This window comes from Streptomyces sp. SID13666 (genome assembly GCF_010548325.1).
GTDB classification, from domain to species: domain Bacteria; phylum Actinomycetota; class Actinomycetes; order Streptomycetales; family Streptomycetaceae; genus Actinacidiphila; species Actinacidiphila fildesensis.
The window spans coordinates 1-113882 of the sequence record NZ_JAAGLX010000027.1 but is presented as its reverse complement, the minus strand read 5'-3'; the positions used below and the strand labels follow the sequence as shown (position 1 = coordinate 113882).

Below are 113882 nucleotides of genomic sequence, written 5' to 3'. Positions count from 1 at the left end.
ACCATGTGGGCATGGCAATGGGAAGCTTCGCGCGGCAGTGGCTGCTGAGAATCATCAGCTTCGGGCTCACCGCTCTGTACCGGCTCTACCGGGTGCACCCCTTCGTATGGCGGGTGATGGCCCGCAACTACCGCCCGTGGATGAGCGGTTTCGCCCGCCTCCACGCATGGATGACCTGCCAGTTCGCGGCGCTGGACGTACCGGCGTACGCCGCGCACCTGGAGAACGGCGGCTGGCGGTTCCGTTGGTTCCGGCTCGACTCCTACCCGGCCACCGACAAGGAGTCGTACGTCAAGGCGTACCCGGAGGAGATGCGCTGCTGGAAGGGGCGGGTGGAGATCGCCGGCAGCGTGGTCGACGAGTCCTCGGGCTCGTCCGGCACTCCGTACAACTGGGTGCGCAGCCGCCGCGAGTTGAACACCGTGCACCGCAATGTGGCCGGCTACACCAGCCTCGTCTTCCCCTCGAAGCGGCTCTTCGTGATCAACGCCTACTCGATGGGCGCCTGGGCCACCGGCACCAACACCGGCATCGCCATGGCCCGGATCGCCACCGTGAAGAACACCGGGCCCGATCTGGAGAAGATCGTCGACACGCTGCGGCACTTCGGGCCGCGCTACGACTACCTGGTCACCGCCTACCCGCCGTTCCTCAAGCATCTGCGGGACCGGCTGGCCGGTGAGTCCTGGTTCGAGGAGAAGAGCTACCGGCTCGCGGCGATGGTCGGCGGCGAAGGGATGACCGAGGCGCTGCGCGACTACGTCGGCGATGTGTTCGGCAAGGTCCGCTCCGGCTACGGCGCGTCCGACCTCACCATCGGGATGGGCGGCGAGACCACCTTCAGTGTCTGGCTGCGTCGGATGATGCGCGAGGACGCCACCGTCAGGGCGGCCTTCCTGGGCCCGGACGAGCAGCGGCTGCCGATGGTCTTCCAGTACAACCCCCTGGAGACCTATCTGGAGACCGCCGGCGACGACCGGACCGGCGAGGTGCTCTGCACCATCAACTCCACCGCCGTCATGGCTCCCAAGCTCCGCTACAACATCGGCGACGAGGGCACGTTGATGTCCTTCCCCCAGGTCTGGGACATCCTGCGGGAGCTCTTCGCGGACCGCCCGGTCCTGCTGCAGCGCGCGGAGGCCGCCGCCCTGCGCGAGAAGATGCGGCTGCCCCTGCTGTTCCTGTACGGGCGGGCCGACTCGACCGTCTCCTACATGGGCGCCAACATCTACCCGCAGGACGTCGAGTACGGCCTGTACGAGGGCAATCCGATGGCGGACCGGATCGAGAGCTTCTGTCTGGCGCTGGAGGAGGGCGACGACCTGGAGGCGCGGCCCGTCGTCCATGTGCAGCTGCGGGAGGGGACGGTGCTGGACGCCGACGGGACCGTGAAGCTCGCGGAGGTGTGCCGGGCGGGCGTGCTGCGGCATCTCGCCGCCTGCAGCCGGGACTTCGCCCAGTCGCTGACGGAGGACTCCTCGGCCGGCGAGGTGGCGGCACGGGTGCACCCGTACGGCTCGGGGCCGTTCGCGGGTGGAACGGGGACCGCGGCCGGTGGCAGCAGTCGCGGCATCAAGAACAAGTACCTGCTCGGTGCGACCGCGAAGGGCGGTGCCTGAACCATGCGCAGTACCGACTTCTCCCTCACCCCGGCGCCAGGACAGGCCGGTGCCATGTTCGTCGGCGCCACCCGCTACTCGGGGCTGCGCGCGATCATCACGCTGGGCCCCGGCTATGTGCGGATGGTCCGCGAGATGAAGCTGATGAAGGGCTATGTCTGGCACAAGGTGTACTGGCGCTTCCCCTTCACCCTGGGCACGATCGCCTTCTTCGCCGACCGCGACGAACTGCTGAAGTTCGCCCGGGGCAAGGCCCATCACGAGCTCATGTGCTGGCTGACGGACGAAGGCAAGGGCCGCGCGACCGGCGGCTGGATCCGTATCTACACGGCGGACGCGGCCGGGTACACCAACGGCGTCTGGCGGGCCGAGGACGGTGCGCTGTCCCACGTCGACACCTTCGAGCCGCTGAGCACGGAGCTCTCCGCAGGGCGCGCACCGCGCCCCGTCAAGCATGTGCGGCACGAGAAACGGCGTGCGCAGCGCAGTGCGGAGCCGCGTGCGGCGGCGAGCGGCGCAGCGCCGGCGGCGCGCTGCCCGGAGCACCTGGACGGCAGGCCGTGACCATCACCGTCACCAAGGTCGGCGGACGGAGCGAGCTGCGGGAGTTCTGCGAACTCCCGCTGCGGCTCCACCCGCGCGACCGCTACGTGCCGACCCTGGAGCCCCAGATCCGCACGTGGTACCGGGAACGGACCGTCGAGCTCCATGTCGCGCGCGACGCGGCCGGCACCCCCGTGGGCCGGATCTGCCTGCACCGCTACCCCGGGTTCGACAGCAGGATCGGCAGGCGCGCCCAGCTCTTCGGGCTCACCGAGTTCGCCGATCCGCAGGACGTCGGGGAGGACGTCGCCAAGGAGCTCTTCGATCTGACCGAGCGGGCCGGTGCGGGAACGGAGGTGGCGTTCGGGCCGGTCAGTCTGCTGCCCAACCAGTCGGGCGGTGTCATCACGTCGGGGTTCGGGGACCGCGGGTTCATCGACTCCGCCTGGAACCCGGCGTACTACCCGGCTGCCTACGAACAGCACGGCTTCACCCGGCGGTTCGGCGCCGACACCTGGGTCTGCGAGAACCTCGACGGTCCCGGCGCCGTCGACCCCGGCCAGGCGTTCCTGTTCGACGACAGCCGCATCGCCGCTGAGGGGCTGCGGATCCACCACGGCTCGCGGCGGAAGCTGGCGGAGCAACTGCCGCTGCTGCGCGGCATGCTCAACGCCTCCTTCGCCCAACTCGGCTACTACACCGAGATCTCCGCCGCCGAGCTGGCGGCCCAGACGGACGGGCTGGCCCATCTCCTCGACGAGCAGCTGCTGCTCTATCTGACGGCGGAGGGCGAGCCGGTCGCGTTCGTGCTCGCCGTCCCCGACATCTCGGAATTCGTCATGGCGGCCCGTGGCCGGCTGGGGCTCCCGCAGCAACTGCGGCTGCTGGCCACCCGCGGCCGGTACCGCAGCGAAGCGGTACTGATCATCAAGGGGACGGTGCCGGGGCACCAGGGGAAGGGCTATCTGACGCTCCTCGCCCGGGAACTGCACCGCAATCTGCGCAGCGGCGGCTACCGGACGTTGCGCAGCACCTTCGTCGAGCACGGGAACGCCGCGTCGGCCGCGCAGTACCGGCGCGTCGGCGGCCGACCGCTGCACGGCTACACCTTCTACGAGAGGGCAATGCGGTGAGCAACCGGGACTCGGTCCACTGGACGGCGGTGCTGCGGGAGCGCGAGGAGCTGTGCCGCCGCGCGCCGAGCGCGCACAACACGCAGCCCTGGGTGCTGCGCTACGACAACGACGCCGTCGAAGTGGGCTGGGACCCGGCCCGGGAGCTGCCCGACGGCGACCCCGGCCGCCGCGATCTGTTCCTGTCCCTGGGCGCCTTCGTGGAGACCTGTCTGATCGTCGCGGCGGACGCCGGCCTCGCGATACGCGCCGAGATCACCGTCGACGAGGAACGGCGAACGGCCGCCCGGCTGTTGCCGGCGCCCGATCTGTACGCGACGCCTTTCAGCGCGCGGACCGTCGGGCTGCGCGGCTGCGCGAGGGGTGTCCACACCGGGGGACGGCTCACCGCGGCGGACCTCGGCGCCGCCAGGACCGGGCTGGAACGGACGAGCCTGGTGGAAGTGCCCGCGCGCGAACTCGCGGGCCTCGCGGTACGCGCCGACCGTTGGCTCTTCGGCAGTGCCCCGGTGGTGCGGGAACTGCGCACCTGGCTACGGCTGAACCGGAGCCATCCGCGGTACGCGGCCGACGGTCTGACGTACGAGGCGCTGGCCATGTCGCGCGTGGAGGCTGCGGGGCTGCGGGCGGTGCTCATGCCGGGCGTCTACGGGGTGCTGCGGCGCCTCGGGCTGGCCCGGCTGCTGGCCGCTTCGCAGAGCGGGCTGCTGCGCTACGAGGGCAGTGTCCTGGTCCTCACCGCGCCGGCCGGACCCGCCGCGTCGGGCGCCGGTGCGGCGGCCGGGCCCCCGGCCGCCCTGGTCCAGGCCGGACAGGAGCTCGTGCGGGTCTGGTACGGCCTCGCGGAGCGGGGGATCGCCGTGCATCCGCTGAGCCAGATCCTCGACTGCCCGTGGACGGAACGGGAGCTGGCGCGGCACCTGGGAGGCCGTGAACGGCCGCTCGCCGTCTTCCGGGCGGGCCGGGCGGCCGGACCATCGGTACGGTCGGCACGGATCGGCGGAACGGGGAACCGGTCCCGGACCACCGCCGCGTCCCCCGCGGCAGGGAAGAGGACGGCTACGCCCGCACCGCACCGGTGACGATCCAGCAGCCGGACCGCGCCCGCAGCTGGAGCGCGACGAGCCGGGTCAGCATCATCAGCGTCATGGCCCACCACAGGGCGGTGAGGCCGCCTCCGAGGGCCGGGACGGCGAGCGCGACGGGGGCGAAGACGGCCAGCGTGGCGAGCATGGACCAGGCGAGATAGGGCCCGTCGCCCGCGCCCATCAGGACACCGTCGAGGATGAAGACGATCCCGGAGACCGGCTGGCTGACGGCGACCACCAGCAGGACCGGCATGAGGGCACTCCGCACGGACGGGTCGGAGGTGAAGAGCGTCGCGATCAGCGGGCGGCTCGCGACCACCAGCAGCCCCAGCAGCACGCCGGAGGCGATGCCCCACTGCACCATCCGGCGGCAGGCGGCCCGGGCGCCCGCAGGGTCGTCGGCGCCCAGATAGCGGCCGATGATGGCCTGCCCCGCGATGGCGATGGCATCGAGTGCGAAGGCCAGCAGCGACCAGACGGTGAGCGTGATCTGGTGGGCGGCGATCTCGGTGTCGCCCAGGCCTGCGGCGACCGCGGTGGCGATCAGCAGGACCGCCCGCAGGCTCAGTGTGCGGATCAGCAGTGGGACGCCCGCCTGGGCGCAGGCCCGGATGCCGGCGGCGTCCGGGCGCAGCGACGCGCCGTGCCGGCGCGCTCCGCGGACGACGACGTACAGGTACACCACGGCCATGGCGTTCTGGGCGATGACCGTTCCCCAGGCCGAGCCGGCGATGCCCAGTCCCGCGCCGTAGACCAGGGCCGCGTTGAGCCCCGCGTTGGCCGTGAAGCCGCCGAGCGCCACGTAGAGCGGCGTCCTGGTGTCCTGGAGGCCGCGCAGCACGCCGGTGGCGGCGAGGACGGCGAGCATGGCGGGGATGCCGAACGCGCTGATCCGCAGGTAGGTGACGGCGAACGGTGCGGCGGTGTCGGACGCTCCGAAGAGGCCGACGAGTGCCGGAGCGGTGGGGACGACGAGCGCGATGACGGCAACGCCGAGCAGCAGGGCGAGCCAGATGCCGTCCATGCCCTGGCGGATCGCGCCCGGCAGGTCGCCCGCGCCGACCCGGCGGGCCACGGCGGCGGTGGTGGCGTAGGCGAGGAAGACGAAGATGTTGACGGCGGTGGTCAGCAGGGCGGCCGCGACGCCGAGCCCGGCGAGCTGCGGGGTGCCGAGGTGGCCCACGACCGCGCTGTCGACCATGACGAAGAGCGGCTCGGCGACGAGGGCGCCGAAGGCCGGCACGGCGAGTGCGATGATCTCCCGGTCGTGCCGCCGCCGGGTCTCCTTGGAGAGATGGCTGGGGTGGCTCTTCTGGGGAGGCTCGGCGACCGGGTTCACCCGCTCAGGATAATCATCCACAAGTAATACCTGCAAGGCCTGATCAACTATTACGTGCGACTGCGTAGAGTGATCTCCTCCGCGTGGTTTGTCGCGATCTTGGCCCGAGGGCGAAAGTTTTTCTTCTGCACAGCCCGCGGATGATAAAACGCCAGGTCAGGGCGGTTCAGGTCGGCTGATTGTGTGTTTGTCCACAGCGGTTTCCCAAGGCCTGTGCACAGGTTGAGGCGGCTTCTCCACAGGTTGGATGCCTCCGTCCACAGGGCCTGTGGATAACCGTCTTGGCCAACGGTCTCCTGGGCCCTACCGTGAGCCCCCTGCCCGACGCGCCGTACGAGGAGCCGGGTGTCTCAATTGTCAGAGCCGTGGCGTAAGAAAGAGACGCACGGTATGGCGCCAGGTCGGACGGAGGAGGTGGCGGGGTGACCCAACCCGAACCCGCGGACGACCACTGGGGGGACGAACCGCCGTTCCCCCCCGACAGCGGTCCTGGTGACCGGCTGCCGGTCACCCGCTTCCGTTCCGGACAGGGCGGCAAGCGCAACAAGAAGGACGACGGCGAGGACCGCAGCAACTGGTCCGAGGGCGGCGGCGGTTTCGAACGCGTACCGCCGCAGGACCTCGACGCCGAGCAGTCCGTCCTCGGCGGCATGCTGCTGTCCAAGGACGCCATCGCCGATGTCGTCGAGGTGCTCAAGGGCCAGGACTTCTACCGTCCGGCCCACGAGACCATCTACACCGCGATCCTCGACCTGTACGCCCGGGGCGAGCCGGCCGACCCCATCACCACCGCCGCCGAACTGGTCAAGCGCGGTGAGATCACCCGCGTCGGCGGCGCCCCGTACCTCCACACCCTGGTCAACGCGGTCCCCACCGCGGCCAACGCCGAGTACTACGCCGAGATCGTGCACGAGCGCGCCGTCCTGCGCCGCCTCGTCGAAGCCGGCACCCGCATCACCCAGATGGGATACGCGGCCGACGGCGACGTGGACGAGATCGTCAACTCCGCCCAGGCGGAGATCTACGCGGTCACCGAGCAGCGCACGTCCGAGGACTACCTCCCGCTCTCCGAGATCATGGAGGGCGCCCTCGACGAGATCGAGGCGATCGGGTCCCGCAGCGGCGGGATGTCCGGCGTTCCCACCGGGTTCACGGACCTCGACTCACTGACGAACGGCCTCCACCCGGGCCAGATGATCGTCATCGCGGCCCGCCCCGCCATGGGCAAGTCGACCCTGGCGCTGGACTTCGCCCGCGCCTGCTCGATCGGCAGCGGTATGCCCAGCGTCGTGTTCTCCCTCGAAATGGGCCGCAACGAGATCGCGATGCGCCTGCTGTCGGCGGAGGCACGGGTCGCGCTGCACCACATGCGGTCCGGCAGCATGACCGACGAGGACTGGACGCGGCTCGCCCGGCGGATGCCGGACGTGTCGGCGGCGCCCCTCTTCATCGACGATTCGCCGAACCTGTCGATGATGGAGATCCGCGCCAAGTGCCGGCGCCTCAAGCAGCGCAACGATCTGCGACTGGTCGTCATCGACTATCTGCAGCTGATGCAGTCCGGTGGATCCCGGCGTCCCGAGAGCCGTCAGCAGGAGGTCTCGGACATGTCCCGAAACCTCAAGCTGCTGGCCAAGGAGCTCGAAGTCCCCGTCATCGCGCTCTCCCAGCTGAACCGTGGCCCCGAACAGCGCACGGACAAGAAGCCGATGGTCTCCGACCTCCGTGAGTCCGGCTCCATCGAGCAGGACGCCGACATGGTCATCCTGCTGCACCGCGAGGACGCCTACGAGAAGGAGTCCCCGCGCGCGGGCGAGGCCGACCTCATCGTCGCCAAGCACCGTAACGGCCCCACCGCGACGATCACCGTTGCTTTCCAGGGCCACTATTCACGCTTTGTGGACATGGCGCAGACCTGAGTCCTGAAAAGGGTATGAGCGGGCGATAAAACGGGTGTTCTTGAGGGCATCCGGATCTGTATTCTTACCGGGTACTATCCTGAGATTTGCCTGAGAGAAACTGGGGGGGCCAGTGTCTCATCGTCGTCTTGCAACGACGGCTGCCGCACTTGCAGCCGGCGTTGCCCTTATACCGGGATTGGCTTATGCGGACAATTCACCGCATGCCGTTCCCCATAGCAGTGGACCGAGTGCCGCTGCCGCTCTGACCAGGGCAGCGTCCTCGAATTTCACCACCTTCTCCAGCCCCGCGGCGAAGCAGGTCCGGGAGCGCAGGCCGCTGGCCCGCGGAGTGCAGCCGCGGGACGAGGGCACCGGTAGGACGATTTACGCAGTATCGGCGATCTCCTGCGATGTCGATACCGGGACGGGCGCACAGGATGCCCCCTATTGCCTGATTCAGAACGCGGTGAATGCGGCGGTCCCGGGTGACACCGTCCAGATAACCGGCAGCACGGGGTATTTCTCCCAGGAGTCGGTGACGGTCAAGACCTCCGGGATCAGGATCGTCGGAATCGGCGGCCAGGCGTGGATCAACTCGTCAGGACAGCGGCCGGCCCTCGAACTGGACGGCGTCACCGATGTGACGGTCAGCAACATGATGCTGGAGTCGTACGGCACGCCCGCGGTCGTGATCAAGGGCTCGTCCAACATCAAGCTGGACGGCGACTATGTCGACCTCAACCCCAACACCCACGGGGTGGACGCTCTCACCATCGACGGCGCGTCCAGCAACGTGACCGTGAGCCGGACGTATGTCGACGCGGGCTTCTGGGGTGCCGGGCCCGCGGCCAGCGGGATTTCCGTGGCCTCCGGCGCGAGCGACATCACGCTCGCCGGCAACGTCCTGGCGGCGACCGGCATCACCGCCACCGGAGTGGCCGGCCTGGACGTCACCGGCAACACGATCCAGCGGGCGTGCGCGTCCGCCATCGACATCCAGGGCGCCTCGACCGGCGTTCACCTGGAGAACAACCTGCTGGAGGACACCAACCCGGACACGGACTACATGTTCGGCGGCTTCAAGTCGCAGTGCACGGCGGCCCAGCAGACGTGGGCGCCGGACATCACCGTCTCCGAAGGGTCGAGCGCCGGCACCACGGCCGACTACAACGCCTTCTACATCCACGGCGATGACGCGACCGCGCCCTACAGCTGGTCCGGAACGACGTACCCGACGCTCGCCGCCTTCCAGGCCGGCGCGGCCCAGGGCGCACACGACGTGATCGACACCAAGAAGGCGAACGGGGCCTATCTCAGGGCGAACAAGTCCGCCAACGTCGACATGCTCCTGGTGCCGGGTTCGGCCGCGATCAACTCCGCGGACCCGAACGCGCCCGGCCGGCTCGGCTCGGACTTCTACGGCGTGAGCCCGTACACCAGCCGGGGAGCCGTCCAGTACGTCAACCCCAACGCCCAACTCGCGGTGGCCCTGTCCGGGACGCACACGAGCGCGTACGCGATCTCGCTCAACGCGGACGTCACGACCGCGCTCGTGCCGATCACCGCCAAGGTCAGCTGGGGTGACGGGACCACGAGCAACCCGGACGTCTACGGTTCCGGGCGGGTGACCCTGCCGCACCGGTACGCGAAGCTGGGGACATACACGATCACCGTCACGGTCGCCGACAACGTCGGGAACACGGTGTCCAACACCGTCACGGCGAGGACGGCGGGTTCTGCCTACACGGCCTACGGGCCGACCCGGGTGCTCGACACCCGGACCGGTACCGGCGCGCCGAAGGCCAAGGCGAAGGCCCACGCGGTGACCAAGGTGCAGATCGGCGGCAACGGCGGCATTCCGGCCGGAGTGACCGCGGTGGTCCTGAACGTCACGGTCACCCGCGCCGACGGCTTCGGCTACATCACGGCGTACGGCGACGGTGACGCGCGGCCGAGCACCTCGAACGTCAACTTCACCGCGGGCCAGACCGTTCCGAACCTGGTGATCGTCCCGGTGGGCGCCAACGGCTACGTCGATCTGTACAACGGCGCCTCCGCCACCGTCGACCTGATCGCCGATGTCGCCGGGTACTTCACCCAGTCCGCGTCCAGCGGCTACACGCCGGTGTCGCCCGCCCGTCTCGTCGACACGCGGAACGGCACCGGGGTGGCCAAGGGACAGATCGGCGCCAACGGATCGTTCGCCGCCCAGATCGCCGGGAACAGCAAGGGCCACCTGCCGGCCTCCGGCGTCACCGCGGTCGCGCTCAACGTGACCGTGACCGGCTCCAAGGGGTCCGGCTTCCTCACCGTCTACCCGGACGGCGGGAAGACGCCGCTCGCGTCCAACATCAACTACGGCACGAACCAGACCATCGCCAACGCGGTGATCGTGCCGGTCGGTGCCGACGGCAAGATCCGGGTCTTCAACGGCAGCACCCGGTCCACCGACGTCCTCGTCGACGTCGTCGGCTACTACAGCGCCGCGAGCAAGAGCGCCTACCTGCCGGTCGATCCGGTCCGGGTGCTCGACACCCGCGCCTCGTACTGGCACAGCGGCCCGATGTACCCCGGGGGCTACATCTACACGCCCCTCGGCGCCGACGAGCCCGACATCACGGCGTTCGCGCTCAACACCACCGTGACGGACACCAAGGGGGCCGGTTTCCTGACGGTCTCCCCCGACCCGTACTCGGAGTACCAGTACGAGAGCGGCAGCGCGGGCTGGCCGACCCGGCCCGGCGTGTCCACGCTGAACTGGCTGCGCGGACAGACCGTTCCGAACCTGGTCCAGGCGAGCCCCGGCCCGTACGGCATCATCGACTTCTGGAATTCGGGCACCGGGAGCGTCAACCTCGTCATCGACGCCTTCGGGTACTACCAGAACGACTAGGACCCACCAGTAGGTGACCCAGGGCCGGGGCCCCGGGGCGGCGATCCACGCCGCTCCGGGGCCCCGGCCGTATCCCCTCGTGTCCGGTGCCGTCGGGTCAGGACTGGGCGATCGGTTCCTGGAGCTCGGTGACCCACTTGTCGTGGTCCTCCGGGCATTCGAGGTAGAGCTCGCGGGGATAGCCGGTGGAGCGGGCGCCGGTGGAGTCGATCCACCGGGCCAGGGTCTGGGCCGTCGACACGATGTCGTCCATGGAACCGTGGTGCACGACCGTGGCGGCGCTCCCGATCGCCGGCAGGTCCACGATCGTGAAGTCGTGGCCGGCCGCCGGGTCGGCGGTGACGGTCAGTCCGGCGTGGACGGTGATCGCACCGTCGCCTTCCGGGGCGTCCTCGTAGTAGGCGACCCCCGGTCCGGTGACGGCCACACCCGCGGCCTCCAGCCGGCGGCACAGCTCGTCGTAGAGCGGGCCGATGACCGGTCCGATGTGCTCGGGGCCGAACCCGATGGCGGTGCCGGTCAGCTCGGCCACCCGGACCGCTGGAATGCGCTTGACCACGACGTCGTCGGCAGCCATGCGTCCCTCACTTTCGATCGACCGGAGCCTCGCCTCGACATGCGTCAGCCGCGTGGCGGTGGCCGCCATCGCCTCCTCCAGCTCCGCCCGGCGCAGCCGCAGCATGCCGCGCAACTGCTCGGCGCTCACCTGCTCGTCCAGGATCGACCGGACCTGTTCGAGGCTGAAGCCGAGGTCCTTCAGAGCGATGACGCGATGGAGCCGGGACAGCTGGCCGGCTTCGTAGAAGCGGTAGCCGCTGGCGGGGTCGACGCGGGCGGGCCGCAGCAGCCCGATCGCGTCGTAGTGGTGCAGCATGCGGACCGATACCCGTCCGTGCTTGGCGAAGTCTCCGATGGTGAACATGACGTCTCCTAGTGCAGGCCCTCACACAGTGTCAGAGTCAAGCGCGACCGCCGGAAACCCTTGGAGCGACCGGCGCCGTTTCTGCGAGGCTGACCCGTATGTCCGAGACACCTGAAGTGCCGCCCGCCGCACCTGCGGCCGAGGAACTGCTGCCCACCACCCGTCGTGCCCTGCTGCACCGGCTCGCCCGAGGACAGGCCGAGGGCCGTACGCCGTCGATGGTGGGGGCGGTGGTGCGGGACGGGGCCACGGTCTGGACGAGTGGCCGCAGCATGATGGAGGGGCACGGCCCCGACGGGGACACCCAGTACCGGATCGGGTCGCTGACCAAGACCTTCGTGGCGGTGCTGGTGATGCGGCTGCGGGACGAGGGCTTGCTGGACCTGGCGGACCCGCTCGGTCTGCACCTGCCCGACACCGAGCCGGGCCGTGCGACGATCGCCCAACTCCTCGCGCACACCTCAGGACTGGCGGCCGAGACGCCCGGTCCGTGGTGGGAGCGCACCTCCGGCGATCTGCGCCCGGAGCTGGCCGACCTGCTCGGCGCGGAACCGATGAAGCATCCGGCCGGCCGCGTCCATCACTACTCCAACCCGGGGTTCGCCCTGCTGGGCGCGCTCGTGGAGAAGCTGCGGGGGAAGCCGTGGGGCGACGTGCTGCAGGCGGAGGTGCTGGAGCCGCTGGACATGACCCGGACGACGCTGCTGCCGCAGGCACCACACGCGGGTGGCTGGGCGGTGCATCCGTGGGCCGATGTGATGCAGCCGGAACCGCTGCACGACACGGGGCTGATGGCGCCGGCCGGCCAGCTCTGGTCCACGGCGGACGATCTGTGCCGCTGGGCCGTGTTCCTGGCCGGGGGCGACGAGCGGGTGCTGAGCGCCGCGACCGTCGCCGAGATGCGTACCCCGGCGGCGGCGCCGGCCGGGGAGGACCAGGACGCCGGCTACGGGCTGGGCATGCAGCTGCTGCGCCGTGACGGCCGGCTGCTGGCGGGACACACCGGGTCCATGCCGGGCTTCCTGGCGACGCTGTGGGTGAGCGTCGAGGACGGCGTGGGAGCACTGGTGCTGACCAACGCCACCTCCGGGCCGCGGGTCGCCTCCATCGCGGCCGACCTGCTGGCGATCGTGGCGGACAACGAGCCGCGCTTCCCCGAGCCGTGGCGCCCGCGGTCGGCGGCGGATCCAGCGCTGCTGGCCCTCACCGGCCCCTGGTACTGGGGCACCACCCCGTTCGTGCTGCGGCTGCGCGCGGAGCGCGACGTGGAGCTGACGGCACTGGACGGGCGGGGCCGTGGTGCCCGGTTCAGGGCGGAGCCGGACGGTACCTGGACCGGTCTCGACGGCTACTACGCGGGCGAGACGCTGCGCGTGGTGCATGGCGACGACGGCGAGGTGCGCCATCTCGACCTGGGGTCCTTCGTGTTTGCCCGGGAGCCGTACGACGAGGCCGCCGGGGTGCCGGGAGGTGTGGACCCGGAGGGCTGGAGGTAGTGCTAGCACCCGTACCAAGAGACCTGAAGACCGCATGGGACCGGATGGTGGCGGACCTTAGGTTGGTTGCGGAGCGTCGGACGAGGGTTCCGGCGATCGGGGAGACTGTGATGACAGCCAAGCGTTCCGCCGTACTGATCGTGTCCGCGCTCGTCCTGGGGGCCGCGCTCACGGGCTGCGACGGGGTGAGCATCCACAGCAGCCCGGAGCACAAGGCCGTCGATGACGCGAAGGCCGCGGGGCCGGTCAGTGCCGTCGAGGTGGGCACCGGAAGCGGGGATGTCCGCATCCGGCCGGGCACGGGTGACGGGGTCACCATCCACCGGACGGTGCGCTATCACGGGGACGACAAGCCGACTCCCGGGCAGAAGGTCGAGAACGGCCGGCTGACGTTCACCAACGGCTGCGACGACTGCTCGATCGACTACGAGCTGACCGTGCCCGCCGGGGTGAGCGTGAAGGTGAGCACGAGCAGTGGGGACGTGGAGGTGCAGGGGGTCGCGTCGGCGGACCTGACGACGCACTCGGGCGATATCGACGTCTCCGGGATCGCGGGGGCGCTGACCACCTCGGCGAGCTCCGGCGATCTGACCGCCACCGGACTCGGTGGAGCCGACGTCAGCGCGACCGCGTCGTCGGGCAACATCCGGCTCACGTTCGCCAAGCCGCCGCAGAAGGTCCTGACGAAGGCGTCGTCGGGCGATGTCACCGTCCAGGTGCCCGGGGGTCCGTACGCGATCGATGTCAGCACGGGTTCCGGCGACAGGACCGTGTCGGTGCCGACCGACCCGTCGGCCACCGCGCGCATCCAGGCGAAGACGGGCTCCGGCGATGTCACGGTCAGCCGAGTGGGGTCCTGAGCCGTCGCTGAGGGCGCTCCAGGGCCGATGACGTTCAGCACCCGCGGCACCTGATGATGTTCCACGGCCGCGATGTTCCACGTGGAACATCGCGGCCGCAGCCGTGGTGCGGTCCGGCGGGCGGCGGTGTCTGGGCGGCCAGGGCGGGGGCCGCCGGAGCGGCGGGTCCGCCGCACAAAACGAGTGGCCCGATCGGTCGATCCCGTCGCACGCTGGGAGTATCTCCGCGTAGGCGGGATCGGTACGAAGCAGGGAGACGCTCGCGTGGCACGGCTGCACATTTTCGACATGGACGGCACCTTGATGCACGGCTCCTCGGCGAGCCTGGAGCTGGCCAGGGAGCTGGACATGGTCGAGGAGATCCGGGAACTGGAAGGCGGCCTGATCCGGGGCACGCTGGACCCGCCGGGGTTCGCGGAACGGGTGTACGCCCTGTGGGCGACGCTGACGGAGGAGCGGCTGAAGGCCGCCTTCGAGGGTGCGCCGTGGCTGGACGGGATACGCGAGGTCTGGACGGAGATCACCGATCGCGGTGACCACTGCGCGGTGATCTCCCTGTCGCCGGACTTCTTCGTAGGGCGGCTGCGCGAGTGGGGCGTGCACGAGGCGCGCTCGTCGGTCTTCCCGCCGGTGCCCTTCGCGCCCGAGGCGGTACTCGATCTGGCGGGGATCCTGGTGCCGGAGTCGAAGGTGGGCATCGCCGATGAACTCTGCGCGCAGTACGGGGTGACGCGGGCGGACTGTGTGGCCTACGGGGACTCGCTGTCGGACGCGGCGCTGTTCGGGGTGGTGCCGACGTCGGTGGCGGTGAATGGTGACCACTATGTACGGGATCTGGCCACTCATGCCTATTCGGGTCGCGACTTGCGTGAGGCCTTTGCTCTGGTGAATCAATTCGATCGCGAATGACCGAATGAGGCCACAACTGATACCCGGCTGACGTTGTCCAAACCGAATTCCGTGACTTTGTGGGAAGGGTCACGGGATTTGGCCAACGTGCTCCGGTGAATCGGCCAACGGGGGTTGTCGAACAGCGGGTTCCGGGTATGGTCGACTGCGTTCGAGCGCCTCGGGCCGCCGCAAGCCGACGGATCCTAACCTGAATGCAGCCCCGTTTCCTGTGCTTCCGGCTATTTGTCCGATGCGCCGCCCCAGCGTGACACGCTCGCACCTCACCACGCGTGACGCACGTCGGGAAATCGACCGGGGAAGTTCGAGGCGAAGTTCACGATGGACGCTCTGACCACCAACTCGGCCGAGACGGATCCGAACCGGGGCTGGTTCACTCCGCCCGAACGGGAAACCGACTCGCATCAACGCACGGCGGACGGCGGTGAATCCGAAATACCCAGCAGATCCCCGGCCGCCATAAGACCCGTCGGCAGGGCCGCAGCCCGCAAGCAGCGGGCCCAGCAACAGGCGGACCAGCAGGAGCAGGAGCAGGCACAGGAACGGGCGCAGGAGCAGGCGGACCACCGGGCGGATCAGCCGCCGGACCGGCAGACACCCCCGTCGGCCGCGCCGATATCCGCCCCGGAACCCGCCCCGGCCCGCATCGCGGACCCCGCGCCCGCAGCGGCGCCGTCCCTCTCCACCTTTGAGGCCGCACCCGCGTCCGCGGCCTCGCCGGACGCGCTGCTGATCCGGCGGACCATGGCGGAGATCGGTCCGGTCGCCGACCGGACCACCGGCTACTTCTACGCCCTGCTGTTCATCCGGCACCCGGAACTGCGCGAGCTCTTCCCGGCGGCCATGGACGCCCAGCGCGACCGGATCCTGAAGGCCCTGCTCACCGCGGCCGAGCACATCGACAACACCGAGACCCTCGTCGAGTACCTGACCAACCTCGGCCGCGGCCACCGCAAGTACGGGACGCAGCCGGAGCACTACCCCGCCGTCGGCGAGGCCCTGATCGGGGCGCTCAGCCGGTACGCAGCGGCGGTCTGGGACCCGCTGACCGAGGCCGCCTGGGTACGCGCCTACACGGTGATCTCGCAGGTGATGATCGACGCGGCCGCCGCCGACGAGCGGCACGCGCCGCCGTGGTGGCAGGCCGAGATCGTCTCGCACGAGCCCCGCACCCAGGACATCGCCGTGGTGACCGTGCGGCCCGACCAGCCGTACCCGTTCCTGGCCGGCCAGTACACGTCGCTCGAAACCCCCTGGTGGCCGCGGGTGTGGCGGCACTACTCCTTCGCCTCGGCGCCCCGCTCGGACGGTCTGCTGTCCTTCCACGTCAAGGCGGTCCCGGCCGGCTGGGTCAGCAACGCGCTGGTGCACCGCGCGCGGCCGGGCGACGTCATCCGGCTCGGCCCGCCGGCCGGCTCCATGGTCGTCGACCACACCACGGACAGCGGACTGCTGTGCGTCGGGGGCGGTACCGGCATCGCGCCGATCAAGGCGCTGGTCGAGGACGTCGTCGAGCACGGCCGCAAGCGCTCGGTCGAGGTCTTCTACGGTGCGCGCCACGACCACGACCTGTACGACCTCGACACGATGCTCCGTATGCAGGAGGAGCACTCCTGGCTCTCCGTGCGACCGGTGGTCGCCGACACCCCGAGCAGCAGCCTGTCGGGCCCGCTGCCGGACATCGTGCGGCAGTACGGCCCCTGGGAGGCGTACGACGCCTACCTCTCGGGCCCGCCCGGGATGATCCGCAGCAGTATGGACGCGCTGGTCGGCGGGGGTATGCCCTCGCACCGCATACGGCACGACGCTCTGGAGGAACTGGTGGCGGCGGGTGACTAGCCCGGTGGAACGACCGGGCAGCGACGGCGAGCACCTGCTCCAGACGGAGCTGGGCACCGGTGTGCGCGCGGACCGGTTCTACGACGACCAGGTGCGGGACCGGCTCAATCCGCGGATGCGGGAGTTCGTCGCCCGGCAGGAGATGTTCTTCCTGTCCACGGCGGACCGGCGCGGGGAGTGCGACAGCACCTTCCGGGCCGGGCCGCCCGGTTTCGTGCGGATTCTGGACGACAGGACGCTCACGTATCCCGAGTACCGGGGCAACGGGGTCATGGCGTCGCTCGGCAACATCCGCGAGAACCCGCATGTCGGGATCCTGCTGATCGACTTCGCCCGGGACCGGATCGGGCTGCACATCAACGGCCGCGCGCTGCTGGTCCCGGACGAGCGGATGCGCGCCGAGCACCCGGACCTGCCGGAGGATCCGGTGCCCGGCCGCCGTCCGCAGATGTGGGTCGAGGTGGAGGTCGAGGAGGCCTACATCCACTGCTCGAAACACATTCCGCGGCTGGTCCCCGCGCCGCTGCAGAAAGGTTCCGGCACCGGCGGCGGGCGGTCGTGGGGCACCGACGACGTACGCCGCAAGGGCGGTGACCACTTCGGGGTGGCGGCGGAACGCAGGCCGGTACAGCCCGTGCCGGCGTCCGTGCCGGAGGCTCCTGTGCCCGTACCTGTGTCTGTGCCCGTACCCGTACCCGTGCCCGTGCCCGTGCCCGTGCCCGTGGCGCGGGTGGCGGCCGCGCCGCCCGGTCCTGCGGAGCGGCGGCGCGCCCGGCGCGGGCGGCGGCTCCGCGGCTGGTTCCTCCGGCAGGCGGGCTGACCCACCGAGGACTTCCGGGGCGCCGGTCCGCCGACCGGATCAGCCCAGGTCGGGGCCGACCAGTCCCAGTACGCCTTCGATGTTCGCGTCGAGGTAGTGCCGCAGCGTCAGCGGCACCACCTCGACGGAGGCCAGCCCGACCCGGCTGAACGGCACACGGACGACGTCGTACGTACCGCACGGATCGTCCACCTCGGGGCCGTGCCGGCGGGCCGGGTCCATCGAGGCGAGCCGGCACACGAAGAAGTACTGCACCTTCACGCCGTGGGCGCCGTTCTCCGCGATGTGCTCGACGGTGTCGACGAAGGCCGGGACGACGTCGGTGATCTTGGCTCCCAGCTCCTCGTCCACTTCACGGTGCAGGGCGTCGACGACCGAGGGGTCGTCGTCCTCCACGCCGCCGCCCGGAGTGATCCAGTACGGGGCGAGGCCGGGCTTGGTGCGCTTGATGAGGACCATGCAGTCGCCGTCGAGCAGGATCGCGCGGGCGGTGCGCTTGACCACCGGGCGGGTGGCAGGGGCTTCGGCCGGAGTTGCGTTCTCCAGGGGCATGGTTGAGATCTGCCGCGACACAAGGATCGACAAACGCACCGGGAGCAGTGAATCGGAGCATTCGATTCCCGTTGGCGCGTCACCGGCGCTCGCCGAGCGCCGTCGGCCACGTGCCGAGGCCGCTCGATCCGGCCTCGGCGGCCCTGGCAGCCTTGGCATGGCCGGTGGTCCGGCGGCCTACCAGCCCTGTGCGGCGGTCAGCAGCCGATCGTGCGCCCGCGCGAGGTGGGGCAGTGCGAGGGTGCCGACCCGGGTGGCCAGGAAGTAGGTCCGCAGCGGTGGCACGGGAGGCTCCAGCAGCAGCGTGATCTCACCGGCGGCGAGCGCGGCGGCGCACAGATAGCGGGGCAGGACGGCCAGCCCGGCGCCGTCGCGTACGCAGTCCAGGACGGCGCGCAGGTCGGGGACGACGACCGCGGGATCCCGGGTGGGCTTGGCGTCGAAGACGGCCGACCAGTACTGGGACAGCAACCGGCATTCCTCGTCGGAGGTGACGACGGGCAGGTCGTCGAGCAGCTGCGGGCCGTGGTCGCGCACTCCGTGCGGGCCGCCGGCCCGTTCCCGCCAGGCGGGCGCGGCGACCAGGGCGTACTCCTCGTCCCACAGGGGTACGGCCGTTATCAGCCGGTCGCGGGGCTGCACGTTGACGACGGCCAGGTCGTGGTGGCCGGCGGCGAGCCCGGCCAGCGCCTCGTCGTCGCCGCTGAGCGAGACCCGCAGGTGCAGCCCGTCGGTGACCAGCGGCGCCAGGGCGGGCAGGATGCGCAGCGCGGTGAACTCGGCCGGGCCCGCCAGATGCAGGCTGTGGGTGCCGGGGCCGTCGTCGTCGGGGGCCGCGGCGGTGATCTCCAGCAGCGCGTCGAGGTGCGGGGCGACCTTGTGCGCGAGCTCGTCGCCCACGGTGGTGGGGGCGACGCCGCGGGGCAGCCGCAGGAAGAGCGGGCGGCCGACCTGCCGCTCCAGCGTGCGTATCTGGCCGGTGACGGCGGGCTGGGACAGGCCCAGGAGCTGGGCGGCCCGGGTGAAGGAACCGGCCCGGTGCACGGTGACGAAGGTACGCAGGAGGGCCAGATCCACCATGGTCTCCTCACAGACAGAACCTGACGCATCGTCAAGTATAAATTTATCGATAGGTCGTACCAGGTACTGTGATTGGACACTGACGCAGAGTCAACTAGCCTTGTTCGAGCGCGTCTTCGCGCGTTGCGCCAGGGCGGTTCGAGCCACGAGGGGGGAGGCTCGAACCGCCCATTCTGCGTAGGGCTCCCTGCATATATGCGTAGGGGCCCTACTTTGCGGCGTCCAGGGCGCGGGTGACATCGGCGACGATGTCACCCGCGTCCTCCACGCCCACCGAGAAGCGGATGAAGCCGGGCGGAACCGCGTCGCCGCCCCAGCGGGCCCGGCGCTCGGCCGTGCACTGGACGCTGCCGAAGCTCGTCGCCTCGATGGTGATCCGGAGCGCGGAGAGGAAGCGCTCGGCGTGCTCCTTGTCGGGCAGCGTGAAGGAGACGACGCTGCCGAAACGGCGCATCTGGCGGGCGGCGAGTGCGTGCGCCGGGTCGGTGGACAGGCCGGGGTGGCGCAGCCCGGTCACCTCCGGGCGGTCGGCGAGCGCCGTGGCCAGCTCCAGGGCGTTGGCGGCCTGCCGGTCCACGCGCAGCGAGAGGGTGGCCAGCGAACGGTGTGCGAGCCAGGCCTCCATCGGGCCGGGGATCGCACCGACGGTTGCGCGCCACATCCGGGTCTGTTCGGCGAGCTCGGGATCGCGGGTGGTCACGTAGCCGAGCAGCAGGTCGCCGTGGCCGGTCAGGGCCTTGGTGCCGCTGGCGACCGAGAAGTCGGCGCCGAGGTCGAGCGGGCGCTGGCCGAGCGGGGTGGCCAGGCTGTTGTCGACGGCGACCAGGGCGCCCGCCGCGTGCGCGGCGTCGGCGAGCCGGCGGATGTCACAGACGTCCAGGACGGGGTTGGACGGGGTCTCCAGCCACAGCAGGCGCGCGCCGTCCAGCAGGGCCCGCTGCGCGTCGTCGCGGGTCGGTGCGAGGCGCACGGTGACTCCGTACGACTCCAGCCGCTGTTGGAGGGCCCGGGTCGTCTGGTAGCAGTCGGAGGGCAGGACGACGGTGTCGCCCGCGCGCATCTGCGACAGGAGCACGGCGGAGACCGCGGCCATCCCCGAGGCGAAGACGGTCGTCCTGGCGGTCGGGTCGGCGGGGGACTCCAGCTCGGAGATCGCGTCTTCGAGCAGGGTCCAGGTCGGGTTCTGCTCCCGGCCGTAGGTGTACGGGCCGGTCGCGTCGCCGGGCAGGTGGAAGTGCGAGACGAAGGTGGGGCCGGGGAGGGAGGGCTCGTACGGCTGGGCGGGCGGGCGTCCGGCGTGGACGCTGCGGGTACTTTCACCGCTGCCGCTCGGGCTGTCGTACTCGGCCATCGCTGCCTCCTGGGACCTGGGGGTCGCACCTGATGCGCGTGTGCGCGCGGGTTCAGTCAACCCGATCCCGGGTCGGTGCCCGGGCCCTCCGGGGTGGGGGTCCGAAATCGTATATTTACGTGCCTGGCGGCCCACAAATACACGGCAGCATTTCGGACCCCCACCCATACGGTCCCGGTCACCTCCGGCGCTCGTAACGGCATCGGGCCGTCCTCCTCGGTGCTCAGTCCTCGTCCGGCAGGAGCATGTTGAGGGCCCAGGACACGATGCTGATGATCAGGCCGCCGATCAGCGCCGCCCAGAAGCCCTCGACGTGGAAGTCGAGGCTGAGCTTTCCGGCGAGCCAGGAGGTGAGCAGCAGCATCAGGGCGTTCACGACCAGCGTGATGAGGCCCAGGGTGAGGATGAACAGGGGGAAGGACAGGAGTTTGACGACCGGCTTGACCAGCCAGTTCACCAGTCCGAAGACCACGGCGACCAGGATGACGGTGAGGACCTTGTGCCAGGTGTCGTCACCGGTGAGGGTGATGTCCTTGACCAGCCAGATGGCCACACCGAGGGCTCCGGCGTTGGCGAGTGTCTTGACGACGAAATTCTTCATGGTGTGATCGTGGCAGAACTGATCGCCCGGGCAAGAGATGCGACGAGGGAGAGCTGCGATGAAGGTGTTCCGGCTGGACGATCTGGAGGCGGAGCGGGCCGCCAACAACGGGGCTTATCTCAGCTTTCTGCGCGAACGGAACATGTCGGCGGGGCTGTACGCGCTCCAGGCCGGGGAGCTCGATCCGCAGACCCCGCACCAGCAGGACGAGATCTATCTGGTGGTGAGCGGCCGGGCGGCGATCACCGTGGGGGAGGAGACGACCACGGTGGCCCGGGGCAGCGTCGTCTATGTGCCGGCCGGGGTGCCGCACCGCTTCCACCACGTGACGGAGGACCTGCGGGTCATGGTCGTCTTCTCGCCGCCGGAGGCCTGAACCCCGGCGACTGAGGGTCGGACCCTGGGGTTCCGTAGGGGAACGGTCAGGGAAGGATCGGGTCTCCGACCCCTCCGCCGGCCCCCTTGTCGGCTCTAGAGTCGAAGCACGGGGACAACGAAGGAATCTGGAGGGAAACAGTCATGGAAGAGCTGGTCAAGGGTCTGCCCTGGTGGATCAAGTGGGTTGCGATCCCGGTGATCGCTCTCGTCGTCTTCGGCGGCTTGATCATGAGCCTGGTCGGCTTCGTCATCGGGCTGCTGTTCAAGGTGCTGGTCTTCGCGGCGCTGGTCGGCGGGCTGATCTTCCTGGTGAAGAAGTTCACCTCGGGATCCTCGTCCTCGCATCGTGACTGGTAATCCCCCGGGGGGCCGGAACCCGTACATCCCGTCCGCAGGCGGCACCCGCCGCGCCGGGCGACCGGGCGGGGGCGGCGCGGCGCGATGACGCGCCCCGCCCCCGCCCTCACACGTGCTTCGCGGATCAGACCTGGTCGTCGTCCTGCAGCGGTATCAGATGGCTGCGGGGCGTCGATCCGTTGGGGGACGCCGGCGGCGGCACGGTGCCGGCGCCGTTCTCCGTGCCCATCGACGCGAGCAGCTGGCGGGCCAGTCCGAGCCCGGTGCCGCCCATGGTGAGTGCCTTCGCGAACATGTCGGACATGCCGTCCGCACCGTTGAGCAGCACCATGTGCTCCACGTTGCCGAACGCCGAGGCGCCCGCCTTCACGATCTCCGGCCAGTTCTCGGCCAGCTGCTGAGCGACCACGGCCTCCTGGTTGGTGGCCAGTGCCTCCGCGCGCGCCTGGATCGACGCGGCCTCGGCCAGGCCCTTGGCCTTCGCCGCCTCGGCCTCCGCGAGCCCGCGGGCCTGCGTCGCCGCCGCCTCGGCCTCACCGGTCGCCCGGGTGGCCGCCGCCTGGGCCAGCCCGCTGACCTTCGTCATCTCGGCCTGCGCGGCCGCGGCTATCTTGACCCGGTTGGCTTCGGCGATGGCAGCCAGCTCGGTCTCCTTCGCCTTGGCCTGTGCCGCGGAGATGCGCACATCGCGTTCGGCCTCGGCCAGCGTCCGCTTCTCGTACGCCTTCGCGTCCGCCGGCTTTCTGACGTCGACCTGGAGCTGCTGCTCGCGCCGCTGCGCCTCCAGCTCCGCGACGCGCGTCTCCTGGACCACGACCTCCTGCTTGGCCGCGGCCTCCGACAGCGGTCCTGCCTGCCGTGACGTCGCGGCCGCCTTGTCCCGTTCGGCCTGGTAGCCGGCCTGCAGGATCTCGCTGTCCCGGGTCGCCTCGGACATCCGGGCGGCGGCCTTCTGCTCCGCCTCGGTGGCCAGCCGGTCCGCCTCGGCCTGGGCGATCCGCGCGTCCCGGTGGACGGCCGCGGCGTGCGGCGCGGCCAGGTTCTTGATGTACCCGGTCGGGTCCTCGATCTCGTGGATCTGCAGCGAGTCGATGATCAGGCCGAGCTTCTCCATCTCCGAGCCGGAGGCGGCCCGGGTCTGCCCGGTGAGCTTCTCGCGGTCACGGATCATGTCCTCGACCGTCAACCCGCCGACGATCGACCGAAGATGACCGGCGAAGACGTTGTGCACCCGGTCGCCCATGAACTTCTGCTGGTCCAGGAAACGGCGGGCGGCGTTGGCTATGGACACGAAGTCGTCGCCGACCTTGAAGATGACGACTCCGCGCACCTTCAGCGGAATGCCCTGCTGCGTCACACAGTCCACCAGCAGCTCGGTCTCGTTGAGATCGAGCGAGAGCTTGCGCACGGCCTGGACACCGGGGACCACGAACGTCCCGCGCCCCGTGACGATACGGAATCCCAGGCCCTCCTCGATGCCCTCGGTCCGGTGCCGGGAACCGGAGATGACAAGCGCCTCGTTGGGCTCCGCGACCCGCCACATCAGCTTGAACAGCCCGATCACGATGATGATTGCGGCGAGAACGAGTCCCGCCACGACGCCGATGATCATCGGCATACCCCCCCTCACAGCGGCCCCCATGCGGGGCCTGACGATCGCGAGTGTGCTCCCGCGCAAGGCCGTGGTGAACACCCTGACGGAACCTTGGCGCAGTCTTGATACGAAGCCCGCTCGGCCGAAGCCGGAAGCTCACATCAGCTGCCGCCGGAAGCTCACCCGGCCGAGGTCTGAAGCCCGCTCAGCCGAAGGCCGCGGCCACGTAGACCGTCCGCGGAGCCTGGTATTCCACGACCACGATCTGCGTCCCGGTCTCTATCCGCTCGCCCGGTGTGACCGGATACGCCAGGAACGCCTCGGCGCCGCCCCGTACTTGGACGATCACCTCGCCGACCAGCCCCGGGCCGATCCGCCCCGTCACCCTGCCCTGCAGCCCGATCATCCCGGCCATCGTCCCCCCGTTCACCGCCGCCACCCGCCCCCGCGGGTGCGGCCTGCCGCTACTTCCCCCGGCGCCGGTGACCGCCGCCGGTCCTCGCGGGGAGAGTGTCCCCCGCCTTCGGTCCGCCCGTCCTCGTATTGTGCCGGTCGGCACTGACAACGAGCGCCGCCAGCAGCGTCGTCAGGGGAACCGACGCGACCAGGCCGATGCTGCCGACCAGCGTCCGGACGATCTCCTCCGCCACCAGTTCGCTGCTGGCGACCCGCAGCACCCCGCTGCGCGCCACCGAGAACAGCAGCAGGAGCGGCAGCGCCGCACCCGCGTACGCCATCACCAGGGTGTTCACCACCGACGCGATGTGGTCCCGGCCGATCCGCATGCCGGAGCCGTAGAGCTTGCGCCAACTCGCGCCGGGGTCGGCGTCCTTGAGCTCCCACACCGCCGAGGTCTGGGTGACCGTCACATCGTCCAGGACGCCCAGCGAGCCGATGATGATGCCGGCCAGCAGCAGGCCCTTGATCTCGATGCCCGGGTAGAGGGTGTGGACCAGCCCGGTCTCGTCCGAGGTGTTGCCCGTCAGATGCGCCCAGGAGATGAAGACCGAGCCGAGGATCCCGATCAGGAAGAGCGAGCACAGCGTGCCGATCACCGCCACTGACGTGCGGGCGTTGAGCCCGTGGCACATGTAGAGCGCGATCAGCATGATCGCGCTGCCGCCGATCACCGCCACCAGCAGTGGATCGTGGCCGTGCAGGATCGCCGGGAGGATGAAGAGCGTCAGGATCGCGAAGCTGATGACCAGCGCGATCAGTGCCATCAGACCGCGCAGCCGGCCGACGGCGATCACCGCGAGCGCGAAGATCACGGCCAGCAGTGCGAGCGGGAAGCCGCGGTCGACATCCGTCACCGCGTACTGCAGCTCCTTCGGAGCGTCGGGTGCGTACGCCACCACCACGCCCTGGCCCGCCGTGTAGCGGCGGGTCTGGTCGGGATGCACGATCTCGGTGAACGTCCGGCCCTTGTCCTTGCCCGTGGTGACCTCGATGGTCGCCTTCTCGCAGCGTTCCGGCGCGGAGGCGGCGGCGCCGGGCGTGGACTGTGCCGGTGACTGTGTGTTCGCCTCGGCGCAGGCGACGTCGTCGATCCTGGTGACCCGCGCCTGCTGGGTCTGCTGGTCGAAACCGACCCCGGTGCGTGCGTGCGGGGGCGCCCCACCCGGCCACAGCACGATCAGCCCGGCGAGCACCGCCGCGGTGAAGGGCACCAGAACCACCGCGATGACCTTGCGGAGATGCTTGGAGACCGGCGGCACCGGACCGTGACCGTGGGTGTGCGAGTGCGCGTGGGGCGACGCCTGGGGAGTGTCCACGGACCGATCATCGCAAGACCCCCTGGTGTGCGTTCGTCCGCACCCGCTACCGTGGGGGCACCTTTGCAATCGCGGGAGCTCGGAGCACCGGGCTGAGAGGGCGCTGAAGAACTGCGCCGACCGCTGAACCTGTTACCGGGTAATGCCGGCGTAGGGAGTTGGGTCTCATGACCACGCAGGATGCACGCATGCCTGTCTCCGTTCAGCCCGTTTCGACGGATAAGCCCGTTTCGGCGGAGCCGTCCGTCGCTCCGGAGAAGCGCGAGCCCGGCTGGCACAAGGGCTACCTGACCGGCACCAGGCCGGACATCCAGGTCCCCGTGCGCCAGGTGCACCTCACCACCGGCCGTGACGTGACGCTGTACGACACGTCGGGGCCGTACACCGATCCGAACGTCACCACCGACGTCCGCCGCGGCCTGGCGCCGCTGCGGGAGAACTGGATCATCGGCCGCGGCGACACCGAGGAGTACTCGGGCCGCCCGGTCCGCCCCGAGGACGACGGGATCAAGCACACCTCCCCCCGCGGCGGTCTGCGGAACCTCGACGCGGTCTTCCCCGGCCGCCCCCGGATTCCCCGCAGGGGCCGGGACGGCCAGGCGGTGACGCAGCTCGCGTACGCCCGCCGCGGCGACATCACCCCGGAGATGGAGTACATCGCGATCCGCGAGAATGTCTCCCCCGAGGTGGTGCGCGAGGAGATCGCGGCCGGCCGGGCCGTCATGCCGATGAACGTGAACCACCCCGAGATCGAGCCGATGATCATCGGCAAGCGGTTCCTGGTGAAGGTCAACGCCAACATCGGCAACTCCGCGGTCACGTCCTCCATCGAGGAGGAGGTGGACAAGATGACCTGGGCCACCAAGTGGGGCGCCGACACGGTCATGGACCTGTCCACCGGCCGCAACATCCACACCACCCGTGAATGGGTGCTGCGCAACTCCCCCGTGCCGATCGGCACCGTCCCCCTCTACCAGGCACTGGAGAAGGTCGACGGCAAGGCCGAGGAGCTCACCTGGGAGGTCTACAAGGACACCGTCATCGAGCAGGCCGAGCAGGGCGTCGACTACATGACGGTCCACGCCGGCGTGCTGCTGCGGTACGTCCCGATGACCGCCCGCCGCAAGACCGGCATCGTCTCGCGCGGCGGCTCGATCATGGCGGCCTGGTGCCTCGCGCACCACAAGGAGTCGTTCCTCTACGAGAACTTCGAGGAGCTCTGCGACATCCTCGCCTCCTACGACGTCACGTACTCGCTCGGCGACGGCCTGCGCCCCGGCTCCATCGCGGACGCCAACGACGAGGCGCAGTTCGCGGAGCTGCGGACGCTGGGCGAGCTGAACACCATCGCCAAGCGGCACAACGTGCAGACCATGATCGAGGGCCCCGGGCACGTCCCGATGCACAAGATCAAGGAGAACATCGACCTCCAGCAGGAGATCTGCGAGGAGGCGCCGTTCTACACGCTCGGCCCGCTCACCACCGATGTCGCGCCCGCCTACGACCACATCACCTCGGGCATCGGCGCCGCGATGATCGCCTGGTGGGGCACCGCGATGCTCTGCTACGTCACGCCCAAGGAGCACCTGGGCCTGCCCAACCGCGACGACGTCAAGACCGGTGTCATCACGTACAAGATCGCGGCCCACGCGGCGGACCTGGCCAAGGGCCACCCGGGGGCGCAGGACTGGGACGACGCCCTGTCCGACGCCCGCTTCGAGTTCCGCTGGGAGGACCAGTTCAACCTCGCCATGGACCCGGACACCGCGCGTGACTTCCACGACGAGACGCTGCCGGCGGACGGCGCCAAGACCGCGCACTTCTGCTCCATGTGCGGTCCCAAGTTCTGCTCGATGAAGATCAGTCAGGACATCCGCAAGGAGCACGGCGGGGACCTGCTGCTGGACCCGGAGGCCGGGATGCGGCAGAAGTCCGAGGAGTTCGCGGCGAGCGGCAACCGGGTCTACCTGCCGCTGGCGGACTGACGACGGCCCGCTGACCACCGCACATGCGTGAGGTCCCGGTGGGAATCCCACCGGGACCTCTGCGGTGCACCGACGTCGGGTCGTGCGCGTCAATCGGGTCGATCGGGTACCGCCGGGTCAGATCAGGTCCATGGCGGCCACTTCGTCGGGACGGCCGTAGCTGACCGGTCCCTGGAAGCGCTTCCGCGCGGTGGCGAACCACCAGACGGTGGCGATGAGCAGCACCACACCCAGGGCGATCGGGGCGTAGTTGAACGAGGTCGTGGTGATCGGGGAGACCTGGGGCAGCATGAACAGCACGCTGCTGAGGACGATCCAGGTCACGGCGACCGATCCGACGACCTTGCCGTAGCGCCCGAGGTTCCAGGGGCCGGACTCGAACTCGTCGCCCAGGCGCAGCCGCAGGAAGATGGGCACGCCGTAGGCGAGGAACAGCCCGACGACATTGACGCTCACAATGGCGGTGAAGGCGGTGTGGGACCACCAGCCGGGCAGTACCAGAACGATGGAGCAGGCCGCCGCGAGCCATACCGCCTTGACGGGCGTACGGGTGCGCGGGGACACGGAATGCCACCAACGCGAACCGGGCATCGCACCGTCACGGGAGAACGCGAAGATCTGCCGGGTATTGCTGGTCATGTTGGCCAGACCGCAGAACAGCATGGCGCCGATGACGATCAGCAGCAGCAGCTTGGCGGTGCCCATGCCGAGCGCGTCGATGAGAATCTGCACGGGCGGTGCGGCGGAGCTCGCCTCGGCGGCGTAATCACGAATCGCGTACACCAGGGCGAGCATGAGAATCAGGCCGATGCCGGCGGAGTAGGCGATCGACCGCATGATGCCCTTGGGCGCGTTGACCGTTGCCTGCACGGTCTCTTCCGACATGTGGAAACTGCCGTCGAAGCCCGTGAAGGTCCAGCTCGTGACGAGCAGACCGAGCATCGCGCCGTAAATCCCGTTGGAGAAGCCGGTGTTGTTCTCGAAATGCGTCACGAAGGAAACCGACTGGTGGTGGTCGGGTATGACGGTCAGACAGACGACGATCACGACCATGCCGATGAACAGCCACCACACGGATATGCGGTTCAGCAGGGCGATCAGCTGCACCGTGTAGGTGTTGGCGAGCGCCTGCAGCAGCAGGATCACCGCCGTGATGCCCACGGTGCGCTGCGCCGTCACCTCGTAGTCGGTCCACTGCATCGCGATGAAGGCCTGGATGAACGTGGCGGCGGCGTAGCCGGTGGCGGCCGTCCCGCCCACCTGGCCGACGAAGTTCAGCCAGCCGGTGTACCAGGACCAGGCGCCGCGGTGCCGCTTGGCGAGCTTGCCCGCGGAGAAGTACAGCGCGCCGCTGGTCGGATAGGCGGAGGCGATCTCTCCCATCGAGGCGCCGACGAACAGCACCATGATGGACACGCCTATCCAGCCGAATATGAGAATCCGCGGACCGCCGGCCGCCATGCCGAAACCGAACGAGGAGAAGATACCGGCGATGATGTTGATGATGGTGAAAGAGATCGCGAAGTTGTCAAACGCGCGAAATCGCCGGGTAAGTTTCCGCGGATAGCCCATGGCATGCAGCGTCGCGTCGTCGTCGAGGGCGGCGACGGGCGCTGGAGGACGAAGGGTTTTCGAGTGTGAAAGAGATCTGTGCTCGGTCACAACCGCAGCCTTTCTGAGACATGGAGGACGGGAGGACTTCGTCGTGCGATGTGGAGCGGAATAGGGATCAGGCGGCACTCGGAATCGGCAGTCCGCACAGCTTTCTGGCCCTGGTCAGTTGTTCCTCGGGCGCTCCGAACGCACTCCAGGGCATACGGGACGCATAGGGTCCTGACGCTGTGAGCACTTCCCGCGCCTCGAATTCGAGCTTCGCCATGACCAGGGCATGGGCCAGATAGGCCAGGTCGAGCACCGGGGTGAACCGGTACTTGGCCGTCTCGGGAAACCAATGGGTGTAGATCCCCATCGTGGTCGCTTTCCACTGGGGCTGTTCCCACGTGCGGTCCGCCAGCAGTGCGGAGGGGTCGTAGTCCTCGACCAGCGCCACCAGCGGCAGCAGCCGCAGCGGCGAGGAGGTCGGTGCCCGGTGGCTCAGGAACGAGGCGACGTCCCATCGCGCGCTCGCCGAGCCGCCGTTGCGGGTGAAGAAGAAGGCCAGGAACCGGTGGTGCGCCTCACGGTGCCAGGGGTCGAGCCGGAGGATGTGGGCGAAGAGGTACCAGGGACCGGTCGGCTCGGTCAGCAGTCCGCGCGGCGCGGGATCGCGGGGTCGCTGGAGCCGGGTGAGCGCCAGTTGGGTCACCCAGGGAGTCGGGTCGGTCGGCAGCATCTCCGAGGCCCGTTCGCACGCGCCCTGCGCTATGCGGACCAGCGCGCCCTCGCGGAGATCGCCGGCGTCGGCCATCCGTAACGCCCGGAGCATCGCCACCCGCGCCCACAGCAGCGCGGACTCGGCGCTGGGTTCCTCGGCCAGCCAGCGTTCGGCCAGGTCGGAATCCGCCGCCTCGGAGGCCAGTACGAGGGACCGGTGGGCCCGCACTTCGAAATCCCCGCGGGTCTCCTTCAGGATCTCGCTGGCGCTGAGGTACCGCCCGGCCTTCACATCCATGCACGCTCGGGCCAACTGACGATCATCGGCCGCCGGATGCCACACGTACTGCCCCTCGAACGAGCCAGCAGTCACTATCCCCCTCCAGATCCTGCAGACGACACCACCCGCACCCGCACATTCCGGTCATGCTGAATTCAGCCAGACCCTCTGAATTCAGCCAGGCACCTTCCGTAGATCCATCGGCAGCGGGTCACACCCTACTCATCATCAACTCGTATCGAAACCAGTCGTCCGGAGCAACTCGTTCCACGCCAATTGCCGTCTGCGGCAATGCAGTCGGGCCCGATCCACGCGGTTCGACTCCGGCCGTCCGGGTTGTCGAGCAGTGTGCGCCGAAGTATGCACCTGGCATATGCGCGGGCAGGTGGGAACGTCCCGTCGGCACTCTCCGGATCGAATACCACGGGAGCGATGGCGCGCCGCTGACCTGCGGTTCTGCGGGAAGTCCTGTTGGGAGCGCGCCCATTCGAAACACTCTCGAAGGCGAAGTTGTCCACGGATTGGACTTTGTGGGCCGGCGGCGGCATTGCGTTAACGTTTCAACCAGTTGGGCGTGGAGCCGCAGCTTTCTCGCGCGGCTTCAGGTCCCTTCCGCTGTCCGCGTAGTCGGGGACGCCGCCCGGGCCCGGTGCCTGACGCGCTCGACACCGGGGTGAGACGGGCTACGCCGTACCGCCTCCGGCGCGCACCGTAGGTGCGTTCATGCGTCACATGGGGGCGGATGGCATCAAATTCGCACTATAGGTGCGGACTTCCGCATTCCGCCCATACTCACAACCGGGTGCGCTATCTCGAACCCTCGTCCGGGCCCGTGAAGTCGGGGCTCGAAAAGTCCGGACTGGAGAAATCGGGGCTGGAGAATCGATGGCCCGGTCCTGGGGATTCCTCGGGGCCGGGACTGGTGAAGTCCGGGCGGGAATAGCCGAGTCGGGGCATTCGTGAGGGCTGGCTGCCGTTGGAGCGCGGAGGCTCGAAGTCCGGATGCGGCGCCAGGGCGGCGTTCGTTCTGGCCTCGGCGAGGAAGGGCAGGACGCCGCGGTCGCGCAGGGCGCGCCGCCACGCCTCGCGGGCGGCGGCGACCTCGGGCGGCAGCGAGTCGGAGTCGTCGTCATGGATGGCGCTCGCGCTGTCGCGCAGGGCGGTGAGGAGCAGGCCGACCATCCCGACCAGGATCCCGCACCCGGTGACGCCCGCGAAGAGCCAGCCGGCGGTGCGCAGCGGTGCGGCGATGGCGGGTTCCGGCGTCATCGCGTGCAGGACGTAGCCGATCAGCAGGAAGATCAGCGCGGCGGTGCCCGCCAGGAGGGGCGTCAGCACGGCGACCACCGCGAACAGCCCGGCGCCGGAGCCCGCGGAGTCGGCCACGCCCATGGCGGCGTAGCTGAACGCCCGGTTGTCCGCGGCCGTCACGGGCTCCGTCCGGCGGATGACCGCGGACTCCTCGAGGGCCTCGCGGATCTGCTCGCGAACCTTCAGGTACTGCTGGTACTCCGGTGCGGCGCAGGCGGAGATGACCTCCGCGGCGCTCAGCGCCATGGTGCGCAGCTGTTCGCTGTTGAGCACGCCTTCGTGCCCGCCGTGCTCGTCGTGCCCGGTGTCCGCGGAGTGCAGTGCGTCGTCGAGGACTCGTTCGAAGTCCGGGCGGTCTTCGTTGAGCAGGTGTGGAGCGCTGTTCATGTGCATCCCCCGATGCTCCGTCTCCGGACCTCCCCGCTGAATGTGGAGCCGGTCGGCCGGTGAAGCGGAGGAGAGCGTGCCTTACGGATATAGCGATGGTAGAGCGCGGGATGAGGGGGTGACAGAGTGCTTCCCGGAAATCTGCCGATCAGGAAAGGGGTGGGAGTTCGGCAACGAGCAGTCGGCCGTCCATGGTTACGCCACCGTCCATTGCCAATGCCAAGTTCTCGGCATATGCCATCGGGCCATTGACGACCGGGGTGCGTTCCTCCCCGTCCGCGGTGTATTCGCCGCCGACCTCGCCGAGCAGGTACGGGATGGGGCTGTGGCCGTGGACGACCTGGTGGCCGCCGTAGGTGTCGAGGAGTTCCCGGGCGGCCTGCGGGCCGTTGTCGCCGCGGAAGGCGAAGCGCTTGGTGAGCTTGCGGAACAGGTCCCAGCACTCGTCCGCGTCGCCGCGCTGGAGGATGCCGGTGACGGCGTCGTTCATCGCGTCGATGGTGGTGCCGTAGTCGAGGTACGCCGTGGTGTCGGAGTGCAGCAGCAGATGACCGTCGGTCAGGTGCGCCGCGTCGAGCCGGGACATCCACGTCAGATGGCGGTCCTCCAGCCGGTCCATGTCGGAGGGCTGGCCTCCGTTGAGCCGCCAGGCGGCGAGGAACGACGCGGTGCCACCGGTGGAATTGACGGGGGTGTCGCCGAAGCGGTGGGCGCCGAGCAGCAGCAGCTCATGGTTGCCCATGATGGCCTTGGCGTAGCCGCCCGCGGCGGCCGCCTCGGCGGAGAGCTGCATGACGAGCTCGATGACGCCGATGCCGTCCGGACCGCGGTCGGTGAAGTCACCGAGGAACCACAGCCGGGCGGTGCCCGCCGACCAGTGGCCTTCGGCGTCGATGAGGCCCTGGGCGTGGAGCGCCGTACGCAGCTCGTCGATGTACCCGTGGACGTCGCCGACGACGTAGAGCGGACCGGGCTGGTCCGCGTCGACGGGAGCTATCACCGGGAGGTCGTGCGCGGTGGGGGTGTAGTCCTCCGGCACCAGACGGGTGTCGAGCTGGGTCGCCTCGTACCCGGCCGGGGGCGCGGCGGCCGGCACCTGGACCGGGGCCGCCGGCGCGGCGAAGGACGCGGGCGCACCTGCCGGCCCGTCCGCACCGATCGCGGCACCGGTACCGGGCGCACCGGTACCGGGCGCACCGAGAACGCCTGGTGTGCCTGGCAAGACGGGAGCACCGGAAGCGTCGGCGAACCCGTACGACCCGTTGCCGGGCGCGGCTGCCTGACCGGTCTGCCGACCGCCTTCCGGTCCGGCCTCCGGACCCGCGTCCGGACCTGCCGGACGCCAGCTCACCATCGCCTTGAGCACGGGCCCGTGACCTGCCCCCTGTGTCATCGACCCCTCCACCATCGCGCCGCCATCCGCCCATCATAGGAATGACGCTGTCGTGGTGTGACATACCTGGGTGCCGGGTTTTCGGCCGGTGCCGACAAACACCCCCTAAATCGGCGTCCTGGGGCGGTCCGGCGGCCGATTCGGGTTCCTGCTCGGACTCCTGTGCCGACTCCTGAACAGGTTTCCGCACGGAGTCCGGTGCGAACTTCCGCGCGGGGTTCCGGTTCCGGATCCCCGCGCGGACTTCCCGGCGGCTCGTGTGCGGTGGTGCGGTTCGGGTTTCCCGGGCCAGGCCTCAGCCCCCGGCCGGACTGCGCGGGGGACTCACCGTGGTGCGGTGCGTACGGCGCTGGGACGAGGTGCGGACGATGAGGTCGGTCTGCATGATCTGCTGGACGGGATGGGTGGCACCCACCCCTTCGATCGCGTCGATGAGGAGCTGGACCACCGCGGTGCCGATCTTCCCCGGTTTGAGGGACAGCGTGGTGATCGGCGGTTCGGTGCTCGCGTAGACGCTGCTCTCGCTGCAGCAGACCAGCAGCAGATCGTCCGGCACCCGCAGCCCGTAGCGGCGGGCGGCGGCCAGCAGATCGGTGCCGTTGGGGTCGAAGAGACCGTAGACGGCGTCGGGCCGGTCGGGACGGGCGAGCAGCCGGTCGGCGGCGACGGCGCCCGCGCACGGGTCGTGGGCGGGGTAGGACTCGTAGACCGGCTCCTGGCCCACCCGCTCGCACCATTGCAGGTACGCGGTGGTGGAGAGCCGGGTGTAGGTGTCGGTGCTGGTACCGGTGAGCAGGCCGATCCGGCGGGCTCCGGCGGCGGCGAGGTGGTCGAGGATGCCGAGGACGGCTTCCTCGTGGTCGTTGTCGACCCAGGCGTGGACGGGGAGGCTGCCGGCGGGCCGGCCGTCGCTGACCACCGGTACGCCCTGGCGGACGAGTTCCATGACGACGGGATCGTGGTCGGAGGGGTCGATGACCACGGTGCCGTCGAGTGCGACGTTGCTCCACACGTCATGGCGTGAGGAGGCGGGGAGGATGACCAGGGCGTAGCCCCGGGCGAGGGCGGCCGAGGTCGCGGCTCTCGCCATTTCGGCGAAGTACGCGAACTCGGTAAAAGTGAACGGTTCTTCGCCGTAGGTGGTGACCGTCAGGCCGATTAAGCCCGATCGGCCGGTGCGCAGTGTGCGGGCTGCCGCGGACGGGCGGTAACCCAGCCGTTCGGCGACCTCCCGGACATGGCGGCGGGTGGCGTCGGGCAGTCGGCCCTTGCCGTTGAGTGCGTCGGAGACAGTCGTGATCGAGACACCGGCGGCAGCGGCGACATCTCTGATGCCTGCCCGCTCGAGCCGGCGTCCGATGGGCCGGCTCGCCTGGTGGTTCCCTGCTGCTGTCATGGCGACCCGATAGTAGGGCGGGGTTGGTCCGTCCGCTGGGGCCCCGAAAAGGCATTCAGACGGTACGTTTCTGCAAGATCAAGAGTGCCTTGTGGGGTGTAATGTGCAGCTCGCAAGCGCTTTCTTCGCGTGAGTACCGGCGTCGCGGGGACGATCTCCTGCCCATTGGTTCGTATTGCGGGGAGGTATCAACTCACTCCTACGAGGGATGCGCACCACCGCGTGCGCCACCGGCGCACGGTGTGGCGCACGGCACTTTCCCACTCCCTCACGCCCCCTCGTATGGTGTGGTCATGACCCCGAAGCTGCGCGCGGAACTGGACGGCATCCCCACCTACAAGCCCGGGCGACCCCCGGTCTCGGACGAGGGTGCTCCGGCCTACAAGTTGTCCTCCAACGAGAACCCCTTCCCGCCGCTGCCCGGCGTGCTGGAGGCGGCCACCGCCGCCGCGGGTTCGTTCAACCGTTATCCCGACGCCGCGTGCACCGAGCTGATCGCCGAGCTGGCGCACCGCTTCGGAGTGCCGCAGACGCACATCGCGACCGGCACCGGCTCGGTCGGCGTCGCGCAGCAGCTGCTGCAGTCGACCGCGGGGCCGGGTGACGAGGTCATCTACGCCTGGCGTTCCTTCGAGGCGTACCCGATCATCACGCGGATCAGCGGCGCGACGCCGGTGGAGGTACCGCTCACCGACGGCGAGGACCACGACCTGGACGCGATGGCGGACGCCATCACCGACCGGACCCGGCTGATCTTCATCTGCAACCCCAACAACCCCACGGGCACCGCGGTACGCCGTGCGGAGCTGGAACGCTTCCTCGACCGGGTGCCGTCCGATGTGCTCGTGGTCCTCGACGAGGCGTACCGCGAGTTCATCCGGGACGCCGACGTGCCGGACGGTGTCGAGATCTACCGCGACCGCCCGAACGTCGCGGTGCTGCGCACCTTCTCCAAGGCGTACGGCCTGGCCGGTCTGCGGGTGGGCTTCGCCATCGCGCACGAGCCGGTCGCGGCCGCGCTGCGCAAGACCGCGATGCCGTTCGGTGTGAGCCAGCTCGCGCAGGACGCGGCGGTCGCGTCGCTGCGTTCCGAGGAGGCCCTGCTGGAGCGGGTGGCCGGCCTGGTCACCGAGCGGGACCGGGTCGTCGGGGCACTGGCCGCGCAGGGCTGGGCGCCGGCGGAGACGCAGGCGAACTTCGTCTGGCTGCGGCTGGGGGAGCGCACCCTGGACTTCGCCGCGGCGTGCGAGCGGGCCGGGGTGGCGGTACGGCCGTTCCCGGGCGAGGGCGTGCGGATCACCATCGGCGAGACCGAGGCCAACGACCTGCTGCTGAGCACGGCGGACGCGTTCCGCAAGGAGCTGTAGCTCCCTTTACCACCTGCCGTTTTCGCCCCCTTCCACCCCCCGGTGGGAGGGGGCGAACTGCTGTGCGCGATACTTAGCTTGTGAATGCGTTCACTTTCACAAGCGGACGTGTTTGCCCCCTTTCCTATGGGTTCCACGCGAGGGTTGGGGGGAAAAGTTCGAGTTTGGACCGGTGCAGGTAAACCGGTACAGGTAAGGAGTCGTGACGTGCAGCTCTCGCTGGAAACCGTCGACGTCGCGCGATGGCAGTTCGGCATCACCACCGTCTACCACTTCCTCTTCGTCCCGCTGACGATCAGCCTCTCCGCGCTCACCGCGGTCCTGCAGACCGCATGGGTCCGCAGCAAGAACGAGAAGTACCTCAGGGCCACCAAGTTCTGGGGCAAGCTCTTCTTGATCAACATCGCCATGGGCGTGGCCACCGGGATCGTCCAGGAGTTCCAGTTCGGGATGAACTGGTCGGACTACTCCCGGTTCGTCGGGGACATCTTCGGAGCCCCGCTCGCCTTCGAGGCACTGATCGCGTTCTTCTTCGAGTCCACGTTCATCGGGCTGTGGATCTTCGGCTGGGACAAGCTGCCGCAGCGCATCCACCTCGCCTGCATCTGGATCGTCTCGATCGGCACGATCCTCTCCGCGTACTTCATCCTGGCCGCGAACTCCTGGATGCAGCACCCGGTCGGCTACACCTACAACAAGGTGACCGGCCGCGCCGAGCTCACCGACTTCTGGAAGGTCATCACCCAGGACACCACCCTGGTCGTGGTCTTCCACACCATCACCGCGGCCTTCCTCACCGGCGCCGCGTTCATGATCGGCATCTCCGCCTACCACCTGGCGCGCAAGAAGCACATCGCCGTGATGCGCACCTCACTGCGGCTCGGCCTGGCCGTCGCCGTCGTCGCGGGGCTGCTCACCGCGATCAGCGGTGACTCGCTCGGCAAGGTCATGTTCAAGCAGCAGCCGATGAAGATGGCCGCCGCCGAGGCGCTGTGGGACGGCGAGGGGCCGGCCCCGTTCTCGATCTTCGCCGTCGGCGATGTCGACAAGGGCCACAACAAGGTCGCCGTCGAGATCCCCGGGATACTGTCCTTCCTCGCCGACGGCAACTTCTCCTCGTACGTGCCCGGCATCAACGACATCAACAAGGCCGAGCAGCAGAAGTACGGCCCCGGTGACTACCGGCCGAACATCCCCACCGCCTACTGGGGCTTCCGCTGGATGATCGGCTTCGGGATGACGTCCTTCGCGGTCGGCCTGGCGGGACTGTGGCTCACCCGCCGCAAGCTCTGGGTCGCCGAGGAGCACCGCACCGGCGAGGACGAGGCGCCGAAGCTGATGCTCACCAGGAACACACCGTTCGGCGACCGGTTCGCCGCCTGGTACTGGCGGATCGCGCTGTGGACGATGGTCTTCCCGCTGCTGGCCAACTCGTGGGGCTGGATCTTCACCGAGACCGGCCGCCAGCCCTGGGCCGTCTACGGACTGCTCCGCACCTCTGACGCGGTCTCCCCCAATGTCTCCACCGGAGAGGTGTTCGGCTCGCTGATCGCCTTCACCCTGCTCTACGCGGTGCTCGCGGTCGTCGAGATCAAGCTGCTGCTGAAGTACGCCAAGGCCGGACCGCCCGAGCTGACCGATTCCGACCGGAATCCGCCCACGAAGATCGGCGGCGACTCCACCGACGCCGACCGGCCCATGGCCTTCTCGTACTGAGAGGAAGGAGCGCGACATGCACCTGCACGACGTCTGGTTCGTACTCATCGCCGTCCTGTGGACCGGCTACTTCTTCCTGGAGGGCTTCGACTTCGGGATCGGGATCCTCACCAAGCTGCTGGCCCGCGACCGCCCCGAGCGCCGCGTACTGATCAACACCATCGGCCCGGTCTGGGACGGGAACGAGGTGTGGCTGCTCACCGCGGGCGGCGCGACGTTCGCCGCGTTCCCCGAGTGGTACGCCACGCTCTTCTCCGGCTTCTATCTGCCGCTGCTGATCATCCTGCTCTGTCTGATCGTCCGCGTCGTCGCCTTCGAGTACCGCTCCAAGCGGTCGGAGGACCGCTGGCAGACCAGCTGGGAACAGGTGATCTTCTGGTCCTCGCTGCTGCCGTCCGTGCTGTGGGGCGTCGCGTTCGCCAACATGGTGCGCGGTGTGAAGATCGACGCGAACAAGGAGTACGTCGGCACCTTCTGGGATCTGCTGAACGTCTACTCGATCCTCGGCGGGCTCGTCACCCTCACGCTCTTCACCTTCCACGGCGCGGTGTTCGCCGCGCTCAAGACGGTCGGCGACATCCGGACCCGGGCTCGCAGGCTCGCCTTCCGGCTGGGCATCACGGCCGCGGTGCTCGCGGTGCTCTTCCTGGGCTGGACCCAGAAGGACAGCGGTGACGGCACGACGCTCGGCGCGCTGATCGTCGCGGTGGTGGCGCTGGTCGCGGCGGTCCGGATGATCCGGATCGGCCGTGAGGGATGGTCGTTCGTCTTCTCCGGCATCACGATCGCGGCGTCGGTGGCGATGCTCTTCCTGGCGCTCTTCCCGAACGTCATGCCGTCCTCGCTGAACGCCGCGTGGAACCTCACCGTGACCAACGCCTCGGCGACGCCGTACACGCTGAGGATCATGACGTGGTGCGCCGCGGTCGCGACGCCGGTCGTGCTGATCTACCAGGGGTGGACGTACTGGGTGTTCCGCAAGCGGATCGGCACCCAGCACATCGCCGAAGTCCACTAACCACGGTCAGACAGGGTCCGGGGCCCGTTGCGGCCGGCCGAGCTCTTCGCCGAAGGGAATGTTCCACGTGAAACCAGTCGATCCGCGTCTGCTCCGGTACGCCCGCGCCAGCCGCGTCTTCCTCGTGGCGTCCGTGGCCCTCGGCCTGGCCGGGGCGGGGCTGGTCGTCGCCCAGGCGATGCTCATCGCCGAGATCGTGGTCGGCGGATTCCAGCACGGTCTCGACGCCGGCGAGCTGCGCACTCCGCTGCTGCTGCTCGCCGCCGCCGCGGCCGGCCGCGGGATCGTCGCCTGGCTGACCGAGCTGTGCGCGCACCGCGCCAGCGCGGCCGTCAAGTCGGAACTGCGCGGCCGGCTGCTGGAACGGGCCACCGCCCTGGGCCCGTCCTGGCTCTCCACCCAGCGCACCGGCGAACTCACCACGCTCGCCACCCGCGGGGTCGACGCGCTCGACGACTACTTCGCCCGCTATGTGCCGCAGCTCGGACTGGCCGTGGTCGTACCGGTCGTGGTGCTGGCCCGGATCGTCACCTCGGACTGGGTCTCGGCGCTCACCATCGCGCTGACCCTCCCCCTCATCCCGCTCTTCATGGCGCTGATCGGCTGGGCCACCCAGGACCGGATGAACCGTCAGTGGCGGCTGCTCGCACGGCTGTCCGGGCACTTCCTGGACGTCGTCGGCGGCCTTCCCACCCTGAAGGTCTTCGGCCGGGCCAAGGCGCAGGCCGAGTCCATCCGCACCATCACCGACGAGTACCGGCGCGCGACCATGCGGACGCTGCGGATCGCGTTCCTGTCGTCGTTCGCCCTGGAACTCCTCGCGACGATCTCCGTGGCGCTGGTCGCCGTGGGCATCGGCATGCGGCTGGTCCACGGGGATCTGGACCTCTACACCGGGCTCGTCGTCCTGGTGCTCGCGCCCGAGGCGTATCTGCCGCTGCGGCAGGTGGGCGCGCAGTACCACGCGGCCGCCGAGGGGCTGGCCGCCGCGGACGAGGTCTTCGCCGTCCTGGAGGCGGCTCCGGCCACCGCCGGGACGCTGCCCGCCCCCGATCCGCGGCACGCGGTCATCACCGTGGACGGTCTGACGGTGCACCACGAAGGCCGCGAGCGGCCCTCGCTCCCCGAGGTCTCCTTCACCGTCTCCCCCGGTGAGACGGTCGCCGTCGTCGGTCCCAGCGGTGTCGGCAAGACCACGCTGCTGGCCGCGCTGCTCGGCTTCGCGCAGCCGTCCGGCGGCCGGATCCTGGTCGACGGCACCGATCTGGCGTCGCTCGACCCCAGGAGCTGGCACCGGCAGATCGCCTGGGTCCCGCAGCGGCCGCATCTCTTCGCCGGGACCGTCGCCGAGAACGTCCGCCTGGCCCGGCCGGATGCCACCGACGAGCAGGTGCGGGCCGCCCTCCGTGACGCGGGCGCCCTCGACTTCGCCGGCCTGGACACTCCGCTCGGTGAGGGCGGCTCCGGAATCTCCGCAGGGCAGCGCCAACGGCTCGCCCTCGCCCGCGCTTTCCTGGCCGACCGTCCGCTGCTGCTGCTCGACGAGCCGACCGCCAACCTCGACGGCGACACCGAGGCGGCCGTGGTGGCCGCCGTCCGCCGGTTGGCGGTGGGCCGTACGGTGCTGCTCGTCGTTCACCGGCCGGCCCTGCTCGCGGTGGCCGACCGCACGATCCGGCTGCGGCCCGCGGCGGTCGAGGTGACCGCCGTCAGAGACCGGAGTCCCCTGGCAGCCCGTCAGGGACCGCTGTCGGCCGGCACGTCGACCACGTCGCCCGTCCTGCCCGTGGACGCGTCGCCCGCCGCCGGTGGGGGACGTCCGCTGCGGCGGGTGCGCCGGATGGCGGGGCCGTTGCGCGGACGCTTCGCGCTGGCGCTGCTGTTGGGGGCGCTGGCGCTCGGGTCCGCGGTGGGTCTGATGGCGACGTCCGGATGGCTGATCAGCCGGGCGTCGCAGCAGCCGCCGGTGCTGTATTTGATGGTCGCGGTCACGGCGACGCGGACGTTCGGGATCGGGCGGGCGGTGTTCCGTTACGCGGAGCGGCTGGTGTCGCACGACGCGGTCTTCCGTTCGCTCGCGGATCTGCGGGTGGCCGTCTACCGGCGGATCGAACGGCTCGCGCCGGCGGGCCTGCGGGAGACGCGGCGGGGCGATCTGCTCTCCCGGCTGGTCGCGGACGTCGACGGACTGCAGGACTACTTCCTGCGCTGGCTGCTGCCCGCCGGTGCCGCGGCGGGTGTCTGTGTCGCGTCGGCGGCGTTCACCGGCTGGCTGCTGCCCGAGGCGGGCGTGGCGCTGGCGGCCGGTCTGCTGATCGCCGGCGCGGGTGTCCCGGCGCTGTCCGCCGTCCTGTCGCGGCGGGCCGAGCGGCGGCTCGCGCCGGCGAAGGGCGAGCTGTCGACGCAGGTCGTGGACCTCCTGACCGGCACCGCCGAGCTGACGGTGGCGGGCGCGCTGCCGGGTCGGCGGGAGCGCGCCGCGCGCTCCGACCGCATCCTCACCCGGATCGCCGCCCGGTCCGCCGCGACGACCGCGCTGGGCGCCGGACTGACCGCACTGGTGTGCGGTCTGACGGTGGTGGCCTGTGCTTACGCCGGGATCCAGGCGGTACGGGACGGCCGGCTCGACGGGGTCGCCCTGGCGGTCGTGGTGCTCACCCCGCTCGCCGCGTTCGAAGCGGTCACGGGGATGCCGCTCGCGGCGCAGTACCGGCAGCGCAGCCGGGGGGCGGCGCTGCGGGTGCACGACGTGCTGGACGCACCGGAGCCGGTCCGGGAGCCGGAGCGGCCGGCCGAGCCGCCGGCGCTGCCGTTCCCGCTGGTCGTCCGGGATCTGACGGCCCGCTACCCGGGCCAGGACCGGCCCGCGCTGGCCGGGCTGGACCTCGAACTGACGCAGGGCCGCAGGATCGCGGTGGTCGGCCCGTCGGGTGCGGGCAAGACGACCCTGGCGCAGGTGCTGCTGCGCTTCCTCGACGCGGAGAGCGGTTCGTACGCTCTCGCCGGTACCGAAGCGGCCGCGCTGGACGGCGACGAGGTACGCCGGCTGGTCGGTCTGTGCGCGCAGGACGCGCATGTCTTCGACAGCTCGGTCCGCGAGAACCTGCGGCTGGCGCGCCCGGCCGCCGATGACGACGCGCTGCGCGCGGCCCTTGCCGCGGGCCGGCTGGACGCGGACCTGGACACGCTCGTCGGCGAGCACGGGGCCCGGCTGTCCGGCGGGCAGCGCCAGCGCCTCGCGCTGGCCCGCGCGCTGCTCGCCGACTTCCCCGTCCTGGTGCTCGACGAGCCGGCCGAGCACCTGGACCTGCCGACCGCGGACGCGCTCACCGCGGATCTGCTCGACGCCACCCGGGGCCGTACGACCGTGCTGATCACGCACCGGCTGGCGGGCCTGGCCGGGGACGCCGTCGACGAGATCGTCGTCCTCGACCGGGGCCGCGTCGTGCAGCGCGGTACGTACGCGGAGCTGGCCGCCGTCGAAGGACCGTTCCGCCGCACCCTCGAACGGGAGCGCGCCGCGGACCTGGCGGCGGACGCGGCCGGAACGACGGACGCGATGGGCCTGGTAACGGTCTGACCGGCGGGGACAAAGCGGACCAAATACGCTGAGGGACATGGCAGACGACAGTGCGCCGACCACTCTCAGCTTCCAGGGCATGGCCTCCCAGATCACCGTGCGCCTGCCCGAGCTGCTGGAGGCCGTCGTCTCCGTCGGTACTGGCCTCGAGCTGCACACGACGCTGCGCAGGATCGTCGAGACGGCCGCCGAACTGGCCTCCGCCCGCTACGCGGCGCTCGGTGTGCTCAACGCCGACGGCACCGGCCTCGCCGACTTCGTCACGCACGGCATCGCCGAGGAGGACGCCGACCGCATCGGCGCCCTCCCGGACGGCCGTACGGGGTTGCTCGGCGAGCTCATCCGCCATCCGGTGCCGTTGCGGCTGGCCGACCTGACGAAGGACCCGCGGTCGTCGGGGGCCCCGCCGGACCACCCCCCGATGCACGCCTTTCTCGGGGTGCCGATCCGCGTCCACACCGAGGTCTTCGGAAACCTGTACCTGACCGAGAAGCGCGGTGGCGGTGAGTTCACCGAGGAGGATCTGCATGTGGTGCGGATCCTGGCCACCGAGGCGGGGATCGCGCTCGGCAACGCGCGGCTGTACGAGGCGACCCGCCAGCGCGAGCGCTGGATCAACGGCTCGGCCGCCCTCACCACCGCACTGCTGACGGGCGACGCGGCCGAGGACGCGCTGGACGTCGTCGCCGAGCAGGCCCGCAAGCTGGCCGAGGCCGCCGCCGGGCTGGTGCTGCTGCCGACCGCGGAGGGCGGTCTGGAGGTCGTCGCGGTCTCCGCGGACGAACCGGCCGGGATGCTCGGCACCGTCATCGAGGCGGCGAGCCCGGTCGCCGAACTGCTGCTGAACGGGGAGCCGGTCTTCGTCGACGACTCCTCCATGGACGTGCGGATGACCACGCATCTGGCGCCCCGGTTCGGGCCCAGCATGATGCTTCCGCTCAAGAGCAACGGCCGGGTGATCGGCACGCTCGCGCTGCCGCGCGAACGCGGCGGCAAGCTTTTCACCGAGGTGGAGCGCACGCTGGCCACCCAGTTCGCCGCGCAGGCCGCGCTGGCGCTGCTGCTGGCCGACGTCCAGCGCGACCGGGAGCGGCTGGCGGTCTACGAGGACCGTGACCGGATCGCCCGTGACCTGCACGACCTCGTCATCCAGCGGCTGTTCGCGACCGGTCTGATGCTGCAGGGCGCCCAGCGCCGCTCGATGGTCCCGCAGGTGCGGGACGGGATCGGCAAGGCCGTCGACGAACTGGACGCCACCATCCAGGAGGTGCGCACCGCGATCTTCGCGCTCCAGCAGGCCCCCGCCGACGCGCCGGCCGGCCTGCGGACGCGGGTGCTGCGGGAGATCGGCACGGCGGCCGTCCCGCTGGGCTTCCAGCCGTCCGTGCGGTTCGTCGGGGCGGTGGACGCGCTGGTCGGTGAGCTGACCGTGAAGAACCTGATCGCCGCACTGCGGGAGGTGCTGTCGAACGCCTTCCGGCACGCGGGCGCGAGCCGGATCGACGTGGTGATCGACGCGACGGTCACCCTTCCGGGCGATGCCGGGAGCGATGGGGACGGCGACGGTGACGGTGTGACCGGAGTGCGGCTGACGGTCACCGACGACGGGGTGGGCATCCCGGAGGACGGCCGCCGCAGCGGACTGAGCAATCTGGCGCGCCGGGCGGAGGCCCTCGGCGGGTCGAGCGGTTTCGGGCCGGGGCCGGACGGCGTGGGGACGACGGTCGTCTGGGAGGCGCCGCTGTAACGGCGGCTGTCCCGTGAGTTCCGTGCCGTCGGGTCCGTCCTGCCGGTTCAGTTGCTGCGGGCCGCCAGGATCCGCTCGATGATCCGGGCGACGCCGTCGTCCTCGTTGGCGGTGGTGCGGTGTGTGGTGGCGGCCAGGACCGCGGGGTGCGCGTTCGCGACCGCGTACGAGGTACCCGCCCAGCTGAGCATCGCCAGGTCGTTCGGCATGTCGCCGAACGCGACGACCTCATCGGCCGACACACCGCGCTCCGCGCAGCACCGGGCGAGGGTGGTGGCCTTGCTGACCCCCGGGCCGCTGATCTCCAGCAGCGCGGACGCGCTGGAGCGGGTGATCTCGCCGTGCTCCCCGGCGGCGCTCAGCGCCATGGCGAGGAACGCGTCCGGGTCGGCGTCCGGGTGCTTGGCCAGCAGTTTCAGTACCGGTGCGCCGTTGTCGGCGAGCAGTTCCTCGGCGGGCGCGATCACCGCGTCGGGCATCGGGGCGTACGGCGGGTACGCGGGCTCGTACGAGAAGCCGTTCGTCCGTTCCACGGCGAAGGTCGTGCCGGGGACGGCCGCGCGCAGCGCGTCCACGACCGTGAGCGCGTCCTTCGTGTCGAGCGGGTACGCGGCGAGCAGCGTGCTGCGGTGCAGGTCGTAGACGGCGGCGCCGTTCGCGCAGATCGCCATCCCGTGCCGGGCGGTGTGCTCGGCGACGACGTTCATCCAGCGGGCCGGCCGCCCGGTGACGAAGAAGACCTCGATACCGGCCGCTTCGGCGTCCGCGAGCGCGGCGATCGTCCGGGCCGAGACCGTCTTGTCGTCACGCAGCAGCGTGCCGTCGAGGTCGGTGGCGATCAGCCGGGGCGTGCGGGCCGACGGGCGGGCGTCCGGGGACTGGGGATGCTCGGGGGCTGAGGTCACACCCCCCATCCTCCCGTATACGGCCACGACACCCGTACACAGGTACGGGCGCGCCGCGCCCGCGGACGGCCGCGGCAGGCCCCCGCATGGCACGTGCGGCTCGTACGGTCCGGTCAGCGGCCGACCTGGCGGCCCAGCCACGGCGAGAAGTTCGTGCCGGGGACCAGCTCCCGATAGGTCTCGTCGCCGGGAAGCGACACGATCAGCCAGCGCTGCAGAAACCGGGTCTTCACCCGCACCAGGCCGCGGTACACCGAGTCCAGGAACGCGGGGACGCTGTCACGCGGCACATCGTGGAACTCCACCCCGTCGACGATGATCTTTGCGTCGCCCTCGGAGTACAGCTCGATCTCCACCGCGGGTGATCCACCGAGTTCGACGTAGGCCTCGTGCGGCAGCGAACCGTCCGGATCGGCGACGGAGAACGCGCCCGCTCCGCTGCGGCGTGCGGACCGGTCGGCGCCGATGTCGTCGGTGACCCTGATCTCCAGGTTCTCCTGCCGCGCGATCTCGCGTACGGCGGTGACGGCGGCCTGGGTGGTGGGCAGCTGCTGGTGGCTCATGGAAACGATCATCCCTGGCCGTTCGGGCCGCTGGTCTGCGGGCCGTCCGTCCGGGGGCCGTCCGTCCGCGGGCCGTCCTCGGAGGGGAGGCCGGCCAGGGTGTCCATGGTGCGGGCCCGCACTTCCCGTTCGGCGGCGGCGGCGATGAAGGCCGGGACGTTGCGGCGGCCGACCAGCTCGCGGACGGCGCCCACCGTGTCCGTCGGCAGCGAGACCGGGACGTGGGCCGGCTCCGCCGGGGGCGGCACGTCCGCCGCGAGATCGCCGAGGTGCCGTCTGACCTGCTCGGTGGCCATCATGCGCATCGCGCGGGCCAGTTCCGCGTCGATGGTCTGCTGGGCGAGCGGCCGCAGCCGCCGGACGAGGGACGCCGCCTCCGCGGCCTCCGCGTCGGTGGGCGGATGGTCCAGATAGCGCTGGAAGACATGCTCGGTGGTGAACTGCAGAAACCGCTCCGAGATGTACTCGACCTGGATCCGCAGCTCCCGCAGATGACCGGTGATCGCGGTCAGCGGGACGCCCGCCGCGTAGAGCTCGGCGGCGACCGCCAGTTCCTGGGGACTGGGGACGAGGAACTCGTCCTCGCGGCCGGGGACCGTCTCCAGCACCCCCAGGTCCAGGGCGTCGATGATCGCGGCCTGGTCGGGGACCCCGCCGAACGCCTCGGTCAGCTCGGCGCGGGTGATCCGGGCCGGGGTCTCGTCGGACCAGGGCCGGTCCACCTCGTTGACCAGGCCGAGGACCCCGCCGAGCCCGGTGCCCGCGTCCCACGCCTCCAGCAGCTCCTTGATGCTGGCCAGCGTGTACCCGCGCTCCAGGAGGTCGGCGATCTGCCGCAGCCGGGCCAGGTGCGTGTCGTCGTACACATTGGCCCGGCCCCGGCGTTCCGGTTTCGGCAGCAGCCCGCGGTCCTGGTAGCCCCGGATCGTCCGGACCGTGGCGCCGCTGAAGTGGGCCAGGTCCTCGATCCGGTAGGCGCGATGCTCGGCGGAGACGGTCAAACGGTCCTCCCTGGACTCACGAGGCGGCCGCGCGGCCTATCGCGCCCGCCGCGATCCGTGCCGCCGGGGAACTCGCCAGGTACTCGACAGCCCTGCGCAGCGACCCCTCCTGTGACGGATGGTACGACCGCCGGAGGTATCTGGGCATGGCCATGTTCAGCGCGGCCCAGGAGGGCAGCAGCCCCTTGGCGGCCGCCGCGCGGTGGTCGCGGAAGCGGTACCTGCCGTGCGGCAGCTGCGGATCGTGCCGCATCAGGTAGCGGGCCCCGGTCACCCAGAGATAGGCGAGCGCCGGCCAGGCGATGACCATGCCCTCCGCGCGGCGCAGATAGCGGGGCAGCCCCTCCCCGGCGACGTGCTGGTACATGTCGAAGGCGACGGCCCGGTGCTCGACCTCCTCGGCGCCGTGCCAGCGCAGCAGATCCAGCATCACTTCGTCGGTGCCGGCGTCGTCCAGCGCTTCGGCGGCCAGGATCCAGTCCCCGAGCACCGCCGTGAAGTGCTCGATCGCGGCGATGAGCGAGAGCCGGAACTTCAGCCACTCGGCCCTCGGTATCGGTGAGCCGAACGGCGGCTTCTCCCCGAGGAGGACGTCGAACATCCACTCCACATGCCGGGTGTAGCGGTCGGTGTCGAGGTTCTGCTCGGCCAGATGCTCCAGGACGTAGGCGTGCTGCACGCTGTGGGTGGCCTCCTGGCCCATGAACCCCTTGACGTCCTTGAGCAGTTCCTCGTCCGTGACCAGGGGCAGGGCTTCCTTGAAGACCTTGACGAACCACCTCTCCCCGGCGGGGAGCAGCAGGTGCAGCACATTGATGACATGGGTCGCGGTCGGCTCGTCCGGGATCCAGTGCAGCGGCGTCCTCTTCCAGTCGAACGAGACCCGGCGCGGTTTGATCGCGTAGCTCATGGTGTCGTGACCTCCTTACAGGGCCTACCGGGGCTTAACGGGGCTTAACGGGGGCTTACCGAGGTGTGCGGCGACTCGCCGGGGGTTACAGCGGCGGGTCGAGACGGGCCAGGCCGCGCAGCGCCCTGGGGGACAGCCGGCCCAGCAGCCGGGCGCCGCGCGCCTCGGGGGTGACGGGGACGACGGCGGAGTTGCGCATCACCGCGCGCACGATCGCCTCGGCGACCTTCTCCGGCGGGTAGTTGCGCAGCCCGTACAGCCGGGACGACCTGGCGCGGCGCCGCTCCTGCTCCGCGTCGGTGACCCCGGCGAAGCGGGTGGTCGAGGTGATGTTGGTGTTGACGATGCCGGGGCAGATGGCGCTCACCCCGATGTCGTGCGGGGCCAGTTCGGCGCGCAGGCATTCGCTGAGCATCAGCACGGCCGCTTTGGAGGTGCTGTACGCGGGCAGCGCGCGCGACGGCTGGAAGGCGGCGGCCGAGGCGGTGTTGACGATATGGCCGCCCTGGCCGCGGTCGACCATCTGCCGGGCGAAGAGTCGGCAGCCGTGGATGACACCCCACAGGTTCACGTCCAGCACCCGCTTCCAGTCCTCGGTGGTGGTGTCGAGGAAGGAACCGGCCAGGCCGATACCGGCGTTGTTGACGACGACGTCGGGCACGCCGTACTCGGTGGCGGTCTTCTCCGCGAGCTTCTCCATGGCCTGCTCGTCGGAGACGTCCACGGTCTCGGCCCAGGCGCTCGGCGCGCCGATCAGCCGGGCCAGTTCCGCGGTACGGGCCGCGGACTCCGCGTCCCGGTCCACCGCGATGATCCGTGCCCCCGCCTCGGCGAAGGCGAAGGCGGTGGCCCGTCCGATGCCGCTGCCGGCGCCGGTCACCAGTACCAGCCGGCCTGCGAACCGCTCACCGGCCGGGCCGGGCTTCTCCGGGGTCTTCCGGGCCGGACGGCCCTCTTCGTTGGACGTCACGAACTCACCGATCCACTGGGCGATCTGATCCGGGCGGGTGCGCGGCACCCAGTGCTTGGTCGGAATGGTGCGGCGCCGCAGGTCGGGGACCCACTGCTCCAGCTCGTCGTAGAGCTTCTCCGACAGGAACGGGTCACCGGTCGGGGTGATCAGCTGCACCGGCACATGGGCGTAGGCGTCCGCGCGCGGCGCGCGCAGCCGGTCCCTGACGTTGTCCCGGTAGAGCCACGCGCCGTGCGCGGCGTCCTCGGGCAGCGAGGCCGTCGGGTAGTCCGCCGAGGAGATCTTCTCGGCGCGGGCGAGCAGCTTGGGCCACTGCCTGCCGAGCACTCCGCGCCAGGCCAGCTCCGGCAGCACGGGGGTGTGCAGGGCGTACACGTACCAGGACTTGGCGCCCTGGCCGAGGAGCTGGGCGAGCCGGCGCGGGGTGGGCCGTGCGACGCGCTGCTTGATCCAGTGGCCGAAGTGGTCGAGGGAGGGGCCGGAGATGGAGGTGAAGGTGGCGATCCGGCCCTCGGTCCGCCCCACCGTGGCGAACTCCCAGCCCTGGACCGAGCCCCAGTCGTGGCCGACGAGGTGGACCGGCCGTTCCGGGCTGACGGCGTCCGCGACGGCCAGGAAGTCGTCGGTCAGCTTCTCCAGCCGGAAGCCGCCGCGCAGCGGTTCCGGCGCCGTCGAGCGGCCGTGGCCGCGCACGTCGTAGAGCACCACATGGAAGCGGTCCGCGAGCCGGTCGGCGACCTGGGACCAGACCTCCTTGCTGTCGGGGTAGCCGTGCAGCAGCACCACGGTGGGCAGCGACGCGTCCCCGTACTCGGCGACGCACAGCTCCACCCCGTCCCCCGCCACCCGGCGTTCGCGCGCCGCCCCCGGCCCGCTGCCGTTCCCGGTCCCGTCTCCCGCGCCGTCCCGGCTCATACGGCCAGCCCCGCTTCCTTCCACCGCTTCACATGCGGCAGTTCGTCGTCGAGCCAGTACGCGTCCGTCGCGGTGACCACGAGGATCTCCTCGAACTTCGCCCCGGTCCCGCGGAATCCGAGATGGGGCTCGACCGCCCACAGCCCGGGCTGCGGCGGGTGGTCGGACATCCGGTACGGGCTCCACAGCGGGGACCAGCCGTCCCGGTGGCCGTGCAGCGCGTCCTTCGCCAGCCCCTTGAGGCTCTGGGTGCCGAAGCCGGCGATCTGCGGGGACCAGCGCCGCTCCCGCACGCGGTCGACCTTGTGCGCGATGACGCCGAACGGATAGGCGCGGTGGCGGTTGGCGTACCCCTGCTTCGCCATCAGCCGGTCCACGTCCTCGTAGATCGCCCGCAGCGAGCGGCGCTCGCGCACCTCGCGCAGGATCAGCTCACGGTGCTCGCGCAGGTCGGCCAGCAGCCGGTCATGGACCGGGTTGAGGCCGAGGCAGCCGGAGTACCCGATGTCGGCGGTGTACCCCTTGTAGATCGGGGCGGTGTCCAGGATGAAGGGCATCCCCGGCTCCAGCCGGCGCTGCGTGGGGAAGAACTGCAGCGGCACCTTGAAGCCGGTGAAGGCCGTCCGGTCCCCGAACCAGGCGAACGGCAGATGGAACCAGTCCCGCACGCCCCGCTCGCGCAGCCACTCCCGCATCATGCGGGCGGCCTCCCGCTCGGTCACGCCCGGTTTCAGCTGCGCCGCGACCGCCTCGGCGCACGCGTACGCCAGCCGCTGCACCTCCCGGAACCCGTCCAGCCCGTCCGGATTCCCGCTCCGCACGTCCGAACCGTCCAGTACGTCCGACCCGTCCGATGGATGACTCATCACTACCGCCCACCCCTCAGTACGGCACCCAGCACGGCATGCGCAAACCCTGACATCGATGAATGTGACATCACTTCATGGCAGGGTCAAGAGCGCCCGCACCGCCTGTGGAAAACTCCGGGCCACCGCTGTCCCGGACCGTCATGACCCTGACATCCGTCCCGCGCTCGGAGGACATCCCCTACGGGAGGTCAGCCCGCAGGACTACCCCGATGGGGCCCCGGAGGGGGACGCTCCGATGTGGTCCGCGCCACTACCGTCGACAACGTGACTGTGATCGTGACCGAAAGCCTGAGCAAGCGGTACCCAAGGGTGACCGCCCTGGACCGGCTCTCCGTGGACATCACCCCCGGCGTGACCGGGCTGGTTGGTGCCAACGGGGCCGGCAAGTCGACCCTGATCAAGATTCTGCTGGGTCTGTCCCCGGCCACCGAGGGCCGTGCCGCCGTGCTCGGACTCGATGTGGCCACCGAAGGCGCGGCCATCCGCAGTCTCGTCGGGTACATGCCCGAACACGACTGCCTGCCGCCCGATGTGTCGGCGACCGAGTTCGTCGTCCACATGGCGCGGATGTCCGGGCTGCCGCCCGCCGCGGCCCGCGAGCGCACCGCCGACACCCTGCGCCACGTCGGGCTGTACGAGGAGCGGTACCGCGCCATGGGCGGCTACTCCACGGGCATGAAGCAGCGCGTCAAGCTGGCGCAGGCACTCGTGCACGATCCGAAGCTGGTCCTCCTCGACGAGCCGACCAACGGCCTGGACCCGGCGGGCCGCGACGAGATGCTCGGACTGATCCGCCGGGTCCACAGCGACTTCGGCATCTCCGTCCTGGTCACCTCACACCTGCTCGGCGAGCTGGAACGCATCAGCGACCACGTCGTCGTCATCGACGGCGGAAAGCTGCTGCGCTCCTCCTCCACCAGCGACTTCACGCAGGCCACCGCCTCGCTCGCGGTCGAGGTCACCGACACCGACCGGCACCCGCACGGCACCGACGCGCTGCGCGTGGCGCTGACCGCACTCGGGGTCTCGGTGCAGGGCGAAGGCCCTGGATCCGGCGGCGCGGACATCGGGCACATCCTGCTGGTCGAGATGGACGGCGAGGCCACCTACGACCTCATCCGGGACGCGGTCGCCGAACTCGGCCTGGGCCTGGTCCGGATGGAACAGCGACGGCACCGGATCGCGGAAGTCTTCAGCACGGACGACGCGACGGACGACGCGACGGACGACGACTCCGACGTCCTCGAGACCGCAGGCGCCACCGGCAGCCGACCGAAGAAGGGAGGCAGCCGAGATGCAGCCTGACACCGTTCCCGCACCCGTACCCGCCCCCGCATCGCCGGAGGCCCAGCGCAGCGCCGATGTCATCCACAACATCGGCTACCGGCACTACGACGGCCCGCGCCTCGGCCGCGGCTACGCCCGCGTCTCGCTCTTCTCGCAGAGCCTGCGCGGCGCCTACGGCCTCGGCCGGTCGGCGAAGTCCAAGGTGCTGCCGATGCTGCTGTTCGCCGCGATGTGCGCTCCGGCGCTGATCATCGTCGCGGTCGCCATCGGCACGAAGATGACCAAGCTGCCCATGCAGTACATGCAGTACACGATCTTCCTGCAGATGGTCATCGCGCTCTTCGTCGCGGCCCAGGCCCCGCAGTCCGTCTCCCGCGACCTGCGGTTCAAGACGACACCTCTGTACTTCTCGCGCCCCATCGAGCGCATCGACTACGTCGCCGCCAAGTTCGCGGCGATGACGGCCGCGCTGTTCATCCTCACCGCGGTGCCGCTGGTCATCCTCTACGTCGGCGGGCTGCTGGCGAAGTTCGGCTTCGCCTCCCAGACAGCCGGATTCGGGAAGGGAATCGTGGCCGCTCTCCTGCTCTCCCTGCTGCTGGCGGGCATCGGCATGGTCATCGCCGCCATCACGCCGCGCCGCGGCTTCGGCGTCGCCGCGATCATCGCGGTCATCGCCATCTCGTACGGCGCGGTCAGCGCGGTCCAGGGCGTCGCCTACAGCCAGGGCAACTTCGACGCGGAGGGCTGGTTCGGCCTCTTCTCCCCGATCAGCCTGCTGGACGGCGCACAGTCCTGGTGGCTCGGCGCCACCGTCTCGAACCCGGGCAACTACGGCCCGCCCAATGCCTTCGCGGGCATCGTCTACCTGCTCGTGCTCCTCGCCGTGATCGCCGGCTGCTTCGGCCTGCTGATGCGCCGCTACCGGAAGGTCGGACTCTCGTGACGACGATCACCATCGACAACGTCTCGCGCTGGTTCGGCAACGTGGTGGCGGTCAACGACGTCACCATGTCGATCGGCCCCGGCGTGACGGGCCTGCTCGGCCCGAACGGCGCGGGAAAGTCCACGCTCATCAACATGATGGCCGGCTTCCTCGCCCCGTCCACCGGCTCCGTCACCCTCGACGGCACGCGGATCTGGCGGAACGAGGAGGTGTACCACCACATCGGGATCGTGCCCGAGCGGGAGGGGATGTACGACTTCCTCACCGGCGCGGAGTTCGTCCTCGCCAACGCCGAGCTGCACGGACTGCCGGACCCCGGCGCCGCCGCCCACCGGGCGCTGGCGACCGTCGAGATGGCGTACGCGCAGGACCGCAAGATCGACACGTACTCCAAGGGCATGCGGCAGCGCGTGAAGATGGCCTCGGCCCTCGTCCACGACCCGTCGGTGCTCCTGCTCGACGAGCCCTTCAACGGCATGGACCCGCGCCAGCGGCTCCATCTCATGGACCTGCTCCGGCAGATGGGCGCCGACGGCCGCACCGTGCTGTTCTCCTCGCACATCCTGGAGGAGGTCGAGCAGCTCGCGAGCCACATCGAGGTCGTGGTGGCCGGCCGGCATGCCGCCTCCGGTGACTTCCGCAAGATCCGCCGCCTGATGACGGACCGCCCGCACCGCTACCTCGTACGGTCCAGCGACGACCGGCAGCTGGCCGCCGCGCTCATCGCGGACGCGTCGACGGCCGCGATCGAACTCGACTGGTCCGAGAAGGCGTTGCGCATCCAGGCGATCGACTTCTCCGGCTTCACGGAACTGCTGCCGCGCGTCGCCCGCGAACACGGCATCCGGCTGTACACGGTCTCGCCGTCCGACGAGTCCCTGGAGAGCGTCTTCTCCTACCTGGTCACGGCGTAAGCGGCCCAACGGCCTTAAGGAGCCCACAGCGATGTACAACCCCACCGTGGCCCGGCTCACCTTCCGGGCGCTGCTCGGCAGGCGCCGCGCACTCATCCTCTTCGCGCTGCCCGCGCTGCTGATCGTCATCTCCGTCGCCGTGCGCGCCCTGGCCGGTGTGGACGACAACGTCACCAGCGACCTGCTGGGCGGCTTCGCGCTCGCGACGATGGTGCCGCTGATCGGCGTCATCGCCGGTACCGGCGCCATCGCGCCGGAGATCGACGACGGCTCGATCGTCTATCTGCTGGCCAAGCCGCTGAAGCGGCCGTCGATCATCCTGACGAAACTGACCGTCGCGATCGGCGTCGCCATGGCGTTCTCGGCCATCCCGACCTTCATCGCCGGTTACATCCTGAACGGCAACAGCCAGCAGCTCGCGGTCGCCTACGGCATCGCCGCGGCCGTCGCGTCGATCGCCTACGCCGCGGTCTTCCTGCTGCTGGGCGTCGTCACCCGGTACGCCGTGGTGGCGGGGCTCGTCTACGCGCTGGTCTGGGAATCCCTCATCGGCAACCTCGTCCCGGGCGCCCGCACCCTCAGCGTCCAGCAGTGGTCGCTGGCACTGGCGCAGAAGATCGGGGGCGGCGACATCGTGCAGTCCGACGTCGGGCTCCCGGTCGCGATCGTCCTGCTCGTCGCGGTGACCGTCGCCGCCACCTGGTTCGCCGCGCAGCGGCTGCGCTCGCTGACCCTGGCGGGCGAGGAGTAGCCGGGCACCGACGGACGGGAGGGGCGGGGGCCGGGGGTCAGACCTTGCGGTCCCTGCCCGCGCCCAGTCCCGCGGCGAGCTGCGCGCCGCACAGCAGCAGCATCAGCACGATCGGGGCGGTCCAGCCGCCGCTGCTCTGGTAGAGCGCGCCGGCCGCCAGCGGTCCGGCGGCGGCGAGCAGATAGCCGACGCCCTGGGCCATGCCCGACAGCCGTGCGGCGGTGAACGCGTCCCGGCTGCGGAGCACGATCATCGTCAGCGCCAGCCCGACGGCGCCGCCCTGGCCGACGCCGAGCAGCGCGGCCCACGCCCAGGCGCCGCCGACCGGGTCCACCAGGAGCCCGACGTATCCGGCGGCGGTCAGACTCACGGCGACGGCCACCAGCGGACCCTGGTTGCGCATCCGGCCCGCGAGCAGCGGGAAGACGAACGCGCCCACCACCTGGATCAGGTTGCTGACGGCGAAGACGACCCCCGCGGTGCCCTTGCTCATTCCGTGGTCGGTGAGGATCGTCGGCATCCACGCGATGACGACGTAGACGAGCAGCGACTGCAGGCCCATGAAGCAGGTGACCTGCCAGGCCAGCGGCACCCGCCGGAGCCCGGCGTCCCGGACCGGAACCGGGCTGTTCGTCCGGGGAGCGGCGGCCGCGGCGGAACGGGTCCTGCGGGACAGCACCACCTGCGGGAACCAGACCGCCGCGGCGACGGCCGCCGGGAGGGCCCAGAACGCCAGGGCGGCCTGCCAGCTGCCGCCGAACGACTTCTCCAGGGGGACGGACACCCCGGCGGCCGTCGACGCGCCGATGACCATCGCGCAGGTGTAGAGCGAGGTCATGCTCGCGGCCCGGTGCGGGAAGTCGCGCTTGATCAGGCCGGGCATCAGCACGTTCAGCAGGGCTATCGCCGTTCCCAGCAGGATGCTGCCGGCGAACAGCGCCACGACCGAGGACAGCGACCGCACCACGATCCCGGCGGCCAGCGCCGCCAGCGCGGCGAACAGCACCTGTTCGGTGCCGAACCGCTGCGACAGCCGGGGCGCGACCATCGAGCCGAGCCCCAGGAAGAGCACCGGCACCGACGTGACCAGGCTGCTCACCGTAGAGGAGAGCCCGTAGTGCGCGCTGACGTCGCCGACCAGCGGCGCCATGCTGGCCAGCGCGCCCCGCATGTTGAGCGAGGCCAGCACGATGCCGGCCAGCAGCAGTACGGGGTGGGAGAGCAGCCGGGGCGACCCGGACGGGTGGCCGGGCTCCGCGTCGACGAGCGGGACGGTGGCGGTCGGACGTGCCAAGGCGGGCCCCTTTCCAAGGGTGGTGGCGAGGTGATTCAGCTGGTCGGGTGGTCCGGTGCCGCGGCGAGGAGGGCTTCGACCGCACGCAGCGGCTCCCGCAGCAGCGCCCGCGCGGCGCTGTCGGCGGCCTGCGGGTCCCCCGCCTCGATGGCGTCGACCAGCGCGGTGTGCGCCGCCAGGTCGATCGGCGGCATGTCGCTGTCGCCGACCGCGGCGAGGAGTGTCTCGCGGACCGAGGAGCTGAAGTAGCGGTAGACCTCGGTCAGCGCGGCATTGTGCGCGGCCTCCACGACGTACTGGTGGAAGCGGACGTCGTCGTCGGCCTGCGCCCCGCCGGTCAGTTCCGCGCCGTGGTCGTGCACGCTGCCGAGCGCGGAGCGCATCCGCTCCAGGTCCTCCGGCGTCCGCCGGGCGGCGGCCAGCCGGGCGCCTTCCGCCTCCATCGCGATCCGCAGCTCCAGCACGTCGCGGATACCGGCCCTGCGCATGCCCAGGAGCACGGCGGCGGGGTCGGCCCGGGAGATCACGTAGGTGCCCTGGCCCTGCCGTGACTCCAGCTGGCCGGCGTGCGCGAGCACCCGGACCGCCTCGCGGACCGTGTTGCGGCCCACGCCGAGCAGGTCGGCGAGCTCGTGCTCGGTCGGAATGCGCATCCCGACCTGCCAGGTACCGGCGGCGAGCTGCTCGCGGAGCTGCTCGACGACGGTGTCGACCAGGGATCTGCGGTCGGCTGCGTGGAGTGTCATCCGGTCATCCTACAACTGCATCCGTGACCCATTCGAGTGAGGTTGTTGAAAGTTAAATGGAATGGAGTTATGGTGAATGAAGTTGAACGTTGAACTACTCGTAAGGAGCACATCATGGGACTCTTCAACCGCACCAAGACCACCACGGGCAGCACCGCGGGCGTCGCCGTGGCGACCGGCCCCGCCGTCGGCGACCTCTCGCACCTCACCGGCGAGTACACCGTCGACCCGACCCACAGCGAGATCGGCTTCTCCGTCCGGCACGCGATGGTCACCACCGTCCGCGGCCAGTTCGCCGAGTACGAGGGCGCGCTGCACCTCGACGGCAGCAACCCGCACCTGTCCACCGCCGAGCTGGTCATCAAGGTCGCCAGCATCGACACCAACCAGGCCCAGCGCGACGAGCACCTGCGCACCGGTGACTTCTTCGACGCCCCCGCCTTCCCGGAGATCACCTTCCGCTCCACCGACGCCGAGCGCCTCGGCGAGGACTCGTACCGCATGACGGGCGACCTCACCATCAAGGGCACCACCCGCCCGGTCACGCTCGACCTCGCCTACAACGGCTCCGCCAAGGACCTGTACGGCAACGAGCGCGTCGGCTTCGAGGGCACCGCGAAGATCGACCGCACCGACTGGGGCCTGAACTACAACGCCGCCCTGGAGACCGGTGGCGTCCTCATCGGCGAGCAGGTCAAGCTGCGCTTCGACATCTCCGCCATCAAGGGCGCCTGACACCCCCTGCCGGGTGTGCGCGATCAAGAACGTCCGAAACGCGATTGGCCGGGTCAGCCGGCCCTGACAGATGATGTGGGGGATGGCCGCAGAGCAGGACACCCCGATCCCCGTCGAGCGCCGCCGCATCACCCTCCAGGGTGTGGGGCGCTTCGGCGCTTCCTGGGTGCGTTCCTCCCCCGGGACCCACATCTGGCTGCTGATCCTGACGATCACGACCTGTGTGGTCGCCGTCGTGTCACCCCACGTGCGGGCGTACCTGCTGCACCACGTCAGCACCAACCTCATCGAACTGCGGCAGCACCCGGTCCGGGTGCTGCTCGCCAGTGCCCTGTGGGTGGCGACCCCGTCCGGCTTCGCCATCTACTTCGTCTTCTACGAGCTGATCCACGCGCCCGCCGAACGCTGGATGGGCACCTGGCGCTGGCTCGTCGTCGTCGCCACCGCGCACATCGGGGCCACGCTCGTCAGCCAGAAGGCCGTACTGTTCGGCATCCATTACGACCGCCTGCCGCGTTCCCTCGCCCACACCGTCGACGTCGGGGTCAGTTACGGGATGGCCGGTGTCGTCGGCGTGCTGACGTACCTGGTGCCGCGTCCCTGGCGGTGGGGCTATCTGCTGGGGATCCTGACGTTCTTCACCGTGCCCGTCCTCACCAGCCGCACCTTCACCGACCTCGGGCATCTCACGGCCGTTCTCATCGGCCTGGCCTGCTACGGGCTGACGCCGACCGCGCGGAAGCCGGACGGCCCGCACCGGCCGGAGCCCCGTACCGGCCGTCGGCCGGTCAGCGACCGCCGGCCGGCGGAAGCGCCCGGCACAGCGCTTCCAGAGCGCCGCTGAACGCATGGTCGGACGGCGTGCCGTAGCCGACGACCAGCCCGTCCTGCACATCCATCGCGCTGTCGGGATGCCGGTATCCGGCCAGGCCGTCCAGGACGAGACCGTGCCGCGCCGCGGCACGGACCGCGGCGCTCTCGGTGCCGGGCGGAAGTTCCAGCACGGCGTGCAGCCCGGCCGCGACGCCGGAGACGCCGATGTGCGGGGCGCGCTCGGCCAGCGCGGCGACGAGCTGGTCGCGCCGCAGGCGGTAGTGCTGCCGCATCCGGCGGACATGGCGGTCGTACGCGCCGGAGGCGATGAAATCCGCGAGGGTCAGCTGGTCCAGGGCGCCGGCCGTGGCCTCCCGCTCGCCCTTGGCCGCCACCACCTGTTCCACGAGCGGTCCCGGAAGCACCATCCAGCCCAGCCGCACCGCCGGTGACAGGCTCTTGCTGACCGATCCGAGGTACACGACGCGTTCGGGTTCGAGGCCCTGCACCGCGCCGACCGGCTGCCGGTCGTAACGGAACTCCCCGTCGTAGTCGTCCTCCAGGACGATGCCGCCCGTCGTCCTGGCCCAGTCGACGACGGCCGCCCGCCGCTCCGGTCCGAGCGGACCGCCGGTCGGGAACTGATGGGCGGGGGTGAGCAGCACGGACTTCGCGCCGCTCGCCGCCAGGTCCCTGGTCCGTGCGCCCTCCGCGTCGACGGCCAGCGGCACCGTACGCATCCGGGCCGCCGCCAGGATGCCGCGGTGGAAGGCCAGCCCGTACGCCTCGACGGCCATCGGGCCGCGCAGCACCTGGACCAGCAGCCGCAGACCATGGGCGAAGCCCGAGCAGACGACGATCCTGGCGGGGTCGGTACGCACCCCGCGGGCGCGGGCGAGGTACTCGGCCAGCGCCTCGCGCAGCTCGGGGCGGCCGTGCGGGTCACCGGGACCGAACGCCTCGGTGGGCGCGGCGGTCAGCGCGCGGCGGGCGGAGGTGAGCCAGGCGGCGCGGGGGAAGCTGCCGGCGTCGGGCTGGCCCTGCAGCAGGTTGTACGCGGGCCGCGCGGTGCGCGGGGAGGGTGCGGCGACGGCGGGGGCGGGGTTCGGCTTCGGTGGCGCGGTGCGCGGCGCGACGCGGGTGCCGGAGCCCTGGCGGGCGGTGAGCCACCCCTCGGCGACGAGTTCGGCGTACGCCTCCGCCACGGTGTTGCGGGCGATGCCGAGGTCGGCGGAGAGCGAGCGGTAGGGCGGCAGCCGGGTGCCGGGGGTGAGCCGGCCGGTGCGGATCGCCTCGCGTAGCGCCCGCATCAGCGAGGCGCGCCGGCCGCCGGGGCCGGTCAGCTCCAGATGGAGATCGCTGCCGATGGACCCGTCGGGACCCGGCCCCGCACCGTCAGTCGCCCGCGCATCCCCACCCGCCGGATTGACCCTGCGAACCGTCATGGGAACGCACGCTACTCCCGGTCGCCCTAGGAGGTGATGGCGAAGAGCCGTTCCAGGACGACCGCGATGCCGTCCTCGTCGTTCGAGGTGGTGACCTCGTCCGCGACGGCCTTCAGTTCGTCGTGCGCGTTGGCCATCGCGACGCCGTGCGCGGCCCACGCGAACATCGGCAGATCGTTCGGCATGTCGCCGAAGGCGATGGTGTCGGCGGCCGTCAGGCCCAGCCGGCGGGCGGCGATGGAGAGGCCGGTGGCCTTGCTGAGGCCGAGCGGCAGCAGTTCGACGATGCCCTCGCCGGCCATCGTCACCCCGACCAGATCGCCCGCGACCTCGCGTGCGACCCGGGCCAGACCGTCGTCACCCAGGCCCGGGTGCTGGAGGTAGAGCTTGTTGAGCGGGGCGCTCCACAGCTCGCTGTCATCCTGCATGTGGATGACCGGCAGCTCGGGGTTGTGCTGGTACCCCGCGCCGATCAGGACCTCGCCGTCCAGGCCGTCCCGGCTCGCGGCCAGGAAGAGCGGGCCGATCTCGGCCTCGATCTTGGCCAGCGCGAGTCCGGCGAGCTGGCGGTCCAGCGTCACGGACGTCAGCAGCCGGTGTTCACCCGCGTGGTAGACCTGCGCGCCCTGCCCGCACACCGCCAGGCCCTCGTAGCCCAGGTCGTCCAGGATGTGCCGGGCCCAGGGCACGGAACGGCCGGTGACGACGATGTGCGCGGCGCCCGCCGCGGTGGCCGCGGCGAGCGCTGTCCGCGACCGCTCCGAGACGGTGTGGTCGCTGCGCAGCAGCGTGCCGTCCAGGTCGGTGGCGATCAGCCGGTACGGGAGGGGCGCGGAGGAGCTCACTTGCTGACCGGCTCCAGGAACTCACGGCCGCCCAGGTACGGGCGCAGGATCTCCGGGACCCGGACCGAGCCGTCGGCCTGCTGGTGGTTCTCCAGGATCGCCACGATGGTGCGCGGTACGGCGCACAGCGTGCCGTTGAGCGTGGCGAGCGGGCGGGTGCCGTTCTCGTCACGCAGCCGGATCGACAGCCTGCGGGACTGGAACTCGGTGGTGTTCGACGTCGAGGTCAGCTCGCGGTACTTGCCCTGGGTCGGGATCCACGCCTCGCAGTCGAACTTGCGCGACGCCGAGGAGCCCAGGTCGCCCGAGGCCAGCTCGATCACCTGGAACGGCAGTTCCAGGGCGGTGAGCCACTGCTTCTCCCACTCCAGGAGCCGCTGGTGCTCGGCCTCGGCGTCCTCCGGCGTGGTGTAGACGAACATCTCGACCTTGTCGAACTGGTGCACCCGGATGATGCCGCGGGTGTCCTTGCCGTACGACCCGGCCTCGCGGCGGTAGCAGGGCGAGAAGCCCGCGTACCGCAGCGGCAGCTTGGCCGCGTCGATGATCTCGTCCATGTGGTACGCGGCGAGCGGGACCTCGGAGGTGCCGACCAGGTACAGGTCGTCCTTCTCCAGGTAGTACACGTCGTCGTCGACCTGGCCGAGGTAGCCGGTGCCGGCCATGGCCGCGGGCTTGACGAGGGTCGGGGTCAGGATCGGGACGAAGCCGGCCGCGGTGGCCTGCGCGATCGCCGCGTTGACCAGGGCCAGCTCCAGCAGCGCGCCGACGCCCGTCAGGTAGTAGAAGCGCGAGCCGGAGACCTTGGCGCCGCGGTCCACGTCGATGGCGCCGAGGATCTCGCCCAGTTCCAGGTGGTCCTTGGGCTCGAAGCCCTCGGCGGCGAAGTCGCGCGGCGCACCGAGCTGCTCGAGGACGACGAAGTCCTCCTCGCCGCCGATCGGCGCGTCCGGGTGCACAAGGTTGCCGAGCTTGAGCAGCAGGCTCTGGGCCTCCTGCGCGGCCTCGTTCTGCTCCGCGTCCGCGGCCTTGACCGCGGCCGAGAGCACGCCGGTCTTCTTCAGGAGTTCGGCCTTCTCGTCCCCCTGGGCCTTGGGGATGAGCTTGCCGAGCTGGCGCTGCTCGGCGCGCAGTTCGTCGAAGCGATGACTGGACGACCTGCGCCGCTCGTCGGCGGAGAGGAGGGCGTCGACGAGCGCGACGTCCTCTCCACGGGCGCGCTGGGAGGCGCGCACACGGTCGGGGTCCTCACGAAGCAGGCGAAGGTCAATCACGGCTACAGGCTACCGGGGCGGCGGGGTCCGACGCGACAAGTTAAGGGCTTTTGGTGGCGTTATGTCCGTTTCCGGGAAAAGGGGAGCGAAATGCAATAACGGACAAAAGGGTGCCGTCAACCGAATTCACCGCATCCCTCCATCGGGGCACCGCCCTTGTGGAGAACGGGAGTTGGGAGGGGGTGCGGACCCGAGTTATCCACAGGTGGATGGGGATTCTTTTCCTTTGTCCACAGGTTGTGTGTGCGAACTGTGGAAGACGGAGTTGATCGTTCCGGACGCCCGGTGCTCGGCGAAGGATTCCCGGTCCAAACCCTCTTAACACTCACTTTCGAGTGAGAAGTGTTCCCCCTATAGAGTTGATCAGAGGAATTGGGCTGACGAAGGGTGACCTGAGCCACTGTGGACGGGCTCGGTGCCTGTGTACCGATTTGTCGACTAGGTCAGATTGGTCTGTCGACTTATCCCCAGTTATCCCCAGGCTGGACCTCGGGCCTGTGGATAACTCAGTGGACAACTACGGGGACACCGGCGGGCCGCCTTGGAGGGCAGCTCAGCCCCGCCCGTCCAGCGCCCGGCCCAGCCAGTCGGCGGCGTCGGTGAACTCGCTGTCGGTCGTGCCGGGGCGTACCTGGGGACGGACCTCGTCGGCCCGCGGGTACGAGCCCAGGAACCGGACCTGCGGGCAGATCCGCTTGAGCCCCATCAGCGCCTCGCTGACCCGCCGGTCGGTGATGTGCCCCTCGCAGTCCACCGAGAAGCAGTACCGGCCGATGCCCTCGCCGGTCGGCCGGGACTCGATGCGCACCAGGTTCACACCGCGCACCGCGTACTCCTGCAGGAGCTCCAGCAGCGCGCCCGGGTGGTCGTCGCCCAGCCAGAAGACGGCCGAGGTCTTGTCCGCGCCGGGCGGCGCCGCCGGGCGGGCCGGGCGGCCGACCAGGACGAAGCGCGTCGCCGCGTTCTTCGCGTCATGGATCTCGGTGACGAGCGGTTCGAGACCGTACGTGGACGCCGCGAACTCGCCCGCGAACGCGCCGTCGAACCGGCCCTCCTGCACCAGCCGCGCCCCGTCCGCGTTCGACGCCGACGACTCCCACAGCGCGTCCGGCAGCTGGGCCCGCAGCCACTTGCGCACCTGCGGCTGGGCGACCGGGTGGCCGGTCACCGTCTTCACGTCCTTGAGCTTCGTGCCCGGCCGCACCAGCAGCGCGAACGCGATCGGCAGCAGGACCTCGCGGTAGATCATCAGCGGCACGCCGGTCGCCAGCTCGTCCAGGGTGGCGGTCACGCCGCCCTCCACCGAGTTCTCGATGGGCACCAGCGCCCCGCCGGCCTCGCCGTTGCGCACGGCGTCCAGCACGGCCGGCACCGACACCATCGGGACCAGCTCCCGGGTCGCCGCCTCGGGCAGCGTTCTGAGCGCGGCCTCGGTGAAAGTGCCTTCAGGACCCAGATAGGTGTAGCGGCTAGCCGACATACCGTCACCCTAATGCGCCGGACGGGTTCACGACTCCAGCAGCCGCTGCCCCACGTACTCACCGGGGCCCGGCGCGCCGGGGACCGCGAACAGGGCGCTCGACTCATGGCGCAGAAAGCGGGACAGCCCGTCCCCGCGGTCCAGTTTCCGCTGTACGGGGACGAATCCCCGCTGCGGATCGGCCTGCCAGCAGATGAAGAGCAGACCGGCGTCCGGGGTCCCGTCGGAGCCGATGCCGTCGTGGTACGAGAACGGCCGGCGGAGCATCGCCGCTCCGCCGTTCGAGGCAGGCGCCGCGACCCGGATGTGTGCGTCGCCCGCGATGGCGGGCGCCCCCTGGGCGTCCCGCTTGTCCAGGTCCACCGGGGTCGTCCCGGTACCGCCGGACAGCGGTGAGCCGTCCGACTTGCGGCGGCCGATCACCTTCTCCTGCCGCTCCACGGACAGATGGTCCCAGGAGTCGAGCAGCATCCGGATCCTGCGCACCACCGCGTACGAGCCGCCCGCCATCCACTGCGGTGAGCGGTCCGTGCCGCCGGCCGGAACGAAGATCCGGCGGTCGAAGTCCGGGTCGGTGGGCTTGGGGTTGTTGGTGCCGTCCACCTGGCCCATGAGGTTGCGGGACGTCATCGGCCGCGGGGTCGCGCCGGGTGTGCGGTTGAAGCCGTTCATCTGCCAGCGCACCCGGGCGGTGTCCCCCGCGGCCTTCTGCAGCACGCGCAGCGCGTGGAAGGCGACGAGCGCGTCGTCGGAACCGATCTGCACCCACAGGTCGCCGTTGCTGCGGGCCGGGTCCAGCGCGTCCGCGGAGAACGGCGGGAGCGGCGCGAGGGCCTGCGGCGCCCGGTCCTCCAGACCGGTCTTCGGGAACAGCGAACCGCCGAACCCGAAGGTGACGGTCAGCGAGTTCGGGCCCGCGTCGTAGGCGATCTGGTCGTCGCCGGTCTCCAGCCGGCCGCCGATCAGCTGCTCGGCCGTCGCCGACCAGCGCCGCAGCAGCGCCGCGACGTTCTTGCGGGTCTGCCCCGCGGTGAGATCGAAGGCAACCAGATGGCCCCGGGCCTGCTGCGGGGTGGTGATGCCGGCCTGGTGCGCGCCGTCCCGGAAAGGGACGCCGGTCGCGCCGACCGACGCCGGCGTCGCCGGCTCGTCCCGCAGGGCGGCGGCGCCGAAGGCCCCGCCGGCGCCGCCGACGACCAGACCCGCCGCGCCCGCGGCTCCTGCGGTGCCGAGCAGCCGTCGCCGGGTGAGGTGCCGCCCGGCGGGGAGCTCGTCGACGGCGCGCTCGTCCGTGGTCCGGTGTTCGGTCGTCCGCCGCTCGGTCATGACGTGATCTCTACGTTCTTGGTCTCGGTCACCTGGTCGATCTCGGAGGTCCGCACGGTGACGGACACCTCCCACGTTCCGGCCATCGGCAGCTGCACCGAGGCCGCGGTCCAGTGGCCGACGTCGAGGTGCTGCAGCGGTACGGGCAGCGGGCCGATGTTCTTGGCCTTGAGGGTGAATTCGAGCTTCACCTCGGGCACGTCGACCGGCACCGGATCCGCGCCGGAGATCAGGACGTGCACCTCGTTCTGGCCGACCCGGCCCGGATCGATGGTGATCAGGGCCTGGCCCTTCCCCTTGGGGCCGCCCGTGTCGTACGGGATGCGCACGCTGAGCGGCAGCCCGGAGGAGGAGGTGGCGGGGGCGGGCGCCGAGCCGGTCTTCGCCTGCGCCGCGCGGCCCGGCTGGGTGCCGGTGAGCAGCGTCGTCACGGCGAGGACGACCACCGCGACCACGACCTCGGCCAGCACGGACTTGCGCAGCCCGCTGCGTGCGAGGTCGGCCTCGCGGGTGCGCTTGGCCTGGGTCCTGTCCCGCGCGGTGCGCTGGAGCCGCAGTTGCGCCTGGCGGGCGGGGTCGGTGGACGAGCCGGCCACGACGCGTTCCGGCCGCTTGACGGCCGCCGCGGCGGTGACGGGGACGGCGGGCGCGCCGAGCCGCGCGGTCCAGCGGCGCGACAGCCAGGCCAGCTCGACGAGCAGGACGACCAGGCCGATCTTGACGAGCAGCAGCTGCCCGTAGGAGGTGGAGACGAAGGCGTCCCACGAGCCGAGCTGCCGCCAGGACTGGTAGATGCCGGTCGCGACCAGCGTCGTGACCGCCGCGAAGCCGATGCGGGAGAACCGCTGTACGGCTTCGCGTTCGATGCCGAGCCCCGCCACCAGGGAGGTCAGCAGGGCGGTCAGGCCGCCCAGCCACACCGCCATCGACAGCAGGTGCACGACGTCGACCGGCATGGCCAGGGCGGACTGGATGCCGACGGAGGCGTGTTCGGCCATCGCCCAGGTCGCGGCGATACCCGTCGCGATGACGCCGCCGCCGATGCCCAGCCCCCAGGCGAGGTCGGCGCGCTCGGCCCGCTCGCTCTCGTTGGCGGGCGTTCCGCGTTTGGCGTACGAGCCGAACAGGACCGCCAGGAAGACGGCGGCGGCGGCGAGCAGCAGCAGCCGGGACAGCAGGGCGGCGCCCGGCCGGGTGTTGAGGACGTCGCGCATCACGCCGAGGTCGAACGCGTCACCGAGCCCGCTGCCGTTCACATACGGCCCGCGCAGCATCAGCAGCGCGATGGTGGACGCGACGAGCGCGACCCAGCCGCCGACCGCGATCCGCTGCATGGGGCGCAGCAGCGCGCCGCGCGGCCAGCACACGGCGAGGAAGACGGAGGAGCCGACGAGCAGCGCGTACCCGGCGTAGGCGACGTAGCGCCCGATGCCGTAGAGGACGCCCGCGGCGCCGCCGCCGACGGCCTGGTCCTGGTCGGCGAGGACGACGGTGGTCTTGGAGGGGGCGCCGACGGAGAACGTGAAGGCGCCCGCGACCGGGTGGCTGTCCTCCGAGACGGCCTTCCAGGCGACGGTGTAGGTCCCGTCGCCGAGTCCGGCGCGCAGCGCGACCACGGCGGTGGAGCTGTTGCCGTCGGCGTGCTGCGGCGTGCCGCTGTCCACCCGGCCGCCGGCCGGGTCGAGGACCCGCAGCGAGTCGGCGGACAGCAGCACGCCTTCGGAGAAGGTGAGCAGCACCTGCTGCGGCGCCGTCTTGACGACGGAGTCCTCCCCGGGGTTGGTGTTCACCAGCGCGGCATGCGCCGAAGCCGGGGCGGCGGCCCCGAGCACGACGGCGAGCAGGGCGCCCAGTACGACCAGCGCACGCCTGATGGTCATCGTTGCTCCCCTCAGTCCTTCGGCCGGTAGCCGGTCGGCTCGACCGGCACGGTGACGCCGATCGGGCCCGCCTCGGCGAAGTGCAGTTCCATGGACACCTTGTCGCCGGCCACCGGCTTGTGCGTGAGTTCCCGCAGCATCAGATGATTTCCGCCGCTGCTGAGCGTAAGCCGCCCGCCCGCCGGGACGGTCAGGGAGTTCACCTTGCGCATCCGGTTGTCGGTGGTGGTGTGCAGGGTGATGTCGGCGGCCAGGTCGCTGCTGACCGAGGTGAGTTCCGCGTCGGTGTCGCCGGTGTTGGTGACCGTGAAATACCCGGCGGCCATGTCGGCCATCACCGGCTGCGGTATGTACGCCCCGCTCACCGCGAGCTTCGGCCCCTTCGTCCCGGCGTGTGCCGAGGCGTCGGACGCCGAGGAACAGCCGGCGAGCGCGAGGCAGCCGCCGAGGGCGACGGTGGCGATCAGGGCATGGGCGGGCCTGCGGCGCCTCACGGTGCCTCGCTTCTGATGAGCTTCGGCAGGTCGGCGGCGAACTCGTCCGAGGTGGTGCCCGACATGTAGAGCACATGTCCCTTGTCGTCCTTCGGCCAGAAGGCCAGGACCTCGGCGCCGTGGGTGACGGTGATGCTGCCGTCCTTCTCCGTCACCGGCTTCTCGATGCCGACGCCGACGGATTTCGCGGCCTTCTGGATCGTGCCGAAGTCACCGGTCAGGCCGATGAAGTCCTTGTCCTGGGCAGCCAGCCACGAGCCGAGGCGCTGCGGGGTGTCGCGTGCGGGGTCGGTGCTGACGAACACGACCCGCAGTTTCTCCTGGTCGGGCTTGGACAGCCGCGACTTGGCGATGGCGAGGTCGCTCATCGTCGTCGGGCACACGTCCGGGCAGTGGGTGTAGCCGAAGAAGAGCAGAACGGGCCGGCCCGCCGTCTCCTTGACCAGGTCGTACGGCTTGCCGTGGGTGTCGGTGAGGGTCAGTTGCGGCTTGTTGAAGGGGGCGTCGAGGAGGGTGCCCGGCTTGGACGCCGCTCCGGAGACGACCGCGAGCGGTTCCTTGGAGTCGCCGCTGGAGGCCCCGCATCCGGCGAGGGCCGCGACGGCCGCCAGGGCCACGCCGATCTTGATCGTTGTACGCATGAAGTTTCCCGGGGAGTGCGATGGCGGGGCCGGGCGGCCGTACGGGCCGGCGGCGTACCGATGCGACGGCGTACCGGGACTCGCGGGGTCCCGGCACCACGTACGGAGCATCGGACGTGCCGACGACGTGCCTTACGGCCGCCCGGCCGGTGCGTCAGGCGGAGGTGCGGCGGCGTCCGGCCAGGACACCGAACGCGACGCCGATGACGCCGATGACGATTCCGGTGATGCCCAGGATCCGCGCGGTCGAGTCACTGCTGTCGGAGTCGGCGGCCGCGGCGGTCGTGGTGTCCTTCGCCTTGGCGTCGGCGGCGGGGGCCGCGGCACCGTGGGCGTCCGTCGCCGCCGCGGTCAGCTTCAGCGCGGGCGCCGGGTTGGCCGGCTCGGCCGCGCCGGCCTTCTCCTCCTCGATCCAGCGGACGACCTCGTTGTTCGAGTACGTCTGGAGGGCCTTGAAGACCAGCTGGTCCGTGTCGTCGGGCAGCGGCCCGAACGAGACGGGGAACTGCTGGAACTGGCCGGGCTCGATCGTGCCGCCGCTCCAGGTGATCTTCGTGACGGCCTCGGTCACCGTCTTGCCGTGCATGGTCATGGGCTTGGCGAGCTTGGTCTTGGTGACCTCCACCTTCCAGCCGGGCACGGCCTGGGTGGAGACGGACGCGATCGGGTGGTCCGCCGGCAGGTTCACTTCGACCTTGATCGTCGAGGCGTTGTCCCGCTCGTTCGGGACCTTGAACGCGACGGTGCTGTAGCCGCCCTTGGGGGCGCTGCTGGGCGTGACGGAGACATGGGCGAAGGCCGGAACGACGGCCATCAACAGCGCGGAACCGGTGAGCGCGCCGACGGTGGTCAGGCGGCGCATGCGGGAACTGTTCATGAGAGGACTCCACGGTGAGTGGTGAGGGAAGGGCCGGCGCGTATGCGGAACGCGCGAGACCGCCGCCCCCGTGGACCGGTGGGAACCGGACCGGTGGAGACCGCTCGCGTCAGACCGCCAGGGCGTAGGCCGGTGGCCCGCGCCGCGGCAGGCTGTGGCGCAGCCGTACGCTGCGCGCCGATCCCCGCCCGGTGGCGAACCGGCGGGGCCGGAGCGCGGCGAGCCGGTCGTCGGCCGCTCCGGCGACCAGGACGCGCACCAGCGCGACGAGTACGCCGCGCAGCACGTCGGCCGACAGGCTCACCAGCCGCCACAGGGCGGCCTCGCCGCGCCGCAGCAGCCATCCGACGGCCAGCGCGGCGAACAGGTGCGCGAGCAGCATCGGCAGCGAGTACGCCATCGCCGCGTGCATTCCGGTGATCCCGGTGTCACCCGTTCGAGTGACGGGGCTCATGGACATCGCCGACGCCGGGTCGATGCCGGCGTCGCGGACGATCCGTTCCGCGCTCTGCTGCGTGAGGGCCGCCGACGAGGTGTGGCTGCCGCACAGCAGCCGGCCGGCCAGCGCCAGGACACCGGCGGAGCCGTCCCGGCCCGTCGCGGGGTCCGCGCAGGCCTGTCCGGCGCCGAACACGGCGTGCAGCGCGAGCTGCCCCAGAGCGAGCGTCGTGGCGATCCCCCGGAGCGACCGTTCCCGCCCGGCCAGCGGCGCGGCCACGGCGAAGACCACGAGGGACCCCACCACCAGCGCGCCGGCCGGCACCCCGTGACGGGACGCCAGTCCGTGCCCGGCCGCGGACAGCACGACACAGACCGCGGTGAACACCGCGGCCCGCAGCAGTCGCAGCCCGGCGCCCGCGCGCACGGGGGAAACGGAGGATGGGGATGCCATGACGGGCGTCATCCTCTCACCGCCGGGAACCGGCGCATACGGGGGGTGTCCGGCTTGCGGGGGTGCGGGCGAGTCGCCCTTTTACACCTGTACGCCGGGGTCCCACATCCGCCGAATGAGCGGCATCACGTCAAGAGGACGCTTACGGGGCGCAATTCGTGGCTATAGGTATCCGTAAGTCGAGCCGCGGCCTGGAGGCTGGAGCATGAGCATCTGGTGGTCTCTCCACTTGCGGCGCGAGGCCGCGAGCGTTCCGCTCGCCCGACGACTGCTGCTGGGGACGATGCAGACCGCCGGTGTGGACCCGGAGATCTGTTACGACCTGTCGGTGGCACTGTCCGAGGCCTGTGCGAACGCGGTGGAACACGCGGGCGAGGGTGACTACAGCGTGACGGCGCGCATCGACGGCGACCGCTGCCGTATCGAGGTCGCCGACTCCGGCCCGGGCTTCGCGCCCGACCGGCCACGTCACCAACTCGCCCGGCCGCTGGCCCTGAAGGGCCGGCATGCCGAGGACGGACGGGGACTGTTCCTCATCGAGGCGCTGGTGGACCACGTCCACTTCCACAACCGGCCGGGCCACGGCGCCGTGGTGACGATCGACAAGGTCCTCAAGTGGCGGGACGACTCGCTGCTCAAGGCGTCCTGAGCTGAGGGAGATCCTCCGGCGCTAAGGGGCGGCGGGGTCTTCCTCGGCCTGCTCTCCGGCCTCCTCATCGGCCTGCACGAGGAACGCCATCACCGTGGCGCCGAGCAGGACCGAGCCGGGGGTGTGCGGGGCGCGGGCGGCCTCGTGCAGGTCGGCGAGGAGCTCCGCCATGCGCGTGCGGAAGGTGTCCCAGGCCTCGGGCGCGACCCACAGTTCCGCGTCGGAGGTCACACCGTCCTGCCCGGGTGCCCGGCGGGCGGCCCGGTCGCGCAGGTTGTGCGCGAGCGCCTCGGCGAGCAGCGGGGCGCCGTCCTGCCGGTCGGACAGCGGGGTGCCGTGCACGGTGCGGTAGCGCCGTTCCCTGCCGCCCCGGTGGGAGCGGACCTCGGTGAGCTCGACGAGTCCTGCGGCGTCCAGCCGGCGCAGATGCTGGCTGGCCAGCGCGTGCGAGATGCCCAGCTCCCGGGAGAGCTCCGCCGCGGAGAGCGGGGCGGCCCACATCAGCGACAGCATGCGCAGCCGTACCGGATGGGCCAGGGCGCGCAGCGCGGGGTCGGTTGTCGTCACGGCGGCCAGTAAACCGCCCCGGGTGCCGTATCGCGGCGCCCGAGGCGGTTCACACAGGTCACGCATGCCGAGCTCTGCGTGTCAGCCCTTGAGGCCGGCCATCCACGCCTCGACCTCGTCGGAGCGGCGCGGCAGCCCTTCCGACAGGTTCCGGTTGCCGTCGGCGGTCACGAGGATGTCGTCCTCGATGCGGACGCCGATGCCGCGGTATTCGGCCGGCACCGACAGGTCGTCCGCCTGGAAGTACAGACCGGGCTCGACGGTCAGCACCATGCCGGGCTCCAGCACGCAGTCCACGTACGTCTCGGTCCGCGCGTGCGCGCAGTCGTGGACGTCCAGGCCGAGCATGTGGCCGGTGCCGTGCAGGGTCCAGCGGCGCTGCAGGGCGAGCTCCAGGACCCGCTCGACCGGGCCCTCGACGAGGCCCCACTCGACGAGCTTCTCGGCGAGCACGCGCTGCGAGGCGTCGTGGAAGTCGCGGTAGGCGGCGCCGGGCTTGACCGCCGCGATGCCCGCCGACTGCGACGCGTAGACCGCGTCGTAGATCTTGCGCTGGATGTCGCTGAACCGGCCGTTGATCGGCAGGGTCCGGGTGACATCGGCGGTGTAGAGGCTGTGGGTCTCCACACCGGCGTCCAGGAGCAGCAGCTCGCCGGAGCGGACCGGGCCGTCGTTGCGCACCCAGTGCAGGGTGGTGGCGTGCGGTCCTGCCGCGCAGATCGAGCCGTAGCCGATGTCGTTGCCCTCGACGCGGGCCCGGAGGAAGAACGTCCCCTCGATGTAGCGCTCGGAGGTCGCCTCGGCCTTGTCCAGCACCTTGACGACGTCCTCGAAGCCGCGGGCGGTGGAGTCGACCGCCGCCTGCAGCTCGCCGATCTCCCACTCGTCCTTGACCAGCCGGAGCTCGGAGAGGAACTCCTTCAGCTCGGCGTCGCGCTCGGCGGTGACCTTGTCGGTCAGCGCGCCCTCGACGCCCGCGTCGTAGCCGCGCACCACCCGTACGGGGCCGGTCGCCACGGCCAGCTTCGCGACGACCTCGCGGACGTCCGAGCACGGCAGGCCGAGCAGCTGGGCGCCCTCGGCGAGGCTGTTGCGGCGGCCGGTCCACAGCTCGCCCTGGCCGTCGAGCCAGAACTCGCCGTTCTCGCGGCTGGAGCGGGGGAGCAGGTACGCGGTCGCGTCGTGCCCCTGGCCGCCCTTGGCGGGCTCCAGGACCAGGACGGCGTCCTGCGTCTGGTCACCGGTGAGGTGGACGTACTCACTGGACGCGCGGAAGGGGTATTCCGTGTCGTTGGAGCGCGTCTTGAGGTTGCCCGCCGGGATGACCAGCCGCTCGCCCGGGAAACGGGCGGACAGCGCGGCCCGGCGGCGGGCGGCGTGGGGCGCCTGGGCGATCGGCCGCAGGTCGTGCAGTTCGGTGTCGGCCCACTCGGACTTCATCAGCTCGGCGAGCTCGTCGGAGACCTCGGGGTAGAGACCGTTCTTACGCTGCTTAATCGGCTGCTCTTCGGCCGCTTCGACCTCTTCGGACACGTCCTGCCTCCTCGCAATAGACCGATCCATCGTATGTGCGTACGGAAGGCCGGTTACAGAGGGCTTAGGTCACGAAGTGCGGCAAAGCGGACCCGGCGGGTTCTGGCGGGTCCAGGGGGGTCCAGCGGGTTCGGGGGGATGGGGGGCTCAGTCGAAGCGGACGACGAGCAGAACGACGTCCTCCGCGCTGTCGAGGGTGTCGAGCCCGTCCGGCAGCACGGTGCGCAGCACGTGGTCGGCGAGCAGGTCCGGGTCGTCGCGGGTGGCGCGCGGCGCGCTCTGGGCGGCGGCGTGCAGCCGGGCGAGCGCGCGGTCCATCGGTTCGCCGGTGCGGTGCAGCAGGCCGTCGGTGTAGAGCAGCAGCGTTTCTCCGGGCTCCGGCCGGACCTCGACGCTGGGAGCCTCCCAGCAGCTCAGCATGCCCAGCGGGGCCGACAGCGAGGTCTCGACGTACTCGATCCGGTGGTCGCCGATGATCAGCGGCGGGCAGTGTCCCGCGCCGGCCAGGACGAGCTTGTGCTGATCGGGTTCCGCGTACGCGAACAGCGCGGTCGCCGAACGGGCGGGCTCGGTGAGCCGCAGCAGCAGCTCCAGGTCGGACAGGACCGCGACCGGGTCCTCGCCCTCCATGACGGCGTAGGCCCGCAGCGACGCCCGCAGCCGGCCCATCGCGGCGACCGCGCTGGGACCGGAGCCGGTGACGCCGCCGACCGCGAGGCCGAGCGCGCCTTCGGGGAGTGGCAGCGCGTCGTACCAGTCGCCGCCGCCCCGCGGCCCGGTGTCGTGGCGTACGGCCATCCGTACGCCGGCGACCCGCGGCAGCCGGGCGGGCAGCAGCTCCTCGGCGAGGGTGGCGAGGGTGCCGCGGGCGCGGCTCAGTTCCAGCTGGCGGGCGATGTGTTCGGCGGCGTACCGGCCGTAGAGACCGACGAGATGGCGCTGGCGTTCGACCGGCGCGGCGGGTTCGTCGTACAGCCAGACAGCCGCGCCGAGGTGGCCGGTCCGCTCGGTGGTGAGCCGCAGCGCGTAGCTGGCGTCGAAGCCGAGGTGCGCGGCGACCTCGCGGTGCCGCGGGTCGAGGCCGGGCTCGTGGGGCAGATCGGGGTGGATGATCTCGTCGCGGCCCGCGGGACGGTCGCTCTCCGTGGCGCCGGACGCGTTCGCGGCGGCGGTCGTGGGTGTCGTCACGGGCGTTGTCGTGGGCGCCGAGGTGTCCGCGGGCGCGGTCCCGTCCGGGCCGTCCCCGGTGCCGGTGGGGCCGCTGGGGATGCCCGCGCCGGCGGTGCTACCGGTGCTGTCGGTGCTCTCGTCGGTGCCGTCGAGCAGGATCCCGTAGGAGGCGGCGCCGTGCGGCACGGTCTCGATGGTGCCCAGGTCGGCGTGGCCGAGGCCGAGGCCGACGGTGGTGTCGGGACCCAGCCGGTCGGCGGGTTCCAGCACGAGCAGACCGCGGCGCGCACCGACCAACGCGGCGCCGGCCCGCAGCACTTCCCGCAGCGCTTCGTCGAGGCCGGTGGTGCGCGCGAGGCGTTCGGTGAGCTCATGGAGTGTGGTGAGATCGGAGATCCAACAGGCCAGCCGGTCCTGGACGGCGGCGAGCCGATCCACGGGGCGGCATTCGGCCGCAGGGGCGGAAGTGTGTGGCGCGGCGGGAATGGGTGGCTTGGTTCCGGCCACTTTTGGCACCCGGGTGGTGCTCATGGCCGACGGCTTCCCGTGAGATCACGGCCTGCGCGACGAACAGTGCTATTTGTCGGCGATTCAGGATTTTTGCCGACTCGCGTGCGGGGCTTGATGAAGCAGGTCAATTGCGTCAATAGCATCGCAAACCCCCATATCGTGCTGCGCCGCTACCAGGTTTCCACTTGTACACGCCTGATCGTGGGCATGTCCAGGATTGTGCTGGTAGAAGGAGTGGTGTCGTACTCCGAAAGCTTGGCCGAAAATGACCACACCCGAAGACAATTGACGGTCGACTGATGCCGTCCAACAGCGCGTCATATTCACGGTGGTGGGTAGGAACCCGGTGTCTGGCTCCAGCGTCCTACTAGTAGATGACGGCCGGCCTACCCCGAGTGGCGGGGTGTTCCCACCCCCAGCGGAACCGCACAGCGCGGCATACAGAGCAGACAGAACAGCAAGCGCCATGCGTGCGCCACCCCTCGCCACGTTCCACGCTCGGCTAGCAGCGTGATGCGCTGCCTTGTAAGCGGTGTGCTCGAGATTACGTTGTGTCATGGGCAGATCCTCTGAGCGTTAACGGAAAGGAACTTTGCGCTATGCGCGAGATCCTCGGAAGGCGACGCAAGCTCTCGTTCCGGTGGAGAGGCCAGTCCGCGCTGCTCAGCGCGGTTCTCACCTACACGGAACAGTGGAAATGGCCGGTGGTGCCCGGTGTCGGGCACGACCGCCGCGGTTCCTGGCGGGCGGCGGGGGCGCAGCCATGCGCCTGCCCACGCCCGGACTGCCCCGTCCCCGGCGTGCACCCGCACGATCCCGGACTCATGGCGGCCACCCGCGACCCGCGCATGGTGCGCTGGTGGTGGACGGCCCGCCCCGACGCGCCCGTGGTGCTCGCGACGGGCGACCGCGTCTCGGCGGTCAGCCTGCCGGCCGTGGCCGGTGCGCGGGCCCTGGACACCCTCGACCGGCTGGGCGTCCGGCTCGGCCCGGTGGTGGCCACCCCGACGCGCTTCGTTCTGCTCGTCGCCCCGTACTCCCTGGAGGAGTTGGGCGAGTTGCTCGATTCCCACGAATGGGTGCCCAGCTCATTGCGCTATCACGGGGAGGGCGGCTACGTGGCGCTGCCGCCGTCGAGCAGCAGCGCGGGACAACTGCGGTGGATCCGGCCGCCGGTGGTCGACGACGGCGCCACGTCACCGTGGCTGCCGAGCGTGGCGCTCATCGTGGACACCCTCGTCCGCGCGGGCCGGACGGCACCGGACGGAACGCACCTCACGTACTGAACGCACCTCACGTACTGACGGGACGCGCCTCCACGTGGTGAGGGGGCCGGGGAGAGGCGCTCGTCGGCCCGGTCCGGCGGGCTCTCGGCGGCGTCACTCGTTCGGGTAGCAGCAGGGGGCCGTTGCCCGGTATACGGGGCAATGGCCCTCTTTTCTGCGTGATGGGCCCGATATGTTCGGCGCACCGCACCAGCCGCAATCCTTGACAGGTGGAACCCGATGGAGCGCGCTCCGAATCTGCGCATGATCGCCCTCACCAGTGTGATCGCGCTGGCGGTGGTGCTGCCGTTGGCCGCCGCCACGGCGGGTCCCTCCGGCCCCGCGGGTCCGCCGGCCCGCGCCGCACGGAGCGACAGGCCGCAGTCCGTGCCAGGGGTGGCGGACGGTACCGGCGCGGGGACCGTCGACGGCCTGCTCCCGGGGCTCGGGCCGGCCTCCGGCGGTTCTTCGGCCGCAGGGAACGCTCCAGGGCCGTCCGGGGGCTCGGCCGCGGGCCCGGGCGCCGGCTCCGCCGCGCTGCGGCCGGTCGCGGCCTGCGGGCCCCAACTCACCTCGCCCGAGGGCGTCCAGGCGCAGACCTGCACCATCGCCGTGGGCGGCGACACCTGGGCCCGTACGTACTACCGGAACGGGACCGGCGGCCCGCTCGGCGGAGTGCTGACCCTGATGCGCCCCGACGGCCGGACGGTACGGGTGGAGTGCCCCGTCGGGGCGGGGAACGGTCCCGGTTCGTGCGAGACGCCGCGCGAGCGGACGGTGAAAGCGGTTTCGCCGGATGACGGCACGGCGGAGATCTACAGCGCTGTTGCGGAGTTCGCTTCGGCGGGAAGTGAGCGAATGCTGCTACGAGCTGGTAGCAATCGGTAGCAATAGCTGAACAGAAAATCAGCCAATGTAGATCAACTTCCGGACATCGCCTGGTGAGGGGCGGATCCGGGCATGGCAAAACCCGGTCGCTGGCGACGGGGGATGCACCAGCGACCGGGCTGTTTAAACGGTAACAAGAATTCTTCCGTACGCAAATTCGCGAGAAGGAGCCGGAAGCCGTAATTGCCGGTGGGCAGGCGGAGTTGTGACCGGAGTCACTCGTTCCGCGGCGGCCCGCCGCAGTGCGGGCCGCCTCCGTTCCGCCCGGCTCAGCTGAGCGTGATCTGCCGGTTCATGAAGCCGCTGCGGGCGCGGCGCTCGTCCCCGGTCAGCGGCGCGGTCGCACCGAGCGCCTCCAGGAGCCGCTCGCCGAACGCGGCGGCCGGCTTCTCGACCTCGTCCGCGCCCATGCCCACCGGCAGGTCCCACACCGGCACGACCAGCCCGTGCGCACGGAACGAGCCGACCAGGCGGGTGTTGTCGCCGAGCGAGGACGCCCCGGCGGCGTGCAGCCGCGCCATGGCGTCGAGGAGCTGCTCCTCCGGGTGCGACATCACCCAGCGCAGGTGGTTCTTGTCCGGCGTCTCGCACCAGTACGCGGCGTCCACACCGGACAGCCGGACGGTCGGGATCGCCGCGGCGTTGGCGCGTTCCAGCGAGGCCGCGATGTCGCCGGAGGCGTCACCGGCGTTCTCCAGCCAGAACTCGAAGCCGGTGTGCACCACCGGCTCGAACGGCGCGTCCAGGTCCAGCAGGTCCTGCATGCGCGGGCCGTCGCCGTCGGTGCGCGCGCCCTCGACGGGCGAGCCCGGCTCGGCGGTCAGCGCGCGCTGCAGGATGTCGGCGAGACCGCGGCTGAGGTCGCCGGAGGCCGTGTCGTTCTGCAGGCCCAGCAGGACCTTGCCGCTGTCGCGGCGCAGCCCCGGCCACGCCATCGGCAGCACGGTCGCCAGCGTCAGCGACGGCACGTCGGCGGGCAGCCCGCCCTTGAGCGTCAGCTCGACGGTGGCGGCCGGCACCAGCTCGCGGAGCGCCACCCAGTCGCATTCGCCGGGCAGCCCCTCGAAGGGCCGCAGGACCAGCTCGGTCACCGCGTGCGAGGCCTCGCGGCCGTGGCACGCCTTGTACCGGCGGCCGGAGTTGCAGGGGCACGGCTCCCGCGCGCCGACTACTGGGATCTCCCCGTCGACGATCTGCGGGGCATTCGTCTTCGTCGGGCGCTTCTTGGCCATGGCTCGATCTCTCCCGGTACGGCTACGTTTCGGCCGTGAGCCTAGCGCTCGCCGGGCCCCCAGCCGGAAACGCGCGGGGGAAACCTTCGACGGATCCGGGAAAGAGCGGCGAACAATCGCCGTCAGAACGCTGCCTCGCGGCCTTGTCCGGGACGGGCTCCGCCCCGGGACCGCTACGGAAGATCGTCGAACGGGTCCGCGAAATCGATCGGGATGTCCAACCGCGGCGCCAGGTCGTCGCGCCGCGCGTGGCGGCTTCTGACCGGCAGCAGGGCCCATACGGTGACCTCGCCGGGCCCGTCCCGCACCCCCCAGCGCAGCGACAGGTTGCTGACGATGCCCAGTCCGCGGCCGCCCCGTGCGGTGAGCGACGGGCTGGCCGGCAGCGGGCGGGTCGGGCCCCCGCCGTCGGTCACTTCCACGCTGAGCAGGCCGTCGTCACCGATCCGCCACGCGGCGCGGATGCCGCAGGGGTCGGCCGCGTCGTCCGCCTCGCCGGGTCGTTCGTCCGGGCCGTCGCAGAGGGGACGCGCGTGCCGGTAGGAGTTGCTCAGCAACTCCGACAGGATCAGCACCGCGTCGTCCACCACCGGCTCCGGCACCTCGTGCGCACACAGCTCACTACGGAGCCTGCGCCGTGCCTCCGCCACGCCCATCGGACCATGCGACAGGGCCATGGTCGAGGACGTCGGCACCTCTTGGGCCACCACCAACGCCACCCCCGAGACCTCCTTCACCCCACGCCACGGGATGAATGCCCCCTTGGACTGGACCGGAAACAAGCCAACTGCGATCTATTGGGGCACTCACATCGGTCGAACACGGTCCGAACGCGCCGGTGCACTCCCCGTAATACCGTTATTTACCGCCCCAATTGGGACAGCACCTGCTTCGGCCGATTGGTGATGATCGCATCGACCCCGAGCCGCACACACAGGTCGACGTCCGCCGGCTCGTTCACCGTCCACACATGGACCCGGTGCCCGGCCCGGTGCAGCCGTGCGACGTACCCCGGATTCGCCCGCAGGATCCGCATGCTCGGACCGGCGATGCGCACCCCGGCGGGCAGCCTGCCGTCGCGGTGCCGCGGCGAGACGTACTGCATCAGATAGACGGTCGGCAGCGTCGGCGCCGCCGTGTGCACGCGGCGCAGCGAACGGGACGAGAAGCTCATGACGCGCACCGCGGAGCGCTCCCCCGGCGGCGGCGCGTCGAGGCCGAAGCGGCGCAGCAGTTCCAGCAGCCGCTCCTCGACCTGGCCGGCCCAGCGGGTGGGGTGCTTGGTCTCGATCGCCAGCTCGACCCGCCGTTCGGTGTCCGCCACCAGTTCCAGCAGCCGCTCCAGGGTCAGCACGCTGCTGCGCTCGTCGTCGGTGGTGTCCGGGGCCTCACCGTCGGTGTGCTGCCCCTTCCACGAACCGAAGTCGAGCGTGGCGAGGTCGGCCAGCTCCATCGACGAGACGGCGCCGCGGCCGTTGGACGTACGGTTCACGCGCCAGTCGTGGACACAGACCAGTTCGCCGTCTGCCGTCAGCCGGATGTCGCATTCCAGGGCGTCGGCACCGTCCTCGATGGCCCTGCGGTAGGCCGCGAGCGTATGTTCGGGTACGTCCTCGGACGCCCCTCGGTGGGCGACGACCTGGATCGGGTTCCCGTCCGGGAACGCATCCCGGACCGCATGCGCAGAAGTCACCGGGCTATGGTGCCATCGCTGCGCGTCGCGGTGGAAAGCAGACCGCCCGCGCCTGGGCACCGCCACACCCCGGCTCCCTACGCGGGCCATAATCCCCGACTCCATACGCGGGCCATACACAGCTACCGCTTACGGCGGTCCGACACCCAGTGGGAAATGCTGTGTCCAGTCCGACACCCGCGCTCTGACCATAGGAGAACCGCTGTGAGCACCGAGAACGAGGCCGGCCAGGTCCCGGCTGCGCCCGAGTCCGGCGCGGAGTCGGTCGCGCCGGAGCGCGGCGAGCTCTCGAAGGCGGCCCTCCCGGCCGAACCCGCCGCTCCCGCCGCCCCGCCCGCGCCTCCGGCCGAGCCGCCGACCGCCGTCCTGCCGGTGGTGCCGCCGGCCCCGGCCGAGGTCCCCGCGCCGGTGGCCGACGACCTGCCCGCACCGGTGCCGGCCTCCGTGTCGCACGGGGATCCCACGCCGCCCGCGGCGTACAGCGAGCCCGACACGTCGTACCGCGAGCCCGTCCCGTCCTACGGGGAGACCGCCGCGCCCGCGTCGTACCGCGAGGTCGCCGCGTCCTACACCGAGGCCGCCGCGTCCTACACCGAGCCCGCCGCGGACCCGTACGCCACGCCCGCCGCGGACCCGTACGCCACGCCCGCCGCGGACCCGTACGCCACGCCCGCCGCCGTGCTGACCGCGGCGCCCGGCCAGTCGCAGCCCGACCCGTCGCAGGCGCACGCCCAGCAGCCGTACCCGGGCGCCCCGCAGACGGCGCAGTTCCCGCAGTACGCCGGTGCCGTCCCGCAGCCCGGCCAGCCGGGCGGTCCCGGCGGCCCGGTGTGGGGCACTCACGTCCCCGTACCGCCGCCCGGTGAGCGCAAGCCGCGCGGCATGGGTTCGATGGTCGCCGCCGTGCTGGTGGCCGCGCTGGTCGCCGGTGGTGTCGGCGGTGGCGTCGGCTACTGGGCCGCGCGGCACGAGGACAACTCCAACTCCACCACCGTCAGCTCGTCCTCGGACCCGAAGGTCCTGGACCGCGCGCCGAACTCCGTGGCCGGCATCGCCGCGAAGGCGCTGCCGAGCGTCGTGACGATCGAGGCGTCGGGCGGCAGCGAGAGCGGCACCGGCACCGGCTTCGTCTTCGACAAGCAGGGTCACATCCTCACCAACAACCACGTGGTGGCCCCGGCCGCCGACGGCGGCAAGCTGACCGCGACGTTCTCCAACGGCAAGAAGTACGACGCCGAGGTCGTGGGCCGCGCCCAGGGCTACGACGTCGCCGTCATCAAGCTGAAGAACGCCGGCGACGCCAAGCTCGACCCGATCCCGCTCGGCGACTCCGACAGCACCAAGGTCGGCGACGCCACCATCGCCATCGGTGCCCCCTTCGGCCTCTCCGGCACCGTCACCACCGGCATCGTCAGCGCCATGCACCGTCCGGTCGCGTCCAGCGACGGCCAGGGCGCCAGCGCCTCGTACATGAGCGCCATCCAGACCGACGCCTCGATCAACCCCGGCAACTCCGGCGGCCCGCTGCTGAACGCCAACGGCGCGGTGATAGGCATCAACTCGGCCATCCAGTCCGCCGGTGGCAGCGGCGACGGCCAGACGCAGGCCGGCAGCGTCGGCCTCGGCTTCGCCATCCCGATCAACCAGGCCAAGCGCGTCGCCACCAACCTCATCGCGACCGGCCAGCCCGTCTACCCGGTGATCGGCGTCTCCCTCGACACCCAGTACCGCGGCGAGGGCGCCAAGGTCACCGAGAACGGCAACAGCGGCAACCCGGCGATCGTCCCCGGCGGCCCCGGTGACAAGGCGGGCCTGAAGGCCGGCGACATCATCACCAAGTTCGACGACACCGTCATCGACAGCGGCCAGACCCTGATCGGCGCCATCTGGCAGCGCCAGCCCGGCGACAAGGTCACCATCACCTACACCCGCGGCGGCAAGACCTCCACCGCCACCCTCACCCTCGGCAAGCGCGACGGGGACGAGAAGAACTGACCCTGGCGGTCAGGAACGACAGGAGGTGAGGTGCCGGGCGACCCGGCACCTCACCTCCTGTCGTTTCCCGTGCGCTCAGGCGAGTCCCGCCGCGATGGCGCGGCGCACGGCGTCGGCCCGGTCGCGGATGCCCGCCTTGGCGAACAGGTTGTTGATGTGGGTCTTGACGGTGGCCTCGCTGATGAACAGATTCTCGGCGATGGCCCGGTTCGGCAGGCCCTGGCCGATGAGGGTGAGCACCTCGCGCTCGCGGCGGGTGAGGTCCGCCGGCAGCGGCTGCTCCGGCGCGGGCGGCTGGGTGCGAACGGAGGCGAGGAGCCGGTCCTGGACCTCGCGGTCGAGCACGGACTGGCCGGCGGCCGCCGCCCGGATGGCCCGGACGATGTCCTGGCGACCGGCGTTCTTGGTCAGATAACCGCGGGCTCCGGCGCTCAGCGCGGCCAGGATCGAGTCGTCGTCGGCGAAGGTGGTCAGCACGACGACGGCCACCTCGGGGTGGTCCTCGGTCAGCCGGCGGGTCGTCTCGATGCCGTCCATGCGCGGCATGCGCAGATCCATCAGCACCACGTCGACCGGCCCGGCGGCGACCGCGGTCAGCACCTCGGTGCCGTCCGCCGCAGCAGCGACGACGTCGATGTCCTCGGCCAGCGCGAGGACCGCGGCCAGCGGTTCCCGGACGGCGGCCTGGTCGTCGGCGACGACCACCCTCAACGGCTGGTGTTGCTCGGTCCGTTCACTCATACGGGATCACTGCCTCCACCTGCCAGCCGCCCTGGTCCGGTCCCTCGGTGACCGGCCCCGCGGCGATGGTGCCACCCAACAGGGCGACGCGTTCGCGCATTCCGATCAGTCCCATGCCGCTGCCGGCGCTCACGGGCGCCGTACGGGTGGCGGGCCGGTTCCGGATCCGCAGCTCCGTCGACGAGACAGCGAACGCCAGCTCCACCGCGACCTCCCCGCCGGGCGCGTGCCGGGCCGCGTTGGTCAGCGACTCCTGGGCGATTCGCAGCAGGTTCTGGCCCACCTGGGCCGGCACCTCCCGCTCGGTCCCGGTGACGGTGAGGGCGTCGTGGTGCCCGGACGATGCGAGCATCGCGGTCAGGCTCTCCAGCAGCGGCAACGCGTCCTCGCGCAGGGCGTGCACGGTCCACTGCGCCTGTTTCAGGCTCTCCTTGACGAGGCTGTGCGCCTTGTCGTTGGCCGCCCGGACCTTCGCCAGGTCACCGGTGTCGAGCAGCGCGTCGGCCAGCTCCAGCTGCATGTTGATCCCGGCCAGCGAGTGCGCCAGGACGTCGTGCACGTCGCGGGCGATGCGGCTGCGCTCGGTCAGCACGGCGGTCCTGGCCTCGGCCCGGGCAGCACGCTCGGCGGACTCCGCCGCCTCGAGCACCGCCTGGAGCGCCCGCTGCCGGCCGCGGCGGACGATACCGGGCAGGACCGGGATGCCGGTGGCCAGGCCGACGGTCCAGGGCAGGACGTGGTAGCCCGGACCGAGGCGGAAGTAGAGGGCGCCGGCGCACAACAGGCTGCACAGCAGCGCGAGAACGAGGGCTGGCCGGGCCTCGAGGCGGTAGCCGATGTGACCGGCGAGGAAGAAGGCGAAGAGGTAACCCGATCCGCTGCTGCTGACGCCGATCAGCGCGGCCGCCGCGACGATGCCGGACGTCAGCCAGTACAGGGCGAAGCGCGGCGGCACGTCGGTCTCGGGCAGCGTCCGGGCCAGCAGCACCGCGCAGTTGATCACGAAGAGGACGGCGACCGCCAGGCCGCGCCCGCTGAAACCCATGGGCCGGATCGTCACGACTCCGGCGACGATGACCCCGACGGCCACCAGCCAGAGCCCCCAGGGGTCCCGCGCGGGAAACGGCCGGCGGGCCGGTGCCTGGTGGGGCGCCGGCCCGGGGCCGGGGGCGTTGTCGGGTATGGGCACGGCGTGACGATAGCCCACGGTCAGGCGGCGCGTTCGAGGGTGGACCTGCCGCGGTTCATGGTCCGGGCCGGCTTCAGGTGGGCCGTGATCCGGCTCCGTATGAAGATCGTGGCGAGGCGGGTGACCACCTCGGTGAGTGCCATCAGGACGAACGCCGCGACCCAGGCCTGGTCGCTGGTGATGTGGTGGGTGATGCTGAACCGGGCCACGTCGTCGGATCCGCCGTGACTGACCCACAGCTGGAAGCCCATCCGGGCTCCCATGCCGAGCACCCACAGGGCCGCCGAGACCAGACCGGCCTTGATCAGGAGGTGCCCGCCCACAGAACGGATCCGGGTGTAGACCCCGCCGGCGATGCCGAGGACGGCGCCCGCGCCCACGAGGGCGCCGATCAGCACCAGGTCGTTGCCCGCGGTGGGGATCGAGTCGAGGTACGTGTAGGCCACGAAGCTCACGATCCCCAGCGGAATCAGGAAGGACCGGAGGTCCAGGCGGCCTTCCCGCAGCTGCCGGAAGACGACGAGGACGAGGGCGATGTCGGTGATCCACTCGGTTGTTGTCATGCCCCAAGCCTGCTGCCGCACGGCTTTTCGCACCTGGACCCATGGGTGGAACCACGGGTGGAGATTCACCGGACGGGCCCGTCGGCGGGTGCTCCGACCGCCCTTTCGGGGAGCGAGCGGGCCAGGTGCCGGCCACCGGCCCTCCCGGAGCGCGTCAGACGCTAGGCTGTAGCCGCTCCACCGCAGGTGGGCGGGGCGCGGGAGGATTGCCCGAGCGGCCTAAGGGAACGGTCTTGAAAACCGTCGTGGCAGCGATGTCACCGTGAGTTCAAATCTCACATCCTCCGCAGCAGGTCAGAAGGATGCAGGTCAGAAGGGGTGCCTCTCTCTTAGAGGCACCCCATCTGTGCTGAGGCTGTCTCACCTCGTTCCGCCCGTATCCCACCTCTGACCAGTGCGTACGGGCCATACGCGGGCCAGATTGACCGGCTACTCTCCGTGTTCCATGGGTTCTCTGGCCTCTTGGAGTGAGCGCGAGATGCGAGCGTTGTCGTGCTCCTGGCGGCCCTTGATGACCTTCGCGTAGAAGCGGAACAGCACGGTGACGCTGTGGCCGGCGCGACGGGCCACTTCCACCGGATCCACGCCCGCTTCGATCCAGAGCGAGACGCCGGCCTGCCGTGCTGAGTAGGGGACTTCAGCGAGGGGACTCGCGAACTCATGCGGGGTAAGCACCATCTCCCTGGCGACCCGCCACAGATCCGTGTACTCGGTCGAGCGAACGCGTCCACCTTCGACGGCTCGGAAGAGCCGTCCGTCCGCCGCAGTGCCGTATTTCTTCAGGTGCTCCCGCAGCAGGCGAACCAATTCTGGCGGAATCGGTACCGAGCGAGTGGCCTTGCGAGCGCGGTGCTTCAGGCCGCGTTTTTCGTATGACAGCCCGTCGTCGGTCCATCCGGAACCCACTTCCGGGCGGCTTTCGCCTAGGATCAATTCCCCCCACGCCTCGGCATCCGCCGCGTCCGGAAGAGCACACGCTTCACGCCCGAGTGCCGCAGCCTCGGAAGGGCGCATAGCCGCGTAGTACAGGCACCCGAAGAACGCTTTCAGATGCTCGCCCCGTTCACGTTGCTCACCAACAGCATTGATGAGCATGCGGGCCAATGCGGCGCCGGGGACGTAGCGGAAGTCAACTTCATCATCGGTCTCCGGCGGTTCCCAGTCGATCCGTGTGAGGGGATTGACTGGCAGTAGGTCACATTCCACGGCGTACCGGAGAGCATTGCTGAAGACCGTGTACTTCCGGCGCGTGGTGTTGAGAGCGGCCGTCGTTCCATCCTTCTTCCGGGCCAGTGCGTCCAGCGCGGCCCGTACGGTGGTTGACCTGCCCAGTTCGCTGACCTGCATGGAATGCTCAGCGATCCATACCAGCGCGGCGGCCACATCGTCCGGAGGCGGCTCCATGGTGGATCTGGGCTTGAGGACGGCATCGGATCCGTCGCGGATGAAGCGGAACGCCCACGCGTACAAAGCGATTCGGAGAACGTCACGGTGGGGTGCGCCTTTGGTGTCCCGGACGAGTACGGGCGTGAGCGTGGCCAAGGTCTCTGCGATGCTCGCGCGGTGTTTGGCCGAAGCATTGGGCCATTTCATCAGGGCGTATGCGCAAGCATGCGCATACCAGGTAGGTGAATTCAGCGCGCGCAGCTCTGACTCGGGGAGTCCGGTCTCTAGGTCGAATTGCTCGCGACGCCGAAGCGCTTCGAGCAATTGGGACTGCCGTCCCTCGGCTTGGGTCTTCAGTCGATAGCTCTGCGAGTGCTCGCGCTTCTCCACTCTCCAGCGCAGCTCGTACGGCTTGCGGCGGCCCGCCCGCTGACGAATCGACCACACTTCCACTTCGTAACTCAGGCTCATGGGGCTCCCAAAGCAAAGGGCCCGACGCTCGGCGTCGGGCCCTTCCGTGTTGATGGATCAGTGGCAGATCTCTTCGCAGGCGCTCAGCCATGCGTCGAGGTCGCGGCGGCGGACGCGAATCTGTCCGTTCGGCAGCTCATGGTTTTGGGCGCCTTGCCCCGTGCGCGCATCCGGTAGAACGCGGCACGGGAGATGCCGATCTCGGTCAGGACTTCGGGGAGCTTGAGGTTCGGGCAGGTGGTCGCCACGGTGGCACTCCTTGCTGTCCGGGCGGGGGTGGTGCCGCAGAAACCGCAGAATCCGCAGAAATACGCGGTAGGGGTGCTGACCTGCGGCGATGGTGTCTCGTCGGCGGGCGGGCGGTGAGCCGCAGAAACCCGCGGAAGTCCCGCAGAAATAACCGGGTGGGTGCCGTGCCGGGTGGCTGCCCCGGCGGCGGCGCGGTGGGTCCGGGTATTTCTGCGGGCGTTTCCGGGGTTTCTGCGGCGGCGCCCGCTGTGGCGCGTGTTGGCGCGTGTGTGCAGGTCAGCGGGGGTGCGGGGTATTTCTGCGTATTCTGCGGTTTCTGCGGCGGCGGGTCAGGCTTCGGGGTCGGTCAGGTAGGGGTGGACGGTGTAGCGGGGGGAGGGCGGTCGGCCGCGGCCGGTGGTGCGTGGGGTGGCTTGGGCGCGTACGTAGCCGTGGTCTTCCAGGACGTTCAGGGCCGCGTCCAGGTCGGTGACGGCGGGGAACTCGGCGCGGCTGACCTTGGCGAACAGGTCGCGTTTGCTGACTTCGGGCCAGTGGTTGGCGCGCAGCACGTCCAGGACGGTGCGGGCGCGGTCGGCGGCTTCGTTGGCGCCCATGCGGTCGAATACCGCCAGGGCGTGGCCGGCGAAGTAGTCGGCCAGTGTGATGGCGGCGTTCATGGTGTCGGCGGTGACGGGTTGGTTGTGGCCGCGGTCCAGGTGTTCGGCCAGGTGCAGAAGCCCGGCGATGCGGACGGCGGCGCCGGGGAGTTTGGATGCCCAGTCGGAGATGTGTCCGAGCGACCCGCCGCGGGCGGCGAGTTTGGGTTCCAAGCGCTCCTGGAAGCCCTGTAGGACGGTGTCGGCGTCCGGGGTGAGCTGAAGTAGGGCGGGGTCGGTCCAGCCCGCCAGGGACAGCGTGAGCGTGACGACGTTGCGTTCGTACGCGTCCGCAACCGCTTCGGTCACCGGTTCGGGCAGGGTCTTGCGCTGACCGAGGAGGGATTCCGGCAGGGAGTACAGGAATCTGCCGAGTAGTCCGCGGCCCTTGGCCCCTTTGATCTTGGCCATGCCGTCCAGGACGGCCGGTTGCACCGACAGGCCCATGGTCAGCGCGGGATGGTCGATGTACTCCTTACGGGTCTGCCGGTTGACCCGCAACCGGTCCCCCGCATGCCCGGCAAGGAACGGGCCCATATTGGGTGCACCGGAGTAGCGCCCGGCGATGATGTCGAAGATCTCGCCTTCCGCGGACATCAACGAGATGCGCCCGCCTTGATCAGCCATCAACGACGTGATGGTCTCCGCCGTGGCGTCGTCGGCGAGCAACTGCGGTTCGGGCGGGATGGTGAGGGATTCGGCGGCTTGGGCCATGCCGACCGCTTCGGCGATGAGTTGGTCCCGCCCTGTGCCGGATGCTGCGGCGGCTTTGCGGGTGGCTTTGTCTGCGGCGTCCTCGGCGAGTTTCGCGGTCAGGGTCGCTTCGATGATCGCGGGCATGGCCTGTGCTTTGAGCTCCTTTTCCGCTTCGTACAGCGGGTCGCTCATCGCGGCAAACACCGCCGACTTGCGGTTGCCCGGGGGCAGCGCGCACACGGTGAACAGGTTCGTGGGTTCGCGCCAGCGTCCACGGACATGGACCACGGACCGGCCGCCCGCGGCGGTGGCCAGCACTGCCAGGGCGACGCACCCGGCCAGGTCCACGGGGGTCTGTGTTTCCTCGGCAACGGCGGCGGTGAAGTCCCGCAGCCAACCGGGGAACGCCGTGACGGGGAAGTCGGGGAGCTGACGGCGCCGTTTGAGCGGTAGCGGGTCCTCCCACGGCGCATCGGCCGGCACGGTGTCGGGTGCGTCCACGGCGGGGAACGCGGCCCACAGGTCGGCGTCTTCCACAGGCTGAGCGTTCATGCGGCCTGCCTCCCTTCGGCAGGGTTGCGGAGAGGGCAGGAGGCGCGGTGGGCGAGGTGCTGTTCCACCACGCGCAGGACGCCGCGCCGGTCACCGGCGCGGCGCTCGAAGCCACAGGCACACCACGCGTGCGCGGAGACCCGCTCCGTGTAGTATTCCGGCGCCACGATGCGGAGCCACGCCACCACCCACGCGGGACCGGCGGCGGGGGTGCGCGGGTCAGGACCGACAGGCACAGAAGGACGGCCTGCGGCCGACGACTTTCGGGCAACGACCGCCCGCCCGGCAGACGGCTGGACGGGGGGTGCGTCCGCGGCGCCGGTGAGGCTCAGTTGTTTGCTCTTAATTGCTTCGGATTCCGCGCCGGTGGCCGTCATGCGAGCCTGCCCAGGTTGCGGGCGATAGACCAGTTCAGGGCGTGCGTGATCGTGGCCCTGCACTCGCGCTCCGAGAGCCCGGCCGCCAATCCGGCGCAATTAAGAGCTTGCTCCACTTCCGCACGGTCGAGATCACCGGAGGCGACGAACCGACCCATCGCACGGGCGGCGCGGGTCAGCTTGTCGTTGCGTTCGCCCTCAACGGCGCCCCGCACGGAGGCTTCCTCGTTGCGTAGGCCCACAGCGGCGTAGGAGGACGCGTCGCGCGCTACTAGGGCGGTGGGGGCGTGCCGGGTGGGCGGTGCGTGGGTGAGCGCGTCCTTCAGCCACGCGGGCAGCGGTGCTACCGGCAGGTCATCCAGGACGGTGTACGCACCGACCCGGGTGGCGCTTCCCGCGGCGACGACGTAGCCACCCCACGCCCGGGTATCGATCTTTTTGCCGAGGTGGTCGCGGGTGTTGTGCAGCCGCACCCCGTCCGCAGCGGTGAAGTACAGGTGCTGGCCACCGCTCGCAGTCCGCACCCGGTAGGTGGCGGGCACGGTCTGCCCGGCGCGCTCGCAGAGCGCTGCAAAGGTCGCCGCGCCGGAAGGCGTGCCCTTCGGGTCTTTCGGCTTGGGCATGTCCAGATCGACGACGACCAGCCCGGCCGGTCCGGTCGCGATCCCGATGTTGAACGGGCGCACCGCCCACGCGGCCCGAAGCCGGTCGGGGTCGGTGGTGGCCTGCTGTTCCCACTTGCGGTGTCCGGCCGCACAGGGCCCGGTACCGGGGCAGGACGTTTCTCCGTGCAGGGCCGGGGGCTTGTCGCCGACGCGCAGGGGGAAGACGGGCCAGCCCTGTTCAGCGGCCTGAAGTGCTGCCATCAGGAGCGGATTGGGCGGGTGATGGGTCATGCTGGGGGTTCTCCTGTTTCTGTCGAAGGGACGGAGAAGCCGAGGCGGTCGCGGTCTTGTGGTGAGAGGCGACCGCCTCGGGCACGTCTACGGGCAGGTCGGCTGCGCGGCCTCGGTGTCGTCGGCCATGTCGTCGAGCTGCAACAGCAGCTCTCCGAGCTGGCGACGGGTAACGCTGCGGACGTAGGGCGCGGGCCATCCCGCGCAGTCCAGCTCTACGGCCACGATCTCGGCGGGGTCGATGTCCATCACGGGCTTCTCCTTTTTGATCTCAGCGCCGGGGACTTCCGGCTCTGGAGAGCGTTCGAGGGGTCGTCTGGGCTCGTTGGGGTTGGTCAGGTCATGCACCATCCGGAGTCGCATCCGGGGTCGGTGTCGTCGAAGGGCAGGGTGTCCACGCCGTCCGGGATGGCCAGCGCCAGGGGGCGCAGGAACCGGGTCAGCCAGACGTGGTCTTTGCCGAGCGTGTCGCGGCGCCGGTTCAGCAGCGCTTCGAGGTCGCAGGCTTTGACGAACAGCGCGGGTTCGTCGCGGCGCATGTCGTGCCAGTTCTCCGGGCGGGCGAAGGGGCAGAACCAGCACGCGGATTTCGGCGGGACCGGCAGGCCCGCCGAACGGATGATGCGGGCGCAGTCGGTGCGGCGGATGCCGAGCTCCAACAGCGGGTATTCGATCCGCTCGTGGGGTTCGCAGCGGCGGTTGTTGGCGCGGCTGATCTCATCGACGCTGATCCCGATCCCCACCGTGGCGGGGTTGGTGCGGCTTGCTCCCCGGCGTTTGAGTTCTTTGCCGATGACCTTGATTTTGAAGTCCCCGGTACAGGCCCGGGTGCCGGGTGCCCCGTTCGACATCCGCACCGGTATGGGTAGCGAGCGGGAGCCTTCGCGGGTGATGCGGCCGTAGAGGGTTTCGGGGGTGCCGTCGCGGCGGATGCGTCCCACGGTGGTCAGGTCGATGCCGTGGGCGGCGGCGAACGGGCGGGCGTGATCACGGACGTAGGCGAGGGTGGCGGGCTTCTCGGAGTCGTCACCGACGTTGGCGAAGATGAACGTCGAATAGTCCAGGGTTCCTTGGGCGGCCAGTACCAGGGCGGCCATGGACTGCCAGCCACCCCCGAAACTGAACGCCTTGACGGGCTCGGGGTCGGTCTTGGGTACGGGTTTTGTCACGGGCGAGTTCTCCTGTTCACGGGCGGAACGAGGGAGGGTCAGGCGGCGCGGTGGGCGGGGAAGGTCAGGACGGTCGCGAGGCCGGCGACCGGCTCGGGGTCCGATACGGGGAGGGGTTCGCGGGCATCGGGCGGCGGCTCGGGTGCCTCGCTGCGGGTCTCGCCCAACACCAGATCGACAGCGGCGATCTCGCGGCGGCCCCGCACGTAGCCGATGGCTACGGCGGGGGCGGCGAGGATGCCGGGGCCGAACACGCACGCGGCGGCGATCAGACCGGCGCTCATGCCGCGCCGCCCCGGGTGGTGGCCAGCAGCTCGGGGAGCGTGCCACCGAGGGCGGCGAGACGGTGTTCGATGGCCTGCCAGGATGCGGGGTCGATGCTCATCAGCCCGTACGCGGCTCCGGCGGTGTCACCGCTGCGGAGGGCGGTGAGTGCGTCGCGCAGTTCCCCTGCGGCCATGAGCGTGATGCGGCCGGTGGGCTCGGTGCTGGAGTTCATGGCGGGTCTCCGATCAGGTCTACTGGATGACCTTGTTCAGGGAGTTCACGACGGCGGTCATCAGCTCATCGACCGTTGAGGACGCTCCGGTCCGGGCGAGGTAGAAGCCGAACATCAGGGCGATGAAGGCCGATCCGAAGCCGAGGGTCTTGGAGCGGAGCAGGAAGAACAGGACGAGGCCGAACAGGAAGAGCAGGGACACGGTCACGGCCATGAAGGCGCTCCTTGGGAGGGTCGCGTGAGGTGCTGGGGTGGGGCCCGCCGGGCGCGGGCACAGGGCCGGCGCGCCGGGCGGGGAGGTGCCGGGACGGTCAGCGGGTGCCGTCGCGGTGGATGCGGCGGGCGACGTTGAACAGGTGGCGGCCGACGCGTATGCGCTTGCGCTCGCCCCGGCAGCGGCGGCACGTCTTGCCGGGCTTGAGGCGCCCGCGCCGGTCGGTCTTGAGCGCGTAGCCGAAGCCCTTGCACTTGCGGCAGTTGCCGAACGGGCTGGCCGCACACAGACTCGCGTAACAGAGCGTAGCGGCGAGCAGGCAGGCGATAGCGAGGAGCGTTGGGGTCATGGCGGGGCCTCCGGGCCGGTTTTCGGGGTTTCCGCAGGTGGGCCGCTATGCGCTAGCGACCTGATCAGTGCCCGTATGGGCCGCTATCGGGGCTGCTATCGATAGCAGGTGCGACCGCTATCGATAGCAGCCCCGGGGACTCAGCTCACGTCCCGGTTTTGGTTACGCTCCGCGATCGCGGTGGTGATGTCGTCGCGCTTGATGCCGCGCTTGTTGACGAACTTCCCGTCGATGCGGCGGCCGACCTGTCCGGCGGTGATGCCGTAGGGCTTGAGCGTGGCGGTCAGGTGCGCGGTCTGCTCCTCGCCGCTCATCTGGGCCCAGGCGCCGTAGCGTTCGGGCCGCAGGTCCGCCAGCCGTTCGACCACCGTCTCGTTCCACACCTTGGCCTCGTCGGCGGGGAGCACGGCGAGGATGTCGGGCAGCAGGGTGTCTGCCAGCTTCTCCGCCTTGGGTGCGTTCGGGTTGGGCAGGGTGCCGGCCGCGGCGCGGGCGGCATGGGCGCGCTGGCAGATCGTCTCGGCGGTGGCGTTGTCGATGTAGTAGGAGCGCACGATCTGCGGGTTCGGGCCCGCTCCGACCAGGTAGCCGATCCCCAGGTCCTCGGCGGTGAACGAGGTCGCGCGGATCCCGTTCTTGTACATCGAGGTGCCCAGGACCATGTCGTTCTCGGGCTGGCCCATGACCTGAAGGCAGAACCGGATCCCGACGTTGGCGCTGATCGCCTTGGGCAGGCTGTCCGCGTCGGGGCGCTGCGTGCCGAGCAGCAGGATCACGCCGAGCGCGCGGCCCCGCTTGATGATGGCGGTGGCCAGTTCTGCGGCCTTCTTGCCGAACTTCTCGTGGGTGAAGACTTCCTGGCACTCGTCGATGGACATCACCAGCGGGTGCAGGCCGAGCGACTTCTTCGCGGCCAGGGCGGGGGTGACCTTGTTCTCCGGGCAGATGTCCTTGGGCAGTCCGTTGATGACCCGTGCCCGGCGGTCCAGCTCGCCGTGGACGTACCGCAGGGCGTCCATGCAGTCCTCAACGGTGGCGTCATCACCAGGGCCGGAGCCGTAGGAGTGGGAGATCGGGGAGAACGAGGAGAAGTCCCCGGTCCCCTTGAACTCCCACGTGTGCAGCTCCGCCGTGGGGTCCATGGCGGCGGCGAGCAGCAGGATCCGCAGCGCGAACGTCTTGCCGCGGCCGGGCATGGCGCCGGTCAGGAAGTTCGCGTACATCAGGTCGAAGCCGACCTGCCGGCCCCGCGGGTCCGTGCCGTACGGGACGGGCTTGAACAGCGAGGTGGTACCCGTCTTGAGCAGCGGCCACGCCGGTTGCGGGGCGCGCGCCATGTCCTGATCCCCCACCCACAGCATCACCCGGCCGGGGTGTTCCCCGGGGACCGGCTCGGGCCACACGCAGCCCAGCGACTTCCGCAGACCCGACGCCAGGCGCTCGCGCCGGTCCAGCACATCGGACACGGTCACCCCGTACGGGACGTCGATGTCCGCGCGCCAGCCTTTGCCGTCGCGCTGGATCGGGGCCTTGAACTCGATGCCCGCATGGCCTTTGGAGATCTGCTTGTTGATCTCCGCGATCCCCAGCGCTCCGAAGGCGCGGGCCACGATGTCGGAGGTCAGGCGCATCACCTGCGGCAGGTCCACCGCCCGGGTGATGACCGGTGCGTCCTCCGGCCGTCCGAGGTGTCCCAGGGCCATGAGCAGGGCGCCGAGCGAGACGGCCTGAAGCCAGCCCGGGGCCAGCACATGCAGGGCGAGCGCGGCACCCAACCCGACGACGGATGCGAGCACCATGATCAGGGTCCGCAGCCGCACCCGGCCATCGCGCTGCCGCGACAGCTTCAGGTACTCGCCGGCGTCCTCCCTTTCCACCATCGCCAGGCGGACCGGCTCGCCTTCCTTGTCCGCGACCCACCGCATCGTTCCGCCGAGGAACTTCGCCGCCCCCCGCGGGGACAGCAACGCGAGGCGCACGGCGTAGGCCGGGGAGCGGAAGGCGTGATACCCGGCGGTGTGGCCGTAGTGCCCGGCCACCCACCCGGCCGCCGCTTTCAACTCCACAGCCGACTGCAGCCACATCGGTACGACCGGGCGGCGCTTGGCGCCCTTGATGCGGTCCATGAACCCGGGCCCGACCGGGGCCGGTCCATCGACCATCACCGGACCCGACCCCGGACCCGACCGGGGCGGGGCCGGATGACCCGACCCCGTACCCGACGCGTCCCCGGTCGGGTCGGCCGACTCGCTGCCCGACTCGCCGGTGTGCGGGTCGGCCGACTCGGTACGGGCGGATCGGGCCTTGTCCAGGGACAGCACCTCGCCCCCGGAGTCGGCCGCAAGGTCGCCCTCCAGTCGGTTGAACAGTTCGTTCTCGTCGTCGTGATTCACTTCACGTTCCTTCCGGAAACGGGAGGGGATGGAAGGGGTCCGGCCGGCGCTTTGGTCGGTTGACGGCCGGACCCCGTACGCGGGGTGATTCGGGGCGGTGCGGTGCTTCAGATGTCGGTGAGCGCGGCAGTGGGGATCTCGTACACGGCCGTCGGGTCGAACGGCTCACCGCCGGGGAAACCGCTGTAGGTGCTGGCGGGGATCCGGACGTACCCGATGTGCAGGGGCGTTCCCTGCCGGTCGGTCGTGGCGTAGATGAACACGTCGGCGCCTGCGATGCGGCGCCCGCCGTTGAGGCAGGCGCGGGCGTCGCGGACACTCATCCGCCAGCCGCTCGCGCGGTCCCAGCGGACGATCGGGGTCAGGGTGTAGGACCGTGCGGTCCACTTCCGCTTGTTCACGGGCAGTCCTTCCGAAGGGTGTTCAGGGGGCTTCAGGCAGCGCGCTGTACTGCGGGGGCGGTGGTGAGTGCGTCGGCCCACAGGTGGTGCAGGGCGGACTGCCGGGACGGGCTCTTGGTGTCGCGGTTCTGGACGGGCATTTGCAGGCCCACGAAGTCATCCCCGCACGCGATCAGCAGCGGCTTGGTCGGGCCCGCGCCCCACACGGTCAGCGGGACGTTTCGCGCGGCGCTGCCCCACCGCCCCAGGAACGTGGGGTTGAGATCGAGCTCCGTCGTCAGGTTCGGCACGGCGCGCATGGCGTCGGCGATGAACGTGCGCCAGTCGATCCGCCGCGCTCCCGACAGATTCACGGTCGGCACCGCCAGGGCCATGGCGCCGGCGGTGAACGACAGGCACTGACCGCCCGCCGACAGATCCAGGAACAGCGGTGTCATCCGGGTCAGCGTCGCGAACGAGCGGACCGCCTTCAGATCGGCGGCCGACACGAATGCCGACCATCCGGCAGCCGTGCCGCGGTGGACCGGGCGGCGGGTGACGGCCATCGTGTAGCGGTCCGTGGCGATCGCGTACAGGTGCGTGGCGTCCGCCTCGAACCGCACACCATTGATCACGGGCAGAGTGGTGTCCGCCGAAATGTGCGGGGTGATCTGCTTGAGCAGGTGCGGGAAGTCGACGATCGGCCCGATCATGCCGCCACCGCCCCACTGGATACGGGCATCGACCCGTAGGCGTGGATCTCGACCCGCACCCCGTCCCACAGGGTCTGTGCCAACAGCACGGCCGACGTGGACAGCTCCCGGTAGAACACGTCCTCCGGACGAATGCCCAGGATCTCGCGCCACGCCTCGAAATCGGACAGGCCCTCATGCGCGGACACGACGACCACCGGCCGCATCCCACCGTCCGCGTACGTTGTCTTCACCTGAACATCGGTGGCCGGCAGGGACGCGAACGCGCCCACCTCGCACAGACGACCCAAAGTGCGGATCGCGGGCTGCAACTGCCCCAAGGTCTCCCGGGCGGTACTCATGGTCTCGGTGCTCATGCTGCTTCTCCCTCGATGGCGTCCGTTGCGGTCGAACCGGTCTCGGTTTCGGTGGTGGGGTGGTCGATGTCCTGGACGGTGTGCAGGGGCTGCGACCGCTCCGCTTTGAGCACATCGCGCAGGGCGCGGGCGTTGGCCTGCGAGGTGTGGATCTCCGTGCGGATCCGGTCGGCGGTCAGCTTCTTGTCCGGCCACCCGGCGGTGGCCTGCCGGGCGGCGGCGAGCAGTTCCTCCCAGGTCCGCGAGGTAGGCGCAGGCTTGGCCGGGCGGCGCGACGTGCGCGCCTTGGCGGGCGGCTCGCTTGCCGTCTCCGGGGCCGGTACCTGGTGTGCGTCCAGCACGGCCGATGCGGCGGCGGGCGGGTCGGCGGGAGCCGGTTCGGGGGTTGCGTCACCGAGCTTGAGCAGGACCCGGGTACGGCGCGGAGTCTTCGACCGCCACCTGAGCCCGTGTTCCTCGCGCAGGTCCGCCCGCAGCAACTGGCGCTCGCGCTCGCGGTCCAGGGCCTCGCCGTATTTGGTGATCTCCCACAGCGTCATCCGCCGCCACAGGGCGAAGGTGGACAGGGGTGCGAGGATCCAGCGGGAGCGGCGGATCTTCTCCATCCGGCGCCCGGTCACCACACCGATCCGCGCCGCGTAGACGTGCGCGGCGACCTCGGACAGCACCACCCACAGAAGCGGCATCGTGCCGTGCGCGATCCGCGCCGACAGCGAGGTGCCGGCGGCGATGTTGAGCCAGCACGTCACCCCGGTCAGGAACCACGGCACGAACCGCACCCACGCCAGCGGCATGTCCATACGGATCAGCAGCAGATTCACCACGGTGAAGGTCGGGATGGCCAGGTCGATGCCGATCGGGAGCATCTGCGGAACGGTGAAGTCCCAGCTCTTCGCGGCGGCGGTCACGGTGTCGAACGACAGGGCGAACCCCGTCCCACCGACCCCGACCCCCAGCACCGTGGCCACCATCAGCAGGGACTGTTCGAACCGCGTCAACGGCGGCACCTGGACCGGATCGGGCGCGGTCACGGTCGTCATGGCCGGCCCCCGTCCAGGTAGGCGGCGCCCTCGTCAACCAGCCAGATGACCGGCGGATCACTGACGACCAAGCGGCCCGGGTCGAGTGCGTCCAGCGCGTCCAGGTCACCGCCCTCCGCTATGGCGTCCTCGGGCCCGCACATGCACTCGTCCTCGGTGGCGCCCTGCCCGATGGAGCAGGCGCAGCAGATCCCGAAGGGCCCGACCTCGCCCGGCCGCATCGTGCACCGGTCGCACTCGTCGGTGTCCGCGGTCCAGTCGTCGTCCTCGGTCGTCCCGGAGTAGGCGTAGTCGTAGTCGAAATCGTCGTAGTCGTAGGCGGTCACTTAGCACCTCCCGTGCGGGTCAGGTGGGTTCCTCGGCGGCCGGCGCGGCGGCCGTTGACCGTGGCGGCCGGGGCGGTGTTCTCGGCGATGTGCCAGCCGCCGCCGTTCTGCTTCGCGGCGTACATCGCCTCATCCGCCCGGCGCAGCAACACAGACAGGTCGGCGGCCTCGGTGCGGGTGTCGATGGCCACGGCGCCGATGGAGGCACCGACCGTCAGCCGGTGCCCTTCGAAGTCGATCGGCTCACGCAAAGCGCGCTGCATCTCACGGAGCATCCACAGCAGTTCAGCGCGGCTGCGCATGATGGTGATGGCGGCGAACTCATCCCCGCCTAAGCGGCCGATGACGGGGCCGTTGACCTGGCCCCAGGTGGTGAGGCGCTGCCCCACCGTGCGCAGGACCGCATCCCCCGCGGCGTGGCCGTGGGTGTCGTTGATCTCCTTGAAACGGTCCAGGTCCAGGACGTAGACCGCGCTGCGGACGTGGGTCAGGGCCCGGCCGGCGCGGGCGGTGAACGCGTCCCGGTTGAGCAGGCCCGTCAGCGGGTCGCGGCGGGCGGCTTCGACGCGGCGATGCATCCACAGGCTGTGGACCGACCAGCCGGACGCAAGCGGCAAAGCAGCGGCCACAGCGGCCAGGGCTTGGCTCATGCCGCCACCACCCGGGCCACCCACGCGTCCCGCGCGGCCGAATGACGCGGGAACGTCACCAGGTGGGTGAGCGCTTCGGCGTACAGCGCGTCCCACCCATCGACCTCGTCTCCGTCCTCGGCCTTGGCCATCAGGTCGGCGAGGATGTCGCGGGCCGCGGCCTCCCGGGCCGCCCGCTCCTCGCCGCTCTCGCCCTGCACCCCGAGGAACAGGTCCCGGTCGATGCCGAGCGCCAGCTCCTCGAACTCCTCATTGCCGATGACGTGCTGATTGCCGATATACGAACGCATGACGGAACTCCAGTAGACGAAGGGACGGAGCCGGGGCGGTCGTGGCCTGTTGGTGAGAGGCGACCGCCCCGGGGTGGTGCAGGACCCGGCGTTGCACACGGGCCCGAAGGTTTAGTGGGTGCGGACTCGGCCGCTGACCGAGCGGGCCTGCACCCGAACGTCATGGGCACCGCTCACCTTCACGTCGCCGGAGACGGTGGTGGCACGCAGCGTCCCGGAGGCGGTGGCGGTGGCGTAGACGCGTACATCGCCGGAGGTGGTGGTCAGGTCCGCTTCGGTGCCGGCGTAGCGGTCGATGGTGATGTCGCCAGACACCGTGCGAGCGGTGAGCTGTTCGACTAACCGGCCGATGAGCAGGTCACCGGAGGTGGTGGTCGCGTTCAGGCGCCGGGCGGCGCTCACGTCCAGGTCACCGGAGACGGAGCGGAACTCCATTCGTTCCACCTCGCCGTGGACCCGGGTGGACGCCGATTGGGAGACCACCGCGAGGCATGATCCGGCGGGCAGGAAGACGCGGGCCACGATGGGGCTGACCGCCGGGGTCGTACTGCCACCGGCGATGATGCGGCCGTTGATGATCGTGATGCCCGTGACGTTGCCGTGCACGGTGGTTGCGGACTGCGTGACCCGGTTGCCGTGAACGCTCTGCATCACCGTGTTGTCGGGAAGCCGCGGAACCTCCACGCTCATGGCCTGACCGTCCTGGCCGGCCCGGGCTTGGTGGATCGCTTCGGCGGCCGGGCCGGAGGAATCCTCGGTCCGCAGCACCACGGTGGCGGCCTTGATGCTGTCGAGTACCTGCACGTGCACGCTGCCCATCGGCAGCTCCAGCCCGAACACGACGGGGCCGGCGGTTTGGGAAACGAAGGTGCGTTCGGTCATGGCGAAACTCCTGTGGTGAGGTGCGGGGCGGTCGCGGCCGTGCGGTGAGAGGCGACCGCCCCGGGCGGGCGGTGGGTCAGACGGCGGTGATGATGAGCGCGGCGACCAACAGCCACAGGTGGTGGAAGGACTGGTCCAGCGCGTAGGCGCCGGTGCCCAGGTGGGCGGCGGGTGTTCCGCCGGCCGTGACCGGGTGTGCGGGGTGGGCGGGGGTGCCGAGCTGGTAGAACTCGCTCTTGCCGGTGACCTTGGCCAGCCATGCCAGGGTGCTGCGGCGGTCGGCCCAGCCGTGCGAGAGAGCGTCGATACCCAGGCCGACCGTCAGCCCCAAAGCCGACAAGTGCAGCCCCAGGACAGCGGCCACGGGCAGCAGTACGGCGGCCTTGGTCGCGGTCAGGGTGGCGACGTGCCGGGCATCGGCGAGTCGGCCCGTCCAACCGGGCTGGCCCTTGGTGGCCGATTGGTGTGAGGTCTGCACCCAGTGATCACCCACGCTGTGAGCGACGTACAGGGCGATGAAGACCGCACCAAAGGTGGCTGCGTGCATCAGGACTCCTCGGTGACGAAGGGACGGAGAGAACCGGGACGGTCGCGGCCTTGGTGAGAGACGACCAACCCGAGCGAAGCCGAACCGGCTCCCCTCAACCCCCGTCCGTACCGCTGAGCGGTACGGACGGGGGGAGGCAACCGGCCGTAACGCCGTAGCGCTGCGGAAAGGCTGTAGCTGTGCAGCCGCGCGGGAGCGCCGGACACGAGGCCCGGGACCGCCGGCGCGGCGGGCGTTCGGTGAAGCGACCGGCGCCGGAGCGGTGATTCACCGTGGCGGCGCCTGCGTATGTCGTTGGAACACAACAACCCCCAGGTGGAAGGAACAGAGGTCGCCAGCGCGGTTCGCAGCACAGATGCGCTGCGGAGAGGCTGGGTTGCGCTGTACGTCACCCGACGTGCCGTCGGGTGACCGCCTACTTGGCCGGGGAGAGGCGGTGTGATCCCCATACGTGTCCGGCTGCCGCGGGTCGTCGCGCCCGTCTGCCCTTGCGGGTACGGGTGGCATCGCTCGCCCGGCCGGGCTGTTCCGGTATCACCCTGAAACAACCACCAACCACGTTCTCGGAGACGTTCCGGCCGCTCCGAATGCCGTTCTGATCTGCCCTGCTCACCCCGAGCCCGACCTAGCGGGCCCACCGGCTCAACCGCTGTCACCTCCCGGATCACCTCCGGGGTCGTCACCAGCGAGACGCAACAGATCTTCGATTTTCAAGCAACAAGCACTGCCTTCGAGCCCTGAAAAAGCGGCCTCCGGGTGCCGTGCAGGTACTGCCGCACCGCCGGTGCAGGCGGGCACTGAGCAGCTAAAGCAGCTCCCTATGGGCCGGGAACTCCGTGCTGTTACGTGCCAGCATGTACCAGCACAGAAGATTGCGCAAGATGTGGTGCGGAGAGACGTGCTAGGACGTGCTGGCCAGTACGCTCGAAGCTGTGACGATCGCTGAAGACGACCCCAGACAGCCCTTCCAGCAGGCCGCCGACACCCTTCGGCAGGAGATCCGCGGCGGTGGCATCAAGCCCGGTCAAAGGCTTGGATCCGTACGTCAGCTGGCCGATCGCTTCCAGATCTCCCCCACGACGGTTCAGCGCGCTCTCGCGGTGCTGCGGGATGAGGGCCTGCTCAAGACCACCAGCCGCGGGAACTTCGCCCGGGATGAGGAGAGCGCGTCGCAGACGACCGAGAGCGGGTCGGCCGGCGGGCTCACGGATGTTCTGCGGGAGCTCTCGGAACTCCGCAGCCGCGTAGAACGACTGGAGTCCGCTCGCAGCGGGGAGAGCGAACCGGACGAGGGCTCGCAGTAGACGACTTCGCTCGATGTGGTGCACGACACACCTCCTTTGGTGTGTCATCAGTTCAGCGCTACTGCGGAAAATCCTGTATCACGGCGAGCTAACTGACTTGGCATCAGCCGTTTTACACATCCGCTTACACACGCACTATCACGAGTTTCCATACGACTACACGGACCGCTACAGTCGCGATCCGGAGTAGCTATCTAGGAGGGGAAGATGGCTCGTAAGCACCCGGATTGGAAGCCTGAACTGCTACGGACACACCGCGAGGCGGTGGGGCTAACCCTCGAAGACACAGGGGAGAAGCTGCGGGAAATCGCAGAGCGCCACAACCTCAACATCGCAGCGAATTTCCAAACGATCTGGGGTCACGAGAGCGGAAAGGTGTACCCCGGGCCGCATTACCGCCGGGCGTACTCTCGGCTGTATCGACTCAACGAAGCCCAACTGGGATTTCGTGGCGCCTTGCCGGGGGAGGAGGCACACATGGAAGTTCTATCCACTCCAGATTGCAAGGACCAATCAGGGGCGGTTAGGGCAGCCCTGAGTAGCGTGAACGCCGGTACGGATGACGTGGACAGCGACGCTTTCCGCGACCGCGTTGTGGAGGCGTGGCGGCGCCACAACGCCGGATCTTCGACCGACGGGCCGACCGTGGTGCTCGTTGGCGGGTTCGCCGGGTCGGGAAAATCTGAGTTCGCAAAATTCCTCGGCGGGATGACGGGTTGGCCCATTCTCGACAAAGACTCAATCACGCGCCCTTTGGTGGACCAACTTCTAATCGCCCTCGGCGGGGAAGCCAACGATAGGAGTTCTGAACTCTATCGGGAAAAGGTCCGGCCACTCGAATACCGATGCCTCATGGAGGCTACTTGGGATAATGTGGACTGTGGAATATCCACGATTCTAGATGCGCCATTCGTGTACGAGTTCTCGCGGGCCGATTGGATGCAGAGGTTTCACAACCGCTGTCGCTCCAAGCGGGTTTCGGTCGTAACTATTTGGGTTCGATGCGATCCTGAATCCATGCGTGAGTATATCGAGTTTCGCAGTGCCGCACGCGACATGTGGAAGCTAGATTCCTGGGATGAGTATGTGTCAACGCTCGACCTAGAATTGCGCCCGCAGGGGCCCCATTTCGTCGTGGACAATAGGTTGGGGGCGGCGATTGCCATGGTCGATGAAGCTCGTGATGTATTGAACGGGGGTGAACTCTGATGCCGCCCGGCGTCATCCTGTATGGGCCGCCCGGTTCCGGAAAGGACACGATCACTCGGGAACTCGGTCGAATCTCCCCTGACTTCGCGCTCTTCCGGAGGCTCAAGGCGGGTCCTGGCCGGTCTTCCGGATATCGAATCACCACTGTCGGCGAAATCGACCGCCTTTCAGACTCAGGGGCGCTGTTGTATCGTAACGCTCGATATGGCGCTGAGTACGCCATCGACCGTCCAGGGCTCACTGAACTTCTGATCAACGGGCAGGTGCCGGTCCTGCATATGGGGCAGATGGCCGGGGTGAGTGCCCTGACTGACTTCCCGATTGAGTGGACGAAGGTACTGCTGTGGTGCCCCCGTGCGGTCACTAACGAGCGTTGTAAGGGCCGTGGAGACTCGGACTTGGAGGCAAGGCTCAAGGTCTGGGAAGAGACACGCGAAGATCTCTTGGCGCACACGCAATCTACGTGGACTCTGACCATTGCGACGGATAAGCAGGTTCCCGCCGAAGCGGCTCAGAGCATCTTCGATGCCGTGGCTACTGGCAAGGTAGTGACGCCTCAGGACATCGCAGGGCTGGTGAGGGAGTGACAACCCTCGGCGTTCTACACCCTGGCAGCATGGGTGCTGCCGTAGCCGCGGAAGCGACCGGGGCTGCAACTGTCCTTTGGTGTTCGCAAGGCCGCAGCAAGGAAACCTCGGGTCGTGCTGCCCAACGCGGCCTCACGCCTATTGCCTCACTTTCAGCGCTAACGGAGCGCTGCGACATCATCTTGAGTATCTGCCCGCCCGCCAATGCGCACGAAGTCGCGGCGGAAGTTGCTGAACTCGGGTACTCAGGTATCTATGTTGACGCGAACGCAATCTCTCCGCGATCGGCGGAGACGATAGGGGCTCTCGTAGAACGAGGTGGAGCCGTTTTTGTTGACGGCTCTGTAGTTGGCTCCCCGCCTTCCCCCGCGAAGGTCGCTCGGCTATACCTCGCGGGTCCGAAGGGCGCGGTCACCGAGACGGCCCGACTGTTCCTGGGAACCCAGGTGGACCCCCGCGTCCTTTCCGGCGATACGGGCAGCGCTTCAGCGCTCAAGCTGGCCTATAGCAGCTACCAGAAGGCCAGCCGTGCGTTGGCCGCCGTTGCCCATGCTCTGGCGGCAGACCATGGAGTAGAAGGGGAGCTACTCGATATCGCCCAATCCCACCCGACTAGCTACCTCAGCGACCCTGACTACTTCCCGAAGGTTGCTGCGCGTGCTTGGCGCTGGGCTCCCGAGATGCGCGAGGTTGTGGAGGCGCTTGCAGCGAACGGACTCCCCACGGACCTGGCCGGCGGGGCCGCCAAGGTCCTGGACCGGTGGGAGGACGCAAAGGGTCAATCTCTGACTGTCCTGGAAGCGCTGGAACGACTGCGCTTCCAGGGTGCTCCTTGAGCGGCAGTGCGCTCCGGTCTGTCTGTCATCGGGCCATACACGGGCCAGCATCACCCCTGAGGCGCCGCATCCGTGGTTGCTTCGCAGGTCAGAGCCCTATTCGTCCAACAGCCGTAATCCTCTTGAAAACCGTCGTGGCAGCGATGTCACCGTGAGTTCGAATCTCACATCCTCCGCAGTACGAAGGGGCGTCCGCAGGTGCGGGCGCCCCTTCGTCGTCTCTCGGGAGCAACTCTCAGAGCCGGTGCACCTGGTAGGAGCGGTGGCGGCCCGGGACGCGGGAGAGGACGCCCTTGCTCTCCATGATCTGCAGATGGTGGGCGACCGTCGCGGGGCTGCGCAGGCCGACGGCCGCGCCGATCTCCCGGACGGTCGGCGGATAGCCGTAGAGGTCCGTCCACTCGACGATGACCTTCGCGATCTGCTCCTGGCGATCGGTCAGGTACCGGGGCCCGTCCGCGCTCATGGCCGCGCCCTCTCGTTCGTCACGCTACTCGTGGGGTCCGGTGCCGTGGCCCGGGTGGTCATCTCTCGGCGGACTCCGTGGAGCGGCGAGCCGGCGCAGGGCCGTGCGAGCTGCGGGCGCGAGCCCGAACGCGTCATGGCTCGGCAATTCAAGCACGTGTTCGAATTATGGCGCAGCCTGGCGGGCGGCGGAGGCGATGGTGGCGGCGGCTTCCTGGCGGGGGAGACCGGTCCTGGTGGCGGCGTCGATGAGGGCGGGGGCGAGGGAGTCGCCGTGGCCGGATTCGTAGGCGCGGCAGGCGGCCCAGTAGAGGCGCGTGTTGCGCTGGCCGCGCGGGGAGTCGCGGACGAACTGGACGAGGGCGAGCGCGTGGCGGGGGGCGGTGCGGCGGGGTAAGGGCGGTAGGGGCGGGGTGAGGAGGCGGAGCAGCCGGGCGGGGACCGGGGCCGCCGGGAGGCCGGGGGAGCGCGGCGCCAGCAGATAGCGGCCGGCGTTGGTGATCGAGCCGGGGCCGACGAGGTAGCCGCCGTGGCCCCGGACGTCGATGCCGGGCCCTGGCGCGGTGCCGGGCCTGCCGACGGAGTTGGGGACGGCGGTCCCGGCGGGGCCGGTGAACCACAGGTGGCGGCCGCCGCTGGGGGTGAGGACGGTGACGGTGTCCGGGACGGCGAAGCCGTGCTCGTGCGCCAGGGCGGCGAGGGCCGCGACGCCGTCCAGGCCGTGCTTGACGTCCAGGTCGAGGCCGATGAGGTGGTGCGGGGCGCGTCCGCAGGCGATGCCGTAGCCGGTGGCCCAGGGGGCGGCGGCGAACAGCGCGCGGACGGCGGCGGGTTCGGTCGTGGCGTCGTGCACCCCGTGGCCGATCCGGCCGCATTCGCCCAGGCAGCGAACGGGCGGGGAGGCGGGAGGGGAGCCGGGTGAGGAGCCGGGCGAGGAAGCGGGCGGTGGGCTGGGCGGGGATTCGCCGCGGTGCGGGGAGCGCACGGCGGGGAGCTTGGTGCGGGACAGCGGGATGACCGCCAGGTGCCGGGAAGCGGCGGCCAGGGCGTTGGCGAGCGCGGCGGCGTGCAGGACGGAAGGGGCCATGGATCCAGTTTCGTACTCACGTTCGAAAAAAGGGAGAGGGCACAGGTGGGAGATTGCCCGGCGCGGGCGGGCGGCGCGAAGGTTGGCCGAAAATCTGCCTGAACGTTTCCGCGCTTGCGGGGGTGGTGGCGGAGGTGGAGAAAAGACGATGAAGGGTATTTCGATGGCACTTTAAATGTTTGTCGACAGATCGTCACGCTTGCGAGCTAAATAGCCCGTCCGGTCTGGTTCGCCGGGGATTGTGTGGGCAACTCTGATTCCGGCGACGTCGTACCCAGTCAGTCGGCGGAGCGGTCGGCCAACCGTCCCGCACACCCCCGTTCTCGGTTCCCTGGAGGAACAACATGGCAAGCATCCGTACCTTCCGCGTCCTCGCTGCGGTGGCGGCACTTCCCCTCGCCGCGGTGCTCTTCGCGGGATCGGCAGCTGCTGACAACGGCGCCTTCGCCGGCGACCACTCGAACGCGACCATCGTGAGCAACTCCGGTGGGAACGTTGGTGGTTCGAACCACGGGAATGTGACCACCACCCAGCAGGGCGCGAGCGGATCGGGCGCTTCGAACCAGAACAACACCGCGAGCGTGAACGGTTCCGGGTTCACCGCGATCGAGCAGAGCAACGTGAACGTGCACTTCACCCCGCTGTGGTGGTGACGGGCCCGTACGACCGGGATCAGTGACACGACCGCGCGGCGGCACGCTCAGTGCCGTCGCGCGGTCGCGTTCTCCCGGGAGGATGGCTCGGTGGCTGCTCCTCCGGCCTGTTTCGCGGGCGCGAACTTTCATCCACAGCCTGTGGACAACTTCTCATGCCTTGACAGGGGTGGGGCGGGGCGGAGAATCTGACGGTCAGTCAGAAAATCTGCGAACCCGTGGAGGCCGTCGCCGTGCACCTCGCCCCCACCCCGCGCCAGCACCGGCTACGGGCCGAGCTGCGCGAGTACTTCGGCCGTCTGATACCCGAGGAGACCCGCGAAGCCCTCCGGGCCGAGCCGCCCGGCGGCCCGCTCGCCCGAGGTCTCCTCCGCCGGATCGCCGCCGACGGCCTGCTGGGCCTCGGCTGGCCCACCGAGTACGGCGGACAGGGCCGCGGCCCCGACGAGCAGTTCGTGTTCTTCGACGAGTCCTACCGGGCCGGCGCCCCCGTGTCGATGGTCACGCTCAACACCGTCGGCCCGACCCTGATGAAGTTCGGGACGCCCGCGCAGAAGGAGTACTTCCTCCCGCGGATCCTCTCCGGCGACTGCGTCTTCGCGATCGGTTACACCGAACCGGACGCCGGCACCGACCTCGCCTCCCTCCGCACCCGCGCCGTCAGAACCGGACCCGACAAGGCCGACAGCGACGGTCCCGGCGGAGCCGGTGAGTGGCTGATCGACGGCAGCAAGACCTTCACCAGCAACGCCCAGGGCGCCGACTGGATCTGGCTCGCCTGCCGCACCGACCCCGAGGCCCCCAAGCACAAGGGCATCTCGATCATCCTCGTCCCGACCGACGCCCCCGGCTTCTCCTGGACCCCGATCCACACCGTCGGCGGCCAGACCACCAGCGCCACCTACTACGACGCGATCCGCGTCCCGTACGGGAACCTCGTCGGCGAGGAGAACGCCGGCTGGTCGCTGATCACCAACCAGCTCAACCACGAGCGGGTCGCGCTGGCGGCCATCGGCATGCAGGCCGAGGACTTCTACGACGCGGCCCTCGCGAGCGCCCGTACGCCCGGCGAGGACGGCACCCGCCGGATCGACACCCCCTGGGTCGCGTCCCGGCTGGCCGAGGCCCACGCCCGGCTCTCCGCGACCCGGCTGCTCAACTGGCGCCTGGTCCAGGACGTCGGCGCCGGCACCCTGACCCCGGGCGACGCGTCGGGCGTGAAGTTCGCCGGTACCGAGAGCGCGATCGAGGTCTACCGCGCGCTCCAGGAAGCGGTCGGCGAGACCGCTCTCGTCAGAGGCGGGGAGAACGGCGAACTGGAACGGATGAACCGGGCCGCGCAGATCAACACCTTCGGCGGCGGCGTCAGCGAGGTCCAGCGGGAGATCGTCGCGACGATGCGGCTCGGGATGAAGAGGAGCAAGCGGTGACGGACGAGGCAGTGGCCGGGGATCTGTACGAGCGGCTCAAGGTCTACGTGGGGCGGACCGCCGCGGCCGGCGGCGAGGGCAAGGACCCGGTCAACGAGCCGATGATCCGCCACTGGTGCGAGGCGATGGGCCACCCCGTCCCCGCCGACGGATCCGCGCCCGCCACCATGCTCCAGGTGTGGACCATGGGCGGGCTCTCCGGACACACCGCGGGCACCGCGCGCTCCAGCGCCTACGACGACGTCTTCGCGCTCCTCGACGAGGCCGGCTGCACCTCGGTCGTCGCGACCGACTGCGAGCAGGAGTACCTCCGGCCGCTGCGTCCCGGCGACCGGATCACGTTCGACGCCGTCATCGAGTCCATCTCGCCGCGCAAGACCACGAAGCTCGGCACCGGCCACTTCGTCACGACGCGGATGGACGTCCAGGCGAACGGCGAGCTGTCCGGCACCCACCGCTTCCGCATCCTCAAGTACGCGCCCGCAACCACCGCGAAGACCTCCAACACCGCAACCACCGCGAAGACCGCCAAACCCGCGAAGACCGCCAAGCCCGCCGCGCGGCGCCCCCGACCGGTGATCAACCGCGACAACGCCGCTTACTGGGAGGGCCTGGAGCGGCACGAGCTGCTCATCCAGCGCTGCTCCGGCTGCGGCACGCTGCGGCTGCCGTGGCTGCCGGGCTGCAACGCGTGCGGCTCACCGGACTGGGACACCGTCCGGGCCGCGGGCGAGGGCACCGTCTTCAGCTATGTCGTCATGCACCATCCGCCGTTCCCCGCCTTCGACCCGCCGTACGCCGTCGCCCTCGTCGAGCTGGCGGAGGGCGTGCGGATCCTCGGCAACGTCACGGGAATTCCGTACGACAAGGTGCGCGCGGGTCTGCCCGTGACGCTCGAATTCCTGACGGTCGACGGCGAGTTCACGCTGCCCGTCTTCCGGTCGGTGGAGGACTGACATGGACTTCGCACCCACCGAGGAGCAGCAGGCGGCCCGCGATCTGGCGGCCGGGATTCTCGACCGCAGCGCCGAGCCGTGGAAGGCGCTGTGCGAGGCCGGGCTGGTGGCCGCCGTCGAGGAGATCGGGCTGCTGGGCCTGGTGCTGCTGCTGGAGGAGGCGGGCCGCAGGACCGCCGGTATCCCGCTCGCCGCGACCTGCGCCTACGGTCTGCTGCCGGTCGCCGCGTACGGTACGGACGAGCAGCGCGCCCGGCTGCTGCCCGGTCTGCGCGACGGCTCGTACATCGCCACGGGCGCCTTCCCGCACCGGTCCGCGCGGGCCGTCGCGAGCGGTGACGGCTGGCGCCTGACCGGCACCTTCCCCGTCGTGCCGTGGCTGCGCGAGGCCACGCACGTCCTCGTCCCCGCCGCGACGGGTACCGGGACGCGGCTGTTCTGGCTGCCGGTCCCGGCCGGCGCGGAGCCCGTCGACACCACCGCCCCCTGGGCGGCCGCCCGGCTCGTACTGGACGGCACGCCCGCCGAGCCGCTCGGTGACGCGTCCGCCTACGGGGAGGTCCTCGCACGGGCCCGTACCGCCTTCGCGGGGCTGCAGGCCGGGGTCTGCGCCGGGTCGCTGGCGCGGGCCGTCGCGTACACCTCCGTACGCGAGCAGTTCGGGCGTCCGCTCTCCACGAACCAGGGCGTGCTGCTGCGCGCCGCCGACGCGCACATGGACACCGAGGCGATCCGCGTCACCGCCTACGAGGCGGCCTGGCGCTTCGACAACCACTTGCCCGCTGCCTCCCACGCCCTGACCGCCGCCTGGTGGGCGTCCGAGGGCGGCAAACGCGTCGTCCACGCCGGGCAGCATCTGCACGGCGGAATCGGCGCGGACCTCGAACACCCCGTCCACCGGCACTTCCTGTGGGGACGGCAGCTGGACGCGTATCTGGGCGGCGGCGCGGAAGTGCTCGCCGAACTCGGTGTGCTGCTGGGCGCACCCGACACGGAGGAGGCCGTATGACGCAGTCCCCGGTCCGGACGCCGGCCGGCTCCGTGCGGGCGGGTGACGAACTGCCGCCGCTGCGCGTCCCGGTGACCCGCACGCTGATCGTCGCGGGTGCCATCGCCTCGCGGGACTTCCAGGACGTGCACCACGACGTGGAGCTCGCCCGGGAGAAGGGCTCGCCGGACATCTTCATGAACATCCTCACCACGAACGGCCTGGTCGGCCGCTACATCACCGAATGGGCCGGGCCCGGGGCGGTGCTGCGGGCGGTGCGGATCCGGCTGGGAGCGCCCAACTACCCGGGTGACGAGATGGTGTTGACCGGCAAGGTGACGTCCGTCGAAGCCGACACGTCAGGAGAGAACGTCGAGATCGCCGTCCTCGGCGTCAACAAGCTCGGCCATCACGTCACCGGAACAGCCACCGTCATGCTCCCGACCCCGGTCCCGAGCCCCACCCCGGAGGCAGCCGTATGAGCGTCCGCAACCGCGACAGCCTCGGCGGCCGTGCCGCGATCGCCGGGATCGGGGCGACGGAGTTCTCCAAGGACTCGGGCCGCAGCGAGCTGAAGCTCGCCGTGGAGGCCGTACAGGCGGCGCTGGACGATGCCGGGCTGACGTCCGCCGACGTCGACGGCATGGTCACGTTCACCATGGACACCAGCCCGGAGATCACGGTCGCCCAGGCGGCCGGCATCGGTGAGCTGTCGTTCTTCTCGCGGATCCACTACGGCGGCGGGGCGGCCTGCGCGACCGTGCAGCAGGCGGCCATGGCGGTGGCGACCGGGGTGGCCGACGTGGTCGTCTGCTACCGCGCGTTCAACGAGCGGTCGGGCCGGCGGTTCGGATCGGGGGTGCAGCAGCGTGACCCCTCCGCCGAAGGGGTGGCGCTCGGCGCCAATCTGCCGTCCGGTCTCCTCACCCCCGCGTCGTGGGTCGCGATGGCGGCGCAGCGGTATCTGCACGCCTTCCGGCTCGATCCGTCGGCTTTCGGCCCGGTCGCGGTCGCCGACCGCCGCCATGCCGCGAACAACCCCGCCGCGTACTTCCACGGCAAGCCGATCACCCTCGCCGACCATGCCGCCTCGCGCTGGATCGTCGAGCCGCTGCGGCTGCTGGACTGCTGCCAGGAGACGGACGGCGGCCAGGCGATCGTCGTGACGTCGCCGGAGCGGGCCCGCGATCTGCGGCACGCGCCCGCGGTGATCGCCGCCGCCGCGCAGGGCGCCGGCCGCGCGCAGGAGCAGATGACGAGCTTCTACCGCGACGATCTGACCGGGCTGCCGGAGATGGGGGTGGTCGCCCGCCAGCTGTGGCGGACCTCCGAGCTGACGCCGGCCGACATCGACACGGCGGTGCTCTACGACCACTTCACCCCGTTCGTGCTGATGCAACTGGAGGAGTTCGGCTTCTGCGGACCGGGGGAGGCGGCGGACTTCGCCGCCGGCGGTGGTCTGGAGATCGACGGCCGGCTGCCGGTGAACACCCACGGCGGTCAGCTCGGCGAGGCGTATCTGCACGGGATGAACGGCATCGCCGAGGGCGTCCGCCAGTTGCGCGGGAGCAGCGTCAACCAGGTGGCGGGTGCTTCGAACGTGCTGGTCACCGCCGGAACAGGCGTTCCGACGTCGGGGCTGGTGCTGTCGGCAGACGGCTGAACGGGTGGTGGGGCGGGCGTGTCTGCCCGGGGTCGCCCCGACGGGCGCGTTGACTCGCGCCATGCGTGGAACCAAGCAGATTACCCGATATGTCCTTTCGGTCCTGACGGCGGTGGCGACGCTGGCCTGCCTGGTCAGCGGCGGCGTCGCGGCGGCCGATCCCTCCGCCGAATCGCTGCAGGGGGCCCGGTTCTTCCAGGGCACCGGCTTCGAGACCTGCGAGACCCCGACCGCCGACACGTTGCAGGCCTGGCACGGCACCTCCCCGTACGGCGCCGTCGGCGTCTACTTCGGCGGCCGGGCCCGCGCCTGCGCGCAGCAGCCGAACCTCACCCCCTCCTGGGTGCGGACCGTGAACACCGGGGGCTGGAGCATCCTGCCGATCTATGTGGGCTCGCAGTCGCCCTGCACGACGAGCAGCACGAAGAAGGCGTACACGATCGACACGGCCAATCCGGGCGGGAGCGGTGCGACCGAGGCCAGGGACGCCGTCCAGCGCGCCCAGGACCTCGGCTTCGTCGAGAACAGCGCCCTGTACCTGGACATGGAGTCGTACGACATCCGCACCGCGTCCTGCACGGCGCCGACGCTCGCCTTCGTCCAGGCCTGGGACAAGGAGGTGCGCCGGCTCGGCTACATCCCGGGCTTCTACAGCAGCGCGGACTCCGGCATCATGCACATGGAGCAGGCCCGCGCCGCCGGCGCCGCCGACCTGCCGAGCGTCCTCTGGTACGCCCGCTGGAACGTCACGCCCACCCTGGAGTCCGAGCCGGTACTCCCCCGCGACGCCTGGACGCCGCACAGCCGCATCCACCAGTACACGGGGAACGTCACCGAGCAGTACGGGGGCCGGACGATCAACATCGACCGCGACCTCATCGACGCCCCGGTCGCCGTGATCGGTTAGCGCGGCCGCGTTCCTCCGGAAGCCCGGCCCCCGCCCGGACCCCGCCCCCGGCCCCCGCCCCTGACCCCACCTCCTGACCCCACCCACAGGCCTGTCTTCCTCAGGGGTGGGTCCGCCTACGGGAGGTGGGGACAGCCCCCGTCCTACGACTTCAGGGTGATCCCGCTTCGGCACCTCCGGCGGATCCGCCGGGCGGGCGGCGCTCATAGCGTTGAGTGCATGACCACGCCTGTGTGCACCAGCACCAGCACGATGCAGTTCTCCAGCTACGTACGGGCCAAGGGCCCGACGCTGCTGCGGACCGCGCGCTCGCTCACCGCGAACCCGTGCGACGCAGAGGACCTGCTGCAGACCGCGCTGACCAAGACGTACCTGGCATGGGACCGCATCGACGACCACCGCGCGCTGGACGGCTACGTCCGCCGCACGCTGGTCAACACGCGCACCTCGCAGTGGCGCAAGCGCCGCATCGACGAATTCGCGACCGAGGACGTCCCCGAGCCGCTGTCCACCGCCCCCGACCACACCGAGCAGCAGGCCCAGCGCGACGCGCTGCTGCGTGCCATCTCCCGGCTTCCCGCCCGGCAGCGGGCCATGGTGGTACTCCGCTACTACGAGGACATGAGCGAGATACAGACGGCCGAAGCCCTCGGTGTCTCGGTCGGCACGGTCAAGAGCGCGGTCTCCCGGGCCCTCGGGAAATTGCGCGATGACCCTGAATTGCGCGCCAGGTAGTGACATACCGACTGGTATGGAAGCAGAATCACCGGGACCTTACCCGCACGTAACCCGTGGAGGCTTCCGGTGCTGAGCACGATGCAGGACGTACCGCTGACCGTCACCCGCATCCTGGTCCATGGTGCTCTGGTGCACGGCCGGTCCCAGGTGACCACCTGGACCGGGGACGCCGAGCCGCACCGCCGCTCCTTCCGCGAGATCGGGGTCCGGGCGATCCAGCTCGCGAACGCCCTCCGCGACGAGCTGGGGGTGGCCCGGGACGAGCGGGTCGCGACCCTCATGTGGAACAACGCCGAGCACGTCGAGGCCTACCTCGCGATCCCGTCCATGGGTTCGGTGCTGCACACCCTGAACCTGCGGCTGCCCACCGAGCAGCTGACGTTCATCGTCAACCACGCCGCCGACCGCGTCATCCTCGTCAACGGCTCGCTGCTGCCGCTCCTGGCGCCGCTGCTGCCCGCCCTGGAGTCCGTCGAGCACATCGTGGTCGTCGGCCCCGGGGACCGCTCGCTCCTGGACGGCTGTCGCCCCGCCGTGCACGACTACGAGGAACTGCTGGCCGGCCGCCCGACCACGTACGACTGGCCGGAGCTGGACGAGCGGGACGCCGCCGCCATGTGTTACACCTCGGGCACCACCGGCGACCCCAAGGGCGTCCTCTTCTCCCACCGCTCGATCTACCTGCACTCGATGCAGGTCAACATGACCGAGTCGATGGGTCTCACGGACCGCGACACGACCCTCGTCGTCGTCCCGATGTTCCACGTCAACGCCTGGGGACTGCCGCACGCCACCTTCATGACCGGCATCAACATGCTCATGCCGGACCGCTTCCTGCAGCCCGCCCCGCTCGCCGAGATGATCGAGAGCGAGCGCCCCAGCCACGCCGCGGCCGTCCCGACCATCTGGCAGGGCCTGCTCGCCGAGCTCGCGGCCAAGCCGCGCGACATCTCCTCCATGGCGACCGTCACCATCGGCGGCTCCGCCTGCCCGCCCTCCCTCATGAAGGCGTACGAGGAGCACGGCGTGCGGCTGTGCCACGCCTGGGGCATGACGGAGACCTCCCCGCTCGGCACCATGGCCCACCCGCCGGCCGGCCTCACCGCCGAGCAGGAGTGGCCGTACCGCATCAGCCAGGGCCGCTTCCCCGCCTCCGTCGAGGCCCGGCTGGTCGGCCCGGCGGGCGAGATCATGCCCTGGGACGGCGAGTCCGCGGGCGAGCTGGAGGTACGCGGCCCCTGGATCGCCAACTCCTACTTCGGCGGCGCCGGAGCCGAGCCGCTGCGCCCCGAGGACAAGTTCAGCCCGGACGGCTGGCTGCGCACCGGCGACGTCGGCGTCATCACGCAGGACGGCTACCTCACCCTCACCGACCGGGCCAAGGACGTCATCAAGTCCGGCGGCGAATGGATCTCCTCCGTCGACCTGGAGAACCAGCTCATGGCCCATCCGGACGTCGCCGAGGCCGCGGTCGTCGCCGTGCCCGACGAGCGCTGGGGCGAGCGGCCGCTGGCCACCGTCGTGCTGAAGGAGGGCGCCACCGTCTCGTACGAGGAGCTGCGGGAGTTCCTCGCCGGACGCATCGCGCGCTGGCAGCTGCCGGAGCGCTGGGCGATCATCCCGGCCGTGCCGAAGACCTCGGTCGGCAAGTTCGACAAGAAGGTGATCCGCGAGCAGTACCGGCTGGAGCAGATCGACGTGACGTACGTCGCCGGGGCGGCGAAGGACTGATCGCCGCGGCGGGTCGGGTCCTAGGCCACCGGCCAGGACCCGATCTTGCCGAGCAGGTCCACGATGCGCGACTGCACGTCCGTACTCGTCGACCGCTCCGCGAGGAACAGCACCGTCTCGCCGGAGGCCAGCCGCGGCAGTTCCGCCGGGTCGATGTCCGCGGACGTGTAGACGACCATCGGGGTGCGGTTCAACTGGCCGTTGCTGCGCAGCCAGTCGATGATCCCCTGCCGGCGGCGGCGCACCAGCATCAGATCCATCACCACCAGGTTCGGCCTGACCTGCGCGGCCGTCGTCATCGCCTCGACCTCGGAGGAGGCGTGCGCGACCTGCATGCCGCGCCGCTCCAGCGTCGCGGTGAACGCCTGGGCGATGTCCCGGTGGCTCTCGATCAGCAGCACCCGCGGCGGATGCTGCTCGCTGTCGCGCGGCGCGAGCGCCTTGAGCAGGACGGCCGGGTCGGCGCCGTAGGCGGCCTCGCGTGTGGCCTGTCCGAGCCCGGCGGTCACCAGGACCGGCACCTCGGCCTCTGCGGCCGCCTGGCGGAGCGACTGCAGCGCCGTCCGGGTGATCGGACCGGTCAGCGGGTCGACGAAGAGCGCGGCGGGCGGCTCGGCGACCTGCGCGTCCACCTCGGCGCGGGACCGGACGATGACCGGGCGGTAGCCGCGGTCGGTCAGCGCCTGGCGCGTCGAGACATCCGGCTCCGGCCAGACCAGCAGCCTGCGCGGCTCGGCCAGCAGCTGGCCGGGCTCGCCCGCCAGTTCCTCGATGACCTCGACGGCGCCGTTCGGACCGTCCAGCGGCTCGGGGCCCTCGTCGCCCTCGGCGGGTGCCCCTATGGCGAACGCCCGGCCCGGAACGACCGTACGGAGCAGTGCCGTCTGCTGGTCGGTGTCCTGGTGCTCGACGCCCTGGCCGTCGCTCCGGTCGTCGGTGGCGGGCGGCCGGGCGATCGGGAGCTGGCCGCTGTCGGGATCCGCCTGCGGGTGCGGGCGGGCCTCCACGTCATGGCCGTCGTCCTGCTGCGGTCCGTTGAGCTTGCGCCGGCGGCCGGACCCGGAGGGGTTCTGCTGGGGGAACGGCTCGGGCTGCGGCTGAGGTTGCGGCTGGGCCTGCGTCGGGACCGGCTGGACGAAGGCGACGCCCTGGCCGAGCGTGCGCACGCTGATGGCCCGGCCGTGGCTCTGGCCCTGCTGCTGGCCCTGGTTCTGGCCCTGGTTCTGGGCGTAGGGCTGGGGCACGCCGCCCGAGGGCGGCATCGGGGTGCGCTGGCCCTGTCCCGGGATCACCTGGGACGGACTCTGGTTCTGGTTCTGGTGCTGTCCCTGGGCCGGGCCCTGGGGCTGCGCGCCCGGTTCGGCCGCGGGCGCCACCGGCCGGCCGGCGTCCGGCCACTGCGGACTCACCGGCTGCGGCGCGCCGTTCTGATCCTGCGGCCCGCCCTGGTGCGGAACCGGCGGGACCGGGGGCACCGGCCGGCCGGGCGCACGCTCCTCCACCGGCATCGGGGCCGGCACATCGTGGGAGTGCTGTGCGGGCAGGGCGATGGGGCCACTGCCGTTCCCGTTGCCGTTCCCGTCCGACTCCCCCGGCTGGGGTGCGATCCGCCGCGCGCGCCGCCCTGCCCCGGGCTCCTGCCCGGCGAGGGAGGCGCCGTTGCCGTCGCTCCCCTGCTGCGGTCCGTGCGGTCCCTGCGGCACGGCCTGCTCGCCGGCCGCCGGAAGGGCGTGCTGGACGGGTGCCGCGGGAAGTTCGGGTGCGGGCTGCTGGCCGTCGGACAGCGTCCGGCGGGCCCGGCGACCGCTGGGCTGCTGGCTCTGCTGCACCGGGTGGTTCTGCTGGTCCGGCTGCTCGGCCGGCGCCAGGTCGGCCGCCGCGCCGCCCGCGGTGTCCCCCGCGCTCGCCTCGTCCGGCAGCGGGCGGCGCAGCGCGCGCCGG

104 protein-coding genes, 1 tRNA gene, 3 pseudogenes and 1 riboswitch are annotated in these 113882 nt (G+C 70.5%); of the genes and pseudogenes, 44 read left to right on the top strand and 64 right to left on the bottom strand.

Annotation, left to right across the window (positions count from 1 at the left end):
• Nucleotides 1-11: 11 nt before the first annotated feature.
• The 4 genes from G3I60_RS28815 to G3I60_RS28800 are packed head-to-tail and all read left to right on the top strand — an operon-like array spanning nt 12 to nt 4377.
• Nucleotides 12-1619 (top strand): phenylacetate--CoA ligase family protein, encoded by a 1608-nt coding sequence (locus G3I60_RS28815; protein ID WP_203674098.1) that lies wholly within the window; start codon nt 12-14, stop codon nt 1617-1619.
• A gap of 3 nt (nt 1620-1622) precedes the next feature.
• Complete coding sequence (locus G3I60_RS28810; RefSeq protein WP_203674096.1) at nt 1623-2183, top strand: DUF4188 domain-containing protein; 561 nt, start codon at nt 1623-1625, stop codon at nt 2181-2183.
• Complete coding sequence (locus G3I60_RS28805) at nt 2180-3295, top strand: hypothetical protein (RefSeq protein WP_164298571.1); 1116 nt, start codon at nt 2180-2182, stop codon at nt 3293-3295. The genes G3I60_RS28810 and G3I60_RS28805 overlap by 4 nt, the downstream gene beginning before the upstream one ends.
• Nucleotides 3292-4377 carry a hypothetical protein gene (locus tag G3I60_RS28800; RefSeq protein WP_203674094.1) on the top strand — a complete coding sequence of 362 codons (1086 nt, stop codon included), beginning with the start codon at nt 3292-3294 and terminating at the stop codon, nt 4375-4377. The genes G3I60_RS28805 and G3I60_RS28800 overlap by 4 nt, the downstream gene beginning before the upstream one ends.
• On the opposite strand, the gene G3I60_RS28795 is transcribed toward G3I60_RS28800, so the two are convergent.
• A complete protein-coding gene (locus tag G3I60_RS28795; protein WP_343241974.1) occupies nt 4355-5641 on the bottom strand; it encodes an MATE family efflux transporter in 1287 nt (428 codons plus the stop codon). The genes G3I60_RS28800 and G3I60_RS28795 overlap by 23 nt on opposite strands.
• 503 nt (nt 5642-6144) lie before the next feature.
• Here G3I60_RS28795 and dnaB point away from each other — a divergent pair.
• Entirely contained in the window at nt 6145-7641 is a 1497-nt protein-coding gene (gene dnaB, locus G3I60_RS28790) for a replicative DNA helicase (protein ID WP_343241844.1), read from the top strand.
• A 448-nt stretch (nt 7642-8089) separates the two neighbouring features.
• On the top strand, nt 8090-10516 hold the full coding sequence (locus tag G3I60_RS28785) for a PKD domain-containing protein (protein ID WP_164298575.1): 2427 nt from the start codon (nt 8090-8092) through the stop codon (nt 10514-10516).
• 97 nt (nt 10517-10613) lie between these two features.
• Here the strand turns inward: G3I60_RS28785 and G3I60_RS28780 are convergent, their stop codons facing one another.
• Entirely contained in the window at nt 10614-11438 is an 825-nt protein-coding gene (locus tag G3I60_RS28780; protein ID WP_138351146.1) for a MerR family transcriptional regulator, read from the bottom strand.
• 98 nt (nt 11439-11536) lie between these two features.
• On the opposite strand from G3I60_RS28780, the gene G3I60_RS28775 reads away from it, so the two are divergent.
• The 5 genes from G3I60_RS28775 (at nt 11537) to G3I60_RS28755 (ending at nt 17362) form a co-directional block, all read left to right on the top strand.
• A complete protein-coding gene (locus tag G3I60_RS28775) occupies nt 11537-12934 on the top strand; it encodes a serine hydrolase (protein WP_164298577.1) in 1398 nt (465 codons plus the stop codon).
• Between the two features lie 110 nt (nt 12935-13044).
• Nucleotides 13045-13794 carry a DUF4097 family beta strand repeat-containing protein gene (locus G3I60_RS28770; protein WP_164298579.1) on the top strand — a complete coding sequence of 250 codons (750 nt, stop codon included), beginning with the start codon at nt 13045-13047 and terminating at the stop codon, nt 13792-13794.
• A 264-nt stretch (nt 13795-14058) separates the two neighbouring features.
• The gene (locus tag G3I60_RS28765; RefSeq protein ID WP_164298581.1) at nt 14059-14703 is read left to right on the top strand and encodes a haloacid dehalogenase-like hydrolase; all 645 of its coding nucleotides are present in this window, start codon (nt 14059-14061) and stop codon (nt 14701-14703) included.
• A 321-nt stretch (nt 14704-15024) separates the two neighbouring features.
• Complete coding sequence (locus G3I60_RS28760) at nt 15025-16542, top strand: globin domain-containing protein (protein ID WP_164298583.1); 1518 nt, start codon at nt 15025-15027, stop codon at nt 16540-16542.
• Nucleotides 16535-17362, top strand: a complete 828-nt coding sequence (locus tag G3I60_RS28755; RefSeq protein ID WP_343241845.1) for a pyridoxamine 5'-phosphate oxidase family protein — start codon at nt 16535-16537, stop codon at nt 17360-17362. The genes G3I60_RS28760 and G3I60_RS28755 overlap by 8 nt, the downstream gene beginning before the upstream one ends.
• A gap of 39 nt (nt 17363-17401) precedes the next feature.
• Here the strand turns inward: G3I60_RS28755 and G3I60_RS28750 are convergent, their stop codons facing one another.
• From G3I60_RS28750 to G3I60_RS28735, 4 genes are all read right to left on the bottom strand, one after another.
• A complete protein-coding gene (locus tag G3I60_RS28750; RefSeq protein WP_138351141.1) occupies nt 17402-17914 on the bottom strand; it encodes an NUDIX domain-containing protein in 513 nt (170 codons plus the stop codon).
• Between the two features lie 177 nt (nt 17915-18091).
• Complete coding sequence (locus G3I60_RS28745; protein ID WP_164607910.1) at nt 18092-18991, bottom strand: LysR family transcriptional regulator; 900 nt, start codon at nt 18989-18991, stop codon at nt 18092-18094.
• Nucleotides 18992-19202: 211 nt separating this feature from the next.
• Entirely contained in the window at nt 19203-20345 is a 1143-nt protein-coding gene (locus G3I60_RS28740; protein ID WP_164298585.1) for a cystathionine gamma-lyase, read from the bottom strand.
• 223 nt (nt 20346-20568) lie between these two features.
• Complete coding sequence (locus G3I60_RS28735) at nt 20569-20946, bottom strand: phage holin family protein (protein ID WP_138351139.1); 378 nt, start codon at nt 20944-20946, stop codon at nt 20569-20571.
• 58 nt (nt 20947-21004) lie between these two features.
• Between G3I60_RS28735 and G3I60_RS28730 the strand changes: the two genes are divergently transcribed.
• Together G3I60_RS28730 and G3I60_RS28725 are read left to right on the top strand one after the other, a co-directional pair.
• Entirely contained in the window at nt 21005-21322 is a 318-nt protein-coding gene (locus G3I60_RS28730; RefSeq protein ID WP_138351138.1) for a cupin domain-containing protein, read from the top strand.
• A gap of 143 nt (nt 21323-21465) precedes the next feature.
• A complete protein-coding gene (locus tag G3I60_RS28725; RefSeq protein ID WP_138351137.1) occupies nt 21466-21681 on the top strand; it encodes a DUF5326 family protein in 216 nt (71 codons plus the stop codon).
• A 124-nt stretch (nt 21682-21805) separates the two neighbouring features.
• Here G3I60_RS28725 and G3I60_RS28720 read toward each other — a convergent pair whose 3' ends face one another.
• The 3 genes from G3I60_RS28720 to G3I60_RS28710 form a co-directional block, all read right to left on the bottom strand.
• On the bottom strand, nt 21806-23299 hold the full coding sequence (locus G3I60_RS28720; RefSeq protein ID WP_187144944.1) for a flotillin family protein: 1494 nt from the start codon (nt 23297-23299) through the stop codon (nt 21806-21808).
• 181 nt (nt 23300-23480) lie between these two features.
• The gene (locus tag G3I60_RS28715; protein WP_138351136.1) at nt 23481-23681 is read right to left on the bottom strand and encodes a hypothetical protein; all 201 of its coding nucleotides are present in this window, start codon (nt 23679-23681) and stop codon (nt 23481-23483) included.
• Nucleotides 23682-23739: 58 nt separating this feature from the next.
• Complete coding sequence (locus G3I60_RS28710) at nt 23740-25050, bottom strand: YibE/F family protein (protein WP_138351135.1); 1311 nt, start codon at nt 25048-25050, stop codon at nt 23740-23742.
• A 61-nt stretch (nt 25051-25111) separates the two neighbouring features.
• Nucleotides 25112-25224, top strand: a riboswitch (TPP riboswitch).
• On the opposite strand from G3I60_RS28710, the gene thiC reads away from it, so the two are divergent.
• Complete coding sequence (thiC, locus tag G3I60_RS28705; protein WP_138351134.1) at nt 25218-27035, top strand: phosphomethylpyrimidine synthase ThiC; 1818 nt, start codon at nt 25218-25220, stop codon at nt 27033-27035. (Overlaps the previous riboswitch by 7 nt.)
• Nucleotides 27036-27152: 117 nt before the next feature.
• On the opposite strand, the gene G3I60_RS28700 is transcribed toward thiC, so the two are convergent.
• From G3I60_RS28700 to G3I60_RS28680, 5 genes are all read right to left on the bottom strand, one after another.
• Nucleotides 27153-28607 carry an amino acid permease gene (locus tag G3I60_RS28700; RefSeq protein WP_138351133.1) on the bottom strand — a complete coding sequence of 485 codons (1455 nt, stop codon included), beginning with the start codon at nt 28605-28607 and terminating at the stop codon, nt 27153-27155.
• A gap of 157 nt (nt 28608-28764) precedes the next feature.
• The gene (locus G3I60_RS28695; RefSeq protein WP_138351132.1) at nt 28765-29721 is read right to left on the bottom strand and encodes a hypothetical protein; all 957 of its coding nucleotides are present in this window, start codon (nt 29719-29721) and stop codon (nt 28765-28767) included.
• Between the two features lie 714 nt (nt 29722-30435).
• On the bottom strand, nt 30436-31326 hold the full coding sequence (locus G3I60_RS28690) for a hypothetical protein (RefSeq protein WP_306664950.1): 891 nt from the start codon (nt 31324-31326) through the stop codon (nt 30436-30438).
• A gap of 148 nt (nt 31327-31474) precedes the next feature.
• Nucleotides 31475-32734 (bottom strand): metallophosphoesterase, encoded by a 1260-nt coding sequence (locus G3I60_RS28685; protein ID WP_164298587.1) that lies wholly within the window; start codon nt 32732-32734, stop codon nt 31475-31477.
• 280 nt (nt 32735-33014) lie between these two features.
• Nucleotides 33015-34115 (bottom strand): LacI family DNA-binding transcriptional regulator, encoded by a 1101-nt coding sequence (locus G3I60_RS28680; RefSeq protein WP_164607905.1) that lies wholly within the window; start codon nt 34113-34115, stop codon nt 33015-33017.
• 293 nt (nt 34116-34408) lie between these two features.
• On the opposite strand from G3I60_RS28680, the gene hisC reads away from it, so the two are divergent.
• The 5 genes from hisC to G3I60_RS28655 all read left to right on the top strand — a co-directional run bounded on the left by hisC (nt 34409) and on the right by G3I60_RS28655 (nt 43543).
• Nucleotides 34409-35482, top strand: coding sequence for a histidinol-phosphate transaminase (hisC, locus tag G3I60_RS28675; RefSeq protein WP_164294888.1), 1074 nt, complete (start codon nt 34409-34411; stop codon nt 35480-35482).
• A 207-nt stretch (nt 35483-35689) separates the two neighbouring features.
• On the top strand, nt 35690-37198 hold the full coding sequence (locus tag G3I60_RS28670; protein WP_244809282.1) for a cytochrome ubiquinol oxidase subunit I: 1509 nt from the start codon (nt 35690-35692) through the stop codon (nt 37196-37198).
• Nucleotides 37199-37214: 16 nt separating this feature from the next.
• Nucleotides 37215-38216, top strand: coding sequence for a cytochrome d ubiquinol oxidase subunit II (cydB, locus tag G3I60_RS28665; RefSeq protein WP_164294886.1), 1002 nt, complete (start codon nt 37215-37217; stop codon nt 38214-38216).
• Nucleotides 38217-38283: 67 nt separating this feature from the next.
• Nucleotides 38284-41796: a thiol reductant ABC exporter subunit CydD gene (gene cydD, locus G3I60_RS28660; RefSeq protein ID WP_164607903.1), complete on the top strand. Its 3513-nt coding sequence runs from the start codon at nt 38284-38286 to the stop codon at nt 41794-41796.
• A 37-nt stretch (nt 41797-41833) separates the two neighbouring features.
• A complete protein-coding gene (locus tag G3I60_RS28655) occupies nt 41834-43543 on the top strand; it encodes a GAF domain-containing protein (protein WP_164294884.1) in 1710 nt (569 codons plus the stop codon).
• Between the two features lie 47 nt (nt 43544-43590).
• Here the strand turns inward: G3I60_RS28655 and G3I60_RS28650 are convergent, their stop codons facing one another.
• From G3I60_RS28650 to G3I60_RS28625, 6 genes are all read right to left on the bottom strand, one after another.
• Nucleotides 43591-44457, bottom strand: coding sequence for a Cof-type HAD-IIB family hydrolase (locus G3I60_RS28650; RefSeq protein ID WP_138351123.1), 867 nt, complete (start codon nt 44455-44457; stop codon nt 43591-43593).
• Nucleotides 44458-44561: 104 nt separating this feature from the next.
• On the bottom strand, nt 44562-45011 hold the full coding sequence (locus tag G3I60_RS28645; RefSeq protein WP_164294883.1) for a hypothetical protein: 450 nt from the start codon (nt 45009-45011) through the stop codon (nt 44562-44564).
• An 8-nt stretch (nt 45012-45019) separates the two neighbouring features.
• The gene (locus tag G3I60_RS28640) at nt 45020-46012 is read right to left on the bottom strand and encodes a MerR family transcriptional regulator (protein WP_164294882.1); all 993 of its coding nucleotides are present in this window, start codon (nt 46010-46012) and stop codon (nt 45020-45022) included.
• A gap of 16 nt (nt 46013-46028) precedes the next feature.
• Nucleotides 46029-46922, bottom strand: a complete 894-nt coding sequence (locus G3I60_RS28635; RefSeq protein ID WP_138351120.1) for a metal-dependent hydrolase — start codon at nt 46920-46922, stop codon at nt 46029-46031.
• Nucleotides 46923-47007: 85 nt separating this feature from the next.
• Complete coding sequence (locus G3I60_RS28630; protein WP_164294881.1) at nt 47008-48810, bottom strand: SDR family oxidoreductase; 1803 nt, start codon at nt 48808-48810, stop codon at nt 47008-47010.
• The gene (locus G3I60_RS28625) at nt 48807-49676 is read right to left on the bottom strand and encodes a M24 family metallopeptidase (RefSeq protein ID WP_164294880.1); all 870 of its coding nucleotides are present in this window, start codon (nt 49674-49676) and stop codon (nt 48807-48809) included. Before G3I60_RS28625 ends, G3I60_RS28630 begins: the two co-directional genes overlap by 4 nt.
• Nucleotides 49677-49916: 240 nt before the next feature.
• Between G3I60_RS28625 and G3I60_RS28620 the strand changes: the two genes are divergently transcribed.
• The 4 genes from G3I60_RS28620 to G3I60_RS28605 are packed head-to-tail and all read left to right on the top strand — an operon-like array spanning nt 49917 to nt 53577.
• Nucleotides 49917-50984 (top strand): ABC transporter ATP-binding protein, encoded by a 1068-nt coding sequence (locus tag G3I60_RS28620; protein ID WP_164294879.1) that lies wholly within the window; start codon nt 49917-49919, stop codon nt 50982-50984.
• Nucleotides 50974-51912, top strand: coding sequence for an ABC transporter permease subunit (locus tag G3I60_RS28615; protein ID WP_138351116.1), 939 nt, complete (start codon nt 50974-50976; stop codon nt 51910-51912). Before G3I60_RS28620 ends, G3I60_RS28615 begins: the two co-directional genes overlap by 11 nt.
• The gene (locus G3I60_RS28610) at nt 51909-52826 is read left to right on the top strand and encodes an ABC transporter ATP-binding protein (RefSeq protein WP_138351115.1); all 918 of its coding nucleotides are present in this window, start codon (nt 51909-51911) and stop codon (nt 52824-52826) included. Before G3I60_RS28615 ends, G3I60_RS28610 begins: the two co-directional genes overlap by 4 nt.
• 31 nt (nt 52827-52857) lie before the next feature.
• Nucleotides 52858-53577 carry an ABC transporter permease gene (locus G3I60_RS28605; protein WP_164294878.1) on the top strand — a complete coding sequence of 240 codons (720 nt, stop codon included), beginning with the start codon at nt 52858-52860 and terminating at the stop codon, nt 53575-53577.
• A gap of 37 nt (nt 53578-53614) precedes the next feature.
• Here G3I60_RS28605 and G3I60_RS28600 read toward each other — a convergent pair whose 3' ends face one another.
• Nucleotides 53615-54802 (bottom strand): MFS transporter, encoded by a 1188-nt coding sequence (locus G3I60_RS28600; RefSeq protein ID WP_239070360.1) that lies wholly within the window; start codon nt 54800-54802, stop codon nt 53615-53617.
• A gap of 104 nt (nt 54803-54906) precedes the next feature.
• Nucleotides 54907-55617, bottom strand: coding sequence for a FadR/GntR family transcriptional regulator (locus G3I60_RS28595; protein WP_138351113.1), 711 nt, complete (start codon nt 55615-55617; stop codon nt 54907-54909).
• A 114-nt stretch (nt 55618-55731) separates the two neighbouring features.
• On the opposite strand from G3I60_RS28595, the gene G3I60_RS28590 reads away from it, so the two are divergent.
• Entirely contained in the window at nt 55732-56352 is a 621-nt protein-coding gene (locus G3I60_RS28590; RefSeq protein ID WP_164294877.1) for a YceI family protein, read from the top strand.
• An 82-nt stretch (nt 56353-56434) separates the two neighbouring features.
• Nucleotides 56435-57196 (top strand): rhomboid-like protein, encoded by a 762-nt coding sequence (locus tag G3I60_RS28585; protein WP_203674078.1) that lies wholly within the window; start codon nt 56435-56437, stop codon nt 57194-57196.
• On the opposite strand, the gene G3I60_RS28580 is transcribed toward G3I60_RS28585, so the two are convergent.
• From G3I60_RS28580 to G3I60_RS28535, 10 genes are all read right to left on the bottom strand, one after another.
• Nucleotides 57141-58475 (bottom strand): PLP-dependent aminotransferase family protein, encoded by a 1335-nt coding sequence (locus G3I60_RS28580; protein ID WP_164294907.1) that lies wholly within the window; start codon nt 58473-58475, stop codon nt 57141-57143. The genes G3I60_RS28585 and G3I60_RS28580 overlap by 56 nt on opposite strands.
• Nucleotides 58476-58636: 161 nt before the next feature.
• Nucleotides 58637-59455, bottom strand: coding sequence for an HAD family hydrolase (locus tag G3I60_RS28575; protein WP_138351111.1), 819 nt, complete (start codon nt 59453-59455; stop codon nt 58637-58639).
• Nucleotides 59452-60729 carry a serine--tRNA ligase gene (gene serS / locus G3I60_RS28570; RefSeq protein ID WP_138351110.1) on the bottom strand — a complete coding sequence of 426 codons (1278 nt, stop codon included), beginning with the start codon at nt 60727-60729 and terminating at the stop codon, nt 59452-59454. Before serS ends, G3I60_RS28575 begins: the two co-directional genes overlap by 4 nt.
• A gap of 553 nt (nt 60730-61282) precedes the next feature.
• The gene (gene pheA / locus G3I60_RS28565; protein ID WP_164607901.1) at nt 61283-62209 is read right to left on the bottom strand and encodes a prephenate dehydratase; all 927 of its coding nucleotides are present in this window, start codon (nt 62207-62209) and stop codon (nt 61283-61285) included.
• A gap of 27 nt (nt 62210-62236) precedes the next feature.
• Nucleotides 62237-63535, bottom strand: coding sequence for an iron uptake transporter deferrochelatase/peroxidase subunit (gene efeB / locus G3I60_RS28560; RefSeq protein WP_164607898.1), 1299 nt, complete (start codon nt 63533-63535; stop codon nt 62237-62239).
• Complete coding sequence (locus tag G3I60_RS28555; protein WP_164607896.1) at nt 63532-65415, bottom strand: copper resistance protein CopC; 1884 nt, start codon at nt 65413-65415, stop codon at nt 63532-63534. The genes efeB and G3I60_RS28555 overlap by 4 nt, the downstream gene beginning before the upstream one ends.
• Nucleotides 65416-65426: 11 nt before the next feature.
• A complete protein-coding gene (locus G3I60_RS28550; protein WP_164294874.1) occupies nt 65427-65909 on the bottom strand; it encodes a copper chaperone PCu(A)C in 483 nt (160 codons plus the stop codon).
• Nucleotides 65906-66550, bottom strand: coding sequence for an SCO family protein (locus tag G3I60_RS28545; protein ID WP_164294873.1), 645 nt, complete (start codon nt 66548-66550; stop codon nt 65906-65908). The genes G3I60_RS28550 and G3I60_RS28545 overlap by 4 nt, the downstream gene beginning before the upstream one ends.
• 154 nt (nt 66551-66704) lie before the next feature.
• Nucleotides 66705-67427: a YcnI family protein gene (locus G3I60_RS28540; protein WP_138351104.1), complete on the bottom strand. Its 723-nt coding sequence runs from the start codon at nt 67425-67427 to the stop codon at nt 66705-66707.
• A gap of 109 nt (nt 67428-67536) precedes the next feature.
• Nucleotides 67537-68319 (bottom strand): hypothetical protein, encoded by a 783-nt coding sequence (locus tag G3I60_RS28535; RefSeq protein ID WP_239070347.1) that lies wholly within the window; start codon nt 68317-68319, stop codon nt 67537-67539.
• A gap of 205 nt (nt 68320-68524) precedes the next feature.
• Here G3I60_RS28535 and G3I60_RS28530 point away from each other — a divergent pair, with 205 nt between their 5' ends.
• Nucleotides 68525-68968: an ATP-binding protein gene (locus tag G3I60_RS28530; protein WP_138351102.1), complete on the top strand. Its 444-nt coding sequence runs from the start codon at nt 68525-68527 to the stop codon at nt 68966-68968.
• A gap of 21 nt (nt 68969-68989) precedes the next feature.
• Here G3I60_RS28530 and G3I60_RS28525 read toward each other — a convergent pair whose 3' ends face one another.
• The 3 genes from G3I60_RS28525 to G3I60_RS28515 form a co-directional block, all read right to left on the bottom strand.
• Nucleotides 68990-69535: a winged helix-turn-helix domain-containing protein gene (locus tag G3I60_RS28525; protein ID WP_343241240.1), complete on the bottom strand. Its 546-nt coding sequence runs from the start codon at nt 69533-69535 to the stop codon at nt 68990-68992.
• A gap of 81 nt (nt 69536-69616) precedes the next feature.
• Nucleotides 69617-71098: an aminopeptidase P family protein gene (locus tag G3I60_RS28520; RefSeq protein WP_138351100.1), complete on the bottom strand. Its 1482-nt coding sequence runs from the start codon at nt 71096-71098 to the stop codon at nt 69617-69619.
• Between the two features lie 117 nt (nt 71099-71215).
• Nucleotides 71216-72769, bottom strand: a complete 1554-nt coding sequence (locus G3I60_RS28515) for a PP2C family protein-serine/threonine phosphatase (protein WP_164294870.1) — start codon at nt 72767-72769, stop codon at nt 71216-71218.
• Nucleotides 72770-73347: 578 nt separating this feature from the next.
• Between G3I60_RS28515 and G3I60_RS28510 the strand changes: the two genes are divergently transcribed.
• Entirely contained in the window at nt 73348-74034 is a 687-nt protein-coding gene (locus G3I60_RS28510; protein ID WP_164294869.1) for a bifunctional DNA primase/polymerase, read from the top strand.
• A gap of 219 nt (nt 74035-74253) precedes the next feature.
• Nucleotides 74254-74901 (top strand): hypothetical protein, encoded by a 648-nt coding sequence (locus G3I60_RS28505; RefSeq protein ID WP_164294868.1) that lies wholly within the window; start codon nt 74254-74256, stop codon nt 74899-74901.
• A gap of 269 nt (nt 74902-75170) precedes the next feature.
• Here the strand turns inward: G3I60_RS28505 and G3I60_RS28500 are convergent, their stop codons facing one another.
• The 3 genes from G3I60_RS28500 to G3I60_RS28490 form a co-directional block, all read right to left on the bottom strand.
• Nucleotides 75171-76133: a DUF5926 family protein gene (locus tag G3I60_RS28500; protein ID WP_138351096.1), complete on the bottom strand. Its 963-nt coding sequence runs from the start codon at nt 76131-76133 to the stop codon at nt 75171-75173.
• Nucleotides 76134-76306: 173 nt separating this feature from the next.
• Nucleotides 76307-76852: an ATP-binding protein gene (locus tag G3I60_RS28495; RefSeq protein ID WP_164294867.1), complete on the bottom strand. Its 546-nt coding sequence runs from the start codon at nt 76850-76852 to the stop codon at nt 76307-76309.
• Between the two features lie 143 nt (nt 76853-76995).
• Nucleotides 76996-77826 (bottom strand): glycerophosphodiester phosphodiesterase, encoded by an 831-nt coding sequence (locus G3I60_RS28490; protein ID WP_343241239.1) that lies wholly within the window; start codon nt 77824-77826, stop codon nt 76996-76998.
• 204 nt (nt 77827-78030) lie between these two features.
• On the opposite strand from G3I60_RS28490, the gene G3I60_RS28485 reads away from it, so the two are divergent.
• Nucleotides 78031-79821 (top strand): trypsin-like peptidase domain-containing protein, encoded by a 1791-nt coding sequence (locus G3I60_RS28485; protein ID WP_343241973.1) that lies wholly within the window; start codon nt 78031-78033, stop codon nt 79819-79821.
• A gap of 75 nt (nt 79822-79896) precedes the next feature.
• On the opposite strand, the gene G3I60_RS28480 is transcribed toward G3I60_RS28485, so the two are convergent.
• The 3 genes from G3I60_RS28480 to G3I60_RS28470 form a co-directional block, all read right to left on the bottom strand.
• Nucleotides 79897-80562, bottom strand: coding sequence for a response regulator transcription factor (locus tag G3I60_RS28480; protein WP_164294864.1), 666 nt, complete (start codon nt 80560-80562; stop codon nt 79897-79899).
• Nucleotides 80555-81607: a sensor histidine kinase gene (locus G3I60_RS28475; protein ID WP_164294906.1), complete on the bottom strand. Its 1053-nt coding sequence runs from the start codon at nt 81605-81607 to the stop codon at nt 80555-80557. The genes G3I60_RS28480 and G3I60_RS28475 overlap by 8 nt, the downstream gene beginning before the upstream one ends.
• Before the next feature lie 164 nt (nt 81608-81771).
• The gene (locus G3I60_RS28470; protein ID WP_138359513.1) at nt 81772-82314 is read right to left on the bottom strand and encodes a hypothetical protein; all 543 of its coding nucleotides are present in this window, start codon (nt 82312-82314) and stop codon (nt 81772-81774) included.
• Nucleotides 82315-82514: 200 nt separating this feature from the next.
• On the opposite strand from G3I60_RS28470, the gene G3I60_RS28465 reads away from it, so the two are divergent.
• Nucleotides 82515-82601, top strand: a tRNA-Ser gene (locus G3I60_RS28465).
• 142 nt (nt 82602-82743) lie between these two features.
• Here G3I60_RS28465 and G3I60_RS28460 read toward each other — a convergent pair.
• The 20 genes and pseudogenes from G3I60_RS28460 to G3I60_RS28365 all read right to left on the bottom strand — a co-directional run bounded on the left by G3I60_RS28460 (nt 82744) and on the right by G3I60_RS28365 (nt 97387).
• Complete coding sequence (locus G3I60_RS28460) at nt 82744-84171, bottom strand: site-specific integrase (RefSeq protein ID WP_164294863.1); 1428 nt, start codon at nt 84169-84171, stop codon at nt 82744-82746.
• 57 nt (nt 84172-84228) lie between these two features.
• Nucleotides 84229-84419 (bottom strand): annotated as a pseudogene (locus G3I60_RS28455) (helix-turn-helix transcriptional regulator).
• Between the two features lie 330 nt (nt 84420-84749).
• Nucleotides 84750-86306: a YfjI family protein gene (locus G3I60_RS28450; RefSeq protein WP_164294861.1), complete on the bottom strand. Its 1557-nt coding sequence runs from the start codon at nt 86304-86306 to the stop codon at nt 84750-84752.
• A 373-nt stretch (nt 86307-86679) separates the two neighbouring features.
• Nucleotides 86680-87579 carry a bifunctional DNA primase/polymerase gene (locus tag G3I60_RS28445; protein WP_164294860.1) on the bottom strand — a complete coding sequence of 300 codons (900 nt, stop codon included), beginning with the start codon at nt 87577-87579 and terminating at the stop codon, nt 86680-86682.
• An 87-nt stretch (nt 87580-87666) separates the two neighbouring features.
• Nucleotides 87667-87831 carry a hypothetical protein gene (locus G3I60_RS28440; RefSeq protein ID WP_164294859.1) on the bottom strand — a complete coding sequence of 55 codons (165 nt, stop codon included), beginning with the start codon at nt 87829-87831 and terminating at the stop codon, nt 87667-87669.
• Between the two features lie 83 nt (nt 87832-87914).
• Nucleotides 87915-88748 (bottom strand): phosphoadenosine phosphosulfate reductase, encoded by an 834-nt coding sequence (locus G3I60_RS28435; protein ID WP_343241237.1) that lies wholly within the window; start codon nt 88746-88748, stop codon nt 87915-87917.
• 38 nt (nt 88749-88786) lie between these two features.
• On the bottom strand, nt 88787-89032 hold the full coding sequence (locus G3I60_RS28430) for a hypothetical protein (protein WP_164294858.1): 246 nt from the start codon (nt 89030-89032) through the stop codon (nt 88787-88789).
• Nucleotides 89029-89247, bottom strand: a complete 219-nt coding sequence (locus G3I60_RS28425) for a hypothetical protein (RefSeq protein ID WP_164294857.1) — start codon at nt 89245-89247, stop codon at nt 89029-89031. The genes G3I60_RS28430 and G3I60_RS28425 overlap by 4 nt, the downstream gene beginning before the upstream one ends.
• 19 nt (nt 89248-89266) lie before the next feature.
• A complete protein-coding gene (locus tag G3I60_RS28420) occupies nt 89267-89461 on the bottom strand; it encodes a hypothetical protein (protein WP_164294856.1) in 195 nt (64 codons plus the stop codon).
• Between the two features lie 97 nt (nt 89462-89558).
• The gene (locus G3I60_RS28415; RefSeq protein WP_164294855.1) at nt 89559-89810 is read right to left on the bottom strand and encodes a hypothetical protein; all 252 of its coding nucleotides are present in this window, start codon (nt 89808-89810) and stop codon (nt 89559-89561) included.
• Nucleotides 89811-89950: 140 nt separating this feature from the next.
• Nucleotides 89951-92203 carry a cell division protein FtsK gene (locus G3I60_RS28410; RefSeq protein ID WP_164294854.1) on the bottom strand — a complete coding sequence of 751 codons (2253 nt, stop codon included), beginning with the start codon at nt 92201-92203 and terminating at the stop codon, nt 89951-89953.
• Nucleotides 92204-92310: 107 nt separating this feature from the next.
• The gene (locus G3I60_RS28405; protein WP_164294853.1) at nt 92311-92604 is read right to left on the bottom strand and encodes a hypothetical protein; all 294 of its coding nucleotides are present in this window, start codon (nt 92602-92604) and stop codon (nt 92311-92313) included.
• Nucleotides 92605-92636: 32 nt separating this feature from the next.
• Entirely contained in the window at nt 92637-93296 is a 660-nt protein-coding gene (locus G3I60_RS28400) for a hypothetical protein (protein WP_164294852.1), read from the bottom strand.
• Nucleotides 93293-93652, bottom strand: a complete 360-nt coding sequence (locus G3I60_RS28395; RefSeq protein WP_164294851.1) for a hypothetical protein — start codon at nt 93650-93652, stop codon at nt 93293-93295. The genes G3I60_RS28400 and G3I60_RS28395 overlap by 4 nt, the downstream gene beginning before the upstream one ends.
• Nucleotides 93649-94692, bottom strand: coding sequence for a DUF2637 domain-containing protein (locus tag G3I60_RS28390; RefSeq protein ID WP_164294850.1), 1044 nt, complete (start codon nt 94690-94692; stop codon nt 93649-93651). Before G3I60_RS28390 ends, G3I60_RS28395 begins: the two co-directional genes overlap by 4 nt.
• Nucleotides 94689-95018, bottom strand: a complete 330-nt coding sequence (locus tag G3I60_RS28385) for a hypothetical protein (RefSeq protein ID WP_203674074.1) — start codon at nt 95016-95018, stop codon at nt 94689-94691. Before G3I60_RS28385 ends, G3I60_RS28390 begins: the two co-directional genes overlap by 4 nt.
• Complete coding sequence (locus tag G3I60_RS28380; protein ID WP_203674072.1) at nt 95015-95668, bottom strand: GGDEF domain-containing protein; 654 nt, start codon at nt 95666-95668, stop codon at nt 95015-95017. The genes G3I60_RS28385 and G3I60_RS28380 overlap by 4 nt, the downstream gene beginning before the upstream one ends.
• Nucleotides 95665-95958, bottom strand: a complete 294-nt coding sequence (locus tag G3I60_RS28375; protein WP_164294849.1) for a hypothetical protein — start codon at nt 95956-95958, stop codon at nt 95665-95667. Before G3I60_RS28375 ends, G3I60_RS28380 begins: the two co-directional genes overlap by 4 nt.
• Nucleotides 95959-96069: 111 nt before the next feature.
• The gene (locus tag G3I60_RS28370) at nt 96070-96840 is read right to left on the bottom strand and encodes a DUF4097 family beta strand repeat-containing protein (RefSeq protein ID WP_164294848.1); all 771 of its coding nucleotides are present in this window, start codon (nt 96838-96840) and stop codon (nt 96070-96072) included.
• A 76-nt stretch (nt 96841-96916) separates the two neighbouring features.
• Nucleotides 96917-97387, bottom strand: coding sequence for a transcriptional regulator (locus tag G3I60_RS28365; protein ID WP_164294847.1), 471 nt, complete (start codon nt 97385-97387; stop codon nt 96917-96919).
• 932 nt (nt 97388-98319) lie between these two features.
• Between G3I60_RS28365 and G3I60_RS28360 the strand changes: the two genes are divergently transcribed.
• The 5 genes and pseudogenes from G3I60_RS28360 to G3I60_RS46520 all read left to right on the top strand — a co-directional run bounded on the left by G3I60_RS28360 (nt 98320) and on the right by G3I60_RS46520 (nt 101323).
• The gene (locus G3I60_RS28360) at nt 98320-98691 is read left to right on the top strand and encodes a winged helix-turn-helix domain-containing protein (RefSeq protein ID WP_164294846.1); all 372 of its coding nucleotides are present in this window, start codon (nt 98320-98322) and stop codon (nt 98689-98691) included.
• 207 nt (nt 98692-98898) lie between these two features.
• Nucleotides 98899-99900, top strand: a complete 1002-nt coding sequence (locus G3I60_RS28355) for an AAA family ATPase (protein WP_164294845.1) — start codon at nt 98899-98901, stop codon at nt 99898-99900.
• Nucleotides 99900-100487 carry a guanylate kinase gene (locus G3I60_RS28350; RefSeq protein ID WP_164294844.1) on the top strand — a complete coding sequence of 196 codons (588 nt, stop codon included), beginning with the start codon at nt 99900-99902 and terminating at the stop codon, nt 100485-100487. Before G3I60_RS28355 ends, G3I60_RS28350 begins: the two co-directional genes overlap by 1 nt.
• Nucleotides 100484-100903 (top strand): annotated as a pseudogene (locus G3I60_RS46525) (NAD(P)-binding domain-containing protein); the annotation flags it as partial. The gene G3I60_RS28350 and the pseudogene G3I60_RS46525, both read left to right, overlap by 4 nt.
• 30 nt (nt 100904-100933) lie before the next feature.
• Nucleotides 100934-101323: a DUF1932 domain-containing protein gene (locus tag G3I60_RS46520; RefSeq protein WP_343241241.1), complete on the top strand. Its 390-nt coding sequence runs from the start codon at nt 100934-100936 to the stop codon at nt 101321-101323.
• Nucleotides 101324-101558: 235 nt separating this feature from the next.
• Here the strand turns inward: G3I60_RS46520 and G3I60_RS28340 are convergent, their stop codons facing one another.
• Together G3I60_RS28340 and G3I60_RS28335 are read right to left on the bottom strand one after the other, a co-directional pair.
• Entirely contained in the window at nt 101559-101789 is a 231-nt protein-coding gene (locus G3I60_RS28340) for a hypothetical protein (protein ID WP_138359511.1), read from the bottom strand.
• A 165-nt stretch (nt 101790-101954) separates the two neighbouring features.
• The gene (locus G3I60_RS28335) at nt 101955-102875 is read right to left on the bottom strand and encodes a bifunctional DNA primase/polymerase (protein ID WP_164607891.1); all 921 of its coding nucleotides are present in this window, start codon (nt 102873-102875) and stop codon (nt 101955-101957) included.
• A gap of 344 nt (nt 102876-103219) precedes the next feature.
• On the opposite strand from G3I60_RS28335, the gene G3I60_RS28330 reads away from it, so the two are divergent.
• The 9 genes from G3I60_RS28330 (at nt 103220) to G3I60_RS28290 (ending at nt 111941) form a co-directional block, all read left to right on the top strand.
• Nucleotides 103220-103528 (top strand): hypothetical protein, encoded by a 309-nt coding sequence (locus G3I60_RS28330; protein ID WP_138359143.1) that lies wholly within the window; start codon nt 103220-103222, stop codon nt 103526-103528.
• A 233-nt stretch (nt 103529-103761) separates the two neighbouring features.
• Nucleotides 103762-104958, top strand: a complete 1197-nt coding sequence (locus G3I60_RS28325) for an acyl-CoA dehydrogenase family protein (RefSeq protein ID WP_164294903.1) — start codon at nt 103762-103764, stop codon at nt 104956-104958.
• Nucleotides 104955-105914: an OB-fold domain-containing protein gene (locus G3I60_RS28320; RefSeq protein WP_343241236.1), complete on the top strand. Its 960-nt coding sequence runs from the start codon at nt 104955-104957 to the stop codon at nt 105912-105914. The genes G3I60_RS28325 and G3I60_RS28320 overlap by 4 nt, the downstream gene beginning before the upstream one ends.
• Nucleotide 105915: 1 nt before the next feature.
• Nucleotides 105916-106923: an acyl-CoA dehydrogenase family protein gene (locus G3I60_RS28315; protein ID WP_164294841.1), complete on the top strand. Its 1008-nt coding sequence runs from the start codon at nt 105916-105918 to the stop codon at nt 106921-106923.
• Complete coding sequence (locus G3I60_RS28310; RefSeq protein WP_164294840.1) at nt 106920-107384, top strand: MaoC family dehydratase; 465 nt, start codon at nt 106920-106922, stop codon at nt 107382-107384. Before G3I60_RS28315 ends, G3I60_RS28310 begins: the two co-directional genes overlap by 4 nt.
• Nucleotides 107381-108565, top strand: a complete 1185-nt coding sequence (locus G3I60_RS28305; protein WP_164294839.1) for a lipid-transfer protein — start codon at nt 107381-107383, stop codon at nt 108563-108565. Before G3I60_RS28310 ends, G3I60_RS28305 begins: the two co-directional genes overlap by 4 nt.
• Nucleotides 108566-108626: 61 nt before the next feature.
• Nucleotides 108627-109472, top strand: a complete 846-nt coding sequence (locus G3I60_RS28300) for a DUF1906 domain-containing protein (RefSeq protein WP_138359151.1) — start codon at nt 108627-108629, stop codon at nt 109470-109472.
• Between the two features lie 219 nt (nt 109473-109691).
• A complete protein-coding gene (locus G3I60_RS28295) occupies nt 109692-110207 on the top strand; it encodes a SigE family RNA polymerase sigma factor (RefSeq protein ID WP_138359153.1) in 516 nt (171 codons plus the stop codon).
• Nucleotides 110208-110276: 69 nt separating this feature from the next.
• Nucleotides 110277-111941 carry a long-chain fatty acid--CoA ligase gene (locus G3I60_RS28290; protein ID WP_138359155.1) on the top strand — a complete coding sequence of 555 codons (1665 nt, stop codon included), beginning with the start codon at nt 110277-110279 and terminating at the stop codon, nt 111939-111941.
• Nucleotides 111942-111961: 20 nt separating this feature from the next.
• Here the strand turns inward: G3I60_RS28290 and G3I60_RS44700 are convergent.
• A pseudogene (locus G3I60_RS44700) lies at nt 111962-113882 on the bottom strand (PAS domain S-box protein); the annotation flags it as partial.

Coding starts and splice junctions, on each gene's coding strand:
- G3I60_RS28815 (WP_203674098.1), top strand. CDS start 12: ATGGCAATGGGAAGCTTCGCGCGGCAGTGGCTGCTGAGAATCATCAGC.
- G3I60_RS28810 (WP_203674096.1), top strand. CDS start 1,623: ATGCGCAGTACCGACTTCTCCCTCACCCCGGCGCCAGGACAGGCCGGT.
- G3I60_RS28780 (WP_138351146.1), bottom strand. CDS start 11,438: ATGTTCACCATCGGAGACTTCGCCAAGCACGGACGGGTATCGGTCCGC.
- G3I60_RS28775 (WP_164298577.1), top strand. CDS start 11,537: ATGTCCGAGACACCTGAAGTGCCGCCCGCCGCACCTGCGGCCGAGGAA.
- G3I60_RS28770 (WP_164298579.1), top strand. CDS start 13,045: ATGACAGCCAAGCGTTCCGCCGTACTGATCGTGTCCGCGCTCGTCCTG.
- G3I60_RS28760 (WP_164298583.1), top strand. CDS start 15,025: ATGGACGCTCTGACCACCAACTCGGCCGAGACGGATCCGAACCGGGGC.
- G3I60_RS28750 (WP_138351141.1), bottom strand. CDS start 17,914: ATGCCCCTGGAGAACGCAACTCCGGCCGAAGCCCCTGCCACCCGCCCG.
- G3I60_RS28740 (WP_164298585.1), bottom strand. CDS start 20,345: ATGGCCGAGTACGACAGCCCGAGCGGCAGCGGTGAAAGTACCCGCAGC.
- G3I60_RS28735 (WP_138351139.1), bottom strand. CDS start 20,946: ATGAAGAATTTCGTCGTCAAGACACTCGCCAACGCCGGAGCCCTCGGT.
- G3I60_RS28730 (WP_138351138.1), top strand. CDS start 21,005: ATGAAGGTGTTCCGGCTGGACGATCTGGAGGCGGAGCGGGCCGCCAAC.
- G3I60_RS28725 (WP_138351137.1), top strand. CDS start 21,466: ATGGAAGAGCTGGTCAAGGGTCTGCCCTGGTGGATCAAGTGGGTTGCG.
- G3I60_RS28720 (WP_187144944.1), bottom strand. CDS start 23,299: ATGCCGATGATCATCGGCGTCGTGGCGGGACTCGTTCTCGCCGCAATC.
- G3I60_RS28715 (WP_138351136.1), bottom strand. CDS start 23,681: ATGATCGGGCTGCAGGGCAGGGTGACGGGGCGGATCGGCCCGGGGCTG.
- thiC (WP_138351134.1), top strand. CDS start 25,218: ATGACCACGCAGGATGCACGCATGCCTGTCTCCGTTCAGCCCGTTTCG.
- G3I60_RS28700 (WP_138351133.1), bottom strand. CDS start 28,607: ATGGGCTATCCGCGGAAACTTACCCGGCGATTTCGCGCGTTTGACAAC.
- G3I60_RS28690 (WP_306664950.1), bottom strand. CDS start 31,326: ATGAACAGCGCTCCACACCTGCTCAACGAAGACCGCCCGGACTTCGAA.
- G3I60_RS28685 (WP_164298587.1), bottom strand. CDS start 32,734: ATGGTGGAGGGGTCGATGACACAGGGGGCAGGTCACGGGCCCGTGCTC.
- G3I60_RS28680 (WP_164607905.1), bottom strand. CDS start 34,115: ATGACAGCAGCAGGGAACCACCAGGCGAGCCGGCCCATCGGACGCCGG.
- hisC (WP_164294888.1), top strand. CDS start 34,409: ATGACCCCGAAGCTGCGCGCGGAACTGGACGGCATCCCCACCTACAAG.
- cydB (WP_164294886.1), top strand. CDS start 37,215: ATGCACCTGCACGACGTCTGGTTCGTACTCATCGCCGTCCTGTGGACC.
- G3I60_RS28655 (WP_164294884.1), top strand. CDS start 41,834: ATGGCAGACGACAGTGCGCCGACCACTCTCAGCTTCCAGGGCATGGCC.
- G3I60_RS28650 (WP_138351123.1), bottom strand. CDS start 44,457: ATGGGGGGTGTGACCTCAGCCCCCGAGCATCCCCAGTCCCCGGACGCC.
- G3I60_RS28645 (WP_164294883.1), bottom strand. CDS start 45,011: ATGAGCCACCAGCAGCTGCCCACCACCCAGGCCGCCGTCACCGCCGTA.
- G3I60_RS28635 (WP_138351120.1), bottom strand. CDS start 46,922: ATGAGCTACGCGATCAAACCGCGCCGGGTCTCGTTCGACTGGAAGAGG.
- G3I60_RS28630 (WP_164294881.1), bottom strand. CDS start 48,810: ATGAGCCGGGACGGCGCGGGAGACGGGACCGGGAACGGCAGCGGGCCG.
- G3I60_RS28625 (WP_164294880.1), bottom strand. CDS start 49,676: ATGAGTCATCCATCGGACGGGTCGGACGTACTGGACGGTTCGGACGTG.
- G3I60_RS28615 (WP_138351116.1), top strand. CDS start 50,974: ATGCAGCCTGACACCGTTCCCGCACCCGTACCCGCCCCCGCATCGCCG.
- G3I60_RS28605 (WP_164294878.1), top strand. CDS start 52,858: ATGTACAACCCCACCGTGGCCCGGCTCACCTTCCGGGCGCTGCTCGGC.
- G3I60_RS28595 (WP_138351113.1), bottom strand. CDS start 55,617: ATGACACTCCACGCAGCCGACCGCAGATCCCTGGTCGACACCGTCGTC.
- G3I60_RS28590 (WP_164294877.1), top strand. CDS start 55,732: ATGGGACTCTTCAACCGCACCAAGACCACCACGGGCAGCACCGCGGGC.
- G3I60_RS28585 (WP_203674078.1), top strand. CDS start 56,435: ATGGCCGCAGAGCAGGACACCCCGATCCCCGTCGAGCGCCGCCGCATC.
- G3I60_RS28580 (WP_164294907.1), bottom strand. CDS start 58,475: ATGCGGGCGCTACGCGAGGCGATCCGCACCGGCCGGCTCACCCCCGGC.
- pheA (WP_164607901.1), bottom strand. CDS start 62,209: ATGTCGGCTAGCCGCTACACCTATCTGGGTCCTGAAGGCACTTTCACC.
- efeB (WP_164607898.1), bottom strand. CDS start 63,535: ATGACCGAGCGGCGGACGACCGAACACCGGACCACGGACGAGCGCGCC.
- G3I60_RS28555 (WP_164607896.1), bottom strand. CDS start 65,415: ATGACCATCAGGCGTGCGCTGGTCGTACTGGGCGCCCTGCTCGCCGTC.
- G3I60_RS28545 (WP_164294873.1), bottom strand. CDS start 66,550: ATGCGTACAACGATCAAGATCGGCGTGGCCCTGGCGGCCGTCGCGGCC.
- G3I60_RS28540 (WP_138351104.1), bottom strand. CDS start 67,427: ATGAACAGTTCCCGCATGCGCCGCCTGACCACCGTCGGCGCGCTCACC.
- G3I60_RS28535 (WP_239070347.1), bottom strand. CDS start 68,319: ATGGCATCCCCATCCTCCGTTTCCCCCGTGCGCGCGGGCGCCGGGCTG.
- G3I60_RS28530 (WP_138351102.1), top strand. CDS start 68,525: ATGAGCATCTGGTGGTCTCTCCACTTGCGGCGCGAGGCCGCGAGCGTT.
- G3I60_RS28520 (WP_138351100.1), bottom strand. CDS start 71,098: ATGGATCGGTCTATTGCGAGGAGGCAGGACGTGTCCGAAGAGGTCGAA.
- G3I60_RS28515 (WP_164294870.1), bottom strand. CDS start 72,769: ATGAGCACCACCCGGGTGCCAAAAGTGGCCGGAACCAAGCCACCCATT.
- G3I60_RS28510 (WP_164294869.1), top strand. CDS start 73,348: ATGCGCGAGATCCTCGGAAGGCGACGCAAGCTCTCGTTCCGGTGGAGA.
- G3I60_RS28505 (WP_164294868.1), top strand. CDS start 74,254: ATGGAGCGCGCTCCGAATCTGCGCATGATCGCCCTCACCAGTGTGATC.
- G3I60_RS28500 (WP_138351096.1), bottom strand. CDS start 76,133: ATGGCCAAGAAGCGCCCGACGAAGACGAATGCCCCGCAGATCGTCGAC.
- G3I60_RS28480 (WP_164294864.1), bottom strand. CDS start 80,562: ATGAGTGAACGGACCGAGCAACACCAGCCGTTGAGGGTGGTCGTCGCC.
- G3I60_RS28475 (WP_164294906.1), bottom strand. CDS start 81,607: ATGGGTTTCAGCGGGCGCGGCCTGGCGGTCGCCGTCCTCTTCGTGATC.
- G3I60_RS28470 (WP_138359513.1), bottom strand. CDS start 82,314: ATGACAACAACCGAGTGGATCACCGACATCGCCCTCGTCCTCGTCGTC.
- G3I60_RS28460 (WP_164294863.1), bottom strand. CDS start 84,171: ATGAGCCTGAGTTACGAAGTGGAAGTGTGGTCGATTCGTCAGCGGGCG.
- G3I60_RS28450 (WP_164294861.1), bottom strand. CDS start 86,306: ATGAACGCTCAGCCTGTGGAAGACGCCGACCTGTGGGCCGCGTTCCCC.
- G3I60_RS28445 (WP_164294860.1), bottom strand. CDS start 87,579: ATGACCCATCACCCGCCCAATCCGCTCCTGATGGCAGCACTTCAGGCC.
- G3I60_RS28430 (WP_164294858.1), bottom strand. CDS start 89,032: ATGAGCGCCGGTCTGATCGCCGCCGCGTGCGTGTTCGGCCCCGGCATC.
- G3I60_RS28425 (WP_164294857.1), bottom strand. CDS start 89,247: ATGAACTCCAGCACCGAGCCCACCGGCCGCATCACGCTCATGGCCGCA.
- G3I60_RS28420 (WP_164294856.1), bottom strand. CDS start 89,461: ATGGCCGTGACCGTGTCCCTGCTCTTCCTGTTCGGCCTCGTCCTGTTC.
- G3I60_RS28415 (WP_164294855.1), bottom strand. CDS start 89,810: ATGACCCCAACGCTCCTCGCTATCGCCTGCCTGCTCGCCGCTACGCTC.
- G3I60_RS28400 (WP_164294852.1), bottom strand. CDS start 93,296: ATGATCGGGCCGATCGTCGACTTCCCGCACCTGCTCAAGCAGATCACC.
- G3I60_RS28395 (WP_164294851.1), bottom strand. CDS start 93,652: ATGAGCACCGAGACCATGAGTACCGCCCGGGAGACCTTGGGGCAGTTG.
- G3I60_RS28390 (WP_164294850.1), bottom strand. CDS start 94,692: ATGACGACCGTGACCGCGCCCGATCCGGTCCAGGTGCCGCCGTTGACG.
- G3I60_RS28380 (WP_203674072.1), bottom strand. CDS start 95,668: ATGAGCCAAGCCCTGGCCGCTGTGGCCGCTGCTTTGCCGCTTGCGTCC.
- G3I60_RS28375 (WP_164294849.1), bottom strand. CDS start 95,958: ATGCGTTCGTATATCGGCAATCAGCACGTCATCGGCAATGAGGAGTTC.
- G3I60_RS28370 (WP_164294848.1), bottom strand. CDS start 96,840: ATGACCGAACGCACCTTCGTTTCCCAAACCGCCGGCCCCGTCGTGTTC.
- G3I60_RS28365 (WP_164294847.1), bottom strand. CDS start 97,387: ATGCACGCAGCCACCTTTGGTGCGGTCTTCATCGCCCTGTACGTCGCT.
- G3I60_RS28355 (WP_164294845.1), top strand. CDS start 98,899: ATGGCTCGTAAGCACCCGGATTGGAAGCCTGAACTGCTACGGACACAC.
- G3I60_RS28350 (WP_164294844.1), top strand. CDS start 99,900: ATGCCGCCCGGCGTCATCCTGTATGGGCCGCCCGGTTCCGGAAAGGAC.
- G3I60_RS28340 (WP_138359511.1), bottom strand. CDS start 101,789: ATGAGCGCGGACGGGCCCCGGTACCTGACCGATCGCCAGGAGCAGATC.
- G3I60_RS28335 (WP_164607891.1), bottom strand. CDS start 102,875: ATGGCCCCTTCCGTCCTGCACGCCGCCGCGCTCGCCAACGCCCTGGCC.
- G3I60_RS28330 (WP_138359143.1), top strand. CDS start 103,220: ATGGCAAGCATCCGTACCTTCCGCGTCCTCGCTGCGGTGGCGGCACTT.
- G3I60_RS28315 (WP_164294841.1), top strand. CDS start 105,916: ATGGACTTCGCACCCACCGAGGAGCAGCAGGCGGCCCGCGATCTGGCG.
- G3I60_RS28310 (WP_164294840.1), top strand. CDS start 106,920: ATGACGCAGTCCCCGGTCCGGACGCCGGCCGGCTCCGTGCGGGCGGGT.
- G3I60_RS28305 (WP_164294839.1), top strand. CDS start 107,381: ATGAGCGTCCGCAACCGCGACAGCCTCGGCGGCCGTGCCGCGATCGCC.
- G3I60_RS28300 (WP_138359151.1), top strand. CDS start 108,627: ATGCGTGGAACCAAGCAGATTACCCGATATGTCCTTTCGGTCCTGACG.
- G3I60_RS28295 (WP_138359153.1), top strand. CDS start 109,692: ATGACCACGCCTGTGTGCACCAGCACCAGCACGATGCAGTTCTCCAGC.